Origin of the sequence: Duganella fentianensis (assembly GCF_964031615.1) — a bacterium.
GTDB lineage: Bacteria > Pseudomonadota > Gammaproteobacteria > Burkholderiales > Burkholderiaceae_D > Rugamonas > Rugamonas fentianensis_A.
In genome coordinates this window covers 1-115,343 of record NZ_CAXIQN010000009.1, presented here as the reverse complement: position 1 = coordinate 115,343, position 115,343 = coordinate 1, and the positions used below count along the sequence as shown (strand labels likewise).

Here is a 115,343-nt window from a genome sequence, read left to right as displayed (position 1 = left end):
CTGCTGGAAAAAGCTGTGCGCGATAACCTCGATAACTCCATCACCACCACCATCGATCATCTGTTGATCGCTTTCGGCAAGCAGATTCTGCGCACCATTCCGGGCCGCGTCTCGACCGAAATCGATGCCCGTCTGTCGTTCGACACGGAAGGTTCGGTAGCCAAGGCACGTGAACTGATCGAACTGTATCGCAAGGCCGGCATCGACCGCGAGCGCGTGCTGATCAAGATGGCTTCGACCTGGGAAGGTATCCGCGCTGCCGAGATTCTGGAAAAAGAAGGCATCCGCTGCAATATGACGCTGCTGTTCTCGCTTACGCAGGCGATTGCCTGTGCCGAGGCAGGCGCCCAGCTGATTTCGCCGTTCGTCGGCCGTATCTACGACTGGTACAAAAAATCTACCGGCATCGAGTACCTGCCTTCGGAAGATCCGGGTGTGGCTTCCGTCAAGCGCATCTTCAACTACTACCGCAAGTTCGGCTACAAAACCGAAGTGATGGGCGCCAGCTTCCGCAACGTGGGCCAGATTCTCGAACTGGCCGGCTGCGATCTGCTGACCATCAGCCCTGACCTGCTGCAGCAATTGCAGGACAGCGAAGGTCTGGTCGAGCGTAAGCTGAGCAGCGAAGCCGCCTCCAGCACCGGCATGATGAAGCTCGCGCAGGACGAGAAGACCTTCCGCTTCCAGCTCAACGAAGACGCCATGGCGACGGAAAAACTGGCCGAAGGTATCCGTGCCTTCTGCGCCGATTCCGGTAAGCTGAAACAGATCATCTCGGGCATGCGTTAATACCACGGCGCCGCATCAGTTGAACCAACTACAGGGGCGGGGTGACAGCACTAGCTGTTACCCCGCCCCTTTGTGCATTTTGCATGCTTGTTATATACAAAACGTTACATAAACGTCTGTATTACAATGCAGCGACCATCGCCAACTGCCCAGTCTGGCGGCGCCCCCTATCTACTTTCAGTTGCAATTACGAGAACCCTGCGAGAACTACTATGCGATCTGCTTCCCGTTACTCCCTGCTGGCTGGCAGTGCTATCAGCCTGTCGCTGCTAGCTGCCTGCGGCGAAAAAGCTGCGGCGCCTTCCGCTCCGCCACCGGCCAGCGTGGCTGTTATCACTGTGGCGCCGGGCGCCGTCACCGTCAGCAGCGAACTGCCGGGCCGCACCGAAGCTTCGCGCGTGGCGCAGGTACGGGCACGTACGGCCGGCATCGTGCTGCAGCGTGTGTACAAGGAAGGCAGCGAGGTCAAGTCCGGCGAGGTGCTGTTCCGCATCGATCCGGCCCAGTTCCAGGCCAGCTTTGACAGCACCCAGGCTGCCGTCGCCAAGGCGGAAGCCAATCTGGCACAGGCCGAACTCAAAGTGAAGCGCTACAAGCCACTGCTGGCAGCACAGGCGGTGAGCCAGCAGGAATACGATGATGCGGTCACCGCGCAGAAGCAGGCCAGCGCCGATCTGGCCACCGCCAAAGCGGCCCGCACCAACGCCGGGCTGACGCTGGGCTATGCCACCGTCACGGCGCCGATCTCGGGCCGCATCAGCCGCGCGCTGGTCACCGAGGGTGCGCTGGTCGGTCAGGGCGAAGCCACGCCTATGGCTACCGTGCAGACGCTTGATCCGATCTACGTCACGATTACCCAGTCCTCGTCCGAAATGCTGGCGCTGCAGAAGGCGCTGGCCAGCGGCAAACTGAAAAGCGCCGGCAATGGCGCCGCCCGCGTCACCCTGCTGACGGAAGATGGCCAGCCCTACCCGCAAGCCGGCAAGCTGCTGTTCTCCGATGTTTCGGTGGATGAGAGCACGGGCACGGTGGCCATGCGCGCCGAATTCCCTAATCCGCAGCGCACCCTGCTGCCCGGTATGTATGTGCGTGCCCGTCTGGAACAGGGCGTCAATGGCGCTGCCATCAGCGTGCCGCAGCAAGCCGTGGTGCGTGGGCCGGAAGGTTCGTCGGTGCTGGTGGTCGGTGCCGACAACAAGGTGCAGTCGCAGCCGGTAACGGCCAGTGCAGCCGACGGCCAGAACTGGATCGTCAGCAGCGGCTTGAAAGGCGGCGAGCGCATCATCGTGGAAGGCTTCCAGAAAGCCAAGCCGGGTGCCACGGTGAAGCCCACGCCCTGGCAAGGACCAGTTGGCAGCGCCGGCACTTCAACCGCCAGTAGCACGGCCGGGGCAGCCCCTGGCGCTGCGGCAGCATCTGCTAGCGCAGCGAAATAACGGGGAGTCCTGATGGCCAAGTTCTTCATCGACCGGCCCGTGTTCGCATGGGTCATTGCCCTGTTCATCCTGCTGGGCGGGATGCTGGCGATTACCGTACTCCCCGTGTCGCAATACCCCACCATCGCGCCGCCTTCCATCGTCATTACGGCCAACTATCCGGGCGCTACGGCGCAGGTGCTGGACGACGCTGTCACCAGCGTGATCGAGCAGGAAATGAATGGCGCCGATGGCATGCAGTACATCGAGTCCTCTAGCGAGGCTAGTGGCGCCGTCACCATCACCGTTACCTTCCAGCCCGGCACCAATCCGGAACTGGCGGCAGTGGATGTGCAGAACCGCATCAAGCGGGTGGAATCGCGTCTGCCGGCTGCCGTTACGCAGCAAGGTGTACAGGTCAACAAGGCACGTTCCAATATTCTGATGTTCGTCGGTCTGACGTCGACCGACGGCCGGCTCGACCCCACCGCGCTGGGCGACTACATGGCGCGCAACGTGGTCAACGAAATCAAGCGTATTCCCGGCGTCGGTCAGGCCCAGTTGTTCGGCACAGAACGCGCCATGCGCATCTGGGTCGATCCGGCCAAGCTGGTGGGCTTCAAGCTGACCATGGCCGATGTGACGACGGCCATACGCGCCCAGAACGCGCAAGTCACTTCCGGCACACTGGGCGACCTGCCCAGCCCTGCTGCCCAGACGACTTCCGCCCCCATCGTGGTCAGCGGCCAGCTGACCTCGGCTGCCGAATTCGGCCAGATCGTGCTGCGCTCGCAATCGAGTGGCGCACTGGTGCGCCTGAAAGATGTGGCGCGTATCGAAATGGGCGGCGCCAGTTTCAACATCAGCGCCCGCCTGAGCGGCCAGCCTTTCTCTGCCATCGCCGTGCAGTTGTCGCTGACGGGTAATGCACTGCAGACTGCCACCGCCGTGCGCGCCAAAATGGAAGAACTGTCCAAGTACTTCCCGCCGGGCGTGAAATACGCCGTACCTTACGACACCTCGCTGTTCGTCAAAATTTCCATCGAAGAGGTAGTCAAGACTCTGCTGGAAGCCGTGGTGCTGGTGTTCCTCGTGATGTATCTGTTCCTGCAGAACTTCCGCTATACCCTGATCCCCACCATCGTCGTGCCGGTAGCGCTGATGGGCACTTTCGCCGCTATGCAGCTGTTCGGCTTCTCCATCAACGTACTGACCATGTTCGGCATGGTGCTGGCCATCGGTATTCTGGTGGACGATGCCATCGTGGTGGTGGAAAACGTCGAGCGCATCATGAGCGAAGAAGGCCTGTCGCCACGCGACGCCACCCGCAAGGCCATGGGCCAGATTACCGGCGCCATCATCGGCATTACGCTGGTGCTGATCGCCGTGTTCATTCCTATGGCCTTCTTCGGCGGCGCTGTGGGCGCGATCTACCGCCAGTTCTCGCTGGCCATGGTATCGGCCATGCTGTTCTCGGCACTGATGGCGCTGACGCTGACACCGGCCCTGTGCGCCACCATCCTGAAGCCTGTTCAGGCCGGCCACCACCACGAGAAGCGCGGCTTCTTCGGCTGGTTCAACCGCATGTTCGCGCGCAGCGCTACGCGCTATCAGGGTGTGATCGCCCGCATGCTGCAGCGTACCGGCCGCTATCTGATCATCTTCGCGCTGCTGTGCGGCGTGGTGGGCTGGCTGTATGTGCGCCTGCCATCGTCCTTCCTGCCGAACGAAGATCAGGGCTACCTGATCGCCAACGTGCAGCTGCCACCGGGCGCGTCCACCAGCCGCACGCAGGCCGTGCTGGCCAAAGTGGATACCTATTTCCGCCAGCAACCGGGCGTGGCACGCACTATCGCAGTGGCCGGTTTCAGCTTCTCCGGTAACGGCCAGAATGCCGGTCTGGTATTCGTGCCGCTGAAAGACTGGAGCGAACGTGGCCCCGACCAGTCGGCGCAGGCGATCGCCCAGCGTGCGTTTGGTGCCCTGTCCGGCATCGCCGATGCCGTGGTATTCCCGCTGAGTCCTCCACCTATCCGCGAACTGGGTAATGCTACGGGCATCACCGCGCGTCTGCAGGACCGCAGCGCGCAAGGCCACGCGGCCCTCGTGGCGGCACGCAACCAGTTACTGGGGCTGGCATCCAAGAGCGCCATCCTGAAAGGTCTGCGTCCCGAAGGACTGGAAGATGCACCGCAACTGCAGGTCGATATCGACCGCGAGAAAGCCTATGCGCTGGGTGTCAGCTTCGCCGACATTAACAGCATGCTGTCCGGTGCACTGGGTTCGTCCTACGTCAACGACTTTGCCAGCAGCGGACGCCAGCAGCGCGTGATCGTGCAGGCCGATGCGCCGCGCCGTCTGCAGCCACAGGATATTCTGCAACTGCATGTACGCAGCGCCAGCGGTACCATGGTGCCATTCGCCTCCTTCGCTTCTTCGCGCTGGATACAGGGCCCCGTGCAGCTGGTACGCTACAACGGCTACCCAGCCATCAAGCTGACGGGCGATGCTGCACCGGGCCGCTCTACCGGCGAAGCGATGGAAGAACTGCTACGTCTGGCCGAACAACTGCCACCGGGCTTCAGCATCGAATGGACTGGTCAGTCGCTGGAAGAAAAGACTTCCGGCTCGCAGGCGCCTGCCCTGTTTGCCCTGTCGCTGCTGGCCGCCTTCCTCGTGCTGGCCGCGCTGTATGAAAGCGAGACCATTCCTGTCGCCGTGCTGCTGGTGGTGCCACTCGGTGTGCTCGGTGCGCTGCTGGGCGCTACGCTGCGCAGCCTGCCGAATGACGTCTACTTCAAAGTAGGCCTGATTGCGATTATCGGTCTGTCGGCCAAAAACGCGATTCTGATTATCGAATTCGCCAAGGACCTGCAGGCACAAGGCAAGGGCCTGATCGAAGCCACGCTGGAAGCCGTTCACCTGCGCTTCCGTCCCATCATCATGACCTCGCTGGCCTTCATCCTCGGCGTGCTGCCGCTGGTGATCGCCACCGGCGCCGGTTCGGCCAGCCAGCGCGCCATCGGTACAGGCGTGATGGGCGGGATGATTACTGCGACCGTGCTGGCGGTTTTCCTCGTGCCGGTATTCTTCGTGGTGATCCGCAAGATCTTCAAGGGCAGCGAACGCCAGCGCAAACTGGCTGCACATGAACTGAACGACAAGAACCATGAAACCATTGATTAAAACGGCTCCTACTGTGCTGGTGGCCTCACTGCTGGCCGCAACATTGCTGTCGGCCTGCTCGCTGGCCCCCACCTATCAGCGTCCGGCGGCGCCTGTCGCTGCGGCCTATCCGCAGGATGCGTCCGGCGTTGCCGCCCGTACCAGCGTGGCGCTGCCAGCCAGTGCAAGTGCTGGCGCTGCAGTCGATACCGGCTGGCGCAGCTTCTTTGCCGACGCCCGCCTGCAGCAACTGATCGAAGCGGCACTGGAACACAACCGCGATCTGCGCACTGCCGTGCTGCGCATGGAAGAAGCACGCGCTCTATACGATGTGCAGTCTGCCGACCGTCTGCCGAATCTGAATGCCAGCGCCAGCGTGGCGCGCGCCAAGACACCGGCCTTCCTGTCCTCCACTGGCCACAGCAGCATCGGCAAACGCTACGATGCCGGGCTGGCGATTTCCGCTTTCGAGCTGGATTTCTTCGGCCGCGTGAAAAGTCTGAGCGATGCCGCACTGGCCAGCTATCTGGCCACGGAAGAAGCCCGTCAGGCGGCACAAATCAGTCTGGTGGCGCAGGTGGCACAAGCCTATTACATTGAGCGTGCGTATGCAGAACAACTGGCACTGGCACAACAGACCTATGCAGCGCGCAGCCGCACCTACCAGCTTACCCAGCAGCGCGCCGAAGTAGGCGCCTCGTCGCGGCTGGATCTGCGCTCGGCCGAAACGCTGATGGAAACTGCGCGTGCCGCAGCCTTGTCGCTGGCACGCCAGCGTGCGCAGGCAGAAAACGCATTGACGCTGCTGGTCGGCCAGAACCAGCCTAGCACCAGCGGCGCCCTGCCCGACCAGCGCCAGCTCGATACCATGAGCGCACTGCCAGCCGGCCTGCCGTCCGAACTGCTGGCGCGCCGGCCCGATATCCGCGCCGCCGAACAGCGCCTGAAAGCGGCCACCGCGAATATCGGTGCCGCCCGTGCCGCCTTCTTCCCGCGCATCAGCCTGACCACCTCGCTGGGTAGCAGCAGTCCATCGCTGGGCGGCCTGTTCGACAGCGGCTCCGGTAGCTGGTCGTTTGCACCGCAGCTGTCACTGCCTATCTTCGATGCAGGGCGCAACCGTGCCAATCTGAGTCTGGCCGAAACGCGCAAGAACATCGCCGTAGCCGACTACGAAAAAACCATCCAGACCGCCTTCCGCGAAGTGGCCGATGCACTGGCGGCGCGCGACTACCTGGGCGAACAGGTACAGGCGCAGAACAGCATCGTCGATGCACAAGCCGACCGTCTGAAACTGCTGCAACTGCGCTTCGAGCAGGGTATCGCCAGCAGCCTCGATGTGCTGGACGCCCAGCGCGAACTGTTCAGCGCCCAGCAGACGCTGGTGCAGGTACGCCAGCAGCGTAGCGGCAGCGCCGTCGATCTGTATCGCGCACTGGGCGGCGGCCTGCAGCCATGACGTCTTCGATCACCATCCGCCTCGGCAAGCGGGCGCGCGCGCGTATCGCCGCCGAGGGTATGAAGGCGGCCGATATTGCCATCATCCCTGCTGCAGCAGGTGGTCCCAAAGGACTGATCCTCAACGGCCTCGATATCTGGGCCTTTGGCGAATGGCTCAAAGCTGCGCCACGCCAGCGCCGTTTGATCGGTGCCTCGATCGGCGCATGGCGCATGGCAGCATCGGCATTTGACGATCCGGTGGCCGCTCACAAGCGGCTGGCGCAACTCTATTCGGCACAGCAGTATCCGGAAAAAGTGCAGGCGCCGCAGGTTACAGCCACCTGCCGTACCCTGCTCGATGAACTGCTCGATGGACGCGGCGCCGAAGTGCTGAACCACCCGCAGCACCACCTGTCCATTCTGACAGTGCGCGGCATCGGCGCACTGGCACGCAGCAACGGCCAGCGCTGGCGCGAAATCGCCGGTTTCATTGCTGCCGCCAGTGGCAACCTGCTGGCACGCAGCCAGCTAGCCAGAGCCATGGAACGGGTGATCTTCCACCACCAGCACGATCACAGCGCGTGGCTGCGCGACGGCTTCGACGCCTTCAACGCCCACTTCGTCGGCCTGTCCGACGCGAATCTGCGCGACGCTTTGCTGGCTTCCGGCTCGATCCCGCTGGTGCTGCAGGCCGTCAACGATATCGCCGGTGCACCACAAGGGCCTTACTGGGACGGTGGCCTGATCGACTACCACCTGCATCTGCCCTACCAGCGCGATGAAGGACTGGTGCTGTATCCGCACTTTAGCGACTACATCGTGCCGGGCTGGCTGGATAAAAGCCTGCCGTGGCGGCGTGCACGCGATGCAGCGCTGGAAAACGTGATCCTGATTTCACCTTCGGCAGAATTTGTCGCCCATCTGCCCAACAGCAAACTGCCTGACCGTGCCGACTTCAAAGCCTACGGCCAGAACCACGGCCTGCGCATGCGCGACTGGCGCCGCGCTATCGGCGAAAGCGAGCGCATGGCAGAAGACTTCGCCCGCTGGTGCGAGCGCCCTGATCTAAAGCAGGCCGCCAGCTTCGAGGCTACTTGATCATTATGACGATCGTGATTCGCTGGTCTTGCGCGCACGTACGCCAGCCAGCGGCAAGAACAGTGTGTATGCCATCTCCGGCAGGGATATGAATCCGTGATGCTGATAAAAAGCCATTGCAGACTTATCTTTTGCATCAACCATCAAAGCAAAAGCAGCAATCTCGGAACTGGCAGCGCGCTCCAGTGCATCAGCCAGTAGCGCGCCACCCAGCCCCTTTCCTTTGAAAGCCCGATCAACCGCAAGCCGCCCCATACGAATCGCAGGCACGGCTGGATATCTCGACAATTTTCTACCGGTGCTAGCAGGAAGTTCCGTCAAAGGGATGCTTGCCGATGCCAGTGTGTAGTAACCAGCAATACGCTGGCCTTCAGCCAGTGCTACGAAACAGGCGGCCATACGACGGCGTATATCCTGCGTGACTTGCTGCTTCAGATAGCAATTCAACTGAACCGAATCGCTACGAAAGGCCGAGCGATCATAGGCTCTATCAAATGGGACGAGCCGAAATGGCGCTGTGCTCATTCACTACGCAGTAATTTCGAGCGTCGCTTGAATGCGCGCTCCAGCGCTGGCGCCGGCTGTGCTGGAGCATGGGCCAGCAAGGCTTCAGCAAAGCATTCCTGATCGGCCCGCGACAGACGCATTACTTCCGCCTGTTCGATGGCACGTTGTGCAGCCTCCTGAACGGCTGCCACGACAAAATCCGTAACGCTACGCCCCTGCAATTCAGCGGCACGCTTCAACAGCTCATGCAGATCACTACTGATCCTTGCTTCCAGACGAGCTGTCGATGTAGGTGGTGCGGACATGGAATCTTCCTCCTGCATTGCAGAATACGGCAGCTAGCCGTACAACACAAGACAACCGTACATGCGCCAGATCAGAGGCGAAAGATTAAATTCCGCTCGCATGACACAGTATCAACTAGCTCGTCAAAAACATCTCCTGCAGATCATTGAGGAAGCGCTGACCCAGTTCGGTCGGGCGGATGATCTGGTGGTCACGGTACAGCAAGCCCTTGGCTTCTGCGGCGTTTAACTGGCGCTCGATGGCGTTCAGTGCCATGCCGGTACGCTCCATGAACAGACGCGGATCGAAGCCGCCGCACAGACGCAGGGTATTCAGCATGAACTCGAAACCCATTTCGTCGCGGCCGATTTCGCGCTCCTCCTGCACGGGCGCGCCCAGTGCCACCTGCTCCATATACGCCTTGGGCTGCTTGTAGCGGGCCTGACGCAGTATGCGGTGCGGGAACGACAGCTTGGAGTGGGCACCGGCACCGATACCCAGATAGTCACCGAACTCCCAGTAGTTGAGATTGTGGCGCGCACGTCGTCCGGCTTTCGCATAGGCCGACACTTCGTAATGCTGGTAGCCGTTGGCCGCCGTTACTTCGGCGATCATGTCCTGCATGTCGGCGCTGGCATCGTCGTCCGGCAGCGCCGGCGGATACTTGGCAAACAGGGTATTCGGCTCCATCGTCAGATGGTACAGCGACAGATGCGGCGGTTGATAGGACAGCGCCGTTTCGATATCGCGCTGCGCTTCTTCCAGCGTCTGCGATGGCAGCGCATACATCAGATCGAGGTTGAAGTTATCGAAGTTCGCCACGGCGATATCGACCGCGCGGCGTGCTTCGCCATCATCGTGTATGCGACCCAGCGCCTTCAGGTGACGGTCGCTAAAACTCTGGATGCCGATCGACAGCCGGTTCACACCGCTGGCGCGGTAAGACTTGAACTTCTCGGCCTCAAAAGTGCCCGGATTGGCTTCCATTGTGATCTCGACATCGCTATCGAGCGGCAACAAGGTACGCACGTCGGACAGCAGACGATCCAGCCCCGCCGCCGACAGCAAGCTAGGCGTGCCACCACCGATGAAGATGGTGTAGATCTTGCGTCCCCAGATCAGCGGCAGCGCCATTTCCAGGTCAAGCCGCAGCGCATCCAGATATTCCTTCTCGGGGAAGCCGGCCTGATGCCCGCCATCCTTGGCTTCATGCGAATTGAAGTCGCAATAAGGGCACTTCTTTACGCACCAAGGGAAATGGATGTACAGCGACAGCGGCGGCAGTGCCGTCAGATTCAGCGTACCACCGGCTAGATACTTGGCCGCCACGCCCGCCACATCGCTATGGCTGCTTGGTGCGCTGGGCTGGCTGGCACCTTTCGAACCGGTGCCGATAACTTTAATCGGGATCATTTGAGCTTCTCGACCAGTGCACGCAGCGCCTGTCCGCGGTGCGACAGGCGATTCTTCTCGTCCGCTGCCAGTTCGGCCACGCACTTGCCCAGTGCCGGAATGTAGAAATGCGGATCGTAGCCGAAGCCACCTTCACCGCGCGCCTCGGCGATGATTTCGCCATTCCAGCGGCCATCGGCAATCACCGGTTGCGGATCATCGGCATGGCGCACGAACACCAGCACGCAATAGTAGTAGGCCGATTTGTCGGCATGCTGGGCCAGATCGGCGATCAGCTTGGCGCTGTTGCGCGCGTCCGATTTAGGCTCGCCCGCATAGCGTGCCGAATACACGCCCGGTGCACCGCCCAGCGCATTCACGCACACGCCGGAATCATCGGCCAGCGCTGGCAACCCGGTCAGGCGGGCAGCGTGACGGGCCTTCTGCAGCGCGTTTTCCACAAACGTGTGGAAAGGCTCGTCCGCTTCCGGTACGTTGTATTCGCCCTGCGCGTGGACGGCATAACCCACGGTGGACAGCAACTGGTTGAATTCTTTGAGTTTGCCCGCGTTGTTCGAGGCGAGGATCAGGCGTTGAGTCATGATGTCGGCAGCGCTAAAAATACTTGGAAGCCGACATTGTAAACCGTTTGGCTGGCGCACCGTGGGCGCGCCAGCATGCGGCAGAGATGGGGAAGCGATCAGGCAGTCAGACCGAGCGCCTGCTTCTGCAGTTTGATCAGATCGGCAATACCGGCCTGCGCCAGATCCAGCAGGCGGTTCATGCCGGCGCGGTCAAAGGCCGCGCCTTCGGCCGTGCCCTGCACTTCGATAAAGTGGCCGGCATCGTTCATCACCACGTTCATATCGGTATCGCAGCCGGAATCTTCCACGTAGTCGAGATCGAGTACGGGCATGCCCTGATACACGCCCACCGAAATCGCCGCAACAAAGCTCTTGAGCGGAATCGCCGGCACGGCGCCACTGGCCACCAGCTTGGAGAAAGCATCATAGGCCGCCACCATGGCGCCCGTGATGGAGGCCGTGCGGGTACCACCGTCCGCCTGTATCACGTCGCAATCAAGGTGCAGCGTGCGTTCACCAAAGGCTTCCAGATCGAAGGCAGCGCGCAGCGAGCGGCCGATCAGGCGCTGGATTTCCTGCGTGCGGCCGGACTGTTTGCCGCGTGCCGCTTCGCGATCCATGCGGCTGTGGGTGGAACGGGGCAGCATGCCGTATTCGGCCGTCATCCAGCCCTGCCCTTTGCCCTTCAGGAAGCCCGGCACTTTTTCTTCGATGCTGGCGGTGCAGATCACTTTGGTGTCGCCGCACTCGATCAGCACGGAGCCTTCGGCGTGCTTGGTGTAGTTGCGGGTCAGGCGCAGGGTGCGCAACGCATCGACGGGGCGGCCACTTGGGCGAGAGACAAAAGTCATACGGTTCTTCCTTATTTGAGTAATTGTGATGATTTAGCGATGGCCCCGCGAATTTCGGCGATGGCTTTTTCGATTTCAGCATCGTCGAACAGATCGGCGCGCTGGCCATCGGCGCTGCGCACGATCGTACTGCTATGTTCCTGCTGGGTCAGTGCTTCGGTCGAGATCATACTCGATAGCTCGTCGGCTGCCTTGCCGCGCGGGTCGGCCACGGCGCTGCCCTGCCACGTAATCGCCAGCGCCGTCACGTTATCACTACGCCGGCCCGCCGCGTCCAGCGCTGCCTGCAGCATGGCCGGAACGGCGCGCACGATGGGCTGCTGTACCCTGCGGGCGATTTCGAGGTCCGGCAGCATAGACCACAAGCCATCGGAGCACAACAACAGCACATCGCCGCCCTGCAGCGCGCCCTGCCCTAGTTCTACCCGCGGCAGGGTATCCGCGCCGAGGCAGTTAAACAGCTTGTTGCGGTCAGGGTGGGTGTGGCGCTGCTGCTCGGTGACCAGTCCCTTGGCGATCAGATTTTCGATATGCGAGTGGTCGCGCGTACGGCCCAGCACCTGACCGTCGCGCAGCCAGTACAGGCGCGAATCGCCGCAATGGGCCCACACGGCCGTGTTGTGCTGCACCAGCGCCGCCACAATGGTGGTGCGTGGAGTTTCGCTCAGGCCCTTGACCTGCCGGTGGCGGTGGATGGTTTCGTGTGCCGCCAGTATGGCCTGCTGCAGAAACTGTTCGGGCTTCTTCACATACGGCGTGGCCTGCTGCTGGAACAGCAGCGAAATGGTCTGTAACGCCACCGTGGCCGCTACCTCGCCATGGGCATGGCCGCCCATGCCGTCGGCCAGCACCAGCAGCAACGCATCGCGCGTATAGCTGTAGCCCATGCGATCCTGATTCTGCTTGCGCGCGCCAATATGGCTTTGCTGGTAGACGGAAAATTGCATTGTGCTGATTCCTCGCTACTGGCGCGTGGCCGGTCCTGTAGACGGTGCGGCGCCGGCGCTGTCCCCACTCCGCAGCCAGCGTCGCAAGCCGTTGGTCAGGCGTGCGAGCGTACCAGTCCCTGAAGCTCCAAGCGGATCGGTCAGCGCATCCGCTGGCGCACCGACGGCCGCGCCGCCGGCGCTGGCGGCCGGTGCAGTGGCAGCCAGCACTTTCTGCAGCGCGAACAGACTTTGCGGCCGCTCCAGCGGCTGCAAAGCCAGACACCATTCAACTAGTTTCAGTATTTCGGCCGAATACTGCCCTTGCAGTTGCACGAAGTGGGCAGCCATCTTGTCTTCGCTACGACGCTGGTCGGCCGGCTGGGGCGGCGCGCCCACCATACAGGCGAACATGGCCGCGCCCAGACTGTAGATATCCGACCACGGCCCCAGCCCGCCGCCTTTGTCATACAGCTCGGGCGCTGCATAACCGGGCGTGTACATGGGCGTGAGCGTGGGAAGGTCCTGATTCAGAGTCTGGCGCGCTGCGCCGAAATCCAGCAGCATGGGCGTGCCATCGGTGCGCAGATAGATATTGGCCGGCTTCAGATCAAGATGCAGCAGTTTGCTGGCGTGTACTTCGCGCAACCCTTTGATCACTTGCAGGAAAATAGTGCGAATGAAGGCTTCGCCTACTTTGCTGCCGCGGTTGCGCTGGCGTGCGATGTAGTCCTGCAGCGTATTGCCCGATTCATAGGCCATAACCATGTAAACCGTTTCATGGGCGCGGAAGAAATTGCGCACGCTGACCACGTTGGGATGGGCGATACGGGCCAGTGCGCGGCCCTCCTCGAAGAAGCATTTGAGGCCGATGCGGAAGGCTGGCAGGTGGGCCGAGGCCACGGTCGGCACCAGTTCGCCGGCGCCGCGCTGCACCAGCGCAGCCGGCAGATACTCCTTGATGGCCACCGCCGCGCCCTCGCTATCGTAAGCAAGGTAAACAATACTGAACCCACCCGACGCAATTTTCTTTACAATGCGATATCCAGCAATTTCCAGACCATCTGGTAGGGGGGCGTTGTTTTGTGCTGCCATAGGACTCCTCGCCTGAACCCGCCGATTGTGTGGATAAATCACTGTTTTGTAAAGATTTAACCGGGGACATCCTTTGAGCATTTCCAGTATGACGGGCTACGCGGTCGCCACCAGCGAAAGTGCTGCGGGTACACTGACCATCGAAATCAAGAGCGTCAACTCGCGCTTTCTCGATCTACAGTTTCGAATAAACGACGATTTGCGCGCACTGGAACCGGATTTGCGCTCAGCCATCATGGGCGCGATCACGCGCGGCAAAGTGGAATTGCGCCTGAGTTTCGGCCGCAAGGCAGCCAGTGCTGGTACGCAGGCGCTGAATCTGCCACTGTTGACCGAATTACAACGCCTACAGAACGAAGTCAGCAGCCACTTCCCGGCCGCCCACACCATGTCGGTGGCGGAACTGCTGCGCTGGCCCGGCGTGATCGAAGAGGCGGAAATCGGACAGGAGTCGCTGCAGGCCGATGTGGCCGCACTGATGACGCGCACCCTGAGCGCCTTTGTCACCAGCCGCCAGCGCGAAGGCGCAGCACTGGAAGCCATGCTGACGGCGCGCATTGATGCGATGGAAGCCATCGTCAAGCGCATCACCCCGCTGATCCCGCAGGTGGTGGCAGCCTTCCAGCAGAAAGCCGTGGAGCGCATGCAGGATGCGCTGGGGCTGGCCTGTCAGGGCTCCAATTCGGCGCTGTCGCGTCAGGATGCGCTGGAACGCATCCGTCAGGAAGTGATCCTGTACGGCATCCGTATCGACGTGGCGGAAGAACTGGGCCGGCTGTCAGCGCACTTGAACGAAACCCGCCACATCCTCAAAAAAGGCGGTCAGGTCGGCAAGCGACTGGACTTCATGATGCAGGAACTCAACCGCGAGGCCAACACGCTGGGCGCCAAAGCCTCCGTCAAGGAACTGGCCGATGCTTCGATGGAACTCAAGCTGCTGATCGAGCAGATGCGCGAACAGGTACAGAATCTCGAATAAGCGCACCGGCATCGGTACCCAAAGACGCAGACCCGCAACGGTCTGCGTTTTTTTTGCCAAGGCAGATCATGAGCTAACTCAAACGGACACGCTGGATGTCCGAATGACAGATCTGACCCCGAATTTGGTGGCAGAACTTGGCTCTTGGTAAAATACTCCTTTGGGCGCTCACTGCCCACCTCAGGAAAGATCACGATGAGCTTAACCAACGCATTTGCAGGCAGCCTGTTCATGGTCGTCGCCCCTTCGGGCGCCGGCAAGTCCACGCTCGTCAATGCTCTGCTGGCGCAGGAGCCCAGCATCAAACTGTCGATCTCGACCACTACGCGGCCACCGCGTCCGGGCGAGACCCACGGCAAGGAATACTACTTTACGACGGCCGAAGATTTCGAGCAGCGCGCGGAAGCGGGCGAGTTTCTCGAGTGGGCCGAAGTGCACGGTAATTACTACGGCACGTCGCGCATCGTGATCGAAGAACAGATGAAGACGGGTACCGATATTCTGCTGGAAATCGACTGGCAGGGCGCGCGTCAGGTGAAGAAACAGTTCCCGCAGGCTGCCGGGATTTTCATCCTGCCACCATCGATCGATGCGCTGGAAGAGCGCCTGAAAAAACGTGCGACCGATGCGCCGCATGTGATCACGCGCCGGCTGCTGGCAGCGGGCGGCGAAATCGCCCACGCTCCCGAGTTCGAGTATGCTATTATCAACGAAGAATTTGCCGTCGCACTCAGTGAATTGACGGCGATAGTCAGAGCGGCCCGTTGCCGGTTTGCGCAACAAGCGGCACGCAACGCCTCGCTGTTTGCCCAACTGGGTATCCACGCTGAATAAATACACAAGATTTTAGGAGTTATGATGGCCCGTATTACTATTGAAGATTGTCTGAAAAATGTTCCTAACCGCTTCCAGCTGACCCTGGCCGCGACCTATCGCGCACGCCAGCTGCTGCAAGGCCATACGCCTAAAGTAGAAGCCAAGGACAAGCCTACCGTGGTCGCCCTGCGCGAAATCGCTGCCGGCAAAGTCGGTCTGGAAATGCTGAAAAAGGTTCCGATGTAATCAAGCTGGTTCCTGTATGAATCAGCTCACTGCCGCTCCGTCTCCGGCCAGCTCTGGCCAGAGCACGACTCCCGCCGAACCGGCCAGCGCGCCGGTTGCGGCAACGGCTAGCCCGCAGGCTGGCCACGGCAGTGTCGCTGCTGCAACTGCGCTTGCAGCCCCCTCCGCTACACCTTCCACCTCTGCTGTTCCGGTTCCCCCTGTGATTGCTACGTCGCCTCTGGCTGCGCCCACTGTAACTGCGGGCGTCGCTTCGATCTCCCATCTGACTGAACGCCTGGCCGAATACATGTCGCCCGCCGACCTGAAAAAGGTCAAGGAAGCCTACCGCTTCTCGGACGAGATGCATCTGGGGCAGCTGCGCAAATCGGGCGAGCCGTATATCTCTCACCCGATCGCGGTGGCGGAAATCTGTACCGACTGGAAGCTCGATGCGCAAGCCATCATGGCGGCCCTGCTGCATGATGTGATGGAGGATCAGGACGTCAAGAAAGAGGAACTGATCGAGCGCTTCGGTGCACCCGTGGCGAATCTGGTCGATGGCCTGTCCAAGCTGGAGAAAATCGAGTTCCAGAGCCAGATCGAAGCGCAGGCGGAAAACTTCCGCAAGATGCTGCTGGCCATGGCGTCCGATGTGCGCGTCATTCTGATCAAGCTGGCCGACCGGCTGCACAATATGCGCACCATGGAAGTGATGGCGCCCGCCAAGAAGGCGCGCATCTCGTCCGAGACGATGGATGTGTATGTACCGATCGCACACCGCCTCGGTCTGAACAATATCTACCGCGAGCTGCAGGATCTGTCGTTCTCGCATTTGCATCCGATGCGCTACCGTACGCTGGCGAAAGCCGTCAAGGCAGCGCGCGGCAACCGCCGCGAGGTGGTCAAGAAGATCCTCGATTCCGTCACCAATACGCTGGCGCTGGCGAATATTCCGGCCGAAGTGTATGGGCGCGAAAAGACCCTGTACGGCATCTACAAGAAGATGCGCAGCAAGCATCTGTCGTTCTCGCAGGTGCTCGACGTGTACGGCTTCCGCGTGGTGGTCGATAGCTTCCCCAACTGCTATGTGGCACTGGGCACGCTGCACTCGCTGTACAAGCCCATGCCGGGCAAGTTCAAGGATTACATCGCGATCCGCAAGCTGAACGGCTATCAGTCGCTGCACACCACGCTGATCGGCCCTTACGGTACGCCCGTGGAGTTCCAGATCCGTACCCAGGAAATGCACCGCACCGCCGAATCGGGCGTGGCGGCGCACTGGCTGTACAAGAACGGCGATGCCAATCTGTCCGACCTGCAGCAGCGTACCCACGCCTGGCTGCAGTCGCTGCTCGATATCCAGCAGCAGACCGGCGATTCGGCCGAGTTCCTCGAACACGTCAAGGTCGACCTGTTCCCTGACTCCGTGTATGTATTTACGCCGAAGTCGAAGATTATTGCGCTGCCACGGGGTGCCACGGCGATCGACTTTGCCTACTCCATCCACACGGGCATCGGCGACCATACGGTCTCTGTCACCATCAATAACGAGGCGGCTTCGCTGCGCACCGAGCTGCGCAACGGCGATATCGTGGAAATCGTGACTGATCCGAATTCGCGCCCCAGCCCTAGCTGGCTGTCGTTCGTGCGTACGGGTAAAGCCCGTTCGGCCATCCGCCACCATCTGCGTACCATCAATCTGCCCGAATCGATCACGCTGGGCCGCCAGCTGCTGTCGCATGCGCTGTCCTCGCTGGGGCTGGCCGAAGAACTCGAAGACGGTCTGCTGGAACGCCTGCTGAACGAATCGAGCGCTAAATCGCTCGATCAGCTGTATGCCGATATCGGCATCGGCAAGCGCATGGCGGCGCTAGTGGCGCGCCACATCCTCGGCCTGCGCGGCGGCGAGTCGGCCAGCGCTCCCGTCGATCACAACAATGCGGCCGAACTGGATCCCGTCACCATCTGCGGCAGCGAAGGCGTATCAGTCCAGCTGGCACCATGCTGCATGCCGATTCCGGGCGACTCCATCATCGGCCAGCTACGGCGCGATCAGGGTCTGCTGGTGCATACCTTCGATTGCGTGCTGGCCAAGCGCCAGAAAGCCAAAGAGCCGGAGCGCTGGATCGCCGTCAAGTGGGGAACGGAACTCAACCGCCGCTTCGATAGCCGCATCAAGCTGCTGATCAATAACGAAAAAGGCATCCTCGCCCGCGTGGCCGCCGAGATTGGCGAGTCCGACGCCAACATCACTTATGTGGGCATGGACGAGGACAAGGAACACGTGCTGCACCAGTTACGCTTCACCATACAGGTGAAGGACCGCGTGCATCTGGCCGCACTGCTGCGCAATGTGCGCCGCGTGGCCGGCGTCAACCGCGTGCTGCGCGAACGCAGCTGATGCGTTAGTCGGCGCTCGGCGCCGGATAGCGTACTTCCAGCACTTCCAGTTCATCCACCCCGTGCGGGGCGTGGAAGGTGATCACATCACCTTCACGCGCCTTGGTGAGTGCGCGCGCCACCGGCGCCACCCAGCTGATCTTGCCATTGAGGGGATCGAGTTCATCGATGCCGACGATGGTGATGGTGCGTTCCTGCCCATGCTGGTCGCAATAGGTCACGGTGGCGCCGAAGAAGATCTGGTCAGAGCCATGGTGCACGCTGGGGTCGACGACGGCGGCCAGATCCATGCGCTTGGTCAAGAAGCGGATACGCCGGTCGATTTCGCGCAGGCGCCGCTTGCCGTAGATGTAGTCGCCATTCTCGGAACGGTCGCCATTCGAAGCCGCCCAGTGGACGATGCGCACCACTTCCGGCCGCTCCACATCGATCAGTTGCAGCAGTTCGTCCTTGATGCGCTGGTAGCCAGCAGGCGTAATGTAGTTTTTCGAGCCGGGCGGGATGGCCAGCGCCAGTGCGGCTGCTTCGTCATCGTCATCGCCATCGGATTCTTTTACAAAGGCTTTATTCATAAGCCTATTGTAGCCAATACAGGCCCGCTGTGCAGTGTTGCGGTATGGCCCGATTTTCCCCGCAGTCGCAACGCTTTCACGTATCATGCAGGCGACAGCCGACGTAACGCTGGCGTAGCAAATCAGGAAAACCTAGCCTCATGTCTGACAAGAACCGCATCAAAATCTTTATCGCCGACGAACATGCCATCGTGCGCGAGGGGCTGAAACATGTGCTGGCCGCTACCACCGACCTGCAATTCGGCGGCGAAGCCGATACCGGCCTCGATGCCATCCGCCTGCTGCGCAAGGCGCGCTGCCAGGTACTGCTGCTGGAAATCGCCCTGCCCGACCGTAGCGGCATCGACGTACTGAAACAGATCCGTAAAGATCACCCCGATCTGGCCGTGCTGATTTTTTCCCAGCAACGCGAAGAACAATATGCGCTGCGCGCCCTCAAGGCCGGTGCCGCCGGCTATCTGGGCAAGCAGTGCGCGCCGGCCGAACTGCTGGACGCCATCCGGCAGGTGGCGGGCGGCCTCAAATATGTCAGCGCCACGCTGGCCCAGCAACTGGCCAACCACGTAGGCGAAGACCATCTGGCGCCACCGCACGAAAGCCTGTCCGACCGCGAATACCAGACCCTGACCATGATTGCCTCCGGCAAGACAGTGAGCAATATCGCGCGCGAGCTGTCGCTGTCCGTCAAGACGGTGAGCGAATACCGCGCCCGTCTGCTAGTGAAAATGCAGCTGAAAAACAGCGCGGAACTGACGCACTACGCCATCCGCAACCGCTTGGTAGAATAAGCCGCAGCAGGGCTGGCCGACAGGCCGACGGCTTGCCGTTTATTAATGCCAAAAGGAAATAGGTTTTCTACCCTCTACTCGGGGGAATGGCGGGCTCAGCAGGCACTTAAGATGTTAAGAACGAGTCTATCTTCACGAGGTCGCGCTTCACATGTCCAGCAAACCCCATACTCCCGAGCAGAATCCGGCCGAGATCGCGCGCGAAGCTTTCCGCCGTCTGGCCTTGCGGCGCGTCGCGCCCACGCCGGAAGCCTACCGCGACATCTACCATGAAATTGCCGGCACCCAGGCGGTGGCGCCTGCCAGCCCGCTGGGCGCAGTTGATCCCGGCCCTGAATCCGTACTGAGCCAGTTTGCCAACCGTCTGGGCGAACAGACCCATGGCGATCTGGCCGATTTCGGCCGGCGCTGCCAGCGTGCCCTCAAGTCGCGCGACTGGGATGGCTATGGCCGCGCGCTGAGCCAGCTGGCAGAAAAACATTTACAGCCCAAGCGGGGCGGCATCGAAGTCGCCGGTCTGGCGGGCGACGATGACCAGACCCGCACGCTGCGCGATCTGCTCAGCCGCACCCTCACCTATGCCGTGGCTTCGCTGCTCACGGGCGCGCCGGTGCTGGTGGCCGAGGCGGAATCGCTGGGCGCCGCCACCAAGCTGGCGCATAGCGAAGAAGCGCTGGCCGATATCGCTGTGCGCCTGAAGCAGCTGTGCTACCAGATCGAATTACGGGGCGGCGATAGCGCCGAGCAGCAGGAACTGCTGCTGCGCCTGTTCCGCCTGCTGCTGGAAAACGTGGGCGAGCTGCTCGATGACGATAGCTGGCTGCGCGGCCAGATCGAGGCCGTGCAGAACCTGATCTCCGGCCCGCTCGATGTGCGCGCACTGGAAGAAGCCACGCGCAGCCTGAAAGAAGTCATCTATAAACAGGGCCAGCTCAAGCACAGCCTGTCTGACGTCAAGCTCACCGTCAAAAATATGATGATGACCTTTATCGACCGGCTCGGTCAGGTGGCCGCCTCGACGGGCGACTTCCATGAAAAGATCGGTGGCTATTCGGAAAAGATCAGCAAGGCCGACAATATCGCCGAGCTCAACACTATCCTCGATGAAGTGCTGCGCGAAACCCGGCTGGTGCAGAGCGAAGCGCTGAAGGCGCGCGACAAGATGGTGCTGGCCCAGCAGGAAGTGCATGATGCCGAACAGCGCATCCACCAGCTGGAAGCCAAGCTGCAGCATTTAAGCGAACTGGTGCGCGAAGACCAGCTGACGGGCAGCCTGAACCGGCGCGGCCTCGATGACGTGTTCGAACGGGAAACCGCCCGTTCCGACCGCCGTGGCACGCCGCTGTGCATCGCCATCCTCGATCTGGACGATTTCAAGAAGCTCAACGATACCTATGGCCACATCGCTGGCGATGGCGCGCTCAAGCATCTGGTCAAGATCGTCAAGGACACCTTGCGCTCGATGGACGTGATTGCCCGCTTCGGTGGCGAAGAATTCCTCATCCTGATGCCGGAAACCACGGTGGAAGCGGCCACCAGCACCATGACCCGCCTGCAGCGCGAACTGACCAAGCACTTCTTCCTGCACGATAACGAAAAAGTGCTGATCACCTTCTCGGCCGGCGTGGCCCTGCGCCGCCCGAATGAGGAGCAGACGGAACTGGTCAAGCGGGCCGATAAAGCCATGTACACCGCGAAACAGACGGGTAAAAACCGCGTCGTCGTTGCTGATTAGTTAACAAAAATCCCGTTTCCCCAGAGAGCCCGGCCTGTGCCGGGCTTTTTTTTGCCGAAAAACATGGGCGAAAAATAAATTTTTTCGCCCTAAAGTTTCCGAAATTGGCGTCGTTTAGACGCCCAGCAACAGGGAACTTGAGGCGTTTTCGACAAAATATTGCGGCTTTTTTACCCTAAATTTTTCCCGCACGGCAACCGTTAGTCATCACAACAGCGGTTTGATTGTCTCGGAATAAGGAGACAGACCAATGGGAATGAGCAAATAGCCCAATCGAAGTATTAAGTCTGGAGAAACATCATGGCACAAGTCATCAATACCAACCTTGCATCGCTGAATTCGCAACGTAACCTGACCACCTCGCAAGCATCCCTGTCGACTTCGCTGCAACGCCTGTCGTCCGGTCTGCGTATTAACAGCGCTAAAGACGACGCTGCAGGTCTGGCTATTTCCGAGCGCTTCACCTCGCAAATTCGCGGTAATACGACGGCTGCTCGCAACGCCAACGACGGTATCTCGCTGGCGCAAACGGCCGAGGGTGGCTTGAGCACCGCCGGCGATCTGCTGCAACGTATTCGCGAACTGGCTGTTCAGTCGGCCAACGGCACCAACTCCGATTCCGACCGTAAATCGATCCAGGGTGAGGTTTCCGCTCTGGCAAACGAACTGAACCGCGTGGCTAACACCACCCAGTTCAACGGTCAAAACGTCCTGGACGGCTCGCTGACCTCCTCGCAATTCCAGGTCGGCGCCAACGCCAACCAAACCATTAACGTGGGCGTGCAATCGGCTAAAGCAACCGACATCGGTAACAACGCTCTGGCCGCTCTGTACGGCAACACTGCCGGTAGCGCCAATGCTGCCACTGCCACCACCGCCAACGGCGTCGCTGCCCAGACTCTGACCGTTACCTCGGGTACCGGCGTGAGCACCAGTGTCGACGTGAAAGTGGGCGACAGCTCGAAAAAAATCGCTGCTGCCGTGAATGCTCTGAGCGGCACCTCGGGTGTGACGGCCACCGCTTCCACCACCGCTACCCTGTCCGGCCCAGCCGCGACCGGTTTCGCTGATGGTTCGCTGCAATTCACCCTGCGTGGCGACAACTCGATCGAAGCCGATGCCAACTCGACCGCCGTGACCATCTCGGCAAAAATCAAAGGCGGCGATCTGTCGGCAGTAGCCCAGGCCATCAATGCGCAAGTCGGCACCACCGGCATCAGCGCAACGATCCAGACCAACGGCACTACCCACAACAAAGAGATCAAACTGACCAACGCTTCCGGCGCTGACATCCAGATCACCAACACCAATGCTGCTGCCGATGACTCGCTGGCCGCTGCGGCGCTGCGCGGTCCAGACCAGCCAGCCAACGGTTCGGTGGCTGCAGTGGAAGGTAGCCAGCAGGTAATCGGCGCTTCGGGTAGCTCGAGCACGGTAGGCGGCCACCTCGACTTCTCGTCGGAAAGCGGCTTCACCATCAGCTCGACCACCACCGACATCGTGGCGGCATCGACTGGTTCGGATCTGCAATCGGTCGCCAAAATCGACGTCAGCACCGTGGACGGCTCGAACAAAGCTCTGAAAACGCTGGATGCTGCGCTGAACCAGATCAACTCCAACCGCGCTGCACTGGGTGCGATCCAGAACCGCTTTGCTTCGACCATCTCGAACCTGAACATCGCGACCGAGAACTTGTCGGCATCGCGTAGCCGGATTCAAGATACCGACTTCGCTGCAGAAACCGCCAGCCTCACCCGCGGTCAGATCCTGCAACAGGCTGGTACCGCGATCCTGGCCCAGGCGAACTCGCTGCCTAACGGTGTGCTCTCGCTGCTGCGTGGCTAAAATCCGGGGATGAGCTGACATAAGTTGTCACTCTGACTAGGTTCCCCGGCTGATGTCATCAGTCGGGGATTTTTCACAAAGGAAGCATCATGACTATCGATACTATCGGCACTAGCACGACGGCCCGCACGGTCGACCGTCCTGCCGCCAGTGAAACGGCCGCCAGCCAGGGCGCTGCGCGGGCACCTGCGACCGCCGTGGAAACGGCTGCTGCAGTGACCGCCTCGGCCAATGTGCCTACGCTGGATCAGGTGAAAAATGCCGTGTCGCAGCTGAACAAATCGTCGCAGGCCAAATCGCAAGGTCTGGAATTTTCCGTCGACAATGACACCAAGCGTACGGTGGTCAAAGTGGTCGATTCCGGCACCGGTGAAGTCCTGCGCCAGATTCCTTCGCCTGAAGCACTGGAAATTGCCAAATCGCTGGAATCGAAGTCCAGCACCGGTCTGCTGATCCAGCAAACCGCCTGAAGCAGCTGCGCACTACGCGCAGTTGCTGCAGCTACACCTTCCACCGCCACGCCGCCGTTAGCGTGCCCGCCTCTCACGGCGGCGTCTGTGTGACGCCGGGCCGTCGTTTTGTCACATCCCTACTGCCTGTTTTTTCAGCTTTTCCCGAACTGGCGGGTATTCCCCCCTCTCAAGTCGGGTTTGATTCGGCCGATATTGTCTTATATTATTGCTTTACTTAGGAGTGCAACGTGGGCATCTCATCACCCGGCATCGGCTCAGGCATCGACGTCAACACCATCGTCAGTAAACTGATGGCGGTGGAGTCTGCCCCGCTGGCGGATTTCGACAAGAAGTCGGCCAGTTATCTGGCCCAGGTGTCGGCCTTCGGCAACCTCTCCAGTGCGCTGGGCAGCTTCCAGGGCTCGCTTTCCAGCCTGACCTCGGTTTCCAGCTTCCAGTCACTGATCAGCACTCCTAGCGATTCCACCGTCATGAGCGCCAATGCCAGCAGTACGGCACAGACGGGCAGCTACCGCGTCAACATCAGCCAGATCGCCCAGGCCCAGACGCTCGCTTCCGGCGGCTACAAGAGCACCACCGCCACCATAGGCGTGGGCAATAAGACCACGATTAATTTTTCGCTCGGCACGGCCAGCGGCGGCACTTTCGGTATCAGCGGCACGGCGCTGGGCGCCAGCCTGAGCACGGGCGGCCTCACACCGGGCGCGCTGACGCTCAACAACACCGTGATCGCAACGGATGGCAGTACCCGCAGCGCCCGTCTGCTGGCGGATGCCATCAATGCCAAAAGCACTACCACCGGCGTCACCGCCAAGCCTTCCGCCACCCTGACCAGCGCCAGCCTGTTCGGCGCCTCCGGCGCTACCAGCTATGGCGACGTCGATACCAGTGGCGGCGGTAGCTATGCGCTGAGCGTGGGCGGCGTCGAGATTGCGGCCCAAGCCAGTGGCGTTGCCGCTGGCGCCGGCCTGACGGCTGCCGCGCTCGACACGGCGCTGGCCGGCAGCGCCGTCAGCCGCGCACTGGCCGACGCCAACATCACTGTTACCGGAACGGCCGCGGACGGCACGCTGCAGTTCAGCAATGCCGACGGCAGCAATATCGCCATTACCGAAGTGGTCAGCGGCACGGTCACTGGCGGCATCGGCAATAGCGGCACGGCCAATGTGGGCTCCAGCAGCACCGCCGTGGGCAGTCTGACGCTGGTTTCCACCGACGGCAGCCCGATCACCGTGGGCGGCACCAATCCGGCCGGCGCCGGTTTCACGGCCGGCACGGGCGGCGCCTACATCGGTGCCAGCTTCACTGCCGATGCCACCCGCACCAGCGGCAATATCGTCATCGACAGTACGAATAACACGCTGCAGGGCATCCTCGAAGCCATTAACAAGGGCAATTTCGGCGTCACGGCCAGCATCGTTTCGGATGGTTCCAGCGGCACCGGCGCCACCCCCAACCACCTGATCCTCACCTCCAGCGCCACCGGCGCCAGCTCGACCATGAAGATCACGCTGGCTGGCTCGGGCGGCAATCCGCCCGACCCCGATCTGGTGGCCCTGCTGGGCTATGATCCGGCCGGGGTACAGAACCTGAGCCAGAAGGCGGCAGCGGCCGACACCCGTGCCACCGTCAACGGCATTGCCGTGACCAGTACCGGCACCAGTATTTCCGGCGCCATCGCGGGCGTCAACATCAGTGCACTGGCGGTCGGCAGTTCCACGCTGACGGTGGCCAAGGACAGCAGCGCGCTGACCACCAACGTGAATAACTTTGTCAAAGCCTACAACGAGCTGAACAGCCAGATTACGTCGCTGGGCGCGTACAACGCTGAAACCAAGTCGGGCGGCCCGCTGCTGGGCGATACCACCCTGCGCAGCCTGCAGGCCGGTATCCGGCGCCAGCTGTCCACCTCGATTACCGGTTTGCGCGGCACCAGTCTGACCAATCTGTCGCAGATCGGCATTTCCTACCAGAAGGACGGCACGCTGGCGCTGGATAATGCCAAGCTGCAAAAGGCCGTCAACAGCAATTTCAACGACATCGCCGGTCTGTTCGCCGCCGTCGGGCGCGGTACTGATCCCGATATCAAGTTCGTCAGCTCGGGCTCGAATACCAAGGCAGGCGACTATGCTATCAATATTACCCAGCTGGCCACTCAGGGTACGCTGCAGGGCACGCTGGCACTGCCGGCCGAAACGACGATCGATGCCGATACCACCTGGACGGTCACGCTGAACGACACCACCCCGCCCACGCTGGACAACACCGCCACGATCAGCCTGCCGGCCGGCACCTACAACCCCAGCCAGCTGGCCACGCTGCTGCAATCGTCCATCAACGGCGTATCGGCGTTTTCCAATGCAGGTGCCAGTGTCACGGCCACCGTGGGCGACGATGGCAAGCTCAAACTGCAATCGACCCGCTATGGCGCGAAATCGAATATCGAACTGATTACGGCCAGCGGCACCGATGTCAGCAGTGTATTCGGCAGCGCCAGTTCGGTCGACGGCCTGGATGTGGCCGGCACTATCGGAGGCTACACGGCCACCGGCGATGGCCAGAACCTGACGGGCGCCGCCGGTGCCCCCGTGGAAGGCTTGAAACTGACGGTGACCGGCGATGCGCTGGGCAACCGCGGCAGCTTCGGTTTTTCGCAAGGCTATGCCTACCAGCTCAATGCGCTGGCCGCCACCTATCTAGGTGCCAAAGGGGCAATTACCAGCCGTACCACAGGGCTGAATAATTCGGTAAAAGACATTACCAAGCAAAAAGAGGCTCTTAATTCGCGATTGGCGGACATCGAAGCACGTTATCGTAAGCAGTACACGGCACTCGATACGTCGATTGCCAGTATGAATAAAACCGCGTCATTCCTGACGCAACAGTTCGCAGCTCTGAATAATTCGTAGCCGCGAACGCTTTAACAGGAGAGTGAGTATGTTCGGATCCCGACAAACTGGCGTGCATGCCTATGCCAAAGTAGGTATGGAAACCGGCGTAGTAGCCGCCAGTCCCCACAAGCTCATCGTCATGCTGTTTGACGGTGCGCTGGTGGCGCTGGGCACTGCGCTGCTAAGCATGCGCGACGGCAATATCGGCGAAAAAGGCAAGTCGATCTCCAAAGCCATCATGATCATCGATAGCGGCCTGCGTGCCGCGCTCGACAAGAAGGCCGGCGGCGAAATTGCCGAAGGTCTGGATGCGCTCTACGAATACATGAGTGCGCGGCTGCTGACCGCCAACCTCAACAACGACCCCAGCATCCTCGAAGAAGTCCAGCGTCTGCTGACGGAATTGCGCGATGCCTGGAATGCCATCGCCGATACGCCTGCTGTCACTGGCCAGCCTGCCCCTACCCCTTCACTCGCGAGTGCCTGATACATGATGAACCACCAACAAGTGCTGGCTGTGTATGCCACCATGGCCGACCTGACCGAACAGATGGTCGTGGCCGCGCAACGCAGCGACTGGGACCAGCTGGTGCTGCTGGAGCAGCGCTGCGCCGCCCAGGTGCAGATCCTGCGCGAGCAGGATACAGGCCAGCCCATGCGCGGCGCCGAGCGCGAGCGCAAGATCGAACTGATCCGTCAGATGCTCAATGCCGACCGCCAGATCCGCGACCTGACCATGCCGTGGATGACCCAGCTATCCAGACTGATCAATTCCACCGGTACGGAACGGCGCGTGGTCAACGCTTACGGTAGCGTCTAACGGCGCAGCCTGTCATGCTGCCCAGCCCGCTGACCATTGCCCCTGTCGGCGCAGTCTCGGCAGCCAGTCCGGCCGTCGCCATCGGCGATGGCCGTCAGGCCGCCTTCCAGCGCGCGCTGCAAAGTCTGGTTGGCCAGTCTGTCACGGGCGAAGTACTGTCGCGCTTCAATGATGGCAGTTTCATGGTCAACGTGGCCGAACATGCCGTCCGCATGCAGCTACCGGCCGATGCCGGCGTAGGCAGCCGCCTGCCCCTCACTGTCCTCAGCGCCGAACCGCGCGCTACTTTTGAACTAGCCCAGCCCAGCAGCAGCGTGGTGCTGTACGGCGAAGCCCATGTGCCGGCCGGCACCGGCGACCTGTACCGCCCGCAGTCCGGTAGCGCGGCGCCTGCCAGCAGCAGCCCGTCTGCGCCGGCAGCGCCCGCCGGCAATGCTGCCGGCGCTCCCGGCGCCAGCAACGCGGCGCCGGGTAGTGCCAGCGCGCAAGCCGCTGCGGCCAGCCTAGCGGGCGATGCTGCCGAAAGCGCCGCCAGCGCACGCCTGGCGGCGCCCCCATTCGCAGGGGCCCAGCAGGCTAGCACGGCAGCCCAGCTGGCCAGCATGGCCGCCGCCTATCCCGCGCTGGCAGCAGCGGCCGCAGCAAGCGCCACAGCCGCCAGCCGCAGCCCCGCAGCCGCCAGCCCCCTGCTGCCCGCCAGCGATGACGCCGCCGAGGGTGCCAGTGGCGCGGGCAGCGCCCATGCCACCACCAGCCCCCGTGCCAGTGCCAGTGCCAGTGCCAGTGCTGGCGGCGCTGCCAGCGCCAGTCAGAGCAGCCGTGCCCACAGTGCTGGCGCCAGCCTGCTGGGCAAAGCGCCGCTGACGCCGGCCGCCCAGCTGCCGGGGCTCGATGCCGGTACCAGCCAGCCGGAACTGAGCACGGCGGCGCGCATACTGGGCTCGCTACTGAGCCAGCCTGCGGCCGCCAGCGCCTTGCCCCTGCTGGGCAAGGCTGCGCTATTCAGTCAGGGCGCGCCGGAACCGGCCCAGCTGGCGCAGACTCTGCAGAACAGCATCGAAGAAAGTGGCCTGTTCTACGAGTCCCATGTGGCGGCATGGAGTCGCGGCGAACGTACGCTGGAACAGTTACAGCGCGAACCGCAGATGCAGCAGGCGCGCCTGCCTAGCACGGCCAGCAGCGATGCGACAGCCGTGCCGGACCGCAACGCTGCCCAGCAGATCAACCAGCAATTGCTAACCCATGAACAGGGACGGGTACAGTGGCAGGGCGAAGCGTGGCCAGGCCAGCCCATGCAGTGGGAAATCCGCCGCCAGAACGAGCACGCAGCGCGCGGCCGCAGCAGCGGCGGCGAAGCGGATGCCACGCCCGTCTGGCGCAGCAATCTGCGCCTGCGTTTTGCCGAACTGGGCGAACTGAACGCCAGCATCACGCTGGTAGGCCAGCAGATCCATTTACAACTGCAGACCGACGATGCGGCCAGCGGCGCCACCCTGCGCGCCCAGGCGGGCGTGCTGGAGCAGGCCATGGCAGCCGCCGGCATCCCCCTGAGTTCCTGCCAGATCAATGACGGTGACAGCCATGACGGATGAGCAGTCGCCCCGAGCCGTGCCGCGCGCGGTGGCTCTGGCCTATGGCGTCAACGATGCGGCGCCCAAGGTAGTGGCCAAGGGGCGCGGCCTGATTGCCGAGCAGATTATCGACATCGCGCTGGAAGCGGGCGTGTTCGTGCACGAGTCACGCGATCTGGTGTCTTTGCTCATGGATATTGACTTGGACCAACAAATTCCGCCCGCGCTCTATAGGACGATTGCGGAACTACTAGCGTGGCTATATCATATTGAATCAGCGCAAAAGTCTGGTCTGCCGCTACCGGCACCACCCGACCCGCTCGCTTCACTCAACGCCACTCTCACCGATAAGCAGAACTGATGTACCCACATTTTCAGGATACGGCATTAGAAAACTGGCACGATTTCGAAGTCGAATCGCGCAGAGAAATCATTTCCCTGCTGCGTGGAATAGGCGCCAAGAAACAGCTGATCCGCATGCTGATCCAGGGCGAGAATGACGTCTGCGTCACCTCCATCCTCGATGTCGATGAGGACAGCAACACTGTGATACTCGATACGGCTGTCGATACGGCGCAGAACAAGCGCATCCTGTCGGCCAGCCGGCTGTCGTTCGAAACCTCGCTCGACAAGGTCCGCATCCTGTTTGCTGCCGATAGTGCCAGCGCCACTACCTATGGCGGCAGTCCGGCCTACCGGATACCCGTGCCGGCCAGCCTGATCCGCCTGCAGCGACGCGAGTATTACCGCATCGCCACGCCGGTCAGCAATCCCGTGCGGGTGCTGCTCAAGCTGCCGGAAGAACTGGGTGGCCCTACCAGCTTCCCGCTGGCCGATATCAGCTGTGGCGGTATTGCCATCCTCGATAACAAGATGATTCTGGGGGAAGCCATCGGTCGTGAATTTCAGGAATGCAAGCTGGAATTGCCGGAAATCGGTCCCGTGATTACCGATCTGCAGGTACGTAATTCGCTCGATCTGACGCTGCTCAACAACAAGAGCAATCGCCGTCTCGGCTGCGAATTCATGAATATTTCGCGTGGCAGTCTGGCCGCCGTGCAGCGCTACATCACCCGTCTGGAACGCGAACGCAACGCCCGCATCGCCGGTCTGAACTAGATCAACCGGACCGGCACGCGCTGCCGGCTTACACCTGCATATTCATGATGTCGTGGTAGGCCGACACCAGTTTGTTGCGCACCTGAATGGTGGCCTGGAAGTTGATACTGGCTTTCTGGGTGGCGATCATCATGTCGGACAGGCTGACGCTATCATCCCCCAGCGCGAATTTCTGGCTCATGTCCTCGGCCTTCACCTGACTGGCGTTGACGCCATCGAGCGCCGACTTGAGTGCATCGGCGAACTGGACACGGGGCGCCGGCGCGGCCGCCGGTTCCGTCTTGATCACAGGCGGCGTCAGTCCCGGACGGGCCGCATGCGCCTTTAGCTGTGCGATCATGTTCTGGATCTGGGTACTGTCGATGCCACCGGTTTTCATTGCCTACTCCGTCTTGTTGCTGTCATGGAACAAATTCCACGTCATGGCGGGCCGCAGCGTTACAATACGTCACGGCTCTTTCAGTGCTAGCAGAATAGCAGGGCATGTGTCCAGCAACAGTTGCGAGCAGAGGCCTAAACGAGGCTCTATTTGCCGGATTGAAATGTCACAGTTCGGGCAATAATCGTTCATCCTCACACCAACCCCGTACCGGAAAACCATCATCATGGCCGTAGCCGAAACCGTAGCGAACGAGAACCCTGGCGAGTTGGGCGACGAAGAAGTCGCCGAGCAGTTATCGTTCTTCCAGACCCCGCTAGGACGCAATTTCGCCCGCGCTGCGGCAGCGGCCGCAGTGATTGCCGTGCTGTTCGGGCTGTACCTGTGGAACAAGCCACCCGAGTATGGTGTGCTGTTCTCCAACTACACCGACCGCGACGGCGGCGCCATCACGGCCGAACTGGACAAGCTGAATATCAAGCACAAGTTTTCCGATAACGGTACGGCCATCCTCGTGCCCACCGAGCAGGTACATGATGTACGTCTGAAGCTGGCGGCACAGGGCTTGCCGAAAGGCGGCAGCGTGGGCTTCGAGCTGATGGAAAACCAGAAGCTGGGGGTGTCGCAATTCCTCGAACAGGTCAATTACCAGCGCGCGCTTGAAGGCGAACTGGCCCGTTCCATCCAGTCGCTGGCCGCGGTGGAAAATGCCCGCGTCCACCTGGCCCTGCCGAAACCGTCCGTGTTCGTGCGCGACGCCCAGAAACCCACTGCTTCCGTGCTGCTGACCTTGCGTCCGAACAGCATGATCAATGTCGAGCAGACCGCCGCCATCGTGCATCTGGTAGCGTCCAGCGTACCCGAACTGATCCCGGCCAACGTTACCGTGGTGGATCAGGCCGGCAATCTGATTTCCGAGCTGAACAAGAACGGCAACGCCAATCAGAACGCCAAAAACATGAACGAGACCCAGCTCAAGTATGTCAAAGACATGCAGGCGCAGGTGATCCGTCAGGTAGAATCCATCATCATCCCTATCGTCGGCGAAGGCAATGTACGGGCCGAAGCCACCGCCGATGTGGACTTTGCCCAGATCGAACAGGCGGCAGAAACCTATAAGCCCAACTCGCCACCGGCCGCTTCCGCCATCCGCAGCCAGCAGAGCAGCGAAACCAACGGCAGCGCCGGTAGCAATAATCCCAACGGCATTCCGGGCGCGCTGTCCAACCAGCCGCCGGGCACAGCCACTGCCCCGCTCAACCAGACCGCCGCCACCGGCAGCACGGCGCCGGCACCGGGCACGCCACCGGGCGCCGCCAATGGTACCAGCGGCACGACTGGCCCGACCCACAAGGAATCGACCACCAACTATGAAGTCGACAAGACCGTGCGCTACGAGCAGCGCGGCATGGGCGGCCTGCGCCGCCTGACCGTGGCCGTGGTGGTGAATCACAAGCGCATCGTCGGCAAGGATGGCAAAGTGACGGTGAAAGCCTACACGCCGGAAGAAATGGTCAAGATCAACGATCTGGTCAAGCAGGCCATGGGCTTCAATCAGGACCGCGGTGACGCCGTCAGCGTGGCCAATGCCCCGTTCGAAGGGGTCGATCGTCCGTACGAGCAGCCGCCGGAATGGTGGCGCGATCCGGCCAACCTGCCGCTGGCCAAGGACTTCGCCAAATTCCTCATCACGGCCATGATCTTGCTGTACATCGTGCTGCGTATCGTCAAGCCGATGATGCGTCCCGTGTTCAAGAAAATCGACGAGTTCAATGCGGTCGAGCCGGAGCCGGAAGAGCCGGAACCGGAACCGGAAGAAGAAGTGGAAGAAGGTCCGAACGAAGCGCTCATCGCCGAAGAAGAACTGCGTCTCATGGAAGAAAACACGGTGCGCAGCTACCGCGAAAATCTGGCCATGGCGAAGAAACTGGCGACCGAGGACCCACGGATTGTGGCCAACATCATCAAGGAATGGATAGGCGCAAATGACTGAGAATACCGGACTGCAGAAAGCAGCAATTCTGATGCTGTGCATGGGCGAAACGGAAGCGGCCGAAGTGATGAAATTCCTCGGCCCGCGCGAAGTGCTGAAGCTGGGCGCGGCCATGGCCACCATGAAAAACGTGCCGCACGAAGACGTGGTGGGCACGCTCGACAACTTCCGCGACATGGTGGCAGCCGCGTCCACCGTGGGCCTCGATTCGGACGAATACATCCGTCAGGTGCTGACCAAGGCACTGGGCGACGACAAGGCTTCCGTGCTGCTGTCGCGTATTCTGGGCGGCAAGGACGCCTCCGGTATCGAATCGCTGAAGTGGATGGATTCGCAATCCGTTGCCGAACTGATCCGCAACGAACACCCGCAGATCATTGCCACCATTCTGGTCCACCTCGAGCGCGATCAGGCTTGCGAAATTCTCGGCCACTTCACCGACCGTCTGCGCAACGACGTGGTACTGCGGATTGCCACGCTGGACGGCGTGCAGCCGGCTGCGCTGCGCGAGCTCAACGACGTGCTGACCAAGCTGCTGTCGGGTAATGAAAACATCAAGAAATCCTCGCTGGGCGGCGTGCGTACGGCAGCCGAGATTCTCAACTTCATGAGCGGCGAGCAGGAAGGTTCTGTGATGGACAACATCAAGAACTACGACAACGATATGGCGCAGAAGATCATGGACGAGATGTTCGTGTTCGACAACGTGATCGATATCGACGACCGCGGCATCCAGCTGCTGCTGCGCGAAGTCCAGTCCGACATGCTGGTGATTGCGCTGAAGGGCGCGTCGCCCGAGCTGCGCGAGAAGATCTTCAAGAATATGTCGGCCCGTGCGGCCGAAATGATGCGCGAAGATCTGGAATCCAAAGGGCCGGTGCGGCTGTCCGAAGTGGAAGCCCAGCAAAAAGGCATATTGCAGATCGTGCGCCGTCTGGCCGACGAAGGCCAGATTGTGCTCGGTGGTAAAGGCGACGATTCCTTCATCTGATGAACAGTACGGTAAAAACACCCCAGCCAGCCTTCCAGCGCTGGCAAATGACCTCGTTCGGCGACGAGCGCCCCAGCGCTGTGGCCAAACGCGAGGCCGAGCAGCGCCTGCGCGATGCCGAAGCGGCGCAACTGGCAGCCCAGCAGCACGAACAGGAAGAACTGGAACGGCAGGCACAGGAGCAGGAAGACATGGGCCCGCCCATTCCGCCGCCGCCCAGCTATCCCACGGTAGAAGAACTGGAAACCATCCGCGAACAGGCCCGCCAGGAAGGCTATGAAGAAGGCCATACGGCCGGCCACGCCGACGGCCATGCCAAGGCCATGGAAGAAGGCCAGCAGCGCACCGACGCCGTGCTGGCGGAACTGCACAAGCTGGCCGAAAACTTCGGCACGGCGGTGCAGCAGGCCGACCAGCTGATTGCCAACGATGTGCTGGAACTGGCCCTGCATCTGGCCAAAAACATGCTCAAGACGGCCCTGCCCGTAAAACCGGAACTGCTGCTGCCCGTGGTGCGCGAAGCAGTCGACTACCTGCCTTCGCTGCAGCAGCCGGCCGAACTGATGCTGCATCCGGACGATGCCGCCGTGGTCCGCGCCGGCATCGGTGAAGAACTGGCGCAGAACGGCTGGCGCATCGTCGAAGATGAACAGGTCGGCCGTGGCGGCTGCAAGGTCGATACCGCCAGCAACCAGATCGATGCCACGGCCGCCGTGCGCTGGCAGCGCCTGAGCCACGCGCTGGGCAAAGATGTGAGCTGGCTGGACTGAGATGGACACCACCCTGCCCGCGCCTTCCGCCGAGCACAGCAACCCGCACGCGGGGCGCTGGCAAGCCTATCTGCACGACTGCGCCACGCTGGCCGATTTCGTCGAACCCATGCATGTGTCGGGCCGCGTCACCCGCGTCGCCGGTCTGGTGATGGAGGCGGTCGGGCTACGTCTCGCGGTGGGCGCCGCCTGCACCGTGCCGCTGCCGGCGGGTGGCCATATCGAAGCGGAAGTGGTGGGTTTCGAAGGCGAGCGCCTGTTCCTGATGCCGCAAAGCGATGTCGAAGGCGTGGTGCCGGGCACCCGCGTATTCCCCGTCGAACCAGCTATTCCCCGCCCCGGCAGTGTGCCACACCCGCGCCGCCGCCCTAGCGACCGCGCCCGTCATCTACCGGTAGGACCGGAACTGCTGGGCCGCGTGCTCGATGGCGCCGGCCGGCCGCTCGATGGTCTGGGCCCGCTCAATGCCAGCGCCAGCGCCCCCATCAACACCCGCCCCGCCAACCCGCTGGGGCGCGCACCGATTACCGACACGCTCGATGTGGGCGTACGCTCGATCAACGCCATGCTGACAGTAGGACGGGGCCAGCGTATGGGACTGTTCGCCGGTTCCGGCGTCGGTAAATCGGTGCTGCTGGGCATGATGGCACGCTACACGGAAGCGGACATCATCGTGGTAGGGCTGATCGGCGAACGGGGCCGCGAGGTCAAGGAATTCATCGAACAGATTCTGGGCGAAGAAGGTCTGGCGCGCTCAGTGGTGGTGGCTGCGCCGGCCGACACGCCGCCGCTGATGCGGCTGCAGGGCGCCGCCTATTCCACCGCGATAGCCGAGCACTTCCGCGATCAGGGCATGAACGTGCTGCTGATTATGGATTCGCTGACCCGCTATGCCATGGCGCAGCGTGAAATTGCCCTGGCGATCGGCGAACCACCGGCCACCAAAGGCTATCCGCCCTCCGTATTTGCCAAGTTGCCGATACTGGTGGAACGGGCCGGTAATGGCGAACAGGGCGGCGGCTCGATCACCGCCTTCTACACCGTGCTGACGGAAGGCGACGACCAGCAGGACCCGATCGCCGACTCGGCACGGGCGATTCTGGACGGTCACATCGTGCTCAACCGCCGACTGGCCGAAGCGGGCCACTATCCGGCCATCGACATCGAACAATCGATCAGCCGTGCCATGCACGGCATCACCAGCGCCGAACACCAGAATCAGGCGCGCCGCCTGAAACAGCTGTTTTCCCGTTACGAACGCAGCCGCGACCTGATCAGCGTAGGCGCCTATGCGCCGGGCAGTGACCCCGTGCTCGATCAGGCCATCGTTCTGCACGAACGGATCGAACATTTCCTGCAGCAACAGATCACCGAACGGGTGACCATGGGCGAGAGCTTAGGGCAACTTACCTCTCTATTCGACTGATGGGCGGGCCAAGTGCCCTCCTATAATTGATGCATCATGGCTTCAAAAGCGCAATTAGAAACACTGATGGGACTGGCACAGCGCGAAACCGACGAGGCGGCAAAACGCCTCGGCGTGGCGCTGAAGGCGGTCGAGGATGCCAAACAGAAGCACCAGATGCTGCAGGGCTACCGTGAAGAATACGTACAGCGTTTTCACGCGGCGCAGGCAGCCGGCATCACGCCCATGGCCTATCGGAATTTTCAAGCGTTTATGGACAAGCTCGACACGGCAGTGAATGGCCAGCTGGAGATGATCCGGCATGCCGAGTACCGCGCCGAACAGGATAAATCGGCCTGGCAGGCCTGCGAGCGCAAGCGCATGTCGTATTCCACTCTGAACGACCGGGCCGAGGCCGCGGCGCTCAAGCTGGAAAACAAGCGCGACCAGAAGCTGATGGATGAACATGCAGCAAGGCAAGCGTATTACAAGCGCTAGCCCGAGGATAGAGCAAGCACCCCGCAACCAACCGAGATGGCGCGAACATGCAAACCCAGAATCTCCTAACTCCAACGTTGAACGCAGCCGCCGTAGCGGCGCCCCGGGTCAATCTGAATTTGCAGGCCAGCGGCAGCGATAACGCTTTCCAGCGCGCGCTGTCGCGCGAAATGGATCAGCGCCAGAACAGCAGCGCGGCCATCAGCGTGGCACCGAAAGCCGCCGAACGCCCCGCCACAGCCCGCAGCGAAAGCAGCAAAGCCAGCGCGCCCGCCAGCACGGCTAGCGCCAGCCAGAACAGCAATGCCAGCGCTGCCAACGAAAAAGAAGCGACTAGCACCGCCGGCAACGACAGTACCGGCACGGCCAGCGCTACGGCCAGCAGCAAAACCGCCGATGCCCAGAGCGGCAAGGACAGCAAAGACAGCAGCGATAGCACGGCCAGTGTGGCCAGCGACGCACAGGCCGCAGCACAGGCCGATCCGATGGCGCAGATGCTGGCACTGGTGGCCGCCTTCAACCAGCCGGCCAGCACCACGGTAGCGCTCGATCCTGCTGCCAGCGCCGCCGCAACCACCGCCGCCGTGGTCGACACGGCCCAGACGGCGCCCGACGTGCTGGCCGCCGCCCCGGCCGCCAGCGCGGCTGTAGCCGATCTGGTCAGCAGCGCGGCCAGCGTTGCAGAGCAAGCGCCCGTGCTGGATGCCGCCACGCTGCCGCAGACCAGCGCCAGCGACGGCACCGACCTGCCGGCCAGCTTCAAGAACGCGTTGAAACAGGCCCAGAATGGTGTCACCAACGCCACCGACAGCGACAGCAGCAGCGCTGCCAGCAGCGCAAGCAGCTTGAGCACCGCGAGCAGCGCCGTGAGCACCGAAGTCGCCGCACCTGTTGCAGCGACTACCCAGCCAGCCGCCACCGTCAGCGAGAGTGGCGTCAGCGAACCAGCGGACAGCCTGTCCGCTCCGGCCACAAGCGCTAGCACCGCCAGCAGCCCGATCGTCAAGGCCGAAGCAGCCAGCGTGAGCGCCCAGCCGGCCGCCGACAAGGCAGCCACCAGCGCCGATCCGCTGGCTGCCACGGTTACCACCCGCAGCAGCGCCACCAGCGAAGCCACGCCCCAGCTGAAAGAAGCAGCACCGGCGATTAGCGCCGCCAGCAATGCCCAGAACGCGGCAGCCGCCGCCAAGGTGGCCGCAACGGCCGTGCCCACCGACAAATTGAGCAGCCGCGTCGGTACGCCCGCATGGGATCAGCAACTGGGCCAGAAAATTATCTTTATGGCGGCCGGCGGCGAGCAGAGCGCCACCATGGAGCTGAATCCACCGGATCTGGGCCCGCTGCAGGTGGTGCTGAGCGTGAACAAGGATCAGGCCACGGCCGCCTTCACCTCGGCCCAGCCGGAAGTGCGCCAGGCGCTGGAATCGGCCCTGCCCAAGCTGAAGGAAATGATGAGCGAAGCGGGTATCCAGCTGGGTAATGCCAGTGTTTCGGCCGGTATGTCAGATCAAGGCAACGCTTTCAGCCAGCAGGCCAGCGCGGCCCAGAGCGGCTCCGGCGGTTCGGGCCGCTCTGGCGGCAATGGCGCCGGCAGTGGCAACCTGAGCCGCGGCAACGAGGCCAGCGAGACGCCCCGTAGCGCACCGGCACGCCGTCTGCCGGCCGGCGCCGTCGATACCTTTGCCTGATAGCGCATCCAACAGGGCGGGCTGCACGCCCACCTGTTACACTAGGGAAACAGCAAACACGCGCTAATTTGCCCCGCTTTTCCCTGCTTGCGATGCCGCAGGGACAGGCGAAAATGACATAATGGCGGAGTGATCAACTTTCCGTACTAGAAGAGCAACTTGAAAGCGAACCCTAAAATGAAAGCCGAGCCGAAAGTCGAAGCCGCACCCGCTGCGGGCGGTGGCAGTAAAAAACTGATTATCATCATCGTGGCACTGCTGCTGGTGCTCGGTGGCGGTGGCGGCGGTGCTGCCTGGTACTTCCTGCATGCGAAAAATGCCGATGCAGCGCATGAAGAGGAAGAGGAACCGCCAGCCAAGACCAAGCACAAGGCCTCGAAAAAAGCCCATGCCGGTCCGCCCGAATATGTGGTGGTCGAACCGTTCACCGTCAATCTGCAACCGGGTGAAGGCGGCGCCGACCAGTATCTGCAACTGGCGTTTACGCTGGAAGTGGGTGGCCCGGAAGAAAGCAAGACCGTGAAAGACAATATGGCCAAGGTGCGTAGCCGCATGTTGCTGCTGTTGTCGAGCAAGCATGCGCAAGACTTGAAGTCGCCTGAAGGCAAAGTCCAGCTGGCCCGTGAAATCATCGCCCAGCTCAAGGAACCCTTCGAAGACCGGGGCGAGCCGCAGGACATTCAGGACGTCTTGTTCACCTCGTTTATTATTCAGTAACCATTCGGTAGTCAGAACGTCATGGCTGATAATTTTCTCTCCCAGGAAGAAGTTGATGCCCTTTTAAAGGGCGTCAACGGCGACCAGGACGATGTCGCGGCACAGGAAGATGTTGCGGGCGTCCGCACCTACAACCTTGCCACGCAAGAGCGCATCGTGCGTGGGCGTATGCCTACGCTGGAAATTATCAATGAACGTTTTGCCCGTCTGCTGCGGGTCGGCCTGTTCAACTTCCTGCGCCGCAGCGCCGAGGTATCGGTGGGTTCGGTGCGGGTCTCCAAGTACTCGGAATTCATCCGCAATCTGGTGGTGCCGACCAACCTGAATCTGGTGCACATGAAGCCGCTGCGCGGCACCGCCCTGATGGTGTTCGATCCGGGTCTGGTGTTCCTGCTGGTGGACAATCTGTTCGGCGGCGATGGGCGTTTCCACACCCGCGTCGAAGGGCGTGACTTTACCCAGACCGAGCAGCGCATCATTCTGCGCATCCTCGATATCGTGTTCGAAGCCTATACCAAGTCGTGGGAACCCGTGTTCCCCGTCGAGTTCGAATACATCCGTTCCGAAATGAATACCCAGTTTGCCAACATCGCCACCCCCAACGAAGTGGTGGTGGCCTCCACCTTCACGGTGGAACTGGGCTCCGTGTCCGGCCAGATCCACTTCTGCATGCCGTACTCGATGATCGAACCGATCCGCGATTCGCTCACCTCCAGCCTGCAAGGCGAGGCGCTGGAAGTGGATAAACGCTGGATCCGCCTGATGACGCAGCAGATCCAGATCGCCGAAGTGGAACTGGTGGCCACGCTGGGCACGGCCAAAGTGAATTTCGACGAGATACTGAATATGCGCGTGGGCGACATCATTCCGCTCAATATTCCGGAACTGCTGGCCGCCACCGTCGATGGCGTGCCCGTGATGGATTGCAGCTACGGGGTGATGAACGGCCAGTACGCGCTGAAAGTAGAGAAATTGCTGGCCAATGCCGATAACATCAAATAAGACCGGCGTGGCCGGTGACCGCAATACAGGAGAGAAGCATGTCGGATAATCAAGACGATCAGCCTATGGACGACGATCCATGGGGCGCGGCCATCGCCGAGCAAGCCCAGGCTGAAGCGGCTGCGGCGGAAAAAGCCCAGGCGCAGGCGGCCAGTGCCGCCGTGTTCAAGGATTTTTCCAATACGGCGCCGAAAACCGAAACCCATAACGATATCGATTTCATTCTCGATATTCCCGTCCAGCTGACAGTGGAACTGGGGCGTACCAAGATCGCCATCAAGAACCTGCTGCAACTGGCCCAGGGTTCGGTGGTGGAACTCGACGGTCTGGCCGGCGAACCGATGGACGTGCTGGTCAACGGCTGTCTGATCGCGCAGGGCGAGGTGGTGGTGGTGAATGACAAGTTCGGTATCCGTCTGACCGACATCATCACACCGTCCGAACGTATCCGAAAACTCAATAAATGAAGCGTGGCCTGATTCTTCCTCTGTTCCTCGCGGCGGCTCTGGCCGCCGCGCCTGCAATCGCCCAGCACCGGGTATCCGGCACCATCGGTGGCCAGCACGGCGCCAGCGCCCATGCTGCAGCCGGTACGCCTGCTCCAGCTCCTGCTGCTCCTGCTGCCGCCGTTTCCAGTCCCGCCAGCGAAGCGGCCTCCGCCAGCGCTACTACGGCGTCAGCTGGCACTTTGGCAGGCCCGGCCAGTAGCAGCGCCGCTGGCGCCACGGCCGCCACGGCCGGCTCTGCGCCTGCCAACGCTGGCGCTCCAGCCGGCCCGCTGGCTTTGACGATTCCTACCCCGACTGCGGCGCCCGCCAGCAGCAGTGGCGGCCTGTTACAGACCACCATGGCCCTGTTGTTCGTACTGGCCGTACTGGTCGGTCTGGCCTGGCTGCTGAAACGCTTCGGCCCGAAACATCTGACGGGCAGCCAGCGCCACATCAAGCTGGTCGACAGCCTGAATCTGGGCGCCCGCGAACGCATCCTGCTGCTGGAAGTCGGCGAACAGTGGATCGTGGTGGGCGCTTCCGCCGGCCGTATGAATGCCCTGACCACGCTGCCACGGCAGGAACTGCCGCCGGAAGAAACCAGCCCGGATGGCAGCGCCAAACCGAATTTCGCCGCATGGCTGAAACAGACCATTGAACAACGCCATGGCAAATAATTCTGTCCTGCGCCGTCATGGCGCGCGTGCCCTGCTGCTACTGGCCACCCTCAGCCTGCCACTACTGGCAGGGGCCGAATCGAGCATAGGCATTCCGGCCCTGACGGCCACACCAGCGCCTGGCGGCGGCACCAACTACACGCTGCCGATCCAGACCATGCTGCTGATGACGGCGCTGACCTTCATCCCGGCCGCGCTGCTGCTGATGACCAGCTTTACCCGCATCATCATCGTATTGTCGCTGCTGCGTCAGGCGCTGGGTACCCAGTCCTCGCCGCCGAATCAGGTGATGGTGGGGCTGGCCCTGTTCCTCACCCTGTTCGTAATGGGCCCCACTTTCGACAAGATCTACACGGAAGCCTATCTGCCCCTGCAGGAAAACCGCATCAACATGAGCGTCGCCATGGACAAGGGTGCTGCGCCGTTAAAAATGTTCATGATGAAGCAGACCCGGCAGGCTGATCTGGCCCTGTTCGTCAAACTCTCGCGCAGCCCTGCCCTGCAGGGACCGGAAGATGTGCCGCTGCGCATACTGGTGCCGGCCTTCGTTACCAGCGAACTGAAAACCGCGTTCCAGATCGGCTTTGCCATCTTCATCCCCTTCCTCATCATCGACATGGTGGTAGCGTCCGTGCTGATGTCGATGGGCATGATGATGATGTCGCCGGCCGTGATTTCGCTGCCGTTCAAGCTGATGCTGTTCGTGCTGGTGGATGGCTGGCAATTGCTGCTGGGCTCGCTGGCCCAGAGCTTCTACTAGGAGTTGCGATGACCCCGGAAAGTGTCATGACGCTGGGCCGCCATGCGATGGAAGTCACGCTGATGATCGCCGCACCCATGCTGCTGGTGGCGCTGGTGATCGGTCTGATCGTCAGTATCTTTCAGGCCGCCACCCAGATCAACGAAGCCACCCTGTCCTTCATTCCCAAGCTGGTCGGCATTTTCGTCGCGCTGGTGGTCGCCGGACCGTGGATGCTGGCCACCATGCTCGACTATATGCGCGAAGTGTTCAACGGCATCCCGGGTCTGGTGGGCTAGGTATGCTTTGTGGAAATAAATAGTCCCCAGCCCTCATGATTTCCTTCTCGACAGCCGATATCAACCTGTGGATAGCCGGTCTGCTGTGGCCGATGACGCGCATCCTCGCCCTGCTGGCGTCGGCCCCCCTGTTCGGCAACTCGGCCATACCGGCCAGCGTGAAGATCTGTCTGGGTACGCTGCTGGCGATGGTGATTGCGCCGGTAGTGCCCGCGCAACCGGCCGCCGATCCCCTGTCGCTGGCGGGGCTGCTGATCGTGGTGCAGGAAATGCTGATCGGGCTGGCTATGGGTTTCAGTATCCGCATCGTGTTTGCGGCGGTGGAAATGGCGGGCGAGATTTCCAGCCTGACCATGGGTCTGGGGTTTGCCACGTTTTTCGACCCCACCACGCAGGGACGCTCGTCGGCCATCAGCCAGTTTCTGGCGCTGGTGACGACCATGCTGTTTCTGGCCGTGAATGCCCATCTGGTGCTGCTGTCGGCACTGGTGGAAAGTTTTTACAGTCTGCCCGTGTCGGCGGCCCCCGTGTATGGGGGCGGCTTCAAACAGCTGGCAGACTGGGGGGGCAGGATTTTTAGTACCGGTGTGCAGTTATCGCTCCCCATCGTGGCAGCTTTACTGATCACCAACGTTGCACTCGGCATATTGACGCGTGCAGCGCCGCAGTTGAACCTGTTCGGTATCGGCTTCCCCATTACTCTGGGAGTCGGTTTGCTGGTGGTGGCCATGACGCTCCCGTATCTGGCCACCCCGGTGCAGAACTGGTTCCTCGATGGCATAGAAAGAGCACGGCTGATGCCCCGTACCTGGTCGCAGCGGCAGAATAATGCGCCGCCTGTCGCGCCGCCGCAGGGTCAGAACGGGCAGCGGCCGGCAGGACTGACAGTAGTGCCATAGAGAAATACAATCAGGTAGCGGGCAGAACATAGCAAGGATTTGGTTTCCATGTGGCAATAATGCGCGTATCATGGAAGCTCCCGGGAGAACACTGTAATGACTTCGATCGTTAATCTTTTTACTACAGACCAGATTGTCAGTCTCACGACTGTACAGATCGGCCTGCTGACGACCGAAGATATGAGTGTGCTCAGTTCGGAGCAACTGGCCGTGATGACCACGGCGCAGACCAAGGTGCTGCGTACCAACCAGCTGAACGCCCTCAGTGTGGCGGCACTGGCCGGCCTGGGTACTGACAACATCCCCACCATGTCGACCTTGCAGATCGCCGCTCTCAGCAGCGACCTGTTCTCGGCCCTCAGCACCGACCAGCTGGTCGCCCTGAGCACGCGCGAGATGGCCGCCCTGACGACGCGCCAGCTCAACCTGCTGAATGCGGCTCAGGTGGCTGCGCTGGAAACCATTGACCTGCGCGCGCTGACCACGGCACAACTATCTGCACTGGGCTCCGATCAGGCCGCCAGCCTGACGACCGACCAGCTGGGGATACTCGCCTCGCAGCAGCTGCGCGCGCTCAGCACCAGCGCCGTCCAGTGGCTGACCACCAGCCAGATCGCCAGCCTCAGCACCGCCAATCTGGGCCAGTTGACCACAGCACAGCTGAACGTGCTGAATCTCGACCAGATCAACGTCATCAGTACCGACCAGATGGCCGGGCTCAGTGGCACACAGGTGGCAGGCCTGAGCACCGACCTGCTCGCCAGCTTGAGCAGCGACCAGATGGGCGCCATCGAAACGCGCGATCTGGTCAATCTGTCGAGTAGCCAGGTACGCGCACTGGGCGGCATCCAGCTGTCCGGCCTCAGTACCAGCCAGATGCGGGCGCTGCGCAGCCAGGCCATTGCTGCCCTCAGCACCGACCAGATGACCGGCCTGACGACTGACCAGTTCAATGCGCTGAGCACGCTCACGCCGCTGAATTCGGCCCAGATGGGCGCCCTGACGACAGATCAGCTCAGCAACATCCCCACCCGTACCCTGACCACCCTCAGCACGGCCCAGCTGGCGGCGCTGAACAGCGATCAGGTGATTACCCTGACCACCGATCAGGTGGTGGCACTGAGTACCGACCAGTTTGCCGGTCTGGCGACCGATGTGCTATCGGCACTGGTGTCGGACCAGATGCTGGCCATCGAAACGCGCGATCTCGCCGTCCTCAGCACGCGCCAGTTCCGCGTACTCAATTCCGACCAGTTGCTGGCCCTGAGTACCGATCAGGTCAGCGCCATCAGCAGCAATGACGTGGCCGGCATGCTGCCGGGCCAGCTGGCCAGTCTGAATACGGACCAGATCAACGTGCTGCGCAACATGACGCTGCTCAATTCGGCCCAGATCCGCGCACTCACCACCGACCAGCTGGTGTCGCTGCAGAGCCGCGCCATCGTCGGCCTGACCAGCACCCAGCTGGCCGCTCTGAATGGCGAACAGGTGCAGGCGCTTAACACGGACCAGATCATCTGGCTGACGGCGGCGCAGGTTGCCAGCCTGACGGGCGATGTGCTGAACGCCATGAACAGCGATCAGATCGACGCCATCGAAACGCGCGATATCGCCGCACTGCGCTCATCGCAAGTCACGCGCCTGAATACGGAGCAGCTGGTGGTGTTGCTGACCGAGCAGTTTGCGGCACTCACTAGCAGCGCCATTGCCGCCCTCAGCACCGACCAGATCAGCGTACTGACCACCGACCAGCTGAATGCGCTGGCCACACTGGCCGGCATGAGCAGCCGCCAGATTGCCTCATTCACCACCGACCAGTTGCAATCGCTGTCGACCCGTAGCCTGGGCACGCTGATCAGCGCTCAGATGCGGGTACTGGGTTCCGACCAGATCATGGCACTCAGCACCGACCAGATCGTGGCACTCAGTGGCACGCAGATGCGCGGTCTCAACTCGGCTGCCATCACAGCCCTGACCTCGGACCAGCTGCTGGCGATTGAAACCCGTGACATTGCTGCGCTCGATTCCAGCCAGATCAACAAGCTACTCAGCCAACAGATAGCCGTGCTGGCAACGGAACAGATTGCCGCCCTCACCTCGGCCGATACGGCCGCGCTGGTCAGCGACCAGATTGTTGCCCTGAGCAGCGACCAGATCGATGCCATGCGCTATCTGGCGGCCCTGAGCACACGCCAGATCAAAGCCCTGACCACTGACCAGATCAATACGCTCACGCTGAGCGACCTGACGGGTCTGAGCACGCGCCAGTTCTCGGCCTTTACCAGCGACCAGCTGCAAGCGCTGAATACCGACCAGATCGTGGCCCTGAATACGGCCCAGATCGCTGCGCTCAGCACCAGTGCCATAGCCTACCTGAGCACGGACGCGATTGCCGCGATTGAAACGCGCGACATCCGTGCCCTGCGCACAGCCCAGCTGGCGCAGCTGAGCAGCCTGCAGCTGAGCGCACTCGGCACGGCCCAGATGGCCGCCTTCACCACGGCGGAAATCCGCTCGCTGACCAGCAACCAGCTGTCGGCCCTGAGCAGCGACCAGCTGGCCGCCATGAGTTCGCTCAATCCGCTCAGCACCCGCCAGCTGCCGGGTCTGACCACGGCCCAGATTGCCGACCTGTCGACCGCCAGCTTCATCACCCTGCTGACCAACCAGCTGGCGGCCTTCAATACCGACCAGGCGGCGGCCATCAGCAGTGATCAGGTGTATGCCATGAGCACCGATCAGGTGCGCGCGCTCAGCTCGATCGCGATTGCCGCACTGGGCACCGACCGCATGGCAGCGCTGCGCAATGCCGATCTGGTGGCGCTGACGACGCGCCAGCTGTCTTCGCTGACCAGCGCCCAGTTGCAGGCCCTGAGCACGGCACAGTTGCGCGCCCTGCCGTCGGCCAATCTGGCGGCACTGACACTGAGCCAGATCGCCAGCCTGAACAGCGAACAGATCGATGCACTGGTGACCCTGGCGGCGCTCAGCTCGCGCCAGTTCGGCGCCTTCAGCACCGACCAGCTGTCCACCCTGAACACGGCCGATCTGCGCACCCTGACGTCGCGCCAGATTTCCGTACTCAATACCGACCAGCTGGTCAGCCTCGGCACCGACCAGATTCGCGCGCTGACCAGCACCCAGCTGCGCGCCATCAGCGCTGGTAATCTGGCCGGATTAAGCACGGACCAGATCGCCGCCATCAGCAATGGTGCGCTGGCCAATCTGAACACCCGCCAAGTCGCGGGCCTGAGCACCGATCAAGTGCGTGCGCTCAGCACGGCACAAGTCAGCATTCTGACGACGGCGGAAATCGCTGCCCTCACGCCCGACCAGAAATCGGCCCTGAGCAGCGACCAGCTGGCCTCGCTGACTTCGCTGACCAGCTTCTCGCCGGAAGCGATTGCCGCGCTCACCACTGACCAGATTGCTTCGCTTTCGCTGGTCATCTTGGCCGGCCTGACGTCGCGCCAGATTGCCGCCCTGACCACCGACCAGATGCTGGCCCTGAGCAGCGACGAAGTGGTGGCGCTGACCACCGGCCAGTTCCGCGCACTGACCTCGGACCAGCTGGCCGCGCTGAATACCGACCAGATCCAGGCCGTCGAATTGCAGGATCTGGGTGCACTGTCGACCAGACAGATTACAGCGTTGACCAGCGACCAGCTGCGCGCCCTGACCGCGCCACAGTTCGGCTCGCTCAGCACGCTCAACATCGCCAACCTGACACCATTGCAGGTAGGCTCGCTATCGACCGACCAGATTGCCGCCTTTGCTTCGCTGGCACCGCTGACCAGCCGCCAGATTGCCGCCCTGACGACCGACCAGATCGCCAGTCTGGCACTGAACCGTATCACCACGCTGAAAACCAGCCAGATTGCCGGCCTGACCAATCTGCAGGTGGGTGCCCTCACCACCGGCGCGATTGCGGCGCTCAGTACGGCGCAGGTGCGCAGCCTGAGCGGCACCACGCTGGGCGCCCTGTCGACTGACCAGATCGTGGCCATCCGCATCGCCAATATCGCCGCGCTGGCCAGCAACCAGATCACCGCACTGAGCAGTGATCAGCTGATATCGCTGACATCCAATCAGTTTGCCGCACTCAGCAGCCGTGCCTTGGCGGCACTGCGCAATGACCAGATTGCTACACTGACGCTGGCGCAGGTCGATAGCCTGCCCACCCTGACGCCCTTCAGCTCCGACCAGATGGGCGGCTTCACCACCGACCAGCTGGCGAGCCTCAGCGTCGACCAGATCCCGACTTTCCGCACCAGCCAGATCAATGCACTGAGCAATTTGCAACTGGGCGCCCTCACCACGGCACAGATCGCCGCGCTGGTCACCGCCCAGATTCGCGGCCTCAGCCTGACGACCTTGAGCAGCTTCAGCACCGACCAGATTGCCGCCATGGAGGCAGCGGATGTTGCCGCATTCCGCACCGATCATGTGAGCAATCTGAGCACCGACCAGCTGCTCGCGCTGACACTGGGCCAGCTGGGCGCCTTTACTTCGCAGGAAATTGCCGCGCTGACGCCGGGCCAGCTGGGCATACTCACCACCAGCCAGTTTAATGCCCTGGGCAGTCTGGCCGGCCTGAGCACGCGCCAGATCCGCGGCCTGAACAGTGACCAGATCATGGCACTGTCGCTGACCCAGATTGCCGCGCTGAAAACTTCGCAGGTAGCGGCACTGGACGAAACCCAGATCACCTATCTGACCACCGACCAGATTCCCGCTCTGACCACGGGCCAGATCCGCGCTCTGCCCGGCACCGTGATTGCCGCCCTGACCACGGACCAACTGATCAACCTGACCGGTCCCGACCTGATCGCGCTGAAAACCAATCAGCTGATGATGCTCAGCAGCGACCAGCTGGCCGCGCTGACGCTGACACAGTACGGTACCCTGATCAGCAGCGAAGTGGCAGCCCTGACCACCCGCCAGCTCAGCTATCTGACCAGCGACCAGATTGCTGCCCTGAGCAATCTGGCCGTGCTGACCACCCAGCAAGTATCGGCGCTCAGCACCGACCAGCTGGTTTCGCTCACGCCGGCCCGCTTTGTCTCGCTCACCACCAAACAGCTGGCGGCACTAGGCAACCAGCAGGTGGAAGGCATCAATACCGACCAGATCGTGGCGCTTACTACCGGGCAGATCCGCGCGCTCAACCTGAGCCTGCTGGCCGCCCTCAGTACCGATCAGATCGACGCCATCGAAGCGCGCGACTTCGCTGCCATGACCTCGGCCCAGTTGCGCGCTCTCACCACCGACCAGATGGCGGCCCTGCTGACCGATCAGCTACACGCACTCAATAGTGCCAGCATCTCGGCCTTCTCGCAGACCCAGCTGGCCGCACTGAGCAATCTGCAAGCTGCCTCGCTGGGTAATCTGGCCGACTATTCGACCGCGCAGATCGCGGCCATGTCGACCACCCGGATTGCCGGCCTATCGGAATTCGATATCAGCGTGCTCAACACCAAGCAACTGGCCGTGCTGTCGGCCACCCAGCTGGCTGCGCTAACCACCGACCAGATGATACAGCTGCGCGGCAACCAGCTGGCCGCGCTGGCGACGGCTGCCCTGTCCGGCCTGAATTCGGACCAGATCGCCGCCATCGAAGTGCCGGATATCGCCGTACTGAAATCGACCCAGCTGCAGGTGCTCAATAGCGCCCAGTTACTGGCCTTGACGACCAATCAGGTGGGGGCTCTGACCTCACAGGAAGTTGCCGCCCTGACGCTGCCGCAGGTGGCCGTGCTGAGCACGGCCCAACTGGCCGCCCTCACCAATCTGCGCGGCATGGCCAGCACACAGGTACAGTCGCTCACGTCGGACCAGATCCTGTCGCTCTCGCCGGACCAGATCGCCAGCCTGCGCACCGTGCAGGTGGCCGCGCTACGCTCGGCCCAGTTGGCCGTGCTGACCACCGACCAGATCGGCGCCCTCAGCACTGCCGGCATACTGGCGCTGAACACACGCCATCTGTCAGCGCTGAATAGCGACCAGATCCAGGCCATTTCGCTGGGCGATATTGCCGCCCTGCGCTCGGTCCAGCTGCTGGCCCTGAGCAGCGACCAGCTGCAAGCCATCAGCATCAACCAGATCGGCAGCCTGAATACAGCCGCTGTCAGCGCGCTGGGCCAGAGCCAGGTGCGCGCCCTGACCACCGACCAGATCGTCAATCTGACGGAAGGCCAGTTCCGCGCCCTGTCCACCCGCGCCATCGCCAGCCTCAACACCGATCAGTTCGCGGCCATCGAACTCAATGATCTGGCCGTACTGCGCAGCCACCAGATCCGCGCACTGACCTCGGACGAACTGGTGAACATGACCAGCGTGCAGCTGACCAGCCTGAGCACGGCACAGATCGCGGCCATGACGTCGACCCAGCTGGGCTATCTGACCCCTGACCAGTTCTTCATGCTGGGCACGCTGGGCGCCTTCAACACGATGCAGATTGCGGCACTTAGCACGGACCGCATCCAGGCGCTGAACGACGACCAGATTGCCGTGCTCAGCACGCTGCAGCTGAGCGCTCTCAACAGCCGCCAGCTGGGCGCCATGAATACCCACCAGATCCAGTTGCTGAGCGTGGCCCAGTGGCGCGCACTGAACACGGCGGCTTTGCGCGGCCTTAGCAGCGACCAGATCAGCGCCATGGAAGTGGAAGATCTGGCGGGTCTGAAAACCAATCAAGTGGCGGCACTGACGACCCAGCAGATTGCCAATCTCAGCGTCGACCAGTTCGGCATCCTGACCACGGCCGAAGTGGCAGCGCTCACCACCCAGCAGGTGAAAGCCCTGACGAGTGACCAGATCAACGGACTGCAAACGCTGGCCGGGCTGACCACGCTGCAGGTCAGCGCGCTCACCACCGACCAGTTCGTGGCCATAGATGGCGACCACATGGTAACGCTGAAAACCAGCCAGATTGCCGCGCTGACCAAAGCCCAGCTGCAAGGCTTCAGCACCGACCAGATCGTGGGCCTGACCACGGCACAGGTGCGCTCGCTGAATGTCACCGCATTTGCCGGCCTGAATACCGACCAACTGCAGGCCATCGAAGTCGATGATGTGCCCGCGCTCACCAGTCTGCAGCTCAATGCGCTGAGCCGGATCCAGTTTGCCGCGCTGACGCTGGGCCAGATCGCCAGTCTGGTCACGCGCCAGATTGCCACCCTGAGCCCGGGCGACATTACCGCCATGAGCACGGACCAGATCAACGTGCTGACCACGCTGGGGGTACTGACGGCCAGTCAAGTGACGGCGCTGACGACGGACCAGCTCAGCTCTATCAATCTGGACCAGCTGGCCACCATCAACTCGGCCCAGCTGGCCGCGCTGACGCTGCGCCAGATGTCGACGTTAAGCACCTCCCAGCTGAACAGCCTGACGCCGAATCAGGCGCGGGGGCTGAACATGACGACATTGAATACCGACCAGATCGCCTCGCTCAATGCCGATGCGGTCGGTGGCCTGAGCACGGGCCAGCTGCAGACCCTGAAAACGGCCCAGCTGGCCGCGCTCACGGCCAACCAGTTCTCGGCCCTGAGCACCAAAGCACTGGCCTCGCTGGCTGTGACCCAGGTACGGGGGATTACCACCGACCAGCTGGCCGCACTGGGGACCATGAATGCCTTTACCACGAGCCAGATTGGCGGTTTCAGTTCCGACCAGATCAGCGGTCTGTCGTCGGATATGCTGAACGGCCTGCGCACGGCGCAGATGGCGGCTATGGGTTCGACCCAGTCGATCGGCCTGACGACGGCCCAGCTGGCCGTGCTCGATCCTGTGCTGCTGTCGATGCTGTCGGCCTCGGCACTGAATGCGCTCAGTTCCGATCAGCTGCGTTCGCTGGATGGCAATGAAATTGCGGCCCTGAAAACGGCCCAGCTAGCCAATCTGACGGCCTCGGCGATTGCCTACCTCACCGCGGTACAGATCGGCTCGCTGACAACGGCGCAGATGCGCTCGCTCAAAGCCACCCAGATCAAAGCGCTGACGGCCGAGCAGATTGCCGCCATCAGTATTGCCGATGTGGCTGCCATGGCCTCGACCCAGGTATGCGCCCTGACTACCGACCAGCGTGCCGCCCTGACGGCTGACCAGCTGGCCGTACTGCCGGCCGGCAGCCCGCTGATTCTCGATCTGGATGGCAACGGCATCAGCACGCTGGGCATCGAAGCAGGTACCCGCTTCGACATCTACGCCGATGGCGAGCGCATCAACACTGGCTGGGTCGGCAGTAGCGATGGCTTGCTGGTACTGGACCGCAACCGCGATGGCCAGATCAATGACGGTAGCGAACTATTCGGCACTGCCACCCAGCGCACGGATGGCAGCCGCGCCAGCGACGGCTTTGCCGCCCTGTCCGATCTGGACAGCAACCATGACGGCATGGTCGACAGCAAGGATAGCCAGTTCGAAGCCCTGCGTGTATGGGTGGACAGCAATAGTGACGGCATCAGCCAGAGCGAAGAATTGCGTACGCTGGGCGCCGTAGGCGTGGCCAGCCTGACGGTAGCAGCCAGCAAAGTCAGCGAGCTCGACAAAAACAACTGGATAGGCTTACGTTCCAGCTACACCCGCACGGATGGCAGCAGCGCCCAGTTAGCCGACGTCTGGTTCCTGACCAGCCGCGCCGCCAACACCAGCGCCCTGAGTCAGGCCATCAGCGAATATGGCGCCAGCGCGGCACAGAGCAGCGCCGGTGGCAGCCTGAGCCTGACCAGCAGTACGGACGCCGTGAGTAGCTTGGCGGCCGCCAGTGCCAGCCTGTCCGGACAGGTAGCCGCACTGGGCGAGCAGATGCGCCGCTACGACGCCGCCACAGCCAGCCTGAGCGGCACCAGCAGCCCGACCCAAGACTGGCTGCGCCAGCCCGCCCAGCAAGGCATCCTCGCCGCCAAATAACTTCGGGGTCAGATCTGTCATTCGGACAGTCATGCAGCACTATTGAGCCGCCTCAAATACTTGAGGTGGCTCCGTGCCATTTAATCCAGTAGAGTAATCGAGCAGATATTAGAAGCCCGCACCTTGAGTTGTATCAACGGTGCGGGCTGAATGTCCGAATGACAGATCTGACCCCGAAGTTAGCTCGAAGTTAGCTGATGTAGTTGAACAGCGATAGGCCGGACAGCGATTTGAAGGATTTTTGCGCTGCATCCAGCATGGTCTGCTGCTGGGTGAACTGGGAGATGGCTTTCACTGTGTCGACGTCTTGCAGATCGGACAGGGTGGCCGCATATTGCAGGTTCAGGTCGTCTCCGGAGCTGTCCAGATAATCCAGCTCTTTCAGACGCGAGCCCACCGCCGACTGCACCGACAGCAGATTGTCGGTGGCATTGTCGATATTCATGTGGGCCTGATTCAGTTTGTTGTTCAGGCTGGCCTGCCCGGCCGCACCGTCGCCCGGTGCGCGCAACGCCGCAATCAGATCCGTCACCGTAGTGAATACCGACTGGCGCGTGCTCGGTGCGATGGTGAAATTATCCAGATCGGCCGGATCACCTTTGATCTCGAACTGTAAGCCGTCAAAGTTGATACTCTGGCCGCTGGTATAAGCTTGCGGCACCGCCGGCACGGGAGCCGGTGGTACGGGCTGGTTCAACGTCAGATCCGTCACGGTGTAAGTGGTGACTTTGGGCGTACCCGCCGTGGCCGGTACTACCTGAAAATCGATCTGGTAGTTATGCCCCGTCAGCAGGGTAGCATCCTTGACGGAACCGGGGCTGATGATGCCGGAACCGCCACGCGTATAGTTGGCCGGATCGGCCCCCGTTACGAACGTGCCGTTGCCGGTAACGTTGTTTTCGAATACAGATGAGCCAGAATCGGTAATCGGCACTTTGCGGGTCGAGCCAACCTGCAGTTCGCGCTGGCCCTGATCGCCCTGATAGCTGGCCCCCGTGGCCGTGGGCGAAAACGGCAAGGTGGTGGATTTGTAGCCGGAGAATACATAGCCGCCCACGCCGTCCGAGGAATTGGCCTGACCCAGCAGGTCGGCCAGCCGGCCTTCCAGTTCCACCGCCAGCGATTCGCGGTCTTTCTGCGTCATGCCGCCATTGCCGGCATTCACGGTCAGGGTCTTGATGTCCTGCAGAATAGAGGTCGAACTGGCCAGCGCCACGGTTTCCAGCGACAGCATGCTGCGCGCATTCGAACGGTTGGTCACCAGCTGGGTATTGATCGATTGCGATTGCGTCACTTCCAGCGCGCGTGCAGTGGCGATAGGGTCGTCGGCCGCCGTCAGATTGCGCCGCCCCGTAGACAGCTGCTGCTGGGTCTTCGACACGGCATTCTGTAGCGAGCCTATCTGGTTGACGCCGACGTCGAAGATAGTCTTCGAGCTGATACGCATAATCATGATAATTACCTAATATTGAGCAGTGTATCGAACAGGGTGCTGGCCATCTGCACGACTTTACCGGCGGCCTGATAAGCCTGCTGATAGCGTAACAGATTGGCCGCCTCTTCATCGAGATTAACGCCGGAAACACTCTGCTGCTGATTGGTGGCCTGCTGCACGGCGGCATCCGCCGCCGAGTTACTGATCTGGGCTTCGCGCGCCTTGTTGCCGACAAAGTTGACCATCTGCGCATAGGTGGTCTGGTAGGTGGCTTTGCCCCCGTCGAGTATGTTCTTGCTTTGCAGCGCGGCCAGCAAAGCCCCGTTACGGCTATCGCCTACCCCGCTCACATTCGGGCCGACGGTGAATTTGTCCAGATCGGCCAGCGTGCCGCTGATGGCGAAATTCATCCCGCCGAAACTGATCTGGGCGCCATCCGTATAGGGTATCGAAGCGGTTCCAGCCGGATACACAGTACTCGTACCGTTCACTGTCACCGTCACATCCTGGGTTGCAGGGAAGCCGGAGAAGCTGGCACTGGCCTTGTCATAGGTCAGCGTCAACGGCGCCGTCAGTGCCGCCCCCGGCACCAGATAGGCGGCATCCACCGTGCCTGCCGTGATCTTGCCATTACCGGAGTTGGTGGTTGGCGCGGCCGTAGTGATCGGCGCTGCCAGCGCAATCTTGCTACGATCGACGATCAGCACATTCATCTGGCTGGCCGCCTGATAGGTAGGCCGCACCACGAAATTATCCTTGGCTTGCGGCGTGCCCGTAATGGTGTAGTCCACCCCGTCGATGGTTTGCGGCACCGTCTGGGGGAACGGGTTGATCTGGGTAATCTTGCCATCACTCTTGCGCGTGACACTGAAATTGGTGCCGTCGAAATCCACGCTGTAGTCACTGGCCGTGAGCGCGCTGGCATCCGTCACCACCGCCGTCACATCGGCCGTACTGGCCATGGAATTGCGGTTGTTGCGCCCTACATAAGCGTTGATGGGACCAAAGAAATTGGTGCCCAGATCACCGTTCTGATCCTGTCCCAGCACGTGCTGGGCATTGAAGCTGACCGCCAGACCGGCCGCCACCTGCCCCAGCGAATTCTGCGCCCTATCCAGCGCGCCATTGCGGAATTCCAGCAGGCCGCCCAGCTGGCCGCCCGTGAACACGCTTTCCGGCAGCGCGCTAAAGCCGCCGTTGTCGGCCTGATAGCCGAGCGTCACGCGCGCCACGTCGGTCGGCGAATTCGAAGTGCCCAGCTGGAAGGCCGTAGTACCCACCACCAGCGGCTGGCCCGTGCCCATTTCTACCGTCAGGGTGTTATTCGGGCCTTGCAGAATGGTGGTCTTGACCAGCTTGTTCAGTTCCGTCACCAGTTGGTCGCGGTGGTCCAGCAGATCATTGGCGGGCTTGCCATCCGTGCTCAGGCCGGAGATGCTGTTATTCAGGTTGGCGATCTCGCGCGCGTAGGAATTGATTTCCGTGACGTTGGCAGCGATCTGGTTATTCACGCCGGCGGCGATTTCCGTCAGCCGCGCGCTCAGTCCCTGAAAACGCGAGGTCAGCGAACCGGCACTGGACAGCAGTGCCTGACGCGAAGCGGCCGAAGCAGGGTTGGAAGTGGCATCCTGCACCCCGTTGAAGAAATCCTGCAGGGCCGGCGACAGACCGGCAGTAGGGTCGGCCAGCAGATTATCGACCTGGGCAATCTGCTTGCTATAGGCTTCCAGCGAAGCCTGCGTGGCCTCGGCCCCGCGCAACTGGGTGGCCAGGAAGTTATCGTAGAAACGCCGCACGGCCACCACTTCCGTACCGCTGCCGACAAAGCCGAAGCCTTCGTCGCGGGTGGACGAATCGACCTGTATGGCCACCTGACGGCTGTAGCCGGCCACACCAGCGTTGGTGATGTTATTGCCGGTGGTTGACAGGCCTACTTGCGCCGACAACAGACCGCTGGTACCGATGCTGAGGAGACTGGACATGATGGATTACTCTCTATGGTGTCGTTTACGGCAAGCCGGCGTCAAACTTGATTAGCCAGCCAGCGAGCGCTTGATGATGCTCGCCAGCTTGGTCGCGTAATGGGGGTCGGTGGCATAGCCAGCCTTCTGCAGGCCCTGGGCAAAGCGGGTCGCATCGCCGCCACTGGCCAGCACTTTTTCATAGCGCGGATTGGTCGCGATCAGCTTGGCGTAATCCTTGAACGAATCGGCATAGCTGTCGTAGGCGCGGAAGCGCTCGACTTTGGTCTGTGCCTTGCCGTTCACGTATTCCGTGGTGGTGGCTTCCACCACCTTGCCCTTCCAGTCGCCACTGGCCTTGATGCCGAACAGGTTGTGGCTGCTGCTACCGTCGCGGTTCCTGATCTCGCGTTTGCCCCAGCCGCTTTCCAGTGCCGCCTGCCCCAGCATGAACTTGGCCGGGATGCCGGTAGTACGGCTGGCTTCTTCCGCGGCCGCGCCCAGCTTCTGCTGGAATTTGCGCACATGCTCGGAGGGCGAGGCACTGGTGGTGGTGGCAGGCACGGCGCTGTTGTCATCCACCGACGCCGCGCCGGCACCACCGGCGGCGGCGATGGCGCGCTGCAGGCGGGCATCCATCAGGCTGGCTAGTCCGCCGAAGCTGCCGCCGGCCTCGCCCGCAGCAGCCGTCGCGCCATCGTTGCCGATGGCCAGCGCCTGCTGTTCGCTGCTGCGCGACAGCTGGCGCACCAGCATGTCGGACAGGCCGATGCCGCGTTTGGCAATGTTCTGGCTGGTCTGCTGATCCAGCATGGAAGTAAAGGTCTTGGTGGTCTGACTATCCATCAGCCCGTCCTGCGGCGTGGCTTCGCGCATGGACTTCATCATCATGTTGACAAACATTGCCTCGAACTGGGTCGCTGCCGTCTTCAGCGCGGCCGGATCATTGGCGCGCGCCGACTGCTTCAAATTGCCCATGTCTTTGACATCGAGGGCAAATTTGTTGCTCAGATCGGTAGATACCTTGGGGCTGGTCATGATGGCACCCGCTTAGATAATTTCCAGTTCGGCGCGCAAGGCACCGGCGGCTTTCATGGCCTGCAGTATCGACAGCAGATCCTGCGGCGTGGCGCCGATCGCATTCAAGGCTTTCACCACCTCGGCCAGCGAAGCGCCGCCTTTCACCAGCATCACTTTGCCACTATCGGCCTTGATGCCGATCTGCGGATTCTGCGTGACCACGGTGCGGCCTCCGGACAGGGCATTCGGCTGGCTCACTTGCGGCTCGGCCGAGACCGACACCGACAGATTGCCGTGCGAAATGGCGCAGGTATCGAGCGTGACGGCACGGTTCATCACCACCGAGCCGGTGCGGGCGTTCATGATGACTTTGGCGGGCTGTTCGGCTGCAGCCACCTGCATATCCTGCAGGGTGCCGATGAAGGCCACGCGCTGGTCGCTACTGCTAGGCGACTGCACGCGGATCACGCGGCTATCGAGTGCATAGGCAATGCCGGGACCGTATTTATCGTTGATCACTTCCACCACCCGGCTGGCGGTGGCGAAATCGGCCGTGTTCAGTTCCAGATGGATAAAGTTGCCTTCGCCCAGCTTGCTCGCCACGGCACGTTCCACCGTGGCGCCGCCGGAAATTTTACCCACGCTCAGGTGGTTGACGACTTGCGAGCTGCCGCCGGCAGCAGCGCCCACGCCCCCCACCAGCACATTGCCTTGTGCCATGCCATAGACCTGACCATCGGCACCTTTGAGTGGCGTCATCAGCAGCGTGCCGCCGCGCAGACTCTTGGCGTTACCCATCGACGAGACGGTGATATCCAGCGTCTGGCCCGGCTGGGCGAACGCTGGCAGCGAAGCCGTCACCATCACGGCCGCCACATTTTTCAATTGCAGCGTGGTGCCCTGTGGCAGATTCACCCCCAGCTGCTGCAGCATGGAGACCACGCTCTGTACCGTGAACGGGGTCTGGGTAGTCTGGTCACCGCTGCCATCCAGACCCACCACCAGACCGTAACCGATCAGCTGATTCTGCCGCACGCCAGCGATGCTGGCCAGATCTTTCAGGCGTTCAGCGCGGGCCGGTTGTACCAGCAGACTGGCCAGCAGCAGCACCAGCAGCAGTACGGCCAGCTTGCACAGACCGCTGATGCGGCGTACGCCTTCCGTGATTGATTGATTGCTGTCCATGATAGTTCTCAGAAAGGTAACAGGCTCTGGAAGAAGCGCGAAGCCATCGAGTTCATCTCGGCACGGTCTATCGTGCTGTTGGTGCGGTATTCCACTTTGGCATCTGCCACGGCCGTCGATTGCACGGTATTGCCCGTGCCGATGTTGTCCGGATTGATCATGCCGGAGAAGCGGATGAATTCCACGCCCTTGTTCATGGCCACCTGCTTTTCGCCGGCCACGATCAGATTGCCGTTATCCAGCACTTCCACTACCGTCACCCCCATGGTGCCGGTAAAGGTATTGCTGGCCGACTGGTTGTCTGCATCGGAAAACTTGCTGGCGCTGTTGGCGCCTATGGTGCCGCCGAAACTCGATTGCAGCGGGCCCGGTACACTGGCGCTGACGCTGCCCGATTTGTTGCCCGAACTGGCACCCGCTTTCACGGCCGAAGTCTTTTCCGTGATCACCAGGGTCAGCACGTCGCCGATATGGCGTGCGCGCCGGTCTTCGAAGATGGGGCGATAGGCGGCCGGCTGGTAGATCGCGCCACTGTTGGGCGCGGCCTGCATTTGCGCACTGGTGAGCGGACGGGCCGTCAGCGGCATCTGCACGATGGAGGTCGGGGTGGTAGCGCAGGCGCTCAGACCCAGGGCCGCGACGATCATCAGGAAGCTAGATTTCATATCAGTCTCCTTACAGCTGCGACAGTTTCTGCAGCATCTGGTCAGACGTGGTGATGGCCTTGGAATTGATTTCGTAGGCACGCTGGGTCTGGATCATATTGACCATTTCTTCCACCACGTTGACGTTGGAAGTTTCCACATAACCTTGCAGAATCACCCCGGCGCCGTTGGTGCCCGGCGTATTGGTCTGGGGATTGCCGGACACGCCCGTTTCCACGTACAGGTTTTCACCCTTAGATTCGAGCCCGGTCGGATTGATGAAGGTCGACACCTGAATGCTGCCGATCTGCTGCGGTGCCGTCTGGCCCGGCAGCGTGACAGACACGGTGCCGTCACGGCCTACCGTGAACGACAGCGCGGACTGCGGTATGGTGATAGCCGGTTGCAGCACATAGCCACTGGACGTCACCAGCTGGCCATTGTTATCGCGCTGGAACGAGCCGTCACGGGTGTAGGCAGTGGTGCCATCGGGCAGCAGCACGTTGAAGAAACCGTTACCGCTGACCATCAGGTCTTTATCGTTGCCAGTGGCCTGGGAGTTACCCTGCGTATGGATGCGTTCGATCGCGACGGGACGCACGCCCGTGCCCAGCTGCATGCCGGACGGCAGATTGGTCTGCTGCGAGGACTGGGCGCCAGGCTGGCGCAGATTCTGGTACAGCAGGTCTTCGAACACGGCGCGCGACTTTTTAAAGCCGTTAGTGCCGACGTTGGCCAGATTATTGGTGGTGACGTCGAGCGCAGTCTGCTGCGCTTCCATGCCGGTCTTGGCGATCCACAGTGAACGTATCATGATGCTTCTCCCTTGCTTGGACGGGGTAGCGACAGCTACTCATCCCACACAAGCATTATGCGGGAGCAGGCATCAACTCAAAGCGAGGATCTGGGTGGCTTTTGCGGCGTTATTCTCGGCGTTCTTGAGCAGACTCATTTGCATTTCGAACTGCCTTGCCAGACTGATCATGTTGACCATGGAATCGACCGCGTTGACGTTACTGCCTTCCAGCGCGCCATCGACGAGGCGCACGGCGGGGTCGTTTTCGGCCACTTCGCCGCTGCTCTGGCGGAACAGGCCGTCGTTGCCGCGTACCAGTCCCTTGGTGTCGGGATTGACCAGTTTCAAGCGGCCCAGCACATTGGCGGGGCCCGGTTTGAAATCATTCGAAATGGCACTCACCGTACCATCGCTGGCGATGCTGATGTTGGTATCGGGCGGAATCGCGATGGGACCACCATCGCCCACCAGCGTGAGCCCGCTTTGGGTCTGCAGCAAGCCGTTATCGCTGACTTTCAGGCTGCCGTTGCGGGTATAGGCTTCCGACCCATCGGCCGACGTGACGGCCAGCCAGCCCTGATCGCGGATCGCCACGTCGAGCGGGCGGCCGGTGGTCTGGATCGGGCCGGCGCGCATGTCGGCCCCGACCGTGGAATCGACCACGAAGGCGCGCGTCTGCAAGCCATCGGACACCACCGGTACAGCACGGAAGCTGTCGAGCTGGGCGCGGAAGCCCGTGGTGCTGACATTGGACAGGTTGTTGGCCACGGTGGCTTGCTGCTCCATTACGTGGCGTGCCCCTGTCATTGCCGTATAGACTAGACGATCCATGGCCGTTTCCTCTTTCTGTTGCTATCGCTAGGCTAGGCTTAGCGCAGGTTGACCAAGGTCTGCAGCACCGAGTCCTGCGTCTTGATGGTCTGGGCATTGGCCTGATACACGCGCTGGGCGGTGATCATATTGACCAGCTCCTGCGTCAGGTCGACGTTCGAGGTTTCTACCGAACTGGCGCGCAGCTTGCCCATCGAACCCGCATTCGGCACCCCGACCGTCGGCGTACCGGACGCCGAGCTCTCCGACCAGGCATTGTTACCGAGCGGCGTCAGGCCATCCACGCTGGCGAAGTTGGCCAGACAGATCTGTCCCATGGCGCGCGATTTACCGTTGCTGTACTGGCCCAGAATCACACCGTTTTCATCGATCGCATAACGCTGCCACGAACCGGCCGAATAACCGTTCTGGGTCGAACCCAGATCGTTGGTCACGCTGCCGTACTGAGTGGTCTTATCGAAAGTGGTCGAGACCATCATAGGCTGCTGGGCACCCGTATCCGGGAAGATCGGCAGGCTGATATTGAAAGGCAGCGTCTGCGGGGTGGGCAGCAGTGCCATCGCCTGCGGATTCAGCGCGCCGTTCTTGTCGAACAGCAGCGTACCGACTTTGATTGCGGGCACGGTAATCGCGGCGGCCAGCTTGGCATTGATCTGGTCCGGCGTCTGCCCCGTAATCGAACCGCTGGCGGTCGGATCGAGCGCCGAGAACGCGGCGGTCAAAGCATCGAGCTGGGCTTGCGACGCAGCAGCCGGCGGCACCGAAGCGGCCGTCAGCATCGAGTTATACGCGGCAGCGGCATAGGCACCGGCGGCGGCCGCAATCGCTGCCACATCAGGCGGCGTTGCACGCACCGCATCGTTGTAGGCGGTACGGGCCCCCTGCACGGTGGTATCGCTATTGATAGCTGCTGCCACACTGCCGGACACTACCTCTTTGTTGTCCGCTGCAGCATACACGTCCCAGGTATTGGCATCGGTCTTGACGTAGTAAGTGGTCATGATGTGCGAAGTACCCAGACTATCGTACACGTTCAGCACCGTCTGCTTGTTGTAGCTGGTCGGATCGCCGGCATCGAACGGAATCGTGGCAGGGACTTTCTCTGCCGAGCTCAGGTTCAACTGGAAGTTGGCCGTCGTCGTCTGCACCGGAGTCAGGTCCGACTTATCGAGCGTCAGCGGCACCGGCGCGCCCAGCAGAATCGTCCCGGCCGAATTCGACAGGTATCCCGTCAGCACGGCGCCCTGAGCATTCACCAGCGTGTGGGTATTATCTTCGTGGAACTGGCCATTGCGCGAGTACTGCACGGCGCCATTCACCACCTGGCGGAAGAAGCCGCCACCATTGATGGAGACGTCCAGCGGGTTGGTACTGGTTTCGATATTCCCCTGGGTGAACTGCTGGGCCAGCTTGGAAGTGGTCACACCGATACCGGCATTGTTACCCGACACACCATTGAGCGAGTTGGCATACAGGTCGGCGAACTGCGCCTGCGAGCTCTTGAAACCAACCGTACTGGCGTTGGCGATGTTATTACCGATCACATCCAGCGATTTGGATGCTGAGTTCAGGCCGCTAAGTCCTTGTTGGAACATGGTATTCCCCCTGCTAGGTATGAGCTAATGTGCGCTTGTGAGCAAGCACGCTGGTTAATCGTTACAGTACTTCTTTCACTTGGGACATGGTGAACTGCCCCAGTGAAGTATTCAGTTTTACCCCGCCGCTGCCGGTCGAGACGCTGGCCACGGAAGCCAGTTGCAGCGCGGTCGCATCGCTCAGCGTCTTGCTGCCACTGACGGCCTTGACGGTAAAGGTGTAGTTACCGTCGGCGGCCGTGCCACCGGCATCGGTCTTGCCATCCCAGGTCAGCGGATAAGTGCCTACATCGGGGCTCTTCAGGCTCAGGGTGCGCACGGTGGAACCCGAGCTGTCCTGGATCGAAATGGTGACACTTTCTGCCGCCGACGCCAGATCGACCCCGAACACGCTGCTATGAGTGGTATTGCCGGCGCTATCGGTGCTGCTCGAGAGTTCTATGCCTTTGCCTGCCACCAGCACGCCTTTGCCGATCAGATTGGTGGCCGTCAGCGACTGGGCGGCTGCCTGGTCGGTGCGCAGCGATTCCAGCGTGGCATTGACCTTGTTAATCCCCGTCACGGTGGACAGCTGGGCCAGCTGACTGGTCATGGCCGCGTTATCCATGGGATTCAGGGGATCCTGATTCTTCAACTGGGTCACCAGCAGCTTCATGAATTTATCCTGATCGGCTTCCACACTATCCTTGGCCACCGTGCTGGCGGCACTGGATACCGTGGAAGAGATAGGGGTGTCGATTACTCCGCTAATAGTCATGATTGCCTCTTAGGTTTTACTGGCCGATGGTCAGGGTTTTGAGCAGCAGCGTTTTGGCTGCGTTCATGGTTTCGACGTTGGTCTGATACGAACGCGAGGCCGACAGCATATTCACCATCTCGTCCACCACATTCACGTTAGGCATGGTCACATAGCCTTTTTCGTCCGCCATCGGATGCTTGGGGTCATACATCTGTTTCATGGGCGACTGGTCTTCCACCACCTGCTTGACGCGCACGCCGGTGGAACTGCCATCGCCGGCCTGCGGGGTGGCTTCGAACACCACCTGACGGGCACGGTAAGCTTCGCCGCTGGCACTGGTGGCACTGTCGGCATTGGCCAGATTCGACGCCACCACATTCAGGCGCTGCGACTGCGCGCTCATGGCCGAACCGGACACATTGAAAATATTAAACAGCGACATAATCAGTTACCTCCCTGAATGGCAGCCATCATGTGCTTGATCTGCGCATTGATCATGGTGATGCCGGCTTCATAGCGCACCGCGTTATCGGTGAACTGGTTACGCTCCACATCCATGTCCACGGTATTGCCATCCACCGCACCCTGCACCACGCCGCGGTACAGCAGCGGCGTACCGTCCGCATTGGTACCGGCTGCTTGCTGGGGGTTGGGGAAATGCTTGGCCGCCGTGGTCTTCAGCGTGGCCGGCACATTGCCGCCGCTCTTATCCAGTGCCGATTGCAGCGCGCTGGTGAAATCGATATCACGCGCCTTGTAGTTAGGCGTATCACCATTGGCAATGTTAGAGGCGAGCACAGCCTGGCGCTGCGAGCGCAAGCTCAGTGCCGCTTCGTTAAAGCGCAGATAAGCGTCGAGTTTTCCTAACATGACAGCCTCCAACCTCTCCACATGCCTACTAATGAAGTCCAACGACGGACTAGGTGTAATGACAGGATCGATGATACGCATGCAGGGGGCGGCACCATCGACTGATAAAGCGGTAGTTTTCCGGCCTATTCATCCATTCAAGCGCGCCGGCGACGATTAAGATGGCAGTATCAGAAAGACTCTTACGGCTACGGCCACCGGACTACCATGCATACTCGACTCACCTGCACCCTCCGCACTCTTGGCACTGCCCTGCTCTGCCTGAGCGGCGCTGCCATTGCCCAGGTTCCCGCCCAGACTGCGCCCCAGCGGCAAGATGCCGCCACGCTGCGCCGCAGTGTCGAACAGTTTCTGCAGGTGCAGACGGCTGGCCTGCCCGGTCAGGTCACACTCAGCATAGGCGCCATCGACCCGCGCATGCAGCTGGCGGCCTGCGCCGAACCGCAGCCCTTCTTCATGGCCGGTGCACGCGCCTGGGGCAAGACCACGGTGGGCGTACGCTGCGTGGCACCTAACCCGTGGACTATCTATGTACAGGCTACCGTCACCGTGATCGGCGACTATGTGGCCAGTGCCGTGCCGCTGGCACAGGGCCAGAGCATCGATGCAGGACAACTGGTAACGCTCAAAGGTGACCTCACCATGCTGCCCGCCGGCATCGCTACCGAAGCGGCACAGGTGATTGGTCGAAGTGCCAATATTTCTCTGCCTGCCGGTATGCCGCTGCGGCTCGATACGCTGCGCAGCAAGCCGGTGGTGCAATCGGGCCAGCTGGTGCGCGTAATTACTAGCGGCAATGGTTTCAGTGTGTCGTCCGAAGGCCGGGCCATGAGCACGGCCGGCGACGGTCAGGTAGTACAAGTCCGCACCGCGGGCGGCCAGCAGATCAGCGGCATCGCCAAAGCGGGCGGCATGGTGGAAGTGGCGTTCTGACGCTGCCTTGGTGAGGAGAACGGGAATTCTGAAGTTTATGCGAGGCAACGCTAAAGTTTCTTAAGACGGTGCCGATAGATACTCAGATCCCGGAGTTTCGTACTCCTACCAGAGAAGGAAATGCTGTGAAAATTAACGATACATTGAAGAGCACCACTGGTTTGCCGTCGGCAACTCCGGCCTCGACCTCGACTGCGCGCGGCGCAGAAAAGGCCGCTGCTCCGGCTACGCCAGCGACGTCAGACAATGTGCGCCTGTCGCCGCAAGGGCAGGCATTGGCGGCCAGTTCGACCGGCAGCAGCAGCGCAGTGTTCGACACGAAAAAAGTCGAACGCATCAAGCTGGCAATTGCTGACGGCCAGTTCCAGGTCAATTCAGAAAAAGTAGCAGATGGCTTACTCGACACCGTCAAGGATCTGCTGCACTCCCGTAAACGATAGGTCCATCATGGCAACCGCTACCCCGCTGAACAGCCTGCGCGAAGAACAACAGATCATGTCCACGCTAGTGGACGTCCTAAAGCAGGAACAGCAATTACTGGTAGCGGCGGAGATGGAAGGCATGCCGGCCATCACCACCAAGAAGAATACGCTGGTCACGCAGATGACCATGCTGTCGGCCCAGCGCCACCGGGCACTGGGCAAAGCCGGTTACCCAGCCGAAGAAGCAGGCATGGATGCCTGGGTTGCCGCCAGCGGCGCCGAAACCCCTGAAGCCACCACGCTGTGGCAAGCCCTGTTACAGCATACGCGCGAAGCCAAAGAGCTGAACCGCATCAACGGCATGCTGATCAACAAGCAGATGAACAATACTCAGGCAGCACTGCAAGCCCTGCGTCCCGCCCATGCAGCACCGAATAATTTCTACGGCCCCGGTGGCATGTCCACCACCCTGCCGCGCAGCCGCGGCTTCCTGGCTGGCTAAGTCTGGCGAGGTTGCACCAGCCACAAACAACGACGGCGACCAAAGGTCGCCGTTAGTTTTTGCTGCTACCGTTTCTCCACTCTACTGGTTCGGTAATCCGGTCGGAATTTCCGTAATGGTTTCCGGGATGCCGGACAAAATGGTCACGGCGACGCGGCGATTGCGCGCCCGCCCGATCGGATCATCGTTCGACGCCACCGGTACATTCGAGCTGTAGCCAACTGCCGTCAGACGTTCGGCGCCCACACCAGCATCGATGAACAGCCGCACCACACTGCTGGCGCGCACGGCCGATAATTCCCAGTTAGAGGGGAACAGCGCATTGCGGATAGGCTGGTTGTCGGTATGCCCTTCCACCTGCACATTATGGCTATCGCTACGCAGCAGCGTGGCCACGGCACGCAGTGCTTCGGTCGACTCCGCCGTCAGGCGCGCATCACCGGGATCGAACAGCACGGACGCATTGATTTCCACACTGACGCCGCGGCTATTCTGCGTCACCCGCACCTTGCCTTCCTTAACCAGCGGCGCCAGCGTCGACAGCAAGTCCTGCGCCAGCTTGGTCATGTGCTCTTTTTCTTTGCGAATGGCATCGGCGCGGCGCTTGATGGCCACGTTGGGTAGCGGCAGACTGGGCACCTCGGTGTTGATCAGCTGGGCCGAACCGGCACCGCCGAAGGCGTCGCCGAGCGCATCGGAAAACACCCGGTATTTGCCGATGTTGACGGAGGAAATCGCATACATCACCACGAAGAACGCGAACAGCAGGGTAATGAAGTCGGCATACGAAATCAGCCAGCGCTCGTGATTCTCCGGTTCGTCATCGAACTTCCTGCGGGCGCGGCGGTACTGCATGCTAGCGCCCCTGCATCAGCGTAGCGACGCGTTCGTCGATGACGCGGGTATGGTCGCCAGTGGCAATATCGTAGAACACGGCAGCAGCGATCTCCTGCTGGAATACCGCCTGCGTGACCACGGCCTTGAGTTTGTTGGCAATCGGATAGAACAGCAGATTGGCCAGTCCCACGCCGTACACGGTAGAGACGAAAGCCACCGCGATGCCGGCACCCAGCTTGTTCGGGTCGGTGAGGTTTTCCATCACGTGGATCAGACCCAGCACGGCGCCCAGAATACCGATGGTAGGCGAGTAGCCGGCGGCCGATTCCCATATGCGCACGGCGAGACGCTCTTCGGTTTCGTACACGGTGATTTCCGCGTCCAGAATCTGGCGCAGCTTGTCCGGATTAATGCCGTCGACGATCAGGCGCAAGCCTTTGGTGATGAACGGGTCTTTCGACGCTAGCATATAGCGCTCCAGCGACAGCAGCCCATCGCGCCGCGCCGACAAACTCCATGCATTGATTTCGCGTGCCAGCGCCAGCCGTGTATCAGGCGGCGGCGTGAACACCAGCGCCAGCATGCGCAGGCCGCGCTTGAAACTGGCGTAGCGGCTCTGCAGCAGCACGGCACCGACCGTGCCTACCACCACAATGGCGAACGCGGCGGGCTGGAACAGCGACGACAGCTTGCCGCCTTCCAGCGCCTGGCCGATGACGATGCCGGCTAGCGCCAGCAGCACCCCGGCTACGCTGGCCCAGTCCATGACCGCTCCCGCAGCGATGCACGCAGACGTGCCACTGCTTGCGTATGCAATTGCGATACGCGTGATTCCGACACGCCCATCACGGCGCCGATTTCTTTCAAGTTGAGCTCCTCTTCATAGTACAGCCCCATCAGAATCTTTTCGCGCGGTGGCAGCGCATCGATGGCGTCGATCACGGCCTGACGGAAATCGCCGTCCAGCAGTGCGCGCAGCGGGTCGCTTTCTTCGTCCGAGCAATAGCGGTCAAGGAAGCTGTCGTTGCCATCGTCGTCGTGGAAATCTTCGTAGTAGACCAGCTGGTGGCCGCCGCCATCGGACAGCATTTCCTGATAGTCGGCCAGCGACAGCTTGAGCATTTTCGCCACTTCCGATTCGGTCGGCGGGTGGCCCAGCCGCTGCTGCAAGGTGCTCATAGCCGCTTCGATCTTGCGCATATTCTGGCGCATGGAACGGGGCAGCCAGTCGCTATTGCGCAATTCGTCCAGCATGGCGCCGCGGATACGCAGCACGGCATAGGTCTCGAACTGGGCACCGTGGCTATCTTCGTACCGGCTGATGGCGTCCAGCAGACCGATCATACCGGCCTGCACCAGATCGTCGACTTCGACGCTGGGGGGCAGTTTCGCCTTCATGTGATGGGCCAAGCGCTTTACCAACGGCATGTGCTCCGTCAGTAAAGAATTCTTGTCCGCTTTCCCTTTAACCGTGTACATAAACTGTTTTTATCGTCATTGAGTACGTGTTGCCGTCACTCGTCTTGTCAGCACTAGCGCCAGGCTGGCGTTGCCGCCATGGCAAACCGTCCTGCCAGCTGGCGGAACGCCACCGAAGCACCGGCCAGCGGAAAAGCATCCACCACGGCACGCCCCAAGCGTGCTGCGCGTTGCAGGTATTCATCCGCCGGGACCGAGCCCATGGAAATCAGGTTGACCGCCAGATAACGGCTAGCAGCCTGTGCCATATTATCGTATACCACCTTTGCTTCCGCTTCGGAAGCCCCGGTGACGAGAATTCCGAACGGGCGCCGGCCCAGTTCCTGATTCAGACGCTTGATCATACTGTATGCGGCCGTGATCGAGGCAGCACTTTTTCCGACCTGCACCACAATTTCCGAGCTATCCATGATGGGCAGCGGGAAACCGTGGCCATCGAATTCGCCATCAACGATGACGATACCGGTCTGTTTCACCAGCACATCGAAGGCTTTGGCCAGACGGCGGGTTTCATCGGGGCCGCTGCGGGGCTGGCCACGCGTCATCGACGCGACGGCAAAACCTTGCGGTGCCTGATGGATGACCTGATCAAGCGCACATTCCTGCCGTGCCACGTTGAGTAGGCAGGCACCGCTATCCACACCCAGCCGGCTGGCCACGCCATGCGCACTGGCGCAGGCATCCATCAGCAGCACGTCATTGCCGGCGCGGGCCAGCGAAGCGCCCAGATTGACCAGCATGGCAGCTTTGTCGTCGGCCGCCGAAGCGGACAGGAAGGTGACGATGCGGGGCTTGGGCCCCGCCAGCATGCGGCGCAGGCCTTCGGCCTGATCGAAATCGAAATTAGCCAAGGTGCACCTCGCGCAGAGCGGAATCGCTGGCGCCGGCGCCCATCATCAGGGGCAGTTCGGCATCGAGGAACTGGCTGGCTGCGACATCGCGCTTGAGCTTGAAGGCGCGGTCGATCAAGTAGGCCGGATCGGCCAGATGCAGATCTTCCGGCACGCGCTGGCCGTTCGAGACGTAGAACAGATTGAGTTTCTGGCGGATCACCACATCGAGCACATTGCCGATGGCAGCTGCTTCATCCAGTTTGGTCATGATGCAACCGGCCAGACCGCTGCCCTGATAGGCACGCACCACTTCGTTCAGGGTTTCCTGGGTCGCCGTAGCATTCAGGCACAGCAGGCGCTTGACGTTGGCACCGGCACCTTGCAGCATCGACACCTGCTCCGTCACCATCTGGTCGCGCTGGCTGACGCCGACGGTATCGATCAGGACGGTGTGCTTGTTTTTCAGTTCTTTCAGGGCAATGCGCAGATCGGCTTCGTCTTTTACCGAGTGCACCATCACGCCGAGGATTTTGCCGTAGATGCGCAGCTGTTCGTGCGCGCCGATACGGTAGGCATCAGTGGTAATCAGGGCCAGCTTGTCCGGGCCGTGACGCATCACGCAGCGCGCTGCCAGTTTGGCGGTGCTGGTGGTTTTGCCGACGCCGGTAGGGCCAACCAGTGCGAACACACCGCCCTGATCGAGCAGCGCATCTTCATTCGCCATCACCGACAGGTTGCGGCTCAGCACCGATTTAATCCAGCGCATGCTGTCGGCAGCATCGCGGTTGGCCGGCAGTTTTTCGATCAGGTAGCGGGCCAGACTGGCCGAGAAACCGGCGGCCAGCATTTCGCGCAGCACGGCAGTTTTCTGCGGTTCGCGCGACTGGGTGGCGCCCCACGAGATTTCCGCCAACTGGGTTTCCATCATGCCGCGCATGGCGCGGATTTCATTCATCATGCCCATCATTTCAGCCGCGGCCGATTCCTTGGCGCTGGCGACGGCAGCCGCCACCATGGCATTGATCTGATCGGCGCTCATGGCCGGTGCAGCGGGTGCAACTGGAGCGCTGGCATAAGCTGGAGCAGCGGCGGGCGCAGCAGCGCGGCGCGGTGCAGCGGCAGGTGCGCGCGGCGCAGGTGCTGCAGCGCGTGGGGCTTCGGCGCGTGCCACCGGTGCTGCGCTAGGCAGGTCCAGCATTGGTGGCGGTTCGGCCATCGGCGAATGGGGGGCTGGCATGGCCAGCGAGGCAGCGTCTTCGTTCGCCAGCGCGAGTATCTCGATTTCACCGTCGGCCTGACGGTTGGACAGGATCACAGCGTCCGGGCCCAGTGCTTCACGCACTTTGCGCAGCGCTTCACGGGAGGTCGGGGCGGTAAATTTTTTGACGTTCATGGCCGGCTCTCTGCATTCTGGGGTGAGTGCTGTCTTCTGAGTGAGACAACTTTTCCTCGTACAGTGCCATTATTGACGATGCACTCCGGAAACGATCCGATGAACAAGAGGACAATTCGGCCGTATTTCCCCTATGCAGCCCTCGCCGGCTACTCCGCTACGAACACCTGCTCCAGCCGCTCCGCATGCACAAAATTGCGTGCCCAGCGCTGCAACTGCGGCACTTCAGCCTTCGACACACGCTCACGCACCGCATCCGGCAGCGTGCCAAAGCGCAGTTCCAGCATGGCTAACAACTGTGCTGCCTGTCCTTGCTGCAGCCCTTGTTCCAGTCCTTGCTGCAGTCCTTGCTCCAGCCCATAACGTTCGAGCGATGATAGGTATGCCATGTCAGTGCCCTCCCTGATCAGATGTATGCCGCGCCGCACGCGGCTCTCCAGACTGGCTGGCAAGCGCAGCAACCAGTCTATGGTGCGATACAAGTCGATGATACGCTGCCTATCCCAGTCGCGCCGCAACAGTAGTTTGGTCAGATGCCACTTGGCATGACGCCGCTGAAACGCATTGTGCCGCGTCTTACGCGCCTGTAGATGAGCCAGCGTGACCAGCGCAAACGGATTCGGATCGCTATGCAGTTGCGCCATCCGCGCCTCAAAATCGCGCAGTTTCACTACGGGAAAATCCAGCTGTAAGCGGCAATCGAGCGTCTGGTAGCCAAAACGCGCGGGACGCCAGCGCCAGCCATCGTCGAGCAGCAAAGCCATGCTGGCCACCGGCTGGCGGTAGCGGTCATATACGCGGTAGTGGTAGGTGAACATGCGCTCGGCAAAGGCCCGATCGCGCCAGCCTTGCAATTCCACGTGCAGCAGCAAGGTCTGCTCGTCGCCATCCGTGCTGAAAACGCGAATCAGCTTATCCAGTACCCGCCTGCCCAGCGCAGCACCGCCGCTCAGAGCAGCTAGTTCCTGATCGAGAAAACTGAATGGACGCGACCAGTCGATGGCGGCATGAGTGCGCGGGAAATAGAAGGCCATAAAGTCCGGCAGATAGCGGACCAGCACCTCCTTCCAAGGCGTATCGTAGTCATCGTCCATGCAGGCAGTCTAGGCCGCCTGCGTGTCCGGCACTGCGACTGGCGCAATCTCGCCTCAGTCGCGTGCTGCCTCTTAGGCTGGCTGCTGGCCGACCAGGGCCGTGACACGGATAGTCTTAGCCTCGGGCACCTCGGCATGCGACAGCACCTTCAGCTGCGGCAGCGAACGGCGCAGGAAGCGCGACAGCAGCGCCCGCAGTGGCCCCGGCACCAGCAGCACCGGCGTCAGTCCCAGTGCTTCCTGCTGGGCAGTAGCCTGCTGGGCCTGCTGGGCGATGGTATCGGCCAGCCCCGGCTCGATGCCGGCACCATCGGGGCCACTGGCCGCCAGTGCCTGCATCAGCAGACGTTCGAGACGGTTATCCAGCGTCATCACGGACAGTTCGCTGGCACCGGGGAACAGTTGCTGCACGATGGCGCGACCCAGTGCAATCCGCACCAGTGCCGTCAGATCATTCGGATCCTGGGTATTGCCGGCATGCTCGGCCAGTGTTTCGATAATCGACCGCATATCGCGAATGTGCACGCCTTCCACCAGCAGATTCTGCAGCACTTTCTGCAAGGTCGACAGCGATACCGTTTTCGGCACCAGATCTTCTACCAGCTTAGGCGCATCCTTGCCCAGATGATCGAGCAGCGCCTGCACTTCGGCACGGCCCAGCAGCTCGGAAGCGTGGGTGGTAATCAGATGGTTCAGGTGCGTGGCCACCACGGTGCCGGCATCCACCACCGTATAGCCCATGCTCTGCGCCTGATCGCGCAGGCTGGCATCGATCCACGTTGCGGGCAGGCCGAAAGCAGGATCGCTGGTGGCCATACCGGGTAAGGTGCCGCTGGCCATACCGGGATTAATCGCCAGGAACTGGCCGTTATACGCTTCGCCCGTGCCCACTTCCACGCCTTTCAGCGCGATACGATAAGCCGAAGGCTTGAGTTCCAGATTGTCGCGGATGTGTACCGGTGGCGCGAGGAAGCCCACTTCCTGCGCAAATTTCTTACGGATGCCTTTGATACGTTTGAGCAGCTCGCCACCCTGGGTCTTATCCACCAGCGGAATCAGGCGATAGCCCACTTCCAGACCCAGCGTATCGACCGGCATGATGTCCTGCCAGCTAGCCTCTTCCTGCTCGGGCGCTGCAGCAGGCGCCGTCGCTGCCGCTTCCGCTGCCGCCACTTCTTCCGCCTTGGCCGACTCCTCCTTGCGCGTCAGCAGATAGGCCGAGCCGCCCAGTACTGCCGCCAGCAGCAGGAACACCAGATTCGGCATGCCCGGAATCAGCCCCATGCCGCCGATGATGGCAGCGGTGATATACAGCACCTGCGGCTTGGCAAACAGCTGCCCCACCACCTGCGTGCCGATATCCTGCTCGCTGGCCACGCGCGACACCACGATACCGGCCGCGGTCGAAATCACCAGCGATGGAATCTGTGCTACCAGACCGTCACCGATGGCCAGCAGCGTGTAGTTCTTGATCGCATCGGCGAACAGCATATCGTGCTGCAGCAGGCCCACCAGCAGGCCGCCCACCACGTTAATCACCGTCACCAGAATACCGGCCACGGCATCGCCGCGCACATATTTACTGGCACCGTCCATGGCGCCGTAGAACTCCGCTTCCTGCGCCACTTCGCTACGGCGTTTGCGCGCTTCCGCTTCGCCGATCAGGCCGGCATTGAGGTCGGCGTCAATCGCCATCTGCTTACCGGGCATCGCATCCAGTGCGAAACGGGCGCCCACTTCAGCGATACGGCCAGCACCTTTGGTGACCACGGTAAAGTTGATGATGGTCAGAATAATGAACACCACGATACCGACCGTGTAGTTGCCGCCGATCAGGAAGTGACCGAAGGCTTCAATCACCTTACCGGCCGCATCGGCACCAGTATGGCCCTGTGTCAGCACCACACGGGTCGAAGCCACGTTCAGCGACAGGCGCAGCATGGTCGATACCAGCAGAATGGTAGGGAAAGCCATGAAGTCCAGCGGCTTGACCGTGTACAGGCTGGTCAGCAGCACGATGACAGACAGGGCGATATTGAAACTGAACAGCAGATCGAGGATGAAAGCCGGCAGCGGCAGCACCATCATGCCCAGCATCATGATGATCAGGATAGGTGCGGCCAGACTGCTCTTGTTACGGCTATTGGCCAGACCTTGCAGCCATGGCGGCAGTTTGATGTTGCTCAGGGCGTTCATACAGGTGCTCCGTTATTCGGTTCAGTTTGCTGCTTGAGCGTGCTCACGTGCAGAGGGTCCAGCTCTGGCGGCACCTCGAGTTTCTTCGGTACTTCCGGACGGTTGCCATTGCCTTTGCTGAACAGACGCAATTGGAACACATAGGCCAGTACTTCGGCCACTGCCGCGTACAGCGCTTCCGGAATTTCGTCGCCGATTTCCGTATGCTTGAACAGCGCACGGGCCAGTGGCGGCGCTTCCAGCATGGTGACTTTGTGCTCGCGCGCGATCTCGCGGATCTTGGCCGCCACTTCGTCCGTGCCCTTGGCCACTACGCGTGGCGCGCCGCGCATGCCGTCGTCGTACTTCAGCGCCACCGCATAGTGGGTCGGGTTGGTCACCACCACATCGGCGGTCGGCACATCGGCCATCATGCGGCGTTTGGCCATCTCGCGCTGCAGCTGGCGGATCTTGGCCTTGATCTGGGGATTACCGTCGGACTCCTTGGATTCCTGGATCAGTTCCTGACGCGTCATCTTCAGTTTGTTAGCGTAATGCCAGATCTGGTAAGGGCCATCGATGGCAGCAATAAAGCCCAGCGCGCCGACAATGAACAGGAAGCTGCTGGCCAGGATATGCAGCAGGTGCGCCGTACCCAGCTTGAGCGGCTCGACCGCCAGCCCGATCACGGCATCTTTCTGCTTCATCACCACCAGCCACGCCACCAGTCCGACCACCAGCGCCTTGGCCACCGCTTTGAACAGTTCCACCAGCGCATTGGCGGAGAACATATTGCCGATACCATTGATGGGATTGAGTTTGCCGAAGTTCGGCATCACGGCCTTACCAGAAAACAGCCAGCCACCGACCAGCAGCGGCGACACCAGTGCCACCACCATCACCGCCACGCCCAGCGGCAGACAAGCCAGCAGCACGCGCACCAGATCGACCAGTATGCGATTGATCAGCACATCGGCATCGAACACCTGCTCCGGCGTCAGGGCCAGCCCCGACACCAGTGCCGAACTGAGCTGACGGATCAAGCTTTCGCCCGTCATCCACAGACCGGCACCGGCTGCCATCAGCACGGTAAACGTTGCTACTTCCCGGCTTCGGGGAACGTCGCCTTCCTCACGCGCCTGCTCGAGGCGCTTCTGTGACGCGGGTTCGGTCTTTTCGGCGTCGCTATCTTCTGCCATGGTGCCTGCCTGCTGCGGGGTTAAGTGGAACGGGGATCAGTATCGATCGTGCCATTATCCCGCTCGCGCGCGCTGGCCCATCAGCCGAATACGGCGGCTTTTCCCGCCTTACTCGGTATTTCCTACTGGAAATTTGGCATTCAACTACCGGCCTGTGTGACTTTCTGGGCAATGGCGCCGAAGATGGATTTACCATCACTGTCGAGCATTTCGATCCGGATCGTGTCGCCAAAAGCCATGAACGGCGTGCTAGCCACGCCATCCGCGATCATTTCCACGCAGCGCTGCTCGGCGATGCAGGAATAGCCGCGCTTGCCATCGGTGTTGGACACCGTACCGGAACCGATGATGGAACCGGCCCGCACATTGCGCGATTTGGCCAGATGAGCGATCAGTTGCGGGAAGTTGAACACCATATCGACGCCCGCCTTGGGCTTGCCCACCAGTTTGCCGTTCCATGTGGACAGCAGCGGCAGATGGACTTTACCGCCCTTCCATGCGTCCCCCAGCTCGTCCGGCGTCACGGCCACAGGCGAAAAACTGGTGGCCGGCTTGGACTGGACGAAGCCAAAGCCCTTGGCTAATTCATCCGGAATCAGGTTGCGCAATGACACATCGTTGACCAGCATCAGCAGACGGATGCGCTGATGCGCCTGATCGGGCGTCGCCCCCATGGGCACATCATCGGTGATCACCGCCACTTCTGCCTCGAAATCGATGCCCCACTCTTCATGCAACAGCGCAATGTCATCACAGGGACCGATAAAATCGTCGCTGCCGCCCTGATACATGAGCGGGTCTTCCCAGAACGACGCCGGCAATTCCGCCCCGCGCGCTTTGCGCACCAGTTCCACATGGTGCACATAGGCCGAACCATCGGCCCACTGGAAAGCCCGCGGCAGCGGTGCCATGCAGCGTTCCGGCTCGAACGCAAACGTGCGCCGGCCACGGCCCTGATTCAATTCCTGATAGATAGCATCCAACTGGGGCGCAATAAAGCTCCAGTCATCCAGCGCCCGCTGCAGGGTAGGCGCCACGCCGTCGGCCAGTTGCGCCGTCTTCAGATCGCGTGACACCACCATCAGCTGGCCGTCGCGCGTGCCGTCGTTCAGGGTAGCCAGCTTCATGCGCTAGGCACCAGCAAAGCCAGTTGCTCCGGCGTCAAATAGCACCATTCGCCCTCTTCCAGCTCCAGCGATGCCAGGGTCAGGCCACCAATAGCGGAGCGATGCAATGCACTGCAATGATTGCCCGCGGCAGCCAGCATACGTTTGACCTGATGGTATTTACCCTGCTCCAGCACAATTTCCAGCTGATGCTCGCCGCGCTGCACGCAATGCTGGGCAGCCAGCGGTGCCGGTTCATCATGCAATTGCACACCGGACTTCAGCTGTTCTATCAGCTCGGGCGTTACCGGCTCTGCCGTCGTGGCCTGATAAATCTTCGGAACGTGTCGCTTCGGCGACGATTGTGCGTGGATAAACGGGCCATCGTCGGACATCAGCAACATGCCAGTGGTGTCGTGATCGAGCCGGCCGACCGGCTGCAGTTCGCGCCAGCTGAACTGCTCGGGCAGCAGCGTCAGCACACCAGGGTGGTGACTAGGCTTGCGCGAACACTCGAAATTGGCCGGTTTGTACAGCGCGATATACAGATGTTCACGGTACACCCACTCTTCCTCGAAGATAGTGAGAACCAGGCCATCGGTTTCGATAGTTTCTTTGTAATTGTCATGGACTACACCGCCGATACTGACTTCGCCATCATCGATCAGCGAACGGCAGTATTTACGGGTACCAAAGCCCTGCGATTGCAGGATGCGGTCTAGGGATAGTTTGCTCATAGGCTGATTTTACAGGATGGGCGAGTGACGGGGAAAGCTGGCGATATGCAATTGACAACAATGTCCTAGACAAAGCCTTTCGTTGACGTATATCAAACCGAGCACAGGTTCACTTGCTAGACTGAAACCTGATTAGGAATCCACCTACTCAACTAGGAATACGCCAGAGAGAACGACCATGTCGAAACATCCAGCACCGAATGAGCTAGCAGCGGGCCGCCACCGGGCCGAACTTCTGATCGTGCAGTGCCGCTACGCTCTGCAAAATGACGGCGTCCCCATCAATGCGAGCCAGCAATGGCATGCTCAGCGACAGAATGATTTTCTGGCGTGGCTAGATGGGGGTGGCTTGATGCAAACCGATGAGACAAAAGAAAACAGCGGCATTGCACCGCTGTCTTCAACCCCGGCAGGGGCTGTATGAGGAATCGAAATTCACTCGAGGCTGCATCCGCGATGCAGTGTAGTAGTTCCGTCTATCTGTTCAAGTTTGTGGTGAAAACAAAATAAACTGTTTATATCGCCCCCCTTGCAAAGAACTACAGCTTCACTATAGCTCATCACCTCCGGGATGCAAGTAAGAATTTCACCAATTCTCACTTTTTCAGCGCAGCGCTGGCTGCACCCGCTCCATACTGGCTTTCATGGCACCAGCGCCTAGGGCTGCGCCAAATTTCTTCAGCACGCGTTCAGGCAAGCCCTCATGCTGGGTGTAATCGATGATGTCTTCTGCCTTGATCACATCGCGCGCCACACTATCGACCGTGCCGAAGGCATCGGCCAAGCCCATATCGATAGACTTCGCCCCCGTCCAGAATAAGCCGGAGAACATTTCCGGGGTTTCTTTCAGACGTTTGCCGCGCCCTTCGCGCACCACCTGTATGAACTGCTGGTGAATTTCGTTCAGCATGGACTGGGCGTACTGCTTATGCTTGTCGGACAGCGGGCTGAACGGATCCATGAAGCCCTTGTTTTCGCCCGCCGTCAGCAAACGACGCTCGACGCCCACTTTGTCCATGATGCCGGAAAAGCCGAAGCCATCCATCAGCACGCCGATAGAACCGACGATGCTGGCCTTGTTGACGTAGATGCGGTCGGCACCGGCCGCAATGTAATAGCAGCCCGATGCGCAGATTTCGTCCACCACCACATATAAAGGCTTACCCGGATAACCTTTGCGCAGACGGTGCATTTCATCCACGATCATGCCGGCCTGTACGGGACTGCCGCCCGGGCTATTGATGTGCATCAGTACCGCCACGGAACCGCTATCGGCAAATGCCTTGTTGAGCGCCGGAATCACCACGGCAGCCGAGCCACTACCTTCCGATTCGATGGCGCCTTCAATTTCGATCAGCGCCGTATGCCGTCCCAGCGCTTCGCCATCGGAACCGGTCCAGCCCAGATCGAGATAGGCGCTGAGCGCTACCACCACCAGCACCACCGTAATCGCCTTGAAGAAAATCCCCCAGCGACGCGCTGCTTTCTGCTCGTTCAGAGCGGCAAACACCAGCTTTTCCAGCACCTCACGCTCCCACGGCGCAGCTGCGACAGGCGCGCTGGTGGCCGGTGGAGTGAGAGTTTTTTCGGCGCCGTTGGGCTGATTTTCGGCGTTTTCGCTGGTGTTATCGCTCATAATTATCTTTTTGACTACATTCAAGCACGGGCCGGACGGACATAGTCATCCGGTTGCCAGTACAGTTGCTGATCGCGCTCCACTACCGCAATCGGGCGCAACCGGCCGCCTTTGCAGGGACCGCCAGCGCAATGGCCACTTTCCGGCACATACACAGCACCATGGGTGGAACACATCAGATATAAACCGCTGGACTCAAAGAATTCACCTTCGGCCCAGTCCAGCTCTATCGGCACATGGGCGCAGCGATTCAGATAAGCATACGCCTGTCCGCCATAGCGCACGACAAAACCGGTCGCGTCATCGCCGCCCGCCGTGACGGGAAAACGCACGCCTTTACCACCTTCCAGCACGGCATCGGCCGCACAGATCAGAATTTCTTCATTCGCCATCATGCGTGCTCACTCAGCCATTGATGCAGCTCGGCCACAGTAGCGGCCGAATATAGCGGGTTGCAGGCCGCCAGCTGGTCCACCGGATGGGCGCCATACTGCACAGCAATCCCCTGCGCGCCGGCATTGTTAGCCATCAGCAAATCATGGGTGGTATCCCCTATCATTACCGTACGACGCATATCCTGTCCCAACTCACGCGTTAATTCTTGCAACATGGCGGGATGCGGCTTGGAGAATGTTTCATCAGCGCAACGAGTAGCGTCAAATAGCGAGAGCACTTTGACATCATTCATTGCGCGGTTCAGCCCTACCCGACTCTTGCCCGTGGCCACAGCAAGGAAATATCCGTTCTGCGACAGTTCCGTCAGCATGTCATGCACGCCGGGGAACAACGCCAGTTCATGGTCGCGCGACAGGAAATGGTAGCGGTAACGTTCCACCATGCGCGGATAGTAGGCCGGATCGATCTCCGGCAACACCGCCTGCATGGCTTCATGCAGGCCGAGGCCGATCACGTGCGCGGCCACGTCATCGCGTGGAATCGGCAGGGACAGGTCGCGTGCTGCCGCCTGTATGCATTTCACGATAGTCGAGGTGGAATCCATCAGGGTTCCATCCCAATCGAAGACGATTAAATCAAATTGCTTTCTTGCCATGTAATCAGCCCGCAGGCCACCTCAGGATATTTACGATTAGTTAACTGGTTTCCCTAAGCTTAACAAGAATCGCTCACATTCGGGGGCTAAAGGCGCTTTCAGCGTCATGATTTTGCCGGACTCCGGATGGGTGAACGTAATCTGGTAAGCGTGCAGGAACATGCGCTTGAGCGCGCCCCGCGCGTCGGTGGCTTTCTGCAGTGCCTTGTTCAGCGCGAAATCACCGTATTTGTCGTCACCTAAGATAGGGAAGCCGGAGGCCGAGGTGTGCACGCGGATCTGGTGAGTACGCCCCGTTTTCAGTTCCGCTTCCAGCAGGGCAAAGTCCTTGAACTTCTTCAGCAGGGTAAATACCGTGTGCGAAGCCTGACCATCGGCCTGCACGGCCACGCGGCGCTCGCCATCGGCCGTACTATATTTATGCAGCGCCAATTTGACGTGCTGGCGTGCATTCTTCCAGTCACCGGCCACCATGGTCAGGTAGCGTTTGTCCGTGTGACCATCGCGCATCTGCTCGTGTAAGCTGGTCAAGGCGGAACGTTTCTTCGCTAGCAACAATAAGCCCGAGGTATCACGGTCCAGCCGGTGTACCAGTTCCAGAAACTTGGCCTCCGGACGGGCTGCGCGCAGCTGTTCAATCACGCCAAACGACACGCCAGAACCGCCATGTACGGCTACGCCGGCCGGTTTATCGATCACCAGCAGGTGGGCATCTTCGAAAATCACATTGAATTCGGCTGCCGGAACGTGGCTGCCTTCCGCTTTTTCAGCAATCCGGATCGGCGGTATCCGCACCATATCGCCCGCTACCAGCCGATAAAGCTGGTCGATCCGGCCTTTATTCACCCGAACCTCACCGGAACGCAGAATCCGGTAGACGTGGCTTTTCGGCACGCCTTTGCAGACGCGCAATAAATAATTGTCAATACGCTGGCCCGCTTCTTCTTCCGTGATGGTCACAAACTGTGCTTGCAGCGAATTTTGCGGGCGCTCTTGTGGTGTTGAAGGCGGGGAAACATCTTTTTGTTGCCTCATTTGCTCTGTCTTCCCAGAAATCTCTCTAAGTCCTTCATTTTGAATATATAATCGTTTCGCTGCAGTTCACACTGCGGAAAGTGTAAGAATAAAAGCACATTTTACACAGGGGCGTCTCCACTGGCCTCGCCTAATTGCAAATTCAGAGGAAAAAAATGTATACGCACCGCCCTTGCCGGGCTCAGGGTTGCACCGCAGTTGTAATCGGAGACAGGCAGGGACGTAGAATTAAGTGACTGGATAGTAAGGATAAAGTCCGGGCAGATGGATCAAGGGTCTAGCTGTCCGGTTGATGAAGTAGATAACGCTTGCCGTCTTTGCCAGACCCCGGGCTTTGCTGCACGTACGACGCCAGGTTGCCAAGAGCGACCCGGCCTGTCTGTGGCGTGCAGTATGCGAGCCCGTGCCGGATCTGGCCCAACCGAGGCTGTTCACCGCCTGCGATTCTCTGCCGTCCGTCGGGGCCGCATGGATGAGTTGCTGGTGATGCGAACACAGCGGCATGTCGATCGGCTTCATGCGCCCAGTTGCGGCCTTGCAGCGCACCGTAGTGCGCCATGCACCGCTGCACAGAATGGGCATCACCACCACCATCACTTCCGTTCTCGCGTATATCCCTGTACCACGTCACCTAGTCGCCCAGCGACCGGGTGGCACAGAGATGACCCTCGGGTCGCGGAGTTAATAAAAATGAAACGCATGTTGTTTAATGCTACGCAGCAAGAGGAACTGCGCGTAGCCATCGTCGACGGTCAGAAACTGATCGATATCGACATCGAAACGGCGGGCCGCGAACAGCGCAAGTCGAATATCTACAAAGGCGTGATCACCCGTATCGAACCGTCGCTGGAAGCTTGCTTCGTCAGCTACGGTGAAGATCGCCACGGTTTCCTGCCATTCAAAGAAGTTGCACGCACTTACTTCCGTGAAGGCATCGACGTCCGTAACGCTACCATCAAGGAAGCGCTGCGCGAAGGCCAGGAAATCATGGTGCAGGTGGAGAAGGAAGAGCGCGGCAACAAAGGCGCGGCACTGACCTCCTTCGTCTCGCTGGCTGGCCGCTATCTGGTACTGATGCCAAACAACCCGCGCGGTGGCGGTGTTTCGCGCCGCGTCGAAGGTGAAGAGCGTCAGGAACTGCGCGAAACCATGGACAAGCTGGACCTGCCGCCGGGTATGTCCGTGATCGCCCGCACCGCTGGCATCGGCCGCAATGTCGATGAACTGCAGTGGGACTTGAACTACCTGATGCAACTGTGGCGCGCGATCGAAGGCGCTGGCAAGTCGGCCCCGGGCGCATTCCTGATCTATCAGGAATCGTCGCTGGTAATCCGCGCAATTCGCGATTACTTCCAGCCTGATATCGGCGAGATCCTGATCGATACCGACGAGATCTATGAGCAGGCGCACCAGTTCATGAGCCACGTGATGCCCGACATGGTGCACCGTGTAAAACGCTACAGCGACGACGTGCCGCTGTTCTCGCGCTTCCAGATCGAACACCAGATCGAAACGGCTTACTCGCGTACCGTACCGCTGCCATCGGGCGGCGCCATCGTGATCGACCACACCGAAGCACTGGTTTCTGTGGACGTTAACTCGGCCCGCGCTACCCGCGGTTCGGACATCGAAACCACTGCCTTCAACACCAACTGCGAAGCGGCCGAAGAGGTTGCTCGTCAGCTGCGTCTGCGTGACTTGGGCGGCCTGATCGTGATCGACTTCATCGACATGGAAGTGGCCAAGAACCAGCGCGAAGTGGAACAGCGTCTGAAAGATGCGCTGCACCACGACCGCGCCCGCGTTCAGATGGGCAAGATTTCCCGCTTCGGCCTGATGGAACTGTCGCGCCAGCGTCTGCGCCCTTCCCTGTCGGAAGGTTCGCACGTGACCTGCCCGCGCTGCTCCGGCACCGGCCACATCCGCGATACCGAATCGTCCGCGCTGCAAGTGCTGCGGATTATTCAGGAAGAGGCGATGAAGGAAAATTCGGCCACTATCCACGTGCAAGTGCCAGTGGACGTTGCCGCCTTCCTGCTCAACGAAAAACGCGGCGAAGTGCTGAAGATCGAAACCCGTCACCGCATCACCATCATTCTGGTGCCGAACAAGCACCTGGAAACCCCGCACTACAAGCTGGAACGCATCAAGCACGACGATCCCCGTCTGGAAGACCATCAGGCCAGCTACAACCTGGCCGAGCAGGCAGAAACCGACATGGCCTACAGCAAGCGCCAGAAGGAAGAAACCAAGCCGCGTCAGGAAGCCGTCGTCAAAACCATTACGCCGGATCAGCCTGCGCCTATGGTGGAACGTAACAAAGCCAGCGAAACCGTCATCAAGCCTGTGCCAGCGCCGGCCCCGACCGCACCGAAGAAAGGCTTCTTCGCCCGTCTGTTCAGCTTCCTGAGCCCTGAGCCAGCACCTGCCGCTCTGCCACAGCAGCCGACCATCGTGGTGAAAACCCCTGCCGGTGACCGTGGCGAACGCAATGGCCGTGGCCCGCGTGGCCGTAACCGCAATGGCAAAGGTGGCCGTGGCGAGCGTGAAGAGCGCGAAGCCGGTGCTGCCCGTCCAGCTAGCGAAGAAGGCAAAGCCGACAGCAGCGCCCGCCCAGCCCGTCCTCCACGTCCACCGCGTGAACCACGCGAGCCACGTGAAGGCCAGAACGGCGAAGCGCAAGCGCCGCGCGAGCGCGCCGAACGTGCACCACGCCCACCGCGTGAACCACGTGGCGAGAAAGCCAATCAGGAAGCCAAGGCAGAAGAACTGGCACTGAATCCGGCCGCAGCACTGAACGGTCCAGCCACGGACGCCGCTACTACCATCCTGAAAGCTGCACCGCAGAATGGTCCGGAAGGTGAAGAAAACGAGGCAGCCGATGGTGAAGAACCACGCCGCCGTCGTCGTCGTGGTGGCCGCAACCGTAACCGCCGCGAGCGCGAAGGCGCCGAAGGTCAGGAAGCCGTTGCTGGCGAGCAGAGCGAACAGGGTACGCTGAAGTTCACCGTGGCACCGGCCGAAGGTAACGAAGCCGTGGTCGCTAGCGCACCAGTTGCTGCCGTCGAAGCCGCTGTAGCGCCGGCTGCCGCGCCGGTTGCCGCTGCAGAAGCTGCGCCAGCCCCTGCCGCTGTAGAAGCCACCGTTGCTGCACCAGTTGCAACGCCTGCCACTGTTGCAGCGCCAGTCGCTGAAACCGTTGAGGCTACCCCAGTGGTTGCAGAAGCTGCCGCACCAGCGGTAGTGGTCGAAGCACCAGCGGCTGCGCCTGCTGTTGCTCCAGTCGCCGCGGCCGAAGTAGCAGCAGTGGTGGTCGCTGAAGTAGCGGCCGAAGTAGCTGCTCCAGCCGTCGAAGCTGCACCAGCTGTGGTCACTGCTCCTGCAGCAGTAGCCGCCGAAGCAGTGGCAGCACCTGCTGCGCCAGTAGCTGAAGCAGCCCCTGCCCCAGTGGCCGCTGCCGAAGCAGTTGTCGCCGCTGCGCCGGCAGAAGCCGCCCCTGTAGTAGCCGTTGCTGCGGCCGAAGCTACTCCAGTTGCTGCACCGGCTCCAGTTGCTGCACCGGCTCCAGTCGCTGCGCCTGCACCAGTGGCCGCTCCGGCTCCAGCAACCGACCTGAACGCTCTGCTGAGCTCCGCAGGTCTGACGCTGGCTGCCACCGATCCGGCCAAACTGCGTGCTGCACAGGAAGCCGCTGCTGCCATCGTGCAGCCCGTGCGCAAGCCACGCGAGCGCAAACCGCTGCCACCGCAATCGGATGAGCCACTGATCCAGGTCGATACCCGCCGTTAATCCGGTCGGCAATCGCCACAAAAAGGGAAGCCGTGTGCTTCCCTTTTTTTATTCTGAGCAACAGCTAAACGCGCATTTTGCGCCAACGTGCTATCGTAGCGTCTCGCAGTTTTCTAACGTTTGTCTATCCATGGCCGAGAAAATCATTATGCTGGCGCAGCAGCGCCACGCCACGCCAGCCATCCCCGCGCATGCCGAAGATCCGAGCGGCTTGCTAGGCGACCAGCTGGGTCGTCCGCTGCGCGACCTGCGCATCTCCGTGACTGACCGCTGCAATTTCCGTTGCGTATATTGCATGCCCAAGGCCATCTTCAACAGCGATTACCAGTATCTGCCGCACAAGGCCCTGCTCTCGTTCGAAGAAATTACCCGGCTGGCGAAAATCTTTGTCGCCCATGGCGTGGAAAAAATCCGCCTGACAGGTGGCGAACCGCTGCTGCGTAAAGATATCGAAAAGCTGATCGCCATGCTGGCCCAGCTCAAAACTGCGAGCGGCCAGCCGCTCGACCTCACGCTCACCACCAACGCTTCGCTACTGGCGCGCAAAGCACAGGCGCTCAAGGACGCCGGCCTGCAACGGGTGACCGTCTCCCTCGATGCGCTGGATAACCAGACCTTCCGCCACATGAACGATGTCGACTTCGACGTGGGCGATGTGCTGCAAGGACTGGAAACTGCGCACAAGGTCGGGCTGGGGACGATCAAGGTGAATATGGTGGTCAAAGCCGGCATGAACGATCAGGAAATCCTGCCGATGGCGCGCTACTTCCGCAATACCCCTTTCATCCTGCGCTTTATCGAATACATGGACGTGGGCGCCTCAAACGGCTGGAAAATGGACGAGGTAGTGCCTTCCTCGGAAGTGGTACAGCGCATCCACGCCGAATTCCCGTTGGAGGCGCTGGACGCCAACTACAGCGGCGAAACTGCCACGCGCTGGCGCTATGCCGATGGTGCAGGCGAAATCGGCATGATCTCCAGCGTCACGCAGGCCTTCTGCGGCGACTGCACGCGCGCACGCCTGTCCACCGAAGGCCAGTTATATACCTGCCTGTTCGCCAGCAGCGGCCACGATCTGCGCACCCTGCTACGCGCCGGTCACAGCGATAGCGATATCAGCGGCGCGCTGGCACAGCTCTGGCGTACCCGCGCCGACCGCTATTCGGAACTGCGCACGGCGCAGACGGCATTGCCACAGGCGGATCGGCGCAAAGTAGAAATGTCTTACATCGGAGGTTAGTTTGTCTTTCCAGAACCAGATCACCGGCCTGATACTTGCCGGTGGCCGCGGCAGCCGCATGGGTAGCGTCGATAAAGGCTTGCAGCCTTTCCGTACTAGCACGCTGGTAGAGCATGTGATTGCCCGTCTGGCACCGCAAGTGGCCAGCTATGCCATCAACGCCAACCGCAATCTGACGCGCTATCAGGAACTGGCCGGCAATGTGCCTGTGCTGCCCGACTACCTCGATGATTATGCCGGCCCACTTGCAGGCCTGCAGATCGGCCTGCAATTCTGCCCTACCCCGCTGTTGCTCACCGTCCCGTGCGACTCGCCTTTGCTGCCAGCCGATCTGGCTGCCCGCCTGTATGCGGCGCTGACCGAACAGAATGCCGATGTGGCACTGGCCGTCACCATGCAGATGCGCACTGGCGCAGACGCACCACAGCGCCAGTGGCATCCTGTATTTGCTCTGCTAAAAACTAGCGTACTGCCGCAACTGGAAGACTATCTGGCTAGCGGCGAGCGGCGCATGGAAAGCTGGTTCCGCTCCCTGCGCGTGGCCGAGGTCATGTTTGAGGACGATGCTGCATTCAGCAACGTCAACACACTGGAAGAACTGCAGGCGCTCGAACAGCCACCAGCTAGCGCACCGCACAGCGCTGCAGCTGCCGCCAGCCCCGCACCATCGCCCGCCGCCTCAGCCGCCAAGACCAGCAGCGGCGGCCAGCACGATAGTGCACTACCAGTGGAACAGGCACAGCGCCTGATCGCCCAGCAAATCACGCCACTGGAAGCTAGTCAGACGGTGTCACTGTTTAGCGCACTGGATCGCGTACTGGCGCAGGACGTCATATCGCCCATCAACGTTCCGGCTTACGACAATTCGGCTATGGATGGCTATGCCCTGCGCGGCGCGGACTTGCCCAGTGCCGAGCAGGCGCAGGCCAGCTTCAAAGTCATCGGCATTGCCTACGCAGGCCGCCCGTGCGCACTGGAGGTGCAGGCCGGCGAATGCATCCGCATCATGACGGGTGCCGCCATGCCGGCCGGTTGCGACAGCGTGCTGCCGCAGGAACTGGCTAGCGCCAGCAGCGACACTAGCGTCACCATCGCCCACGGCGTGATCCACAGTGGTGCCAATCGCCGCTTCGCTGGTGAAGACTTAAAACAGGGCAGCGTCGCACTGGCCAAAGGCAAGCTGCTGCGCCCTGCCGATCTGGGCCTGATCGCCTCGCTCGGCATGGCCGAAGTCAGTGTACAGCGCAAGCTGCGCGTGGCCTTCTTCTCCACCGGCGACGAACTGCGCGCACCGGGCCAGCCGCTCGACGAAGGCAGCATCTACGACAGCAATCGCTACACCGTATTCGGCATGCTGACGCGCTTAGGCTGCGAAGTGATCGACATGGGCATCGTGCGCGATGATCCGCAGGCACTCGATGCAGCGCTGCGCAGCGCCTGCCAGCAGGCCGATGCCATCATCACCTCGGGCGGCGTGTCGGAAGGCGCGGCCGACTACACGCGCGACATACTGGCCAGTCTGGGCCAGCTGTCGTTCTGGAAGCTGGCCATGCGCCCCGGTCGTCCGCTCGCCTTCGGCCAGATACGCGATGGTGAACACAGTGCATGGCTGATCGGCCTGCCCGGCAATCCCGTGGCCGTGGCAATCTCGTTCTATCTGTTTGCCCGCCCTGCCCTGCTGGCTATGATGGGCGCGCCGGCAGCGCAGGTAACGCTGCAGGCCAGAGCGCAGAGCGCGATGCGCAAGCGCCCAGGCCGTACCGAATACCAGCGCGGCATCATCAGCCGCGGCGCCGACGGCCAGCCCGAAGTGCGCCTGACAGGTGCTCAGGGCTCCGGCATTTTGCGCTCCATGACGGAGGCCAATTGTATTGTGGTGCTCGGCCACGAACAGGGCAATGTCGCGGCCGGCGAAATGGTAGAAGTGCTGCTGTTCGAAGGCCTGATCTAGCGCCGCAGCAGCATTCATTGGAAAATCACTCGGCTTCCGGCTCGCTCGCTTCCGACTGTGCGCCCAGCAGCAGTTGCGCAGCCTCGCTAGGCAGTGCTTCCACCGTCTTGAGCTTGCGTGCCATCTGGCGGCTGCGGGTTTCCGCCGATTCGATATTCTTGGCCGCGCGTTCCAGCGTGAGCTTGGTCGCCGCCAGCACATCACCGAACTTGGCGAACTCCGTTTTCACCGCCCCCAGCACCTGCCAGACCTCCGACGAACGGCGCTCCAGCGCCAGTGTGCGGAAACCCATCTGCAGACTGTTCAGCAGCGCCGACAGCGTCGAAGGACCGGCTATGCTGATCCGGTGCACGCGCTGCAGTTCATCAGCCAGCCCGGGACGGCGCATCACTTCCGCATACAAGCCTTCGGTGGGCAGGAACAGAATGGCAAAGTCGGTGGTGTGGGGCGGTGCCAGATATTTTTCCGCAATGGTTTTGGCTTCCACCCGCACGGCTCGCTCCAGCTCACGACCAGCCAGCGCTACGCCATCAGCATCGGCCTGCTCGGCCGCTTCCAGCAAGCGCTCGTACTGCTCTTTGGGGAACTTGGCATCGATCGGCATCCAGACGGGCGCGCCGCCATCCTTCTGGCCCGGCAGCTTAAGCGCGAACTCCACCCGCGCACCACTACCGGCGATGGTTTCCACATTCTTGGCATACTGGTCGGGCGTGAGCACCTGCTCCAGCAGCATTTCCAGCTGCACCTCGCCCCAGGTGCCGCGGGTCTTCACATTGGTCAGCACGCGCTTCAGATCACCCACACCCAGCGCCAGCTGCTGCATTTCGCCCAGTCCCTGATGCACACGCTCCAGCCGTTCCGACACCTGCTGGAACGAAGCACTCAGGCGCGCTTCCAGCGTGGCATGCAGCTTTTCATCGACCGTCTTGCGCATCTCTTCCAGCCGCGCACCGTTATCTGTCTGTAGATCACGGATCTTGGCTTCCAGCGTAGCGCGCACTTCCTGCATGCGCGCCGCATTCGATTCGGTCAGCCGCGCCAGCGTCTGGTTCATACTGTCGGCGAACAGCTTCAAGTTGCGACTCTGCTCTTCACGTCCCACCAGCCCCTGTGCTTCGAGCTGGCGGCGCAGCCCTTCGAACTGCTGCACCGTGGCCGCATGGGTAGCCTGCGCGGTCGCCTGTAACTGCAAGCGCACTTCGCGCTCTACGCGCTCGATGCGTTCCGCCAGTCCCGCTTCCTGCGCGCCCTCCTGCGCCGAACGTGCACGCAGCAGCGCCAGCACCTGCAACCCCAGCACACCGGCCAGCAAAACCAGCAACACGATAAATTCTATCTGGCCCATGGCATCAATCCGGCTTGTTACGCATCCAGTCCGCGGTCTGATAGAACGATTCCATCAGCCGCAGACGCAAGGCTTCATCGATGCCCACATCTTCCATCGCCCATGCCATGGCCTGCAGCCACTGGTCACGCTCCTTGGTGCCGATGGCGAACGGCATGTGGCGCATACGCAGGCGCGGATGACCATGCGCCTGCACATACAGATCCGGCCCGCCCATCCAGCCGCTGAGGAACATGAACAGACGCTCACGCGCATTGTCCAGCGAGGTACCATGGGTCGCGCGCAACAAGGCGAACTGGGGCTCCAGTTCCATCAGATCATAAAAGCGATCCACCATGTCACGCACCACGGTTTCGCCACCGATTACTTCGTAGAGAGTTCGAGATTCAGTCATAGCCGCCATGATAGCGCACCGCAGGCGGCCATGACACTCACACCAGCGCCAGTTTGCGCAGGCGCCGCGTGGACGACCAGTTGTGCCAGTCCAGTTCCTCGCGCACGGCAGCACAGGCCGCGACAATCTGCTCGAGTTGTGCCGCGCTCAGGCCCGAATTAAGCGTCAGCCGTACCAGCGAACGGTTCTTCGCCGTAGCGGGCGCGCAGAACATGGCGCCATACACGCCATGCCGTTCCAGCGCCTTGCGCAGCGCCAGCGTGTGCGGCTCCAGCCCCGCTTCCAGCGCTATGATCTGCTCCGTACCATCGCTGACATTCAAGCCAAGTTGCGCCAGCGCTGTGCGCACATGGCTAGCATGCTGCTGCAACCTGGTACGGCGCTGATCGGCCAGCCGGATGAAGTCCAGCGCCGCATCGAACCATGCCAGTTCGTGGCGCAGCAAACAGGAACTGAAAATTGCCGGCCGCGACTCGGACAGGAAATAGCCTTTGAAGCGTGCGGAACAGCTGATCAGCCCCCCACGTCCGGCAAAAGCTTTGGCCAGCGATGCAGTGCGGAAGTGCACCCGCTCGCCCAGCCCCAGCGCCGCCACCAGTCCTGCGCCTTGCGGCCCGTGTGTGCCCAGCGAATGGGATTCATCGACGATCAGCATACTTTCGCTCTGCTCGGCCAGCGCCACCAGTTGCGCTAGCGGCGCCACGCTGCCATTGGTGCTGTACAGCGCATCCACGGCGATCAGCCCGCGGCCATGGCGTGCCAGCTGGCGCGCCAGATGCTCGAGATCATTGTGCAGAAACGGCACCGGCTGGGCACCGGCCGACTGCACGCCTTCCCACAGCGAGGCGTGGGCCTGCATATCCAGATACACGGGCACACCGGGCTCGGCCAGCGTCTGCACCAGCCCCACATTGGCCGCCCAGCCCGATTGCGCGAGGATGCAGTCCTGCGAGCCCAGCCACTGAGCCAGCCGCTGTTCCAGCCGGTGCTGGGCACTGCCCTGCTGCAGATACACGGCCGACATCAGCAACTCGCCTTCGCTTTGTACCAGCGCAGCCAGCTGGGCGTAGCGCAGCGTGCGTTCTTCCGCCAGACACAGATAGTCATTCCCGGCCAGATACACAGCACCGGCCGGCGTGGGCTGCCATGCGTGCGGGTGCTGGCCGCCCAGCAATTGCTCGATACGGGTGATGTGGTGCAGATCCATGCGGCGCTCGACAAATTCCGCCAGACAGCACTCGGCTGGCAACGGCTTGCTACGGGAAAGGATGGCATTGCTCATGGTGCGTACTCCTCTGGGTAAGTTGATGAAATGAAATCAATAACCACCTTGAGGCTAAAAAAAGACCAGATGCTTGACGCTGATCAATGGCCGGCCGGATACATTCAAGCGCGCAACAAATTCGGGCGATGATGGAGTTTTGATAAAAATCAATCCTGCCATGTTCCCACCCCTACCCGCCAACTGGACGCGACGCCTGCAAGCACAATTGCAGAACCTGCTGCACTACCGCGCGCAGGAACAGCATGCCACCATGCGCGTGCTACTGCTGGCCGCCATCGGCACCGTGAGCATGCCGCTGTATTACCTGATCTGGCAGCGCTTCTTCCCGCAGGAATATGAATCGCTGCCACTGCGCGCGCTCGGCATCGTGCTCTGCCTGCTGGGTCTGTTCGCACGCCACTACAGCACACGCCTGCTGCATCTCTATCTGCTGGTGACGCTGAGCTATGTACTGCCCTTTTTCTTCACCTATATGTTCCTGATGAACCATGCCTCGGGGGTATGGGGCGAATCGCTCTTGATCGCACTGGTGCTGCTGTTTCACTTCGAGACAGCACTGGCCCTGCAAGCCTATCTGGCCGGCACCCTGCTCGCCTGCGTGGCAGCCAGCGTGACGGGCGACAGCGTCATTCTGCTCAGTAGCGCGGTGCTGCAGCAGCTCCCCATCCACTGGTTCACCATGGCAGGACTATCGGCCGCCAAAGTCAGCCGGCATGTGCTGGCGCAGGAAAAGCTGGCAGGACTGGGCGCCGGGCTGGCCAGCGTGGCACATGAACTGCGCACTCCGCTGAGCAGCGTGCAGGCCAGTGTGCGCGGCCTGCTGCGCATGTATGGCGGCGGCATCTGCCGCAGTGGCGAAGAAAAACTGGGCGCGCTCGATGCGCTGGCACGCATACAGTTCGAAGTGCGCCATATGAACCACATGATCGATCTATTCCTGCTCAGTGCCAGCGCAGTGCGGCAGAATTTACGGCCAGTAGAAAACGTCTCGATGCATGCCAGCGTCACCGCCGCACTGCAGCGCTATCCGTTTACCAGCGATGTCCAGAAACATCGGGTGGCACTGGAACTGCGCGCCAACTTCCAGTTTGCCGGCCAGAGCGAGCTGGCCGTGATCGTTCTACTGAACCTGCTACGCAATGCGCTCAAAGCCATACAGCGCGCCGGCAAGGGGCGCGTGCGCATCATCATCGATGGCCAGCACCAGCCCCCACGGCTGCTGTTCATCGACACGGGTAGCGGCATTGCGCCGCAGCACCTGCCCTACATCTTCCAGCGCTTTTACTCGTATCCCGCGCATAACGGCAGCGGCATCGGCCTCGCCCTCAGTCAGGAAATCCTGCGCGCCTGGAACAGCCGTATCCGCTGCGTGACGCGGGAACAGGGCTACGCCATCTTCATCCTCGAATTTCCCTCCATCGCTGCATCTGCGAGCTAAGCATGCATCTTCCCGTCTATGCCCACCCCACTCTGACCGTGCTGGTCGACGACAGTACTTCCTTCCTGCGCAGCCTGTCCTTCCAGCTTGATCCCATATTACCGACGCTCGCCTTCCACGATGCGCATGCCGCCCAGCGCTGGCTGGGGCGCGAACGTGAACCGCAGCGGGTGCCGCTACAGGTGAATTTCGATATGCAGAATCTGCCGGCCGACCAGTGCAATGTGGCCATCGATCTGGAGCGCATCTACCGCATCTGCGAACAGCGCCAGCGCTTTGCCACGCCGTCCGTGGTCGTAGTGGATTACTCGATGCCACAGATGAACGGACTGGAATTCTGCGCCGCCATCGGCCACCTGCCCTGCAAGAAGATCCTGTTCACGGGTGCGGCCGATGAAAAAATCGCCGTGCAGGCGTTTAACCGCGGCCTGATCGACCGCTACATCCAGAAAAGCGATCCGCAAGCACCGGAGCAACTGGAACAGCAGATCCGCCAGCTGCAGAATGCCTACTTCGACGACCGCGAAGAGACCTTGCGTGATCTGGTGCTGCTGCACCACTACCATTTCCTCGCCGATGCCGCCGTGGTCAGCCTGATCGCCGGGCTACGCACCCGTCTGGGCATCGTCGAACACTATGTGTTCCCCAATCCCAGCGGCATCCTGCTGCTCGACCAGCGCGGCAAAGCCAGCCTGCTGATGATAGAGACGGCCGAGAGCATGTTTGCCCAGTTCGAGATGGCGCGCGACAGCGACGCCCCGCCTGCCCTGCTAGAAGCACTGCTGGCAAAGCGCGTGCTGCCGTTCTTCCACGACCCGCATGGCGATGGCATGTACCGTCCCGATATCGGCGACCAGTGGCACCGCTACTGCGCGGCGGCGCAAGTCTGTCAGGGCCGCCAGACCTATTACTGGGCGCTGTTCGACCTGCCCGCCCACTATTTCCGCCAGCCGCCGTATGCCTATGCCGATTTTCTCGTCCAGCGGCGCGCACTGGACTTCAGCAGCGCCTGAACCGACTGCCTATGCTTCACTCAGGCTTCACGCAGCGTCTGCAGCGGTGGCTGGCGCAGCACATTGCGCAGCCCCAGCCAGCCACCGGCGATGGCACACAGACCGCCGGCCAACAAGCCGATCAGCCAGACCGAAGGCGAGAAACTCCAGGCAAATTTGAACTGGTAGGTCGCCAGCGCCCAGCCCATGCTGGCCGCCGCCGTCGCTGCCAGCAGGCCGGATAAGCCGCCCACCAGCAGGAATTCGATCAACTGGGCCTGCGCGAGCTGCTGGCGGGTGGCACCCAGCGCACGCAGCAGGGCCGCTTCGCGGGTGCGCTCATCCTGCGATCCCATCAGCGCCGCATACAGCACCAGCAGACCGGACGCCAGCGTAAAGATGAACAGGAACTCGACGGCAGTAATCACCTGATCGAGCACCTGCTGCACCTGCTGCAATATCGCTCCTACATCGACGATGGTCAGATTCGGATAGTCGCGCGTCAGCGCGTTCATCAGGCCAGCCTGCGCCAGCGGCAGGTGGAAGGCCGTCAGCCAGCTTTGCGAGACTTCCGTCATCGCGGCCGGATTAATGATCACAAAGAAGTTGACCCGCATCGAACCCCATTCCAGCTTGCGTATGCTGGTAATGGTGGCATCGACGGGGGTGCCGGCAATATCGAAGCGCAGCTTGTCACCCAGCTTCCATTTGAGCGTCTTGGCGATCCCTTCCTCCACCGAAGCTTCCGGTGCACCGGGCCGGTCGGCAAACCATTGCCCGGCCACGATCTGGTTCTCTGCCTGCATCTGCGCCATGGTAGACAGATTGAATTCGCGATCCGCCAGACTGCGCGCCCGTTCTTCCGTATAGGTATCGGCCGTAACGGTCACGCCGTTCACCGCCGTCAGACGGCCGCGTATCATCGGATACTGCGGTGCATAGCTGACGCCTGCAACCTGCAGGCGGCGGGCGATATCGGCCGATTGTTCGGGCTGGATATTGATGATGAAACGGTTGGGCGCATCGGCCGGCGTGGCCTTGCGCCATGCCGTCATCAGATCGCCCCGCACCACCGTCAGTACCAGCAGCGCCATCAGCCCCAGTGCCAGCGCCACCACCTGCACCAGCGTGGCACTAGGCCGGCGCTGCAGCGAGGTCAGCGCAAAGCGCCAGCTCTGATGATCGATCAGACCGCGCATCGGCTTGAGTGCCGCCAGCCCCGCCCAGCCCACCAGCGCAAACAGGCCGAAGGCGGCAGCAAAACCCAGCGCCGTGTACAGCGCCAGTTGGGCATCACCGGCCTGCCACAACAGCAGCGCACAAAAGCCCCCCAGCCCCAGCCCGTAAGTGGCCAGCGCCGCCACCTGCGGCGGCTCCTGCTCGCGCCGGATCACGCGGTTGTGCGGCACTTTGCGCAATTGCAGAATAGGCGGCAAGGCAAATGCCGCCAGTAGCAGCACACCCGTGCCCAGTCCCTGCAACGCCGGCAGCAGCGATGGCGCTGGCAATTCGTTACCCACCAGCGTGGCCAGCGCCTGCAGCAGCACATGGTGCGCGCCATAACCGATCAGCACACCGGCCACGCTGCCGGCCAGCCCCACCAGCAGAAATTCGATCAGATACATGGCCGTGACCTGATTCTGCGTCAGCCCCAGACAGCGCAGCATGGCGCAGGCATCGAGATGGCGCTGCATGAAGCGGCGCGCGGCCATGGCCACGGCCACGGCAGCCAGCAAGGCCGACAGCAACCCCACCAGTGACAGGAAGTGGTCAGCCCGTTCCAGCGTGGTGCGCATTTCGCCCCGCCCGCTAGCCAGCGTTTCGATCCGCACACCTTTGATATTGTTTGCGCTGATCTGCTGTTCCAGCCATTGAGCAAACTCGCTAGCGGCCTGCGTTCCGGCCTTCTGCCCATCGGCACCGGCGACCAGCAAACGGTAGGTGACGCGCGAACCGGGCTGGACCAGATTTGTGGCAGGCAGATCGTCCAGTGCCATCAGCACGCGGGGTGCGAAGGCCATGAAGTTGGCGCCACGATCCGGCTCGGCGGCGATCAGACGGGTAATGGTGAAGCTGCGATCCCCCAGTTTTAGCTGTTCGCCCACACGGGTGGACAGGCTGCCCAGCAAAGCAGGATCGAGCCACACTGTGCCCGCCGCCGGCACATCTTGCGTCAGGTCGCCCTGCCCCTGCTGGGCTGCCTGCAGGTCGGTGCTGGTACGCAGATGGCCGCGCAGCGGATAGCCGGAGCTGACCGCCTTCAGCGCCCCCAGCACGGAGCGCGACTGCTCGCCCTCGCCCACCTGCGCCATGCTGACGAAGCTGGCCACATCGGCCAGCACCAGCCCGCGCCGCTGCGCTTCCGCGCGCCATGCAGGATTCACGGGCAGATCGGCATTGATTACCACATCGGCGCCGATCAGCTGGCGCGCATCGCGATCGAGTCCCGCGCGCAGGCGGTCGATAAAGAAGCCGGTGGCCGACAGGGCTGCCACCGCCACCGTCAGCGCCATCAGCAGAAAACGCAACTGGCCGGCACGCCAGTCACGCAAAGTCATTTTCAGGGCAAGAGCAAACATAGGGGCAGAATAGAGATTTACAGTGCAGCGAAATAGGCGTCGACTTCGTTCAGGAAGGCCTGCTTCTGTTCAGCCGGCAGGAAGCTGGCCGCAAAGCTATTGCGCGCCAGCCGCTGCGCATGATGCAGACCCAGCGGCAAAGCTTCGAAGGCCGCTTCGAAGTTGGCATTCATATAGCCGCCGAAATACGCTGGATCATCAGAATTGACGGTGGCCATGATGCCCGCATCCAGTAACTGCAGCAGATTGTGCTGGCCCATGTCGCCAAATACGCACAGTTTGATATTCGATAGCGGGCATACCGTCAGCGCAATCTGCTCGCGTGCCAGTCGTTCGACTAGCGCCGCATCGTCGGTACAACGCACACCATGATCGATACGCTCTACCTGCAGGGTATCGAGCGCCGTACTGATATACGCTGGCGGGCCTTCCTCGCCAGCGTGCGCCACCAGATGGAAACCCAGCTCCTTGCAGCGCGCAAACACACGGGCAAATTTTTCCGGCGGGTTGCCACGTTCGGAAGAATCGAGTCCGATGCCGATAAATTTGTCGCGGTGCGGCAGGGCTGCTTCCAGCGTGGCAAAGGCATCTTCTTCCGACAGGTGGCGCAGGAAACTCAGAATCAGCGTGGCCGAAACGGGGCTGTCCTGACAGGCACGGTAGATGCCGTCGATCACCGCCTGCATGGGCACGCCACGCGCCGTGTGGGTTTGCGGATCGAAGAAGATTTCCGCATGGCGCACGTTATCGGCGGCCGCGCGCTGCAGGTAGGCGGCCGTCATGTCATAGAAATCCTGTTCCTTCAGCAGCACGCTGGCACCGGCGTAATAAATGTCGAGGAAGGATTGCAGATCGGTGAAGGCATAGGCCGCGCGCAAGGCTTCCACACTGGGGTAGGCCAGCGCCACATTGTTGCGCTGCGCCAGTGCAAAAATCAGTTCCGGCTCCAGCGAACCTTCGATGTGGATATGCAATTCGGCTTTCGGCATCTGCTGCACGATGGTGCGCAATTGGGAGTTCAGCATGGTCGGTTTTCCTGTCGCGAAAAATTGAATAAACACATCTTAGCGCATGCGCGCGCAACGCGTCAGGAAGCCCCGTACCTGCTGGTTTTCTGCTCCATTTGCGCTGCGATCAGCAGACCATGCGCAGGCGTGCTACTGTGGCAGAAATTGTGGCTAGTCACAGCACGACAATTATTTTGACTTCCGTATCCAATAGCGCAATAATCAATTTCACAAACGTAAGAAGCATTTCACACTACACATAAGCCGTCCGGCCATAAAGCCAGCTCAGTGTTACGGGCAATCCGTAGCCAATCAAGAAGCGGGTCAGAAGAATAACAAGATCAGAAGTTTAGTCATCGTTCAGAACCAGCCATCCATAGCGGGTTCACGCGACCAGTAGGTTCACATTAAAAAAGGACATACAAATGACCATTTTTGACAACTACGCCGCACGCTACGAACGCACCCGAGAAGAAGAGATGTCCATGAAGGAATATCTCGAACTCTGCAAAAAAGACAAACTCACTTATGCGAGCGCACCGGAGCGCATGCTGGCCGCCATCGGCGAGCCCACGCTGGTGGACACGCGCAACGATACGCGCCTGTCGCGCATCTTTGCCAACAAGGTCATCAAGATCTATCCGGCTTTCCGCGAGTTCTATGGCACGGAAGAAGTGATAGAACAGGTGGTATCCTACTTCCGCCATGCCGCACAGGGGCTGGAAGAGCGCAAGCAGATCCTGTATCTATTAGGGCCGGTCGGTGGCGGCAAATCCTCCATCGCGGAAAAACTCAAATCGCTGATGGAACATGTGCCGTTCTACTGCCTGAAAGGCTCACCCGTCAACGAATCGCCGCTGGGCCTGTTCAACGAAGAGGAAGATGGCACCATCCTCGAAGAAGATTACGGCATTCCGCGGCGTTATCTGCGCAATATCCCCAGCCCGTGGGCCGTCAAGCGTCTGCATGAGTTCAATGGCGATATCAACCAGTTCCGCGTGGTAAAGCGCTACCCTTCCGTACTCAAGCAGGTGGCCATTTCCAAGACCGAACCGGGCGATGAAAACAATCAGGATATTTCCTCGCTGGTGGGCAAGGTGGATATCCGCAAGCTGGAAGACTATTCGCAGGATGATCCCGATGCCTACAGCTATTCGGGCGGCCTGTGTCTGGCCAATCAGGGGCTGATGGAATTCGTCGAAATGTTCAAGGCGCCCATCAAGGTGCTGCACCCGCTGCTGACGGCCACGCAGGAAGGCAATTACAAAGGCACGGAAGGCTTTGGCGCAATTCCGTTCGAAGGCATCATACTGGCCCACTCCAACGAGTCGGAATGGAAAACCTTCAAGAACAACCGCAACAACGAAGCTTTCCTCGACCGTATCTACATCGTCAAAGTGCCTTACTGCCTGCGCGTAACGGACGAGATCAAGATCTACGACAAGCTGATTGCCCACTCCTCGCTGGCACAGGCACCGTGCGCACCGGGCACGCTGAAAATGATGGCCCAGTTCGCCATTCTGTCACGTCTGAAAGATCCGGAAAACTCCAGCATCTTCAGCAAAATGCTTGTCTACGATGGCGAAAACCTCAAGGACACGGACCCGAAAGCCAAGTCCATGCACGAATACGTAGACTATGCCGGCGTGGACGAAGGCATGAGCGGGCTATCTACCCGCTTCGCCTTCAAAATCCTGTCTAAAGTCTTCAACTTCGATAATACAGAAGTGGCGGCCAATCCGGTCCACCTGCTGTATGTGCTGGAGCAGCAGGTGGAACGCGAACAGTTCCCGCCTGAAACGGAGCAGCGCTATTTCTCGTATATTAAAGAGCATCTGGCGCAGCGCTACGTCGAATTCATCGGCAAGGAAATCCAGACCGCCTATCTGGAAAGCTATTCCGAATACGGCCAGAATATCTTCGACCGTTACGTGACCTTTGCCGACTTCTGGATACAGGATCAGGAATACCGCGATCCCGACACGGGCGAAAGCTTCGACCGCGAATCGCTCAACAACGAGCTGGAAAAGATCGAGAAACCGGCCGGCATTTCCAACCCCAAGGATTTCCGCAACGAGATCGTCAACTTCGGTTTGCGGGCACGGGCGAATAATGGCGGCAAAAATCCGGCCTGGACCAGCTACGAGAAATTCCGCAGCGTGATCGAGAAGAAGATGTTCTCGAACACGGAAGAACTGCTGCCGGTGATTTCCTTCAATGCCAAAGCCAGTGCCGAAGATGCCAACAAGCATGCGGACTTCGTTGCCCGCATGGTGGAAAAGGGCTATACGGCCAAACAGGTCAGACTGCTGTGCGAATGGTATCTGCGGGTACGCAAGTCGTCCTAAAGTAGCGGCGCATGCCGCTGCAAGGGCAGCCTAGTAACGAGCAACGGGAGGTCATTTGACTTACCTCATCGACCGGCGTTTGCAGGGCAAGAACAAATCTGCGGTCAATCGCGAGCGCTTCCTGCGGCGCTACAAGGCCCAGATCAAGGACGCGGTGGGGCGCGCCATCAAGGGGCGCTCCATCACGGACGTGGAAAACGGCGAAAAAGTCTCCATCCCCGTCAAGGATGTGGGCGAGCCTTCGTTTGGCCACGCTCACGGCGGCGTGTGGGAAACCGTCAATCCCGGCAACGAGGAATACCAGAAAGGCGATCTGATCAACCGGCCCCGTGGGGGTGGCGGCGCGGGACGGGGCAAGGCCGGCAATAGCGACCAGACTTCCGAAGACGACTTCATCTTCGAGCTATCGCGCGAAGAGTTCATGAACTACTTCTTCGAAGATCTGGAACTGCCGCACATGGTGAAAACCCAGCTGAGCAGCAGTACCGAGTTCAAGAACCAGCGCGCCGGCTACAACATGTCCGGTACGCCGTCAAACATCCACGTACTGCGGTCGCTACGCGGCGCGCTGGGCCGGCGCATCGCTGTCGGCGGCCATGCGCGCAAGCAGTTGCAGCAGGCCGAGGCGGAATTGCTGGAATTGCTGCAGGATGGCGCCAGCGCCGAGGCTCCCCGCGTGCTGGAACTGAAGAAGCTGATCCACCACCTGCATACGCGCCTGATCGCGATTCCCTTCATCGATCCTTTCGACCTGCGCTACAGCAACCGCATCAAAGTGCCCAAGCCGATGACGCAAGCCGTGATGTTCTGCATCATGGACGTTTCCGGCTCGATGGATGAAACGCGCAAGGATACGGCCAAGCGCTTCTTCATTCTGCTGTATCTATTCCTCAAGCGGGTCTATGACAAGATCGACGTAGTCTTCATCCGCCACCACACGGCGGCAGCGGAAGTGGACGAGAACGAATTCTTCCATTCGCGCGAATCGGGCGGCACGGTGGTATCGTCGGCACTCAACCTGCTCAACCAGATCATCGACGAACGTTACGGCGGCGGTGCATGGAACAGCTACGTGGCGCAGGCGTCCGATGGCGACAACTGGGATAACGATTCCATCCTGTGCCGCCAGTTGCTGGTCAACACCATCATGCCCAAAGTGCAGTATTACACCTACGTGGAAATTACCGATGGGCCGCCGCAGAACCTGTGGGAGCAATATGCCCAGGTGCCTGACCATCACGCCCATTTCGCCATGCAGAAAATCGTCACGCCGGCCGACATCTATCCGGTGTTCCGCGAACTGTTCAAGAAGCAGCCGAAATCATGAACGCCACGCCCACGCCACGCCGTCATCCCAACGCCCTGCCCGACCAGTCCGAATGGACCTTCGAGCTGATCGAGCAGGCCCATGAAGAAATCCGCCGTGTCGCCGCCGGTTTCGGGCTGGATACCTATCCCAACCAGCTGGAAATCATCACAGCCGAACAGATGATGGATGCCTACACCTCGGTCGGCATGCCCGTCTCTTATAACCACTGGTCGTTCGGCAAACATTTTCTGGCCACAGAAAAGAGCTATAAGCGGGGTCAGATGGGACTGGCCTACGAAATCGTCATCAACTCCAACCCCTGCATCGCCTATTTAATGGAGGAAAACAGCCTGACCATGCAGGCGCTGGTGATCGCCCATGCGGCCTATGGCCATAATTCCTTCTTCAAAGGCAACTATTTGTTCCGCACGTGGACCGATGCGGAAGCCATCGTCGACTATATGGTGTTCGCCAAGAACTATATTGCCGAGTGCGAACAGCGCCATGGCATCGATGCGGTGGAACTGCTACTGGATTCCTGCCATGCCATCCAGAACTATGGGGTAGACCGCTACAAGCGCCCTGCCCGCCTGTCGCTGGCGCAGGAAAGAGCGCGCCAGAAAGAACGCGAAGCCTATATACAGTCGCAGGTGAACGAACTGTGGCGCACCGTACCGCGCCGCGAGGAAGAGGAAGTCAGCAAGGAAGCCGTGCGCTTCCCGCCCGAGCCGGAAGAGAACCTGCTCTACTTTATCGAGAAATATGCACCATTATTGGAACCCTGGCAGCGCGAAATGGTGCGTATCGTGCGCAAAATCTCGCAATACTTCTATCCCCAGCGCCAGACCCAGGTGATGAATGAGGGCTGGGCCACCTTCTGGCACTACACGATATTGAACCAGTTGTACGATGAGGGCGTGGTAGGCGACGGGTTTATGATGGAGTTCCTGAAAAGCCATACCAATGTGGTGTACCAGCCGCCCGTCAGCAGCCCCTACTATAGTGGCATCAATCCGTATGCGCTGGGTTTTGCCATGATGAGCGATATCCGTCGCATCTGCGAAGCGCCCACAGAGGAAGATAAGGCCTGGTTCCCCGATATTGCGGGCAGCGACTGGCGCAAGACGCTGGACTTCGCCATGCGCAATTTTAAAGACGAAAGCTTTATCGCCCAGTATCTTTCGCCCCGGCTGATCCGCGAATTCCATTTCTTCGCCGTACTGGACGACGACCAGAACGAAAAACTGGCAATCTCGGCTATCCACGATGAATCGGGCTACCGCTATGTACGCCAGCAGCTGGCCGAGCAATACAATCTGGGCAACCGCGAGCCTAATATACAGGTGTGGTCGGTCAATACCCGCGATGACCGCGCCCTCACGTTACGCCATACCCAGTTCCAGCGCCGCCCCCTCAACCAGCAGGCGGGCGAAGTGCTCAAGCATGTGGCACGCTTATGGGGCTTCGACGTCCATCTGGAGACTATCAACGCGCAGGGTGAGGTGGTGAACACGCTGGAAGTGAAGCGGGAAAAACGCGCGCGCGGCAGTTAGCGCGGCAGTTAGCCCGGCAGTTAAGCAGCCTTCGTGACCAGCAATCGCAATCAGGCACAAGTCTTGCATAACAAAAAGTGGACGAATTAGTCGCCACACCCGTCAATGCATGTTGCACTGCAAAAGTCAATATTTTTTTGCGGGAGTTTAATGCAGGGCGGACGCAAGTATTTCAGGAAAGAAAGATTTACAACCGAATTATCGATTGGACGTAGTAATTTTACGCACATAAAATTCCGTTTTTCGCCTTAAGGGAAAACTAAGTAATGTCGTGGTGCATCGCGCCGACAAAATGCACCGGGGTGACTTGCATTTTGTATCAGAGTGGTGCGATGAGAGCGCTAACACCTAGGAAAACCCTATGAAATTAAAGCGATTTAAGGGATGAAAATTCTATGTAAAATCAAGAATTCGTATGTATAATTCGCCGACGTCCCGGATGCGGCTGTTGTTTTGTGTCGCCATTTTGGGGTTTAAGTAGCAACAAAAAGAGTTGGTATTGGAGAAAGCAGGCATGAATTTCACGCACAACGAGAAAAGCACCGGGAAGAACTTTACGGGCATTACCATTGTCGTTTTGTTGCACGTCCTGGTCGCTTACGGCATCGTGACTGGCTTGGGCAAACGTCTGGTAAGCAAAATGATCGCACCAGTGGAGACCAAGATCATTGAGGAGGTGAAACCTCCTCCACCAAAGGAACTCCCACCGCCACCACCTCCGCCAGAGATGAAAGCACCACCACCGCCTTTCATCCCGCCAGTTGAGGTGAATGTGCAGCAGCCGCCACCGGCCCAAAGCGTTATTAGCAATGCGACTAACGTCAAGCCTGCGACGACTGAACTCCAGAAAGCGCCTCCGGCACCACCGGCAGCGCCTCCTGGTCCGGCAAAATCGGTGCGCACGCCAGCAGTCGCTGACATGAGCACCTGCGCCAAGCCTGAATATCCGAAGAGCTCGCTGCGTAATGAGGAAACCGGTGTTACCACCGTTTCTTTCCTGATCGGGGTAGACGGCTCGGTGATGGAATCCAAAGTCACGAAGTCTTCCGGCTTCCGCGACTTGGACAAGGCAGCACAAAACGCCTTGGGTAAATGCCGATTCAAGCCAGCCACGGTTGATGGCAAGCCTGAACAGCAGTGGCAACCAGTGCAATACGTCTGGTCGCTGGATTAAACCGAGACTGCAGTCTTAGTCTCATTTGTGATTTCGTTGTCAAATAGTTCAGCGATCTTATTATTATCAATTTGGAGGAAGCATGTTTAAGAATACCCGTTTGTCCGCTGTACTGGCCGCAGTGCTGTTTTCCGTGACCGCAGCCACCGCCCTGGTAAGCGCACCAGCTTTCGCTGAAGATGCGCCTGCTGCGGCCGCTTCGGCACCAGCAGCCGCTCCAGCGGATGCGGCAGCTGCTCCAGCAGCAGAAGCACCAGCTGCTAAAGGCGGCACTCATGAAGAAGTGGACAATCCTTACGGCTTCGCAGCTGTGTGGGAAGCTGGTTTCGTATCGCGTGGCACCCTGATCATCCTGTCGCTGATGTCGATGGGTTCGTGGTACATCATCATCACCAAACTGATCGACCAGATGAAGATCTTCAAACAGTCGAAAGAAACTTCGGCTAAGTTCTGGAAAGCTTCCTCGATCGCTGCTGGTTCGACCACTCTGACCGAAGGCTCGCCATTCCGCTTCATCGCTGAAACCGGCACCAAAGCTACCGCTCACCACGACGGCGCCCTGCTGGAACAAATCGACCTGTCGACCTGGGTAACCATGTCCATCCAGCGCGCTGTTGACAAAGTTCAATCGCGTCTGCAAGACGGCCTGTCGTTCCTGGCAACCGTTGGTTCGACCGCACCGTTCATCGGTCTGTTCGGTACCGTTTGGGGTATTTACAATGCACTGATCGCTATCGGCATGTCGGGTAACGCATCGATCGACAAAGTTGCAGGTCCTGTGGGTGAAGCACTGATCATGACCGCTTTCGGTCTGTTCGTTGCAGTTCCTGCCGTTCTGGGCTACAACTGGCTGGTACGTCGTAACAAAGCTGCAATGGAAGACGTGCGTTCGTTCTCGGCTGACGTACACTCCGTACTGATCTCGGGCGCAATGTCCACCAGCGAAGCTGGCCGTGCTGCTGGCGCTAAAAAGATTGGATAATTAATCATGTCGATGTCCGTAGGCTCCGAGAGCGGAGACGAAGATCAAGTCATGTCAGAAATCAACACGACGCCCCTCGTGGACATCATGTTGGTTCTGCTGATTATCTTCCTGATCACGAGCCCGGTTGTTCTGAAGCTGATTAAGATCCAGCTGCCAGAAGAAACCAACCAGGTTATTCAGACCAAGCCGGAAGATGTCAACATCGTTGTAAGCAAGGATGGCGACATCTACTGGAATCAGAAGAAAATGCGCGACGCGAATGAGCTGTTCGACCTTCTGAAGGTGGAAGCAGTTAAGTTGCCTCAGCCGGAAGTACATGTACGTGGCGACCAGGAAACTCGCTACGAAGCAATCGGCAAGGTTATTTACACTACCCAGCGCGCTGGTATTCAGAAGGTCGGTTTCATCACCGAACCGCCTGATAAGGGTTAATCCCTCAAAGTGCATCGCAGACCGGTCCGCCGGTCTGCCCTTCTAAAAAGGAAACACCATGAGTATGAATGTCGGCTCCCCCGCCAGCGCAGGCGCGGATCCGGAACCAATGATGGAAATGAATATGACGCCCCTCATCGACGTGATGCTGGTGCTGATTATCATGATGATCATTACGATTCCTAAAGCCAACCACTCGGTCAACTTGAACATGCCGGTCGGCACCCCGCCACCGCCAGTGAAAGAACCTGTGGTCATCACGATTGACGTCGACTTCGACGGTACGATTCTGTGGGATAACGCTGTCGTTCCTGACCGCGGCTCGCTGGAAGCGAAACTGACCGATGTCGCAGCGCAAGCTGATCAGCCGGAAGTGCATCTGCGTCCGAACAAGCTGGTATCGTATAAAGTCGTGGCAGGCGTGATGGCTTCGGCTCAACGTCTGGGCGTGACCAAAATTGGTCTGGTCGGTAACGAACAGTTCCAATAAACAGTTATATGTTCAACAATAGGCAGGACCATTCCTGCCTATTTCGCATTTTGATGAAAGAAAATCCATGACCAAGTTTCGTCTCGCTCATCTCGGCCTGGTAATGGCCGCTATTGGCTTCACTGCAGCCGCTCCTCTGGCCGGTATTTCCTCGGTTGCCTACGCTGCCGAAGCAGTGCGCGCTGAAATCGGCAAACCACTGCAAGAAGCACAGAAACTGGCCGCAGCCGGCAAGAACAAGGAAGCGCTGGCTAAACTGAAAGAAACCGACGCTGTCGGTGGCAAGACCCCGAATGAAATCTACATGATCGAGCGCACCCGCGCTTCGGCCGCAGCTGCCGCTGGCGATAACGACGCCGCCGCCAAGGCCTTCGAAACGGTCATAAACTCCGGCAAGCTGTCGCCTGCCGAAGCACCAAAATTCACCCAGGCTCTGGCTGGTATCTACTACCGCGCCAAGGACTACCCTAAAGCCATTACCTGGATCCAGCGTGCACTGAAAGACAATCCGGGCGACGCCCAGATGCACGAACTGCTGATCCAGACCTACTACATCAGCGGCAAATACGCGGAAGCGGCCAAAGAACTGCAAGGCACCAAAGGCGCTTCGGAAGCTTCGCTGCAAATGCTGGCCAACATCCAGCTGAAACAGAACGATAAAGAAGGTTATGTGCAGACGCTGGAAAAGCTGGCTGGCGCCTATCCTAAATCGAGCTACTGGGCCGACCTGCTGAACCGCGTTTCCGGCAAGCCTGGTTTCGCTTCCTCGCTGTCGCTGGACGTGCTGCGTCTGCGTCTGGCTAACGGTCTGCTGACCAAGCCTAGCGAATTCATGGAAATGTCGCAGCTGGCACTGCAAGCTGGCAACGCTGCCGAAGCCATCAAGATCATCGATCAGGGCTACAAAAAAGGCGCACTGGGCACCGGTTCCGACGCTGCCCGTCACCAGCGCCTGAAAGATCTGGCTGCCAAGACCCAGACCGAGTTCGACGCCAAGCAGCCTGCTGCCGAAGCGGAAGCTGTCAAAGCCAAAGATGCTGATGCTCTGTCCAACATGGGCTTCGCACTGGTTACCGCTGGCAAGGCCGACAAAGGTCTGGCACTGATGGAACAGGCTGTGAAACTCGATAGCGCCCGCAATCCGGAAGCTGCCAAGCTGCACCTGGGTATCGCCCAGTCGATCGCCGGCAAGAAAGCCGCTGCACTGAGCACCCTGAAATCGGTCAAAGGCAAAGACGGCAGCGCCGATCTGGCCCGTTACTGGACCCTGAACCTGAACCGTTCGTAATTCGACACGGTTGAGCGTTCCCAGCGCCGCCGGCTCCATGCCGGCGGCGTTTTTTTTGCCTGTTTTGCCTTCCTACCCTTGCTTTTTGCCCGCCCGAGTGCGGTTAACTGTCAGCCACGGCCAACAGACCGTATAATCTCCCCTTTAGCGACAGTTCCACCCAAACCCATGAAGGTATTTCGAGGTCTCCCCAATGCGGCGGCGCGTGCGCCCTGCGCCCTGACGATCGGCAATTTCGATGGTGTCCATCTGGGCCATCAGGCATTGCTGGGCCGCGTGCGCGCAGCAGCCAGCGAACTGGAGCTGGAAGCGGCCGTCATGACCTTCGAACCCCATCCGCGCGAGTTCTTTGCCCGCAAAATGGGCGACCCCAGCAAGGCACCGGCGCGCATTGCCAATCTGCGCGACAAGCTGCAATCGCTGTCCGATAACGGCATAGACCGCGTCATCGTCGAACATTTTTCCACCGCGTTTGCGGCGCTCACGCCCCAGCAGTTCACCGAACAGGTACTGGTGGAAGGCTTGCACGTGAAATGGCTGATGGTGGGCGACGACTTCTGCTATGGCGCCAAACGGGCCGGCAATGTCGCCATGCTGATGGAGGCCGGTCAGCGCTACGGCTTTGAAGTACATACCCTGCCAACCGTGATGCAGGGCGACCTGCGGGTATCTTCCTCCGCCGTACGGGTGGCGCTGGCAGCAGGCGACTTTGCCCAGGCCGAAGCTTTGCTGGGCCATCCCTACGCCATTTCCGGCCACGTGATCCACGGCCAGAAACTGGGCCGCACGCTGGGTTTCCCTACGCTGAATCTGCGCGTCTCGCACCGCCCGGCCCTGAGCGGCATCTTCATCGTACAGGTACATGGTCTGGCCGAGCAGCCGCTGGCAGCCGTGGCCAGCCTAGGTGTGCGCCCCACGGTGGACGATAGCGGCCGCGTACTGCTGGAAGTGCATGTATTCGACTTTGCCGCCAACTGCTATGGCAAACAGGTGCGGGTGGAATTCCTGCACAAGATACGCGACGAAGAAAAATACACCGATCTGCCCACTCTGACGGCGGCCATCAACAACGATGCAGCGATTGCGCGGCGCTACTTTGCCGCGCGCGATGGCGCCGTAACTGCTACTGACCGAATTTGAGCGCGCGATCAGCTACGCGCGCCGGCTAACTAGAACATCCGAATTAAATTACTGAATAGATCACCATGTCCGACAACAAATCTGCCAAAAAACCTGAAAGCAAATACCCGGTCAATATGACCGAAACCCCCTTCCCTATGCGCGGCGATATGGCCAAGCGCGAACCGGGCTGGGTACAGCAGTGGCAAGAAAAGAAAATCTACGAGCGCGTACGCAAAGCTGCCGCCGGCCGTCCTAAATTCATCCTGCACGATGGCCCACCGTACGCCAACGGCGACATCCACATCGGCCACGCCGTCAACAAGATCCTGAAGGATATGGTGGTCAAGGCGCGCAGCTTCGCCGGCTACGACGCTCCGTATGTACCGGGCTGGGATTGCCACGGCATGCCGATCGAAATCCAGATCGAAAAACAGTTCGGCAAAAACCTGCCGACCGGCGAAGTGCTGGAAAAAGCCCGCGCCTACGCCAAGGAACAGGTCGAGCGCCAGCGCAAGGACTTCATCCGTCTGGGCGTGCTCGGTGAGTGGGACAACCCTTACCTGACCATGAACTACTCGAACGAAGCGGACGAGCTGCGCGCGCTGGGCAAGTTGCTGGAAAAAGGCTATGTCTACCGTGGCCTGAAGCCCGTCAACTGGTGCTTCGACTGCGGCTCGGCACTGGCCGAAGCGGAAGTGGAATATCAGGAAAAACGCGATCCGGCCATCGACGTGGGCTTCAAGTTCACCGAATTCGACAAGCTGGCTGCAGCCTTCAATCTGCCTAAGCTGCCGACCGAAAACGGCTTCATCGTGATCTGGACCACCACCCCGTGGACCATCCCGTCGAATCAGGCACTGAATGTCAACGCCGAAGTAATCTACTCGCTGGTGCAGACCGAGCGTGACGGCCAGCCGCTGCTCTTGATTCTGGCGCAGGATCTGGTGGAAAGCTGCCTGGCCCGCTACAAGCTGGAAGGCACTACCATCGCCACCTGCCACGGCGCAGCACTGGGCGGCATCAGCTTCCGCCACCCGCTGCACGCTTCGGACGCCTTCTTCGACCGTCTGTCGCCGATGTATCTGGCCGAATATGTGACCACCGAAAGCGGTACCGGTGTGGTGCACTCGGCACCGGCCTACGGTCTGGACGACTTTATCTCCTGCCGCGCACACGGCATGAAAGATGCCGACATCCTCACGCCAGTGCTGGGCGACGGTAAATTCGCCGCCAGCCTGCCCCTGTTCGGCGGCATGACCATCTGGGAAGCTTCGAAACCGATCTGCAACGCGCTGCGCGAAGCGGGTGCACTGTTCGAAGTGAAGATGTTCGACCACAGCTATATGCACTGCTGGCGCCATAAGACCCCGATCATCTACCGCGCCACTTCGCAGTGGTTCGCCGGCATGGACACCCAGCCGAAAGATGGCGGCCCGTCGCTGCGCCAGACCGCGCTGGCCGGCATCGACCAGACCGAATTCTTCCCTGACTGGGGCAAGGCGCGCCTGCACGGCATGATCGCCAACCGTCCCGACTGGACCCTGTCGCGTCAGCGCCAGTGGGGTGTGCCGATGGCCTTCGTAGTACACAAGGAAACCGGTGAGCTGCATCCGCGTACGCCGGAGCTGCTGGAACAGGTGGCCAAGCTGATCGAACAGGGCGGCATCGCGGCATGGCAGGCACTGGATCTGAAAGACCTGATCGGTGACGAAGCGGCCCAGTACGAAAAGAACAAGGACACGCTGGATGTGTGGTTCGACTCCGGTTCGACCCACCAGACCGTGCTGCGCGGTTCGCACAAAGAGCAGTCGGCCTTCCCGGCCGACCTGTATCTGGAAGGTTCGGACCAGCACCGCGGCTGGTTCCACTCCTCGCTGCTGACTTCCTCCATGCTGAACGGCACCCCACCTTACAAGGCGCTGCTGACGCACGGCTTCGTGGTCGATGGCGAAGGCAAGAAAATGTCCAAGTCGATCGGTAACACCATCGCACCGCAGGACGTGTGGAACAAGCTGGGCGCCGACATGCTGCGTCTGTGGGTAGCCAGCACCGACTACACGGGCGAGCTGTCGATCTCGGACGAGATCCTCAAGCGCGTGACGGAATCGTATCGCCGTATCCGTAACACCTTGCGCTTCCTGCTGGCCAACCTGTCCGACTTCGATGCGAGCAAAGACAGCGTGGCACTGGAAGACATGCTGGAAGTAGACCGCTACGCCATCGCCAACATGGCAGCGCTGCAGGCCGAAGTGGGCCAGCACTACATGCAGTACGAATTCCAGCCGGTCTACTCCAAGCTGCAGAACTTCTGCTCGGAAGATCTGGGCGGTTTCTATCTGGACCTGCTGAAAGACCGTCTGTACACCAGCGCCGTAACTTCCAAGGCACGCCGCTCCGCCCAGACCGCGCTGTGGCACATCACCCAGAGCCTACTGCGCATCATGGCACCGGCCCTGTCGTTCACGGCGGAAGAAGCCTGGGCCATCTTCGCCAGCGCCGACGCTTTCAAAGCCAGCGACGAAACCATCTTCACCCAGACCTGGTGGCAGCTGCCGGCCGATCCGCAGGCCGAAGCCCTGCTGGCCAAGTACACCGCCCTGCGTACCGTACGTACCGACGTGACCAAGCAGCTGGAAGACCTGCGTGCCTCGGGCGCCATCGGTTCCTCGCTGCAGGCCGAACTGACCATCAAGGCGGCTGGCGACAAGTACGCGCTGCTGGCCAGCCTCGATGACGACCTGAAGTTCGTCTTCATCACTTCCGCCGCCAAAGTACTGCAAGTGGGTACGGAAGCAGAAGAAGCCGTCGAAGTGGCCGCTTCCAGCGCCGAGAAATGCGAGCGCTGCTGGCACTACCGCGCCGACGTGGGCAGCCACGCCGACCACCCTACCCTGTGCGGCCGCTGCCATAGCAATCTGTTCGGTGCGGGCGAACAGCGCAAGTTCGCTTAATATGTGCTTCGCCCGTCCCGTAGCAAGCGGGATGGGCGTTACCGTCGTGACGAACTAAACTGAGTATCTATGGCCACCAAAAAAATCTTCCCTAGCAAATCTTCCGGCAGCCTGACCCCATGGCTGGGCATTGCCGCCATCGTGATCCTGCTCGACCAGATCAGCAAAATCACCATCACCCGCACCTTCCAGCTGGGCGAAGAAAAAATCATCACCAGCTTCTTCAATCTGGTGCTCGCATATAACAAGGGCGCCGCCTTCAGCTTCCTGCACGATAGCGGCGGCTGGCAGCGTTATCTGTTCACGGCCATCGGCATCGGTGCCGCCGGCTACATCGTGCTGCTGCTGAAAAACCATGGCGGCCAGCGCATGTTTGCCTGGGCCATGTCGCTGATCCTCGGCGGCGCCATCGGCAATGTGATCGACCGCCTGCTGTACGGCCACGTGGTGGACTTCCTCGACTTCCATCACAGCGCCGTGGGCCACTTCCCTGCTTTTAACATCGCCGATACGGCGATCTGCATCGGCGCAGGCCTGTTCATCCTCGACGAACTGCGCCGCGTGCAGCGCTAGGCCGCATCGTCGGCTGCGCTCTAAACCTACCAATCAGGAACCAGCATCATGATGGATTTGACTGGCAAGAAAATCGTCCTCGGTCTGACCGGCGGTGTGGCCTGCTACAAGGCGGCTGAACTGTGCCGCGCCCTGACCAAAGCAGGCGCCTCGGTACAAGTGGTGATGACCGACGCGGCCACCCACTTCATCACGGCCGTCACCATGCAGGCCCTGTCCGGCCAGCCCGTGTACAGCAGCCAGTGGGACCCGCGCGTCAACAACAACATGGCGCACATCGATGTGACGCGCAATGCCGACGCGATTCTGATCGCGCCCTGCTCGGCTGACTTCATCGTCAAGCTGGCGCATGGCGTGTGCGACGATCTGCTGTCCACCATGTGTCTGGCGCGGCCGCAGCACGTGCCGCTGCTGGTGGCACCGGCCATGAACGTGGAAATGTGGAGCAATCCGGCCACCCAGCGCAATGTGGCGCAACTGCGCGAAGACGGCATCGTCTTCTTCGGCCCCGATTCTGGCGCACAGGCCTGCGGCGAAGTGGGCATGGGCCGCATGCTGGAACCGGATCATCTGCTGGAAGAACTGATTGCATCGTTCCAGCCGAAAGTACTGGCCGGTAAGCGCATCCTGATTACGGCCGGCCCCACTTTCGAGCCTATCGACCCAGTGCGCGGCATTACCAATCTGTCGTCCGGAAAAATGGGCTATGCAGTGGCACGCGCGGCGCGTGAAGCGGGCGCCGAAGTGGTGCTGGTGTCCGGCCCGACGGCGCTGCCTACCCCGTTCGGTGTCACCCGCATCAACGTCCAGAGCGCGCTGCAGATGCACGACGCCGTGCTGGCCAATGTCGACCACCAGCACATCTTCATCGCTGTGGCGGCGGTGGCTGACTGGCGCGTATCGAACTCCAGCGAGCAGAAACTCAAGAAGAATCCGGATGGTTCCGTGCCAGATCTGAAGTTCGAGCAAAATCCCGACATTCTGGCGACCGTGGCCGCGCGTACCTCGCTGGCCGGCTATCCTTACTGCGTGGGCTTTGCCGCCGAATCGGAGAATCTGGTGCAGTTCGGCGCCGACAAGCGCGAGAAAAAAGGCATTCCTCTGCTAGTGGGGAATATCGGCCACCACACCTTCGGTCAGGACGATAACACCATCATCCTGTTCGACGAGAACGGCCACACCATCCTGCCGCGCGCCGACAAACTGACGCTGGCGCGCCAGCTGATCTCGGAAATTTCCAAACGTATCACCCAGCATTCACTGTTTGCTCATTAAATGAAAAATATCGCCGTTAAAATCATAGACCCGCGCATGAAAGACAACCTGCCGGCCTACGCAACTCTGGGTTCGGCTGGTCTCGATCTGCGCGCCTGCATCGATGCACCGATGGTGATAGAACCGGGACAAACGGTGCTGATCCCGACCGGTCTGGCGATCCATCTGGCCGATCCTGGCTATGCCGCCATGATCCTGCCGCGCAGCGGCATGGGCCACAAGAACGGCATCGTGCTGGGCAATCTGGTAGGCTTGATCGATTCCGACTATCAGGGACAGTTAATGGTATCGACCTGGAACCGCGGCCAGAACGCCTTCACGCTGAACCCGATGGAACGGCTGGCGCAACTGGTGATCGTGCCGGTGCTGCAGGTAGGTTTTGAAGTAGTAGAAGAATTCGGCGCCAGCGAACGTGGCGAAGGCGGTTTTGGCAGTACCGGCAAACACTAAAGGAGAGCCGCATGGGGCAGCACACAGCATGGTTACAAAGCCGTAGTTGCTACGCGCTGCTAACGCTCGCTGCCCTGCTTTCCGGCTGTTCGCTGCTACCGTCGCGGCCTGCGCCGCAACCGGCCGAACCGGCCGTCACCCAGTCCATGCAGGAAGAACCTCCTGCGCTGACGGCACGTGCCGCCGCAGCCCGTACTGCCCTGACCCAGATGGTCAACCTGCAGGAGCAGTTATACCGCATCGCTGCGCCCATCCTGATCAACAACGCCGACCTGTGTCGCAACCATGCGCGCAATCTGCTGGGCTTCACGGCCAAGAACCGCTATTCCTATTCAGGTGAATTCGTCGACGCTGCGCAAAGCGCACTCGGTTACGGCGACCAGCTGGAAGTGGCCAGCGTCCTGGCCGGCAGTGGCGCTGCCCGCGCCGGTCTGCGCAAAGGCGACCGTCTGATGGCTGTCGAAGGAAAAACCCTGCCATCGGGCCAGGATGCAGAAACCCAGGCGGCTGCCATCCTCGCTCCGCTGGTAGGTAGCAGCCAGTCCCTCAATCTGATCATCGCGCGCGATGGCCGCAACCAGAATCTGGTGGTGCCGGTGACGCGCGCCTGCGCCTTCCGCATCGATATCGGCAATGCCGACAATATCAACGCCTATTCGGATGACCAGCGCGTGATGCTCACCCGTGGCATGGTCAACTTTGCCCAGAGTGACGAAGCCATCGCCTATGTGCTGGCGACGGAAATCGCTCACAATGTGCTGGGCCATGCGGCCGTCACCCGCTCGGCTTACACAGTCGGCAGCATCATCGACAATCTGGTGGCCGTACGGCCCGATACCAGCCAGTTGATCGGCACAGCCGGCGTCAAAGCCATGCCGCAGGAACTCGATGCGGCGGCCGACTATCTGGCGCTGTACATGGTGGCGCGTGCCGGCTACAACCTCGATCGCGCGCACGCCTTCTGGCAGCGGCTAGCCACCCAGTATCCGCCTACGGTGTTAAATGGTTATACGGCGCACCATCCGTCCACGGCCTACCGCCTCAACGTGATCGATAAAACCATCGCCGAAATCAAAGCCAAGCAGGCTAGCCGCCGGCCCCTGCTTCCCTAGTCTGCCGGATTACCCGCCATGAAGCCTACCGTCCTTGCCATTTTCCTCTCGGGTGTATTCTGCGCCAGCGCGCAAGCTTCGGACTGGAGCAAACTGGGGACGAGCGAAGGCGCCGTGGTGTATCTGGATAAAGCCAGCATCATCAAGAGCGACAAGTCGCACAAGGTCTGGACCATGCGCAGCTATAGCAAAGCGCGCCAGACGCCGGACGGTAAAAGCTACCGCTCCGTCAAAGCCCAGCATACGTATAACTGCGAACAGCGCACCACCATCCTGCTAGTGCAGGTGTTCTACCCCGATGCCATGGGCAAGGGGGAAGCCGTGGGCAATTACAAATACGAGAAGTTCGACGCGGAAGATATCATCCCAGACAGCCCGTTCGATCATGCGCTGGGCGCCGTGTGCGAACCCTGAAGCAGGCTTCCCTAGTTAGGGAAATTCGGGAAGAAGTTGCTCATCACCCAAGTCAGCACACCGAGCGACGCCACCGTGGCGATCAGTACCAGCAGCAAGCGGCCGAATTTCGGCTTTCCGTCGTTTTCATCACGCATCGTCATGGCTAATCCTGCAAGCTTGAGAGAGCCGTAGTATAGTCCATCCATGGACAGCATCGACCTCGAAGTTTTGAAAACCAGTGCCGGCTGGATCGCCGCAGGGCAGCGTTGCGAGCTCATTACGGTGATCAAAACCTGGGGCTCCAGCCCCCGCCCCGTGGGTGCCACGCTGGCCATCTGTGAAGATGGCACCGTGGTCGGCTCGGTTTCCGGCGGCTGCATCGAGGATGACCTGATCGCGCGTGTGCAGCGCGAGGGTATTACAGCAGCCGTTCCCCGCATCGTCAGCTACGGCATTACGGCCGACGAAGCACACCGTTTCGGCCTACCCTGTGGCGGCACCATCGAACTGGCAATCGAACCTTTATCGCAGCAGAGCCGCCTTGACGAACTGCTGCAGCGACTGGAACAGCACCAGCTAGTGCAGCGCCGGCTCGATCTGCGCACGGGCGCAGTCGAACTGTCGCCAGCGTCCGCCGGCACCCAGTTACAGATCAGCGAGCACGCGCTAGTGACAGTACACGGCCCGCGCTGGCGCCTGCTCATCATCGGCGCCGGCCAACTGTCACGCTTCCTCGCCCAGATCGCCAGCGCCATGGACTACCATGTGATCGTCTGCGACCCACGCGAGGAATACCGTGCCGGCTGGACGCTGGCAGAGGTGCCGCTGCTGCACGAAATGCCGGACGATGTGGTGATCAGCCTACAGCTAGACCACCGCAGCGCCGTCGTAGCACTGACCCACGACCCCAAGCTCGATGATCTGGCCCTGATGGAAGCGCTGCGTTCCGATGCCTTCTATGTGGGCGCTATCGGCTCGCGCCAGAACAATGCCAAGCGGCGCGAACGCCTGCTGCAGTTCGATCTGAGCGCCGAACAGGTAGCGCGTCTGCACGGCCCCATCGGCCTCTACATCGGCAGCAAGACGCCGGCCGAAATCGCCATCTCGATACTGGCCGAGATGACAGCCATCAAGAACGCCGTACCGGCCAGCCTGCTCGTTCCGCACGCCGCCACACCGGCAGCGCCGGGCAGCAACGCCTGCGCCATCGAACTGGGCGCAGCGTGAAGCAGAACGCCATATCACGCCGACACCGAATTCAAAAGCAAGAACCGGCTAGCCCGCGCACACCGACCGCGCGACAATTGCCACTCACATCAACCACGGAAACCGCATGAGCACCACCAATTTGCTACGCCTGATACTCCTTGCCGCCATCTGGGGTGGCTCCTTCCTGTTCATGCGCATCGCCGCCCCTGTGCTGGGCGCGGCCGTGCTGATCGAGTATCGCGTCCTGTTTGCTTCACTGTTCCTTGCCGTGATCGCCCTGCTGCTGCGCAAGCCACTCTACCTACGCGACAACTGGAAGCACTATCTGCTCTTGGGCTTCTTTAATTCGGCGCTGCCTTTCCTGCTGTTCGGCTTTGCCGCCCGCACGCTGTCCGCCTCGCTGCTGGCGGTACTGAACGCCACCACGCCCTTGTGGGGCACCTTGATCGCCGCCGTCTGGAGCCGCCACATGGTCAGCGCCAAAGTCATGCTGGGATTGCTGATGGGCGCCTGCGGCGTCTCGCTGCTGGTGGGCTTTGATCACGTCAGCAGCAAACCCGGTGCCGGCATCGCGATTATCGCTGTACTGGTAGCAGCTTTCAGCTACGGCGTCGCCAGCAACTACGCCAAACAGGCCAAGGCGGTCGAGCCGTTCGCCAATGCACATGGCTCGATGTGGGCTTCCACGCTGCTGGTCGCACCTGCCCTGCCCTTCTTCCCCATGCCCGGTGAACCGACGGTGGGCATCATGGCCGCCGTGCTGGCACTGGGCATCGTCTGCAGCGGCATCGCCTACCTGCTGTACTTCCGCCTGATACAGGATATCGGCCCCTCCTCAGCGCTGACGGTCACCTTCCTCAGTCCTCTGTTCGGCATCCTGTGGGGCATCCTGTTCCTCGGCGAACATGTGGGCTGGTACACCTTTGTCGGCGCTGCCATCGTGATTACCGGCACGGCGCTGGTCACGGGCTTCCGGCCTAATCTGGGCTTCCTGAAAAAACACACGGCCGCATGAAACCCCGTACGCTGGCTCTGCCACCCCACTATCGCCTGCAAGACGTGCTGGCCTTCCACCGGCGCGACAGCGAAAGCGTAGCCGAGCAGGTGGGCGAACAGAGCCTGCGCAAAGGCCTGCTGCTCGACGGCAGTGCGGCGGTACTCAACATCAGCTTCGACGCCGCACACGCGCCTACCAGCGCGCGCTACCAGCTCGACGTTGACGGCGCCACCAGCAGCGCCGCCAAAGCGCAACTCGAAGGCGTGCTACAGAGCGTGCTGGGATTGCGGCTAGATCCCCAGCCCTTCTGCGATTTCGCTGCTGACGATGCGCTGTTCGGCGCGCTCACCCGCGCCCAGCCCGGCCTGCGCGTGGTGCAGTCGGCCACGCTGTTCGAAGCGCTGACGTGGGCCATCATCGGCCAGCAGATCAACCTCACGTTTGCCATTGCGCTGCGCCGTACGCTGATCCAGCAGGCGGGACGCCAGCACAGCAGCGGCCTGTGGTGCTATCCCGATGCGACAGCAGTCGCTGCGCTCGACGTGGAAGCCCTGACCAGCCGTAAATTCTCCCGCGCCAAAGCGGAAACTGTGCTGCGGCTGGCGCGCCTTGTGGCCGACGGCAGCCTGCAACTAGAACTCTCAGCCAGCAACAGCATCGAGCAAGTCTCGGCCGCGCTGCTGGCGGTGAAAGGCATAGGCCCGTGGACCGTCAACTACGGCCTGCTGCGCGGCTACGGTTATGCCGACTGTTCGCTGCATGGCGATGTGGCCGTGCGCGCAGCGCTGCAGCATCTGCTGGGCGAAGACAGCAAGCCGGACATGGCTCGTACCGAGCAGATACTGGCGCGCTACAGCCCGCACCGCACGATGGCCGCCGCCCACCTGTGGGCCAGCCTGCATCCGCGCA

General features: G+C 60.8%; 100 protein-coding genes (1 of these 100 running past the window's edge). 60 read left to right on the top strand and 40 right to left on the bottom strand.

Annotation, left to right across the window (positions count from 1 at the left end; genetic code table 11):
• The 5 genes from tal to ABNT42_RS06395 all read left to right on the top strand — a co-directional run.
• Positions 1 to 789, top strand: partial view of a transaldolase gene (gene tal / locus ABNT42_RS06415; protein WP_348695531.1) — the 3' portion only. The gene continues 147 nt to the left of window position 1, outside the view; only the last 789 of its 936 coding nucleotides appear in the window; its start codon lies beyond the left edge, outside the window; it ends in the stop codon at positions 787 to 789.
• Positions 790 to 1,001: 212 nt separating this feature from the next.
• A complete protein-coding gene (locus ABNT42_RS06410) occupies positions 1,002 to 2,225 on the top strand; it encodes an efflux RND transporter periplasmic adaptor subunit (protein WP_348695528.1) in 1,224 nt (407 codons plus the stop codon).
• A 12-nt stretch (positions 2,226 to 2,237) separates the two neighbouring features.
• Positions 2,238 to 5,390: an efflux RND transporter permease subunit gene (locus tag ABNT42_RS06405; RefSeq protein ID WP_348695525.1), complete on the top strand. Its 3,153-nt coding sequence runs from the start codon at positions 2,238 to 2,240 to the stop codon at positions 5,388 to 5,390.
• Positions 5,374 to 6,828 carry an efflux transporter outer membrane subunit gene (locus tag ABNT42_RS06400; RefSeq protein WP_348695521.1) on the top strand — a complete coding sequence of 485 codons (1,455 nt, stop codon included), beginning with the start codon at positions 5,374 to 5,376 and terminating at the stop codon, positions 6,826 to 6,828. The genes ABNT42_RS06405 and ABNT42_RS06400 overlap by 17 nt, the downstream gene beginning before the upstream one ends.
• Positions 6,825 to 7,907 carry a patatin-like phospholipase family protein gene (locus ABNT42_RS06395; RefSeq protein ID WP_348695518.1) on the top strand — a complete coding sequence of 361 codons (1,083 nt, stop codon included), beginning with the start codon at positions 6,825 to 6,827 and terminating at the stop codon, positions 7,905 to 7,907. The genes ABNT42_RS06400 and ABNT42_RS06395 overlap by 4 nt, the downstream gene beginning before the upstream one ends.
• Positions 7,908 to 7,910: 3 nt before the next feature.
• Here the strand turns inward: ABNT42_RS06395 and ABNT42_RS06390 are convergent, their stop codons facing one another.
• From ABNT42_RS06390 to ABNT42_RS06360, 7 genes are all read right to left on the bottom strand, one after another.
• Positions 7,911 to 8,432, bottom strand: a complete 522-nt coding sequence (locus ABNT42_RS06390) for a GNAT family N-acetyltransferase (RefSeq protein WP_348695515.1) — start codon at positions 8,430 to 8,432, stop codon at positions 7,911 to 7,913.
• Positions 8,429 to 8,719, bottom strand: coding sequence for a DUF1778 domain-containing protein (locus ABNT42_RS06385; RefSeq protein WP_348695512.1), 291 nt, complete (start codon positions 8,717 to 8,719; stop codon positions 8,429 to 8,431). Before ABNT42_RS06385 ends, ABNT42_RS06390 begins: the two co-directional genes overlap by 4 nt.
• A 115-nt stretch (positions 8,720 to 8,834) precedes the next feature.
• Positions 8,835 to 10,112, bottom strand: coding sequence for a radical SAM family heme chaperone HemW (hemW, locus tag ABNT42_RS06380; RefSeq protein WP_348695507.1), 1,278 nt, complete (start codon positions 10,110 to 10,112; stop codon positions 8,835 to 8,837).
• Positions 10,109 to 10,693 carry an RdgB/HAM1 family non-canonical purine NTP pyrophosphatase gene (gene rdgB / locus ABNT42_RS06375; protein WP_348695504.1) on the bottom strand — a complete coding sequence of 195 codons (585 nt, stop codon included), beginning with the start codon at positions 10,691 to 10,693 and terminating at the stop codon, positions 10,109 to 10,111. Before rdgB ends, hemW begins: the two co-directional genes overlap by 4 nt.
• Before the next feature lie 98 nt (positions 10,694 to 10,791).
• A complete protein-coding gene (rph, locus tag ABNT42_RS06370; RefSeq protein ID WP_348695501.1) occupies positions 10,792 to 11,526 on the bottom strand; it encodes a ribonuclease PH in 735 nt (244 codons plus the stop codon).
• 11 nt (positions 11,527 to 11,537) lie between these two features.
• Positions 11,538 to 12,473, bottom strand: coding sequence for a protein phosphatase 2C domain-containing protein (locus ABNT42_RS06365; RefSeq protein ID WP_348695497.1), 936 nt, complete (start codon positions 12,471 to 12,473; stop codon positions 11,538 to 11,540).
• 15 nt (positions 12,474 to 12,488) lie between these two features.
• Complete coding sequence (locus ABNT42_RS06360) at positions 12,489 to 13,547, bottom strand: serine/threonine-protein kinase (RefSeq protein ID WP_348695495.1); 1,059 nt, start codon at positions 13,545 to 13,547, stop codon at positions 12,489 to 12,491.
• A gap of 88 nt (positions 13,548 to 13,635) precedes the next feature.
• Here ABNT42_RS06360 and ABNT42_RS06355 point away from each other — a divergent pair, with 88 nt between their 5' ends.
• The 4 genes from ABNT42_RS06355 to ABNT42_RS06340 all read left to right on the top strand — a co-directional run bounded on the left by ABNT42_RS06355 (position 13,636) and on the right by ABNT42_RS06340 (position 17,971).
• Entirely contained in the window at positions 13,636 to 14,526 is an 891-nt protein-coding gene (locus tag ABNT42_RS06355; protein WP_348696103.1) for a YicC/YloC family endoribonuclease, read from the top strand.
• A gap of 195 nt (positions 14,527 to 14,721) precedes the next feature.
• A complete protein-coding gene (gmk, locus tag ABNT42_RS06350) occupies positions 14,722 to 15,360 on the top strand; it encodes a guanylate kinase (RefSeq protein WP_348695490.1) in 639 nt (212 codons plus the stop codon).
• 24 nt (positions 15,361 to 15,384) lie between these two features.
• Positions 15,385 to 15,588 carry a DNA-directed RNA polymerase subunit omega gene (gene rpoZ / locus ABNT42_RS06345; RefSeq protein ID WP_005665923.1) on the top strand — a complete coding sequence of 68 codons (204 nt, stop codon included), beginning with the start codon at positions 15,385 to 15,387 and terminating at the stop codon, positions 15,586 to 15,588.
• Between the two features lie 289 nt (positions 15,589 to 15,877).
• A complete protein-coding gene (locus tag ABNT42_RS06340; protein WP_348696102.1) occupies positions 15,878 to 17,971 on the top strand; it encodes a bifunctional (p)ppGpp synthetase/guanosine-3',5'-bis(diphosphate) 3'-pyrophosphohydrolase in 2,094 nt (697 codons plus the stop codon).
• Positions 17,972 to 17,975: 4 nt separating this feature from the next.
• Here ABNT42_RS06340 and greB read toward each other — a convergent pair whose 3' ends face one another.
• Positions 17,976 to 18,542 carry a transcription elongation factor GreB gene (greB, locus tag ABNT42_RS06335; RefSeq protein ID WP_348695483.1) on the bottom strand — a complete coding sequence of 189 codons (567 nt, stop codon included), beginning with the start codon at positions 18,540 to 18,542 and terminating at the stop codon, positions 17,976 to 17,978.
• A gap of 140 nt (positions 18,543 to 18,682) precedes the next feature.
• Between greB and ABNT42_RS06330 the strand changes: the two genes are divergently transcribed.
• The 10 genes from ABNT42_RS06330 (at position 18,683) to ABNT42_RS06285 (ending at position 29,784) form a co-directional block, all read left to right on the top strand.
• Positions 18,683 to 19,330, top strand: a complete 648-nt coding sequence (locus tag ABNT42_RS06330) for a response regulator transcription factor (RefSeq protein ID WP_348695481.1) — start codon at positions 18,683 to 18,685, stop codon at positions 19,328 to 19,330.
• A gap of 151 nt (positions 19,331 to 19,481) precedes the next feature.
• Positions 19,482 to 21,065, top strand: a complete 1,584-nt coding sequence (locus ABNT42_RS06325) for a diguanylate cyclase (protein ID WP_348695478.1) — start codon at positions 19,482 to 19,484, stop codon at positions 21,063 to 21,065.
• Between the two features lie 300 nt (positions 21,066 to 21,365).
• The gene (locus ABNT42_RS06320) at positions 21,366 to 22,910 is read left to right on the top strand and encodes a flagellin (RefSeq protein WP_348695475.1); all 1,545 of its coding nucleotides are present in this window, start codon (positions 21,366 to 21,368) and stop codon (positions 22,908 to 22,910) included.
• A gap of 89 nt (positions 22,911 to 22,999) precedes the next feature.
• Positions 23,000 to 23,380, top strand: coding sequence for a flagellar protein FlaG (locus tag ABNT42_RS06315; RefSeq protein WP_348695472.1), 381 nt, complete (start codon positions 23,000 to 23,002; stop codon positions 23,378 to 23,380).
• A 230-nt stretch (positions 23,381 to 23,610) separates the two neighbouring features.
• A complete protein-coding gene (gene fliD, locus ABNT42_RS06310; protein WP_348695469.1) occupies positions 23,611 to 26,292 on the top strand; it encodes a flagellar filament capping protein FliD in 2,682 nt (893 codons plus the stop codon).
• A 28-nt stretch (positions 26,293 to 26,320) separates the two neighbouring features.
• Positions 26,321 to 26,761: a flagellar export chaperone FliS gene (gene fliS, locus ABNT42_RS06305; RefSeq protein ID WP_161033980.1), complete on the top strand. Its 441-nt coding sequence runs from the start codon at positions 26,321 to 26,323 to the stop codon at positions 26,759 to 26,761.
• 3 nt (positions 26,762 to 26,764) lie between these two features.
• Positions 26,765 to 27,094, top strand: a complete 330-nt coding sequence (locus ABNT42_RS06300) for a flagellar protein FliT (protein ID WP_348695464.1) — start codon at positions 26,765 to 26,767, stop codon at positions 27,092 to 27,094.
• A 14-nt stretch (positions 27,095 to 27,108) separates the two neighbouring features.
• A complete protein-coding gene (locus tag ABNT42_RS06295; protein WP_348695461.1) occupies positions 27,109 to 28,686 on the top strand; it encodes a flagellar hook-length control protein FliK in 1,578 nt (525 codons plus the stop codon).
• Positions 28,676 to 29,026 (top strand): EscU/YscU/HrcU family type III secretion system export apparatus switch protein, encoded by a 351-nt coding sequence (locus ABNT42_RS06290; protein ID WP_348695458.1) that lies wholly within the window; start codon positions 28,676 to 28,678, stop codon positions 29,024 to 29,026. The genes ABNT42_RS06295 and ABNT42_RS06290 overlap by 11 nt, the downstream gene beginning before the upstream one ends.
• Complete coding sequence (locus tag ABNT42_RS06285; RefSeq protein WP_348695455.1) at positions 29,026 to 29,784, top strand: flagellar brake protein; 759 nt, start codon at positions 29,026 to 29,028, stop codon at positions 29,782 to 29,784. Before ABNT42_RS06290 ends, ABNT42_RS06285 begins: the two co-directional genes overlap by 1 nt.
• A gap of 28 nt (positions 29,785 to 29,812) precedes the next feature.
• Here the strand turns inward: ABNT42_RS06285 and fliE are convergent, their stop codons facing one another.
• Positions 29,813 to 30,163 (bottom strand): flagellar hook-basal body complex protein FliE, encoded by a 351-nt coding sequence (gene fliE, locus ABNT42_RS06280; RefSeq protein WP_348695452.1) that lies wholly within the window; start codon positions 30,161 to 30,163, stop codon positions 29,813 to 29,815.
• Positions 30,164 to 30,389: 226 nt separating this feature from the next.
• On the opposite strand from fliE, the gene fliF reads away from it, so the two are divergent.
• From fliF to ABNT42_RS06210, 14 genes are all read left to right on the top strand, one after another.
• On the top strand, positions 30,390 to 32,156 hold the full coding sequence (gene fliF, locus ABNT42_RS06275; protein WP_348695449.1) for a flagellar basal-body MS-ring/collar protein FliF: 1,767 nt from the start codon (positions 30,390 to 30,392) through the stop codon (positions 32,154 to 32,156).
• Positions 32,149 to 33,147: a flagellar motor switch protein FliG gene (gene fliG / locus ABNT42_RS06270; RefSeq protein ID WP_161033973.1), complete on the top strand. Its 999-nt coding sequence runs from the start codon at positions 32,149 to 32,151 to the stop codon at positions 33,145 to 33,147. Before fliF ends, fliG begins: the two co-directional genes overlap by 8 nt.
• On the top strand, positions 33,147 to 33,917 hold the full coding sequence (locus tag ABNT42_RS06265) for a flagellar assembly protein FliH (protein ID WP_348695445.1): 771 nt from the start codon (positions 33,147 to 33,149) through the stop codon (positions 33,915 to 33,917). The genes fliG and ABNT42_RS06265 overlap by 1 nt, the downstream gene beginning before the upstream one ends.
• 1 nt (position 33,918) lies before the next feature.
• Positions 33,919 to 35,343, top strand: coding sequence for a flagellar protein export ATPase FliI (gene fliI, locus ABNT42_RS06260; RefSeq protein ID WP_348695442.1), 1,425 nt, complete (start codon positions 33,919 to 33,921; stop codon positions 35,341 to 35,343).
• Between the two features lie 36 nt (positions 35,344 to 35,379).
• A complete protein-coding gene (fliJ, locus tag ABNT42_RS06255) occupies positions 35,380 to 35,820 on the top strand; it encodes a flagellar export protein FliJ (RefSeq protein ID WP_348695439.1) in 441 nt (146 codons plus the stop codon).
• 47 nt (positions 35,821 to 35,867) lie between these two features.
• A complete protein-coding gene (locus ABNT42_RS06250) occupies positions 35,868 to 37,508 on the top strand; it encodes a flagellar hook-length control protein FliK (protein ID WP_348695436.1) in 1,641 nt (546 codons plus the stop codon).
• A 177-nt stretch (positions 37,509 to 37,685) separates the two neighbouring features.
• Positions 37,686 to 38,225: a flagellar basal body-associated protein FliL gene (gene fliL, locus ABNT42_RS06245; RefSeq protein ID WP_348696101.1), complete on the top strand. Its 540-nt coding sequence runs from the start codon at positions 37,686 to 37,688 to the stop codon at positions 38,223 to 38,225.
• A gap of 21 nt (positions 38,226 to 38,246) precedes the next feature.
• Positions 38,247 to 39,227 carry a flagellar motor switch protein FliM gene (gene fliM / locus ABNT42_RS06240; RefSeq protein WP_161033969.1) on the top strand — a complete coding sequence of 327 codons (981 nt, stop codon included), beginning with the start codon at positions 38,247 to 38,249 and terminating at the stop codon, positions 39,225 to 39,227.
• 38 nt (positions 39,228 to 39,265) lie between these two features.
• Positions 39,266 to 39,694: a flagellar motor switch protein FliN gene (fliN, locus tag ABNT42_RS06235; protein ID WP_155433269.1), complete on the top strand. Its 429-nt coding sequence runs from the start codon at positions 39,266 to 39,268 to the stop codon at positions 39,692 to 39,694.
• Entirely contained in the window at positions 39,691 to 40,392 is a 702-nt protein-coding gene (fliO, locus tag ABNT42_RS06230) for a flagellar biosynthetic protein FliO (protein WP_348695433.1), read from the top strand. Before fliN ends, fliO begins: the two co-directional genes overlap by 4 nt.
• Positions 40,382 to 41,152, top strand: a complete 771-nt coding sequence (gene fliP / locus ABNT42_RS06225) for a flagellar type III secretion system pore protein FliP (RefSeq protein WP_348695430.1) — start codon at positions 40,382 to 40,384, stop codon at positions 41,150 to 41,152. Before fliO ends, fliP begins: the two co-directional genes overlap by 11 nt.
• An 8-nt stretch (positions 41,153 to 41,160) precedes the next feature.
• Positions 41,161 to 41,430 (top strand): flagellar biosynthesis protein FliQ, encoded by a 270-nt coding sequence (gene fliQ, locus ABNT42_RS06220; RefSeq protein ID WP_348695426.1) that lies wholly within the window; start codon positions 41,161 to 41,163, stop codon positions 41,428 to 41,430.
• 35 nt (positions 41,431 to 41,465) lie between these two features.
• Positions 41,466 to 42,329, top strand: a complete 864-nt coding sequence (gene fliR, locus ABNT42_RS06215; RefSeq protein WP_348695423.1) for a flagellar biosynthetic protein FliR — start codon at positions 41,466 to 41,468, stop codon at positions 42,327 to 42,329.
• A gap of 96 nt (positions 42,330 to 42,425) precedes the next feature.
• Positions 42,426 to 51,242, top strand: coding sequence for an iron-regulated protein frpC (locus tag ABNT42_RS06210; RefSeq protein WP_348695420.1), 8,817 nt, complete (start codon positions 42,426 to 42,428; stop codon positions 51,240 to 51,242).
• 190 nt (positions 51,243 to 51,432) lie between these two features.
• Here ABNT42_RS06210 and flgL read toward each other — a convergent pair whose 3' ends face one another.
• The 11 genes from flgL to flgB all read right to left on the bottom strand — a co-directional run bounded on the left by flgL (position 51,433) and on the right by flgB (position 62,318).
• Positions 51,433 to 52,695 carry a flagellar hook-associated protein FlgL gene (gene flgL / locus ABNT42_RS06205; RefSeq protein WP_348695418.1) on the bottom strand — a complete coding sequence of 421 codons (1,263 nt, stop codon included), beginning with the start codon at positions 52,693 to 52,695 and terminating at the stop codon, positions 51,433 to 51,435.
• Between the two features lie 5 nt (positions 52,696 to 52,700).
• On the bottom strand, positions 52,701 to 54,659 hold the full coding sequence (gene flgK, locus ABNT42_RS06200; RefSeq protein ID WP_348695415.1) for a flagellar hook-associated protein FlgK: 1,959 nt from the start codon (positions 54,657 to 54,659) through the stop codon (positions 52,701 to 52,703).
• A 51-nt stretch (positions 54,660 to 54,710) separates the two neighbouring features.
• Positions 54,711 to 55,676 carry a flagellar assembly peptidoglycan hydrolase FlgJ gene (gene flgJ / locus ABNT42_RS06195; RefSeq protein WP_348695412.1) on the bottom strand — a complete coding sequence of 322 codons (966 nt, stop codon included), beginning with the start codon at positions 55,674 to 55,676 and terminating at the stop codon, positions 54,711 to 54,713.
• 12 nt (positions 55,677 to 55,688) lie between these two features.
• Positions 55,689 to 56,843, bottom strand: a complete 1,155-nt coding sequence (locus ABNT42_RS06190; RefSeq protein ID WP_348695409.1) for a flagellar basal body P-ring protein FlgI — start codon at positions 56,841 to 56,843, stop codon at positions 55,689 to 55,691.
• 8 nt (positions 56,844 to 56,851) lie between these two features.
• Complete coding sequence (locus ABNT42_RS06185) at positions 56,852 to 57,508, bottom strand: flagellar basal body L-ring protein FlgH (protein ID WP_348695406.1); 657 nt, start codon at positions 57,506 to 57,508, stop codon at positions 56,852 to 56,854.
• Between the two features lie 10 nt (positions 57,509 to 57,518).
• Positions 57,519 to 58,301 carry a flagellar basal-body rod protein FlgG gene (gene flgG, locus ABNT42_RS06180; RefSeq protein WP_348695403.1) on the bottom strand — a complete coding sequence of 261 codons (783 nt, stop codon included), beginning with the start codon at positions 58,299 to 58,301 and terminating at the stop codon, positions 57,519 to 57,521.
• A gap of 72 nt (positions 58,302 to 58,373) precedes the next feature.
• Complete coding sequence (gene flgF / locus ABNT42_RS06175; RefSeq protein WP_348695400.1) at positions 58,374 to 59,114, bottom strand: flagellar basal-body rod protein FlgF; 741 nt, start codon at positions 59,112 to 59,114, stop codon at positions 58,374 to 58,376.
• 38 nt (positions 59,115 to 59,152) lie between these two features.
• Positions 59,153 to 60,709 (bottom strand): flagellar hook protein FlgE, encoded by a 1,557-nt coding sequence (locus tag ABNT42_RS06170; RefSeq protein ID WP_348695397.1) that lies wholly within the window; start codon positions 60,707 to 60,709, stop codon positions 59,153 to 59,155.
• A gap of 61 nt (positions 60,710 to 60,770) precedes the next feature.
• Positions 60,771 to 61,466, bottom strand: a complete 696-nt coding sequence (locus tag ABNT42_RS06165) for a flagellar hook assembly protein FlgD (protein WP_348695394.1) — start codon at positions 61,464 to 61,466, stop codon at positions 60,771 to 60,773.
• A 16-nt stretch (positions 61,467 to 61,482) separates the two neighbouring features.
• Positions 61,483 to 61,890 (bottom strand): flagellar basal body rod protein FlgC, encoded by a 408-nt coding sequence (gene flgC, locus ABNT42_RS06160; protein WP_155433254.1) that lies wholly within the window; start codon positions 61,888 to 61,890, stop codon positions 61,483 to 61,485.
• 2 nt (positions 61,891 to 61,892) lie between these two features.
• A complete protein-coding gene (gene flgB, locus ABNT42_RS06155) occupies positions 61,893 to 62,318 on the bottom strand; it encodes a flagellar basal body rod protein FlgB (RefSeq protein ID WP_348695391.1) in 426 nt (141 codons plus the stop codon).
• Positions 62,319 to 62,525: 207 nt separating this feature from the next.
• On the opposite strand from flgB, the gene flgA reads away from it, so the two are divergent.
• From flgA to ABNT42_RS06140, 3 genes are all read left to right on the top strand, one after another.
• Positions 62,526 to 63,251: a flagellar basal body P-ring formation chaperone FlgA gene (gene flgA, locus ABNT42_RS06150; RefSeq protein ID WP_348695388.1), complete on the top strand. Its 726-nt coding sequence runs from the start codon at positions 62,526 to 62,528 to the stop codon at positions 63,249 to 63,251.
• 125 nt (positions 63,252 to 63,376) lie between these two features.
• Complete coding sequence (gene flgM, locus ABNT42_RS06145) at positions 63,377 to 63,691, top strand: flagellar biosynthesis anti-sigma factor FlgM (protein ID WP_161033954.1); 315 nt, start codon at positions 63,377 to 63,379, stop codon at positions 63,689 to 63,691.
• A gap of 7 nt (positions 63,692 to 63,698) precedes the next feature.
• Positions 63,699 to 64,175: a flagellar protein FlgN gene (locus tag ABNT42_RS06140; protein ID WP_348695385.1), complete on the top strand. Its 477-nt coding sequence runs from the start codon at positions 63,699 to 63,701 to the stop codon at positions 64,173 to 64,175.
• 81 nt (positions 64,176 to 64,256) lie between these two features.
• Here ABNT42_RS06140 and motD read toward each other — a convergent pair whose 3' ends face one another.
• The 10 genes from motD to ABNT42_RS06090 form a co-directional block, all read right to left on the bottom strand.
• A complete protein-coding gene (motD, locus tag ABNT42_RS06135; RefSeq protein ID WP_348695382.1) occupies positions 64,257 to 65,030 on the bottom strand; it encodes a flagellar motor protein MotD in 774 nt (257 codons plus the stop codon).
• A 1-nt stretch (position 65,031) separates the two neighbouring features.
• Positions 65,032 to 65,778 carry a flagellar motor protein gene (locus ABNT42_RS06130; RefSeq protein ID WP_348695379.1) on the bottom strand — a complete coding sequence of 249 codons (747 nt, stop codon included), beginning with the start codon at positions 65,776 to 65,778 and terminating at the stop codon, positions 65,032 to 65,034.
• Positions 65,760 to 66,491, bottom strand: a complete 732-nt coding sequence (locus ABNT42_RS06125) for an RNA polymerase sigma factor FliA (RefSeq protein WP_155433248.1) — start codon at positions 66,489 to 66,491, stop codon at positions 65,760 to 65,762. Before ABNT42_RS06125 ends, ABNT42_RS06130 begins: the two co-directional genes overlap by 19 nt.
• 53 nt (positions 66,492 to 66,544) lie before the next feature.
• Positions 66,545 to 67,342, bottom strand: a complete 798-nt coding sequence (locus tag ABNT42_RS06120) for an antiactivator of flagellar biosynthesis FleN protein (protein WP_348695375.1) — start codon at positions 67,340 to 67,342, stop codon at positions 66,545 to 66,547.
• The gene (gene flhF / locus ABNT42_RS06115; RefSeq protein ID WP_348695372.1) at positions 67,335 to 68,717 is read right to left on the bottom strand and encodes a flagellar biosynthesis protein FlhF; all 1,383 of its coding nucleotides are present in this window, start codon (positions 68,715 to 68,717) and stop codon (positions 67,335 to 67,337) included. Before flhF ends, ABNT42_RS06120 begins: the two co-directional genes overlap by 8 nt.
• Positions 68,718 to 68,866: 149 nt before the next feature.
• Entirely contained in the window at positions 68,867 to 69,811 is a 945-nt protein-coding gene (locus tag ABNT42_RS06110; RefSeq protein ID WP_348695369.1) for a DUF4351 domain-containing protein, read from the bottom strand.
• Positions 69,812 to 69,883: 72 nt separating this feature from the next.
• Complete coding sequence (flhA, locus tag ABNT42_RS06105; RefSeq protein WP_348695366.1) at positions 69,884 to 72,007, bottom strand: flagellar biosynthesis protein FlhA; 2,124 nt, start codon at positions 72,005 to 72,007, stop codon at positions 69,884 to 69,886.
• Positions 72,004 to 73,185, bottom strand: coding sequence for a flagellar biosynthesis protein FlhB (gene flhB, locus ABNT42_RS06100; protein ID WP_348695364.1), 1,182 nt, complete (start codon positions 73,183 to 73,185; stop codon positions 72,004 to 72,006). Before flhB ends, flhA begins: the two co-directional genes overlap by 4 nt.
• A gap of 140 nt (positions 73,186 to 73,325) precedes the next feature.
• Entirely contained in the window at positions 73,326 to 74,312 is a 987-nt protein-coding gene (locus ABNT42_RS06095; RefSeq protein ID WP_348695361.1) for a fumarylacetoacetate hydrolase family protein, read from the bottom strand.
• A complete protein-coding gene (locus ABNT42_RS06090; protein ID WP_348695358.1) occupies positions 74,309 to 75,028 on the bottom strand; it encodes a 16S rRNA pseudouridine(516) synthase in 720 nt (239 codons plus the stop codon). Before ABNT42_RS06090 ends, ABNT42_RS06095 begins: the two co-directional genes overlap by 4 nt.
• A gap of 178 nt (positions 75,029 to 75,206) precedes the next feature.
• On the opposite strand from ABNT42_RS06090, the gene ABNT42_RS06085 reads away from it, so the two are divergent.
• Positions 75,207 to 75,452, top strand: coding sequence for a hypothetical protein (locus ABNT42_RS06085; RefSeq protein WP_348695355.1), 246 nt, complete (start codon positions 75,207 to 75,209; stop codon positions 75,450 to 75,452).
• Between the two features lie 180 nt (positions 75,453 to 75,632).
• Here ABNT42_RS06085 and ABNT42_RS06080 read toward each other — a convergent pair whose 3' ends face one another.
• The 4 genes from ABNT42_RS06080 to ABNT42_RS06065 are packed head-to-tail and all read right to left on the bottom strand — an operon-like array spanning position 75,633 to position 78,750.
• Positions 75,633 to 76,664 carry a S49 family peptidase gene (locus tag ABNT42_RS06080; RefSeq protein ID WP_348695353.1) on the bottom strand — a complete coding sequence of 344 codons (1,032 nt, stop codon included), beginning with the start codon at positions 76,662 to 76,664 and terminating at the stop codon, positions 75,633 to 75,635.
• Positions 76,665 to 76,684: 20 nt separating this feature from the next.
• The gene (locus tag ABNT42_RS06075) at positions 76,685 to 77,059 is read right to left on the bottom strand and encodes a Rieske 2Fe-2S domain-containing protein (RefSeq protein WP_348695351.1); all 375 of its coding nucleotides are present in this window, start codon (positions 77,057 to 77,059) and stop codon (positions 76,685 to 76,687) included.
• A complete protein-coding gene (locus tag ABNT42_RS06070) occupies positions 77,056 to 77,715 on the bottom strand; it encodes an HAD-IIIA family hydrolase (protein WP_348695348.1) in 660 nt (219 codons plus the stop codon). Before ABNT42_RS06070 ends, ABNT42_RS06075 begins: the two co-directional genes overlap by 4 nt.
• Before the next feature lie 36 nt (positions 77,716 to 77,751).
• Positions 77,752 to 78,750 carry an RluA family pseudouridine synthase gene (locus tag ABNT42_RS06065; protein ID WP_348695345.1) on the bottom strand — a complete coding sequence of 333 codons (999 nt, stop codon included), beginning with the start codon at positions 78,748 to 78,750 and terminating at the stop codon, positions 77,752 to 77,754.
• Between the two features lie 690 nt (positions 78,751 to 79,440).
• On the opposite strand from ABNT42_RS06065, the gene ABNT42_RS06060 reads away from it, so the two are divergent.
• The 3 genes from ABNT42_RS06060 (at position 79,441) to glp (ending at position 85,730) form a co-directional block, all read left to right on the top strand.
• A complete protein-coding gene (locus ABNT42_RS06060) occupies positions 79,441 to 82,539 on the top strand; it encodes an Rne/Rng family ribonuclease (protein ID WP_348695342.1) in 3,099 nt (1,032 codons plus the stop codon).
• A gap of 130 nt (positions 82,540 to 82,669) precedes the next feature.
• Positions 82,670 to 83,779 (top strand): GTP 3',8-cyclase MoaA, encoded by a 1,110-nt coding sequence (gene moaA / locus ABNT42_RS06055; RefSeq protein WP_348695339.1) that lies wholly within the window; start codon positions 82,670 to 82,672, stop codon positions 83,777 to 83,779.
• 1 nt (position 83,780) lies between these two features.
• Positions 83,781 to 85,730: a gephyrin-like molybdotransferase Glp gene (glp, locus tag ABNT42_RS06050; RefSeq protein WP_348695336.1), complete on the top strand. Its 1,950-nt coding sequence runs from the start codon at positions 83,781 to 83,783 to the stop codon at positions 85,728 to 85,730.
• Positions 85,731 to 85,755: 25 nt separating this feature from the next.
• Here glp and rmuC read toward each other — a convergent pair whose 3' ends face one another.
• From rmuC to cqsA, 3 genes are read right to left on the bottom strand one after another with little or no spacing between them, the layout of a single operon-like run.
• A complete protein-coding gene (gene rmuC / locus ABNT42_RS06045) occupies positions 85,756 to 87,075 on the bottom strand; it encodes a DNA recombination protein RmuC (RefSeq protein ID WP_348695333.1) in 1,320 nt (439 codons plus the stop codon).
• A gap of 4 nt (positions 87,076 to 87,079) precedes the next feature.
• Complete coding sequence (locus tag ABNT42_RS06040) at positions 87,080 to 87,478, bottom strand: group II truncated hemoglobin (RefSeq protein WP_348695331.1); 399 nt, start codon at positions 87,476 to 87,478, stop codon at positions 87,080 to 87,082.
• A 28-nt stretch (positions 87,479 to 87,506) separates the two neighbouring features.
• Positions 87,507 to 88,751 (bottom strand): alpha-hydroxyketone-type quorum-sensing autoinducer synthase, encoded by a 1,245-nt coding sequence (gene cqsA, locus ABNT42_RS06035; RefSeq protein WP_348695328.1) that lies wholly within the window; start codon positions 88,749 to 88,751, stop codon positions 87,507 to 87,509.
• Between the two features lie 160 nt (positions 88,752 to 88,911).
• Between cqsA and ABNT42_RS06030 the strand changes: the two genes are divergently transcribed.
• The gene (locus ABNT42_RS06030) at positions 88,912 to 90,192 is read left to right on the top strand and encodes a HAMP domain-containing sensor histidine kinase (protein WP_348695325.1); all 1,281 of its coding nucleotides are present in this window, start codon (positions 88,912 to 88,914) and stop codon (positions 90,190 to 90,192) included.
• Between the two features lie 2 nt (positions 90,193 to 90,194).
• Positions 90,195 to 91,205 (top strand): response regulator, encoded by a 1,011-nt coding sequence (locus ABNT42_RS06025; RefSeq protein ID WP_348695322.1) that lies wholly within the window; start codon positions 90,195 to 90,197, stop codon positions 91,203 to 91,205.
• A gap of 20 nt (positions 91,206 to 91,225) precedes the next feature.
• Here ABNT42_RS06025 and ABNT42_RS06020 read toward each other — a convergent pair whose 3' ends face one another.
• Together ABNT42_RS06020 and ABNT42_RS06015 are read right to left on the bottom strand one after the other, a co-directional pair.
• Entirely contained in the window at positions 91,226 to 93,763 is a 2,538-nt protein-coding gene (locus ABNT42_RS06020) for an FtsX-like permease family protein (protein ID WP_348695319.1), read from the bottom strand.
• Positions 93,764 to 93,780: 17 nt separating this feature from the next.
• Complete coding sequence (locus tag ABNT42_RS06015) at positions 93,781 to 94,788, bottom strand: adenosine deaminase (RefSeq protein WP_348695316.1); 1,008 nt, start codon at positions 94,786 to 94,788, stop codon at positions 93,781 to 93,783.
• A gap of 407 nt (positions 94,789 to 95,195) precedes the next feature.
• Here ABNT42_RS06015 and ABNT42_RS06010 point away from each other — a divergent pair, with 407 nt between their 5' ends.
• The 15 genes from ABNT42_RS06010 (at position 95,196) to ABNT42_RS05940 (ending at position 112,246) form a co-directional block, all read left to right on the top strand.
• The gene (locus ABNT42_RS06010; RefSeq protein WP_348695313.1) at positions 95,196 to 97,118 is read left to right on the top strand and encodes a PrkA family serine protein kinase; all 1,923 of its coding nucleotides are present in this window, start codon (positions 95,196 to 95,198) and stop codon (positions 97,116 to 97,118) included.
• A 55-nt stretch (positions 97,119 to 97,173) separates the two neighbouring features.
• A complete protein-coding gene (locus ABNT42_RS06005; protein WP_348695310.1) occupies positions 97,174 to 98,445 on the top strand; it encodes a YeaH/YhbH family protein in 1,272 nt (423 codons plus the stop codon).
• Complete coding sequence (locus ABNT42_RS06000) at positions 98,442 to 99,980, top strand: SpoVR family protein (protein ID WP_348695308.1); 1,539 nt, start codon at positions 98,442 to 98,444, stop codon at positions 99,978 to 99,980. The genes ABNT42_RS06005 and ABNT42_RS06000 overlap by 4 nt, the downstream gene beginning before the upstream one ends.
• 514 nt (positions 99,981 to 100,494) lie before the next feature.
• A complete protein-coding gene (locus tag ABNT42_RS05995; protein ID WP_348695306.1) occupies positions 100,495 to 101,154 on the top strand; it encodes a TonB family protein in 660 nt (219 codons plus the stop codon).
• Positions 101,155 to 101,236: 82 nt separating this feature from the next.
• Positions 101,237 to 102,136, top strand: coding sequence for a MotA/TolQ/ExbB proton channel family protein (locus ABNT42_RS05990; protein WP_348695303.1), 900 nt, complete (start codon positions 101,237 to 101,239; stop codon positions 102,134 to 102,136).
• 6 nt (positions 102,137 to 102,142) lie between these two features.
• Entirely contained in the window at positions 102,143 to 102,571 is a 429-nt protein-coding gene (locus ABNT42_RS05985) for a biopolymer transporter ExbD (protein ID WP_348695301.1), read from the top strand.
• Between the two features lie 58 nt (positions 102,572 to 102,629).
• Entirely contained in the window at positions 102,630 to 103,061 is a 432-nt protein-coding gene (locus ABNT42_RS05980) for a biopolymer transporter ExbD (RefSeq protein WP_348695298.1), read from the top strand.
• A 67-nt stretch (positions 103,062 to 103,128) separates the two neighbouring features.
• Positions 103,129 to 104,349: a tetratricopeptide repeat protein gene (locus ABNT42_RS05975; protein ID WP_348695296.1), complete on the top strand. Its 1,221-nt coding sequence runs from the start codon at positions 103,129 to 103,131 to the stop codon at positions 104,347 to 104,349.
• 168 nt (positions 104,350 to 104,517) lie between these two features.
• Positions 104,518 to 105,489, top strand: a complete 972-nt coding sequence (locus ABNT42_RS05970; protein ID WP_348695293.1) for a bifunctional riboflavin kinase/FAD synthetase — start codon at positions 104,518 to 104,520, stop codon at positions 105,487 to 105,489.
• A 65-nt stretch (positions 105,490 to 105,554) separates the two neighbouring features.
• Positions 105,555 to 108,422, top strand: a complete 2,868-nt coding sequence (gene ileS, locus ABNT42_RS05965) for an isoleucine--tRNA ligase (RefSeq protein ID WP_348695290.1) — start codon at positions 105,555 to 105,557, stop codon at positions 108,420 to 108,422.
• A 69-nt stretch (positions 108,423 to 108,491) separates the two neighbouring features.
• Complete coding sequence (gene lspA, locus ABNT42_RS05960) at positions 108,492 to 108,995, top strand: signal peptidase II (protein ID WP_348695287.1); 504 nt, start codon at positions 108,492 to 108,494, stop codon at positions 108,993 to 108,995.
• A 51-nt stretch (positions 108,996 to 109,046) separates the two neighbouring features.
• Positions 109,047 to 110,270 carry a bifunctional phosphopantothenoylcysteine decarboxylase/phosphopantothenate--cysteine ligase CoaBC gene (coaBC, locus tag ABNT42_RS05955; protein ID WP_348696100.1) on the top strand — a complete coding sequence of 408 codons (1,224 nt, stop codon included), beginning with the start codon at positions 109,047 to 109,049 and terminating at the stop codon, positions 110,268 to 110,270.
• The gene (gene dut / locus ABNT42_RS05950; RefSeq protein WP_348695284.1) at positions 110,271 to 110,720 is read left to right on the top strand and encodes a dUTP diphosphatase; all 450 of its coding nucleotides are present in this window, start codon (positions 110,271 to 110,273) and stop codon (positions 110,718 to 110,720) included.
• Positions 110,721 to 110,731: 11 nt separating this feature from the next.
• A complete protein-coding gene (locus ABNT42_RS05945) occupies positions 110,732 to 111,832 on the top strand; it encodes a M48 family metallopeptidase (RefSeq protein WP_348695282.1) in 1,101 nt (366 codons plus the stop codon).
• 18 nt (positions 111,833 to 111,850) lie between these two features.
• Complete coding sequence (locus ABNT42_RS05940; protein ID WP_348695279.1) at positions 111,851 to 112,246, top strand: surface-adhesin E family protein; 396 nt, start codon at positions 111,851 to 111,853, stop codon at positions 112,244 to 112,246.
• An 11-nt stretch (positions 112,247 to 112,257) separates the two neighbouring features.
• On the opposite strand, the gene ABNT42_RS05935 is transcribed toward ABNT42_RS05940, so the two are convergent.
• Positions 112,258 to 112,389: a hypothetical protein gene (locus ABNT42_RS05935; RefSeq protein ID WP_348695276.1), complete on the bottom strand. Its 132-nt coding sequence runs from the start codon at positions 112,387 to 112,389 to the stop codon at positions 112,258 to 112,260.
• Between the two features lie 43 nt (positions 112,390 to 112,432).
• Between ABNT42_RS05935 and ABNT42_RS05930 the strand changes: the two genes are divergently transcribed.
• The 3 genes from ABNT42_RS05930 to ABNT42_RS05920 all read left to right on the top strand — a co-directional run.
• The gene (locus tag ABNT42_RS05930) at positions 112,433 to 113,455 is read left to right on the top strand and encodes an XdhC family protein (RefSeq protein ID WP_348695273.1); all 1,023 of its coding nucleotides are present in this window, start codon (positions 112,433 to 112,435) and stop codon (positions 113,453 to 113,455) included.
• A 106-nt stretch (positions 113,456 to 113,561) separates the two neighbouring features.
• Positions 113,562 to 114,452 (top strand): DMT family transporter, encoded by an 891-nt coding sequence (locus ABNT42_RS05925; RefSeq protein ID WP_348695270.1) that lies wholly within the window; start codon positions 113,562 to 113,564, stop codon positions 114,450 to 114,452.
• The coding region (locus ABNT42_RS05920) for a DNA-3-methyladenine glycosylase 2 (protein WP_348695267.1) at positions 114,449 to 115,343 on the top strand (895 nt) is incomplete at its 3' end. The genes ABNT42_RS05925 and ABNT42_RS05920, both read left to right, overlap by 4 nt.

Excerpts from the sequence above, each read along its gene's own strand:
- ABNT42_RS06410 (WP_348695528.1), top strand. The coding sequence starts at position 1,002 with ATGCGATCTGCTTCCCGTTACTCCCTGCTGGCTGGCAGTGCTATCAGC.
- ABNT42_RS06405 (WP_348695525.1), top strand. The coding sequence starts at position 2,238 with ATGGCCAAGTTCTTCATCGACCGGCCCGTGTTCGCATGGGTCATTGCC.
- ABNT42_RS06400 (WP_348695521.1), top strand. The coding sequence starts at position 5,374 with ATGAAACCATTGATTAAAACGGCTCCTACTGTGCTGGTGGCCTCACTG.
- ABNT42_RS06395 (WP_348695518.1), top strand. The coding sequence starts at position 6,825 with ATGACGTCTTCGATCACCATCCGCCTCGGCAAGCGGGCGCGCGCGCGT.
- ABNT42_RS06390 (WP_348695515.1), bottom strand. The coding sequence starts at position 8,432 with ATGAGCACAGCGCCATTTCGGCTCGTCCCATTTGATAGAGCCTATGAT.
- ABNT42_RS06385 (WP_348695512.1), bottom strand. The coding sequence starts at position 8,719 with ATGTCCGCACCACCTACATCGACAGCTCGTCTGGAAGCAAGGATCAGT.
- hemW (WP_348695507.1), bottom strand. The coding sequence starts at position 10,112 with ATGATCCCGATTAAAGTTATCGGCACCGGTTCGAAAGGTGCCAGCCAG.
- rdgB (WP_348695504.1), bottom strand. The coding sequence starts at position 10,693 with ATGACTCAACGCCTGATCCTCGCCTCGAACAACGCGGGCAAACTCAAA.
- rph (WP_348695501.1), bottom strand. The coding sequence starts at position 11,526 with ATGACTTTTGTCTCTCGCCCAAGTGGCCGCCCCGTCGATGCGTTGCGC.
- ABNT42_RS06365 (WP_348695497.1), bottom strand. The coding sequence starts at position 12,473 with ATGCAATTTTCCGTCTACCAGCAAAGCCATATTGGCGCGCGCAAGCAG.
- ABNT42_RS06360 (WP_348695495.1), bottom strand. The coding sequence starts at position 13,547 with ATGGCAGCACAAAACAACGCCCCCCTACCAGATGGTCTGGAAATTGCT.
- ABNT42_RS06355 (WP_348696103.1), top strand. The coding sequence starts at position 13,636 with ATGACGGGCTACGCGGTCGCCACCAGCGAAAGTGCTGCGGGTACACTG.
- gmk (WP_348695490.1), top strand. The coding sequence starts at position 14,722 with ATGAGCTTAACCAACGCATTTGCAGGCAGCCTGTTCATGGTCGTCGCC.
- rpoZ (WP_005665923.1), top strand. The coding sequence starts at position 15,385 with ATGGCCCGTATTACTATTGAAGATTGTCTGAAAAATGTTCCTAACCGC.
- ABNT42_RS06340 (WP_348696102.1), top strand. The coding sequence starts at position 15,878 with ATGTCGCCCGCCGACCTGAAAAAGGTCAAGGAAGCCTACCGCTTCTCG.
- greB (WP_348695483.1), bottom strand. The coding sequence starts at position 18,542 with ATGAATAAAGCCTTTGTAAAAGAATCCGATGGCGATGACGATGACGAA.
- ABNT42_RS06330 (WP_348695481.1), top strand. The coding sequence starts at position 18,683 with ATGTCTGACAAGAACCGCATCAAAATCTTTATCGCCGACGAACATGCC.
- ABNT42_RS06325 (WP_348695478.1), top strand. The coding sequence starts at position 19,482 with ATGTCCAGCAAACCCCATACTCCCGAGCAGAATCCGGCCGAGATCGCG.
- ABNT42_RS06320 (WP_348695475.1), top strand. The coding sequence starts at position 21,366 with ATGGCACAAGTCATCAATACCAACCTTGCATCGCTGAATTCGCAACGT.
- ABNT42_RS06315 (WP_348695472.1), top strand. The coding sequence starts at position 23,000 with ATGACTATCGATACTATCGGCACTAGCACGACGGCCCGCACGGTCGAC.
- fliS (WP_161033980.1), top strand. The coding sequence starts at position 26,321 with ATGTTCGGATCCCGACAAACTGGCGTGCATGCCTATGCCAAAGTAGGT.
- ABNT42_RS06300 (WP_348695464.1), top strand. The coding sequence starts at position 26,765 with ATGATGAACCACCAACAAGTGCTGGCTGTGTATGCCACCATGGCCGAC.
- ABNT42_RS06295 (WP_348695461.1), top strand. The coding sequence starts at position 27,109 with ATGCTGCCCAGCCCGCTGACCATTGCCCCTGTCGGCGCAGTCTCGGCA.
- ABNT42_RS06290 (WP_348695458.1), top strand. The coding sequence starts at position 28,676 with ATGACGGATGAGCAGTCGCCCCGAGCCGTGCCGCGCGCGGTGGCTCTG.
- ABNT42_RS06285 (WP_348695455.1), top strand. The coding sequence starts at position 29,026 with ATGTACCCACATTTTCAGGATACGGCATTAGAAAACTGGCACGATTTC.
- fliE (WP_348695452.1), bottom strand. The coding sequence starts at position 30,163 with ATGAAAACCGGTGGCATCGACAGTACCCAGATCCAGAACATGATCGCA.
- fliF (WP_348695449.1), top strand. The coding sequence starts at position 30,390 with ATGGCCGTAGCCGAAACCGTAGCGAACGAGAACCCTGGCGAGTTGGGC.
- fliG (WP_161033973.1), top strand. The coding sequence starts at position 32,149 with ATGACTGAGAATACCGGACTGCAGAAAGCAGCAATTCTGATGCTGTGC.
- ABNT42_RS06265 (WP_348695445.1), top strand. The coding sequence starts at position 33,147 with ATGAACAGTACGGTAAAAACACCCCAGCCAGCCTTCCAGCGCTGGCAA.
- fliI (WP_348695442.1), top strand. The coding sequence starts at position 33,919 with ATGGACACCACCCTGCCCGCGCCTTCCGCCGAGCACAGCAACCCGCAC.
- fliJ (WP_348695439.1), top strand. The coding sequence starts at position 35,380 with ATGGCTTCAAAAGCGCAATTAGAAACACTGATGGGACTGGCACAGCGC.
- ABNT42_RS06250 (WP_348695436.1), top strand. The coding sequence starts at position 35,868 with ATGCAAACCCAGAATCTCCTAACTCCAACGTTGAACGCAGCCGCCGTA.
- fliL (WP_348696101.1), top strand. The coding sequence starts at position 37,686 with ATGAAAGCCGAGCCGAAAGTCGAAGCCGCACCCGCTGCGGGCGGTGGC.
- fliM (WP_161033969.1), top strand. The coding sequence starts at position 38,247 with ATGGCTGATAATTTTCTCTCCCAGGAAGAAGTTGATGCCCTTTTAAAG.
- fliN (WP_155433269.1), top strand. The coding sequence starts at position 39,266 with ATGTCGGATAATCAAGACGATCAGCCTATGGACGACGATCCATGGGGC.
- fliO (WP_348695433.1), top strand. The coding sequence starts at position 39,691 with ATGAAGCGTGGCCTGATTCTTCCTCTGTTCCTCGCGGCGGCTCTGGCC.
- fliP (WP_348695430.1), top strand. The coding sequence starts at position 40,382 with ATGGCAAATAATTCTGTCCTGCGCCGTCATGGCGCGCGTGCCCTGCTG.
- fliQ (WP_348695426.1), top strand. The coding sequence starts at position 41,161 with ATGACCCCGGAAAGTGTCATGACGCTGGGCCGCCATGCGATGGAAGTC.
- fliR (WP_348695423.1), top strand. The coding sequence starts at position 41,466 with ATGATTTCCTTCTCGACAGCCGATATCAACCTGTGGATAGCCGGTCTG.
- ABNT42_RS06210 (WP_348695420.1), top strand. The coding sequence starts at position 42,426 with ATGACTTCGATCGTTAATCTTTTTACTACAGACCAGATTGTCAGTCTC.
- flgL (WP_348695418.1), bottom strand. The coding sequence starts at position 52,695 with ATGATTATGCGTATCAGCTCGAAGACTATCTTCGACGTCGGCGTCAAC.
- flgK (WP_348695415.1), bottom strand. The coding sequence starts at position 54,659 with ATGTCCAGTCTCCTCAGCATCGGTACCAGCGGTCTGTTGTCGGCGCAA.
- flgJ (WP_348695412.1), bottom strand. The coding sequence starts at position 55,676 with ATGACCAGCCCCAAGGTATCTACCGATCTGAGCAACAAATTTGCCCTC.
- ABNT42_RS06190 (WP_348695409.1), bottom strand. The coding sequence starts at position 56,843 with ATGGACAGCAATCAATCAATCACGGAAGGCGTACGCCGCATCAGCGGT.
- ABNT42_RS06185 (WP_348695406.1), bottom strand. The coding sequence starts at position 57,508 with ATGAAATCTAGCTTCCTGATGATCGTCGCGGCCCTGGGTCTGAGCGCC.
- flgG (WP_348695403.1), bottom strand. The coding sequence starts at position 58,301 with ATGATACGTTCACTGTGGATCGCCAAGACCGGCATGGAAGCGCAGCAG.
- flgF (WP_348695400.1), bottom strand. The coding sequence starts at position 59,114 with ATGGATCGTCTAGTCTATACGGCAATGACAGGGGCACGCCACGTAATG.
- ABNT42_RS06170 (WP_348695397.1), bottom strand. The coding sequence starts at position 60,709 with ATGTTCCAACAAGGACTTAGCGGCCTGAACTCAGCATCCAAATCGCTG.
- ABNT42_RS06165 (WP_348695394.1), bottom strand. The coding sequence starts at position 61,466 with ATGACTATTAGCGGAGTAATCGACACCCCTATCTCTTCCACGGTATCC.
- flgC (WP_155433254.1), bottom strand. The coding sequence starts at position 61,890 with ATGTCGCTGTTTAATATTTTCAATGTGTCCGGTTCGGCCATGAGCGCG.
- flgB (WP_348695391.1), bottom strand. The coding sequence starts at position 62,318 with ATGTTAGGAAAACTCGACGCTTATCTGCGCTTTAACGAAGCGGCACTG.
- flgA (WP_348695388.1), top strand. The coding sequence starts at position 62,526 with ATGCATACTCGACTCACCTGCACCCTCCGCACTCTTGGCACTGCCCTG.
- ABNT42_RS06140 (WP_348695385.1), top strand. The coding sequence starts at position 63,699 with ATGGCAACCGCTACCCCGCTGAACAGCCTGCGCGAAGAACAACAGATC.
- motD (WP_348695382.1), bottom strand. The coding sequence starts at position 65,030 with ATGCAGTACCGCCGCGCCCGCAGGAAGTTCGATGACGAACCGGAGAAT.
- ABNT42_RS06130 (WP_348695379.1), bottom strand. The coding sequence starts at position 65,778 with ATGGACTGGGCCAGCGTAGCCGGGGTGCTGCTGGCGCTAGCCGGCATC.
- ABNT42_RS06125 (WP_155433248.1), bottom strand. The coding sequence starts at position 66,491 with ATGTACACGGTTAAAGGGAAAGCGGACAAGAATTCTTTACTGACGGAG.
- flhF (WP_348695372.1), bottom strand. The coding sequence starts at position 68,717 with ATGAACGTCAAAAAATTTACCGCCCCGACCTCCCGTGAAGCGCTGCGC.
- ABNT42_RS06110 (WP_348695369.1), bottom strand. The coding sequence starts at position 69,811 with ATGGACGATGACTACGATACGCCTTGGAAGGAGGTGCTGGTCCGCTAT.
- flhA (WP_348695366.1), bottom strand. The coding sequence starts at position 72,007 with ATGAACGCCCTGAGCAACATCAAACTGCCGCCATGGCTGCAAGGTCTG.
- flhB (WP_348695364.1), bottom strand. The coding sequence starts at position 73,185 with ATGGCAGAAGATAGCGACGCCGAAAAGACCGAACCCGCGTCACAGAAG.
- ABNT42_RS06095 (WP_348695361.1), bottom strand. The coding sequence starts at position 74,312 with ATGAAGCTGGCTACCCTGAACGACGGCACGCGCGACGGCCAGCTGATG.
- ABNT42_RS06090 (WP_348695358.1), bottom strand. The coding sequence starts at position 75,028 with ATGAGCAAACTATCCCTAGACCGCATCCTGCAATCGCAGGGCTTTGGT.
- ABNT42_RS06085 (WP_348695355.1), top strand. The coding sequence starts at position 75,207 with ATGTCGAAACATCCAGCACCGAATGAGCTAGCAGCGGGCCGCCACCGG.
- ABNT42_RS06080 (WP_348695353.1), bottom strand. The coding sequence starts at position 76,664 with ATGAGCGATAACACCAGCGAAAACGCCGAAAATCAGCCCAACGGCGCC.
- ABNT42_RS06075 (WP_348695351.1), bottom strand. The coding sequence starts at position 77,059 with ATGATGGCGAATGAAGAAATTCTGATCTGTGCGGCCGATGCCGTGCTG.
- ABNT42_RS06070 (WP_348695348.1), bottom strand. The coding sequence starts at position 77,715 with ATGGCAAGAAAGCAATTTGATTTAATCGTCTTCGATTGGGATGGAACC.
- ABNT42_RS06065 (WP_348695345.1), bottom strand. The coding sequence starts at position 78,750 with ATGAGGCAACAAAAAGATGTTTCCCCGCCTTCAACACCACAAGAGCGC.
- ABNT42_RS06060 (WP_348695342.1), top strand. The coding sequence starts at position 79,441 with ATGAAACGCATGTTGTTTAATGCTACGCAGCAAGAGGAACTGCGCGTA.
- moaA (WP_348695339.1), top strand. The coding sequence starts at position 82,670 with ATGGCCGAGAAAATCATTATGCTGGCGCAGCAGCGCCACGCCACGCCA.
- rmuC (WP_348695333.1), bottom strand. The coding sequence starts at position 87,075 with ATGGGCCAGATAGAATTTATCGTGTTGCTGGTTTTGCTGGCCGGTGTG.
- ABNT42_RS06040 (WP_348695331.1), bottom strand. The coding sequence starts at position 87,478 with ATGGCGGCTATGACTGAATCTCGAACTCTCTACGAAGTAATCGGTGGC.
- cqsA (WP_348695328.1), bottom strand. The coding sequence starts at position 88,751 with ATGAGCAATGCCATCCTTTCCCGTAGCAAGCCGTTGCCAGCCGAGTGC.
- ABNT42_RS06030 (WP_348695325.1), top strand. The coding sequence starts at position 88,912 with ATGTTCCCACCCCTACCCGCCAACTGGACGCGACGCCTGCAAGCACAA.
- ABNT42_RS06025 (WP_348695322.1), top strand. The coding sequence starts at position 90,195 with ATGCATCTTCCCGTCTATGCCCACCCCACTCTGACCGTGCTGGTCGAC.
- ABNT42_RS06020 (WP_348695319.1), bottom strand. The coding sequence starts at position 93,763 with ATGTTTGCTCTTGCCCTGAAAATGACTTTGCGTGACTGGCGTGCCGGC.
- ABNT42_RS06015 (WP_348695316.1), bottom strand. The coding sequence starts at position 94,788 with ATGCTGAACTCCCAATTGCGCACCATCGTGCAGCAGATGCCGAAAGCC.
- ABNT42_RS06010 (WP_348695313.1), top strand. The coding sequence starts at position 95,196 with ATGACCATTTTTGACAACTACGCCGCACGCTACGAACGCACCCGAGAA.
- ABNT42_RS06000 (WP_348695308.1), top strand. The coding sequence starts at position 98,442 with ATGAACGCCACGCCCACGCCACGCCGTCATCCCAACGCCCTGCCCGAC.
- ABNT42_RS05995 (WP_348695306.1), top strand. The coding sequence starts at position 100,495 with ATGAATTTCACGCACAACGAGAAAAGCACCGGGAAGAACTTTACGGGC.
- ABNT42_RS05990 (WP_348695303.1), top strand. The coding sequence starts at position 101,237 with ATGTTTAAGAATACCCGTTTGTCCGCTGTACTGGCCGCAGTGCTGTTT.
- ABNT42_RS05985 (WP_348695301.1), top strand. The coding sequence starts at position 102,143 with ATGTCGATGTCCGTAGGCTCCGAGAGCGGAGACGAAGATCAAGTCATG.
- ABNT42_RS05980 (WP_348695298.1), top strand. The coding sequence starts at position 102,630 with ATGAGTATGAATGTCGGCTCCCCCGCCAGCGCAGGCGCGGATCCGGAA.
- ABNT42_RS05975 (WP_348695296.1), top strand. The coding sequence starts at position 103,129 with ATGACCAAGTTTCGTCTCGCTCATCTCGGCCTGGTAATGGCCGCTATT.
- ABNT42_RS05970 (WP_348695293.1), top strand. The coding sequence starts at position 104,518 with ATGAAGGTATTTCGAGGTCTCCCCAATGCGGCGGCGCGTGCGCCCTGC.
- ileS (WP_348695290.1), top strand. The coding sequence starts at position 105,555 with ATGTCCGACAACAAATCTGCCAAAAAACCTGAAAGCAAATACCCGGTC.
- lspA (WP_348695287.1), top strand. The coding sequence starts at position 108,492 with ATGGCCACCAAAAAAATCTTCCCTAGCAAATCTTCCGGCAGCCTGACC.
- coaBC (WP_348696100.1), top strand. The coding sequence starts at position 109,047 with ATGGATTTGACTGGCAAGAAAATCGTCCTCGGTCTGACCGGCGGTGTG.
- dut (WP_348695284.1), top strand. The coding sequence starts at position 110,271 with ATGAAAAATATCGCCGTTAAAATCATAGACCCGCGCATGAAAGACAAC.
- ABNT42_RS05945 (WP_348695282.1), top strand. The coding sequence starts at position 110,732 with ATGGGGCAGCACACAGCATGGTTACAAAGCCGTAGTTGCTACGCGCTG.
- ABNT42_RS05940 (WP_348695279.1), top strand. The coding sequence starts at position 111,851 with ATGAAGCCTACCGTCCTTGCCATTTTCCTCTCGGGTGTATTCTGCGCC.
- ABNT42_RS05935 (WP_348695276.1), bottom strand. The coding sequence starts at position 112,389 with ATGACGATGCGTGATGAAAACGACGGAAAGCCGAAATTCGGCCGCTTG.
- ABNT42_RS05930 (WP_348695273.1), top strand. The coding sequence starts at position 112,433 with ATGGACAGCATCGACCTCGAAGTTTTGAAAACCAGTGCCGGCTGGATC.
- ABNT42_RS05925 (WP_348695270.1), top strand. The coding sequence starts at position 113,562 with ATGAGCACCACCAATTTGCTACGCCTGATACTCCTTGCCGCCATCTGG.